96 protein-coding genes, 2 tRNA genes and 1 pseudogene (1 of these 99 running past the window's edge) are annotated in these 115,343 nt (G+C 46.7%); 53 read left to right on the forward strand and 46 right to left on the reverse strand.

All coding sequences use genetic code 11. The features are described 5' to 3' along the window. The first annotated feature begins 92 nt into the window (after window positions 1–92). The 10 genes from dnaA (at window position 93) to moaC (ending at window position 10,165) form a co-directional block, all read left to right on the forward strand. Window positions 93–1,448, forward strand: coding sequence for a chromosomal replication initiator protein DnaA (gene dnaA, locus THIAE_RS00005; RefSeq protein ID WP_006460019.1), 1,356 nt, complete (start codon window positions 93–95; stop codon window positions 1,446–1,448). Window positions 1,449–1,458: 10 nt separating this feature from the next. Beyond that, window positions 1,459–2,568, forward strand: coding sequence for a DNA polymerase III subunit beta (gene dnaN / locus THIAE_RS00010; RefSeq protein ID WP_006460018.1), 1,110 nt, complete (start codon window positions 1,459–1,461; stop codon window positions 2,566–2,568). Window positions 2,569–2,685: 117 nt separating this feature from the next. Continuing rightward, entirely contained in the window at window positions 2,686–2,991 is a 306-nt protein-coding gene (locus THIAE_RS00015) for a c-type cytochrome (RefSeq protein ID WP_006460017.1), read from the forward strand. 10 nt (window positions 2,992–3,001) lie between these two features. Beyond that, entirely contained in the window at window positions 3,002–4,294 is a 1,293-nt protein-coding gene (locus THIAE_RS00020; protein WP_006460016.1) for an NAD(P)/FAD-dependent oxidoreductase, read from the forward strand. A 136-nt stretch (window positions 4,295–4,430) separates the two neighbouring features. Continuing rightward, window positions 4,431–6,293 (forward strand): glutamine--fructose-6-phosphate transaminase (isomerizing), encoded by a 1,863-nt coding sequence (gene glmS, locus THIAE_RS00025; RefSeq protein ID WP_006460015.1) that lies wholly within the window; start codon window positions 4,431–4,433, stop codon window positions 6,291–6,293. Window positions 6,294–6,472: 179 nt separating this feature from the next. Further along, window positions 6,473–7,477, forward strand: coding sequence for a GTP 3',8-cyclase MoaA (gene moaA / locus THIAE_RS00030; protein ID WP_006460014.1), 1,005 nt, complete (start codon window positions 6,473–6,475; stop codon window positions 7,475–7,477). Window positions 7,478–7,604: 127 nt separating this feature from the next. After that, on the forward strand, window positions 7,605–7,853 hold the full coding sequence (gene moaD, locus THIAE_RS00035) for a molybdopterin converting factor subunit 1 (RefSeq protein WP_006460013.1): 249 nt from the start codon (window positions 7,605–7,607) through the stop codon (window positions 7,851–7,853). 3 nt (window positions 7,854–7,856) lie between these two features. Continuing rightward, complete coding sequence (gene moaE, locus THIAE_RS00040) at window positions 7,857–8,327, forward strand: molybdopterin synthase catalytic subunit MoaE (protein ID WP_006460012.1); 471 nt, start codon at window positions 7,857–7,859, stop codon at window positions 8,325–8,327. Window positions 8,328–8,430: 103 nt separating this feature from the next. After that, complete coding sequence (locus tag THIAE_RS00045) at window positions 8,431–9,675, forward strand: molybdopterin molybdotransferase MoeA (RefSeq protein WP_006460011.1); 1,245 nt, start codon at window positions 8,431–8,433, stop codon at window positions 9,673–9,675. A gap of 16 nt (window positions 9,676–9,691) precedes the next feature. Beyond that, window positions 9,692–10,165 carry a cyclic pyranopterin monophosphate synthase MoaC gene (moaC, locus tag THIAE_RS00050; protein WP_006460010.1) on the forward strand — a complete coding sequence of 158 codons (474 nt, stop codon included), beginning with the start codon at window positions 9,692–9,694 and terminating at the stop codon, window positions 10,163–10,165. Window positions 10,166–10,199: 34 nt separating this feature from the next. On the opposite strand, the gene THIAE_RS00055 is transcribed toward moaC, so the two are convergent. The 4 genes from THIAE_RS00055 to luxS are packed head-to-tail and all read right to left on the reverse strand — an operon-like array spanning window position 10,200 to window position 12,847. Then, on the reverse strand, window positions 10,200–10,388 hold the full coding sequence (locus tag THIAE_RS00055; RefSeq protein WP_006460009.1) for a YgaP family membrane protein: 189 nt from the start codon (window positions 10,386–10,388) through the stop codon (window positions 10,200–10,202). Between the two features lie 33 nt (window positions 10,389–10,421). Next, the gene (gene purT / locus THIAE_RS00060; protein WP_006460008.1) at window positions 10,422–11,603 is read right to left on the reverse strand and encodes a formate-dependent phosphoribosylglycinamide formyltransferase; all 1,182 of its coding nucleotides are present in this window, start codon (window positions 11,601–11,603) and stop codon (window positions 10,422–10,424) included. A gap of 3 nt (window positions 11,604–11,606) precedes the next feature. Continuing rightward, window positions 11,607–12,329 carry a 5'-methylthioadenosine/S-adenosylhomocysteine nucleosidase gene (gene mtnN / locus THIAE_RS00065; RefSeq protein WP_006460007.1) on the reverse strand — a complete coding sequence of 241 codons (723 nt, stop codon included), beginning with the start codon at window positions 12,327–12,329 and terminating at the stop codon, window positions 11,607–11,609. After that, the gene (gene luxS, locus THIAE_RS00070) at window positions 12,326–12,847 is read right to left on the reverse strand and encodes an S-ribosylhomocysteine lyase (RefSeq protein WP_006460006.1); all 522 of its coding nucleotides are present in this window, start codon (window positions 12,845–12,847) and stop codon (window positions 12,326–12,328) included. Before luxS ends, mtnN begins: the two co-directional genes overlap by 4 nt. A 122-nt stretch (window positions 12,848–12,969) precedes the next feature. Here luxS and THIAE_RS10835 point away from each other — a divergent pair, with 122 nt between their 5' ends. Beyond that, window positions 12,970–13,125, forward strand: a complete 156-nt coding sequence (locus tag THIAE_RS10835) for a hypothetical protein (RefSeq protein ID WP_006460005.1) — start codon at window positions 12,970–12,972, stop codon at window positions 13,123–13,125. A gap of 61 nt (window positions 13,126–13,186) precedes the next feature. Here THIAE_RS10835 and THIAE_RS00075 read toward each other — a convergent pair. Then, window positions 13,187–13,267: transfer RNA gene (locus tag THIAE_RS00075), tRNA-Leu, on the reverse strand. A gap of 45 nt (window positions 13,268–13,312) precedes the next feature. Further along, window positions 13,313–13,388: transfer RNA gene (locus tag THIAE_RS00080), tRNA-Phe, on the reverse strand. A 121-nt stretch (window positions 13,389–13,509) separates the two neighbouring features. Here THIAE_RS00080 and THIAE_RS10450 point away from each other — a divergent pair. From THIAE_RS10450 to THIAE_RS00095, 3 genes are all read left to right on the forward strand, one after another. Then, window positions 13,510–14,751 (forward strand): HD-GYP domain-containing protein, encoded by a 1,242-nt coding sequence (locus THIAE_RS10450; protein WP_025299234.1) that lies wholly within the window; start codon window positions 13,510–13,512, stop codon window positions 14,749–14,751. A 179-nt stretch (window positions 14,752–14,930) separates the two neighbouring features. Next, entirely contained in the window at window positions 14,931–16,058 is a 1,128-nt protein-coding gene (locus THIAE_RS00090; RefSeq protein ID WP_006460003.1) for an FIST signal transduction protein, read from the forward strand. Between the two features lie 3 nt (window positions 16,059–16,061). Next, the gene (locus tag THIAE_RS00095; RefSeq protein WP_006460002.1) at window positions 16,062–17,750 is read left to right on the forward strand and encodes an ATP-binding protein; all 1,689 of its coding nucleotides are present in this window, start codon (window positions 16,062–16,064) and stop codon (window positions 17,748–17,750) included. Here THIAE_RS00095 and THIAE_RS00100 read toward each other — a convergent pair. Continuing rightward, complete coding sequence (locus THIAE_RS00100; protein WP_006460001.1) at window positions 17,747–19,795, reverse strand: putative bifunctional diguanylate cyclase/phosphodiesterase; 2,049 nt, start codon at window positions 19,793–19,795, stop codon at window positions 17,747–17,749. The two genes, THIAE_RS00095 and THIAE_RS00100, sit on opposite strands and share 4 nt — an antisense overlap. A gap of 89 nt (window positions 19,796–19,884) precedes the next feature. Between THIAE_RS00100 and THIAE_RS00105 the strand changes: the two genes are divergently transcribed. Continuing rightward, window positions 19,885–21,207: a DNA recombination protein RmuC gene (locus THIAE_RS00105; protein ID WP_006460000.1), complete on the forward strand. Its 1,323-nt coding sequence runs from the start codon at window positions 19,885–19,887 to the stop codon at window positions 21,205–21,207. 44 nt (window positions 21,208–21,251) lie between these two features. After that, window positions 21,252–22,475 carry an HD-GYP domain-containing protein gene (locus THIAE_RS10455; RefSeq protein ID WP_025299235.1) on the forward strand — a complete coding sequence of 408 codons (1,224 nt, stop codon included), beginning with the start codon at window positions 21,252–21,254 and terminating at the stop codon, window positions 22,473–22,475. 23 nt (window positions 22,476–22,498) lie between these two features. Here the strand turns inward: THIAE_RS10455 and THIAE_RS00115 are convergent, their stop codons facing one another. Further along, complete coding sequence (locus tag THIAE_RS00115) at window positions 22,499–22,906, reverse strand: response regulator (protein ID WP_006459998.1); 408 nt, start codon at window positions 22,904–22,906, stop codon at window positions 22,499–22,501. A gap of 28 nt (window positions 22,907–22,934) precedes the next feature. Continuing rightward, complete coding sequence (locus THIAE_RS00120) at window positions 22,935–26,039, reverse strand: ATP-binding protein (protein ID WP_025299236.1); 3,105 nt, start codon at window positions 26,037–26,039, stop codon at window positions 22,935–22,937. A gap of 79 nt (window positions 26,040–26,118) precedes the next feature. On the opposite strand from THIAE_RS00120, the gene THIAE_RS00125 reads away from it, so the two are divergent. After that, complete coding sequence (locus THIAE_RS00125; protein ID WP_204205739.1) at window positions 26,119–26,829, forward strand: transglutaminase-like cysteine peptidase; 711 nt, start codon at window positions 26,119–26,121, stop codon at window positions 26,827–26,829. A 20-nt stretch (window positions 26,830–26,849) separates the two neighbouring features. Beyond that, on the forward strand, window positions 26,850–28,766 hold the full coding sequence (locus THIAE_RS00130) for a bifunctional diguanylate cyclase/phosphodiesterase (protein ID WP_006459995.1): 1,917 nt from the start codon (window positions 26,850–26,852) through the stop codon (window positions 28,764–28,766). Here THIAE_RS00130 and THIAE_RS00135 read toward each other — a convergent pair. The 5 genes from THIAE_RS00135 to THIAE_RS00155 form a co-directional block, all read right to left on the reverse strand. Then, window positions 28,763–28,984, reverse strand: coding sequence for a hypothetical protein (locus THIAE_RS00135; protein ID WP_006459994.1), 222 nt, complete (start codon window positions 28,982–28,984; stop codon window positions 28,763–28,765). The genes THIAE_RS00130 and THIAE_RS00135 overlap by 4 nt on opposite strands. Then, window positions 28,985–29,629 carry a response regulator transcription factor gene (locus THIAE_RS10460; RefSeq protein ID WP_006459993.1) on the reverse strand — a complete coding sequence of 215 codons (645 nt, stop codon included), beginning with the start codon at window positions 29,627–29,629 and terminating at the stop codon, window positions 28,985–28,987. Between the two features lie 12 nt (window positions 29,630–29,641). Beyond that, window positions 29,642–31,054: an HlyD family type I secretion periplasmic adaptor subunit gene (locus THIAE_RS00145; protein WP_006459992.1), complete on the reverse strand. Its 1,413-nt coding sequence runs from the start codon at window positions 31,052–31,054 to the stop codon at window positions 29,642–29,644. Beyond that, window positions 31,055–33,214, reverse strand: a complete 2,160-nt coding sequence (locus THIAE_RS00150) for a type I secretion system permease/ATPase (RefSeq protein ID WP_006459991.1) — start codon at window positions 33,212–33,214, stop codon at window positions 31,055–31,057. It abuts the gene before it with no gap. A 99-nt stretch (window positions 33,215–33,313) separates the two neighbouring features. After that, window positions 33,314–35,158, reverse strand: a complete 1,845-nt coding sequence (locus THIAE_RS00155; RefSeq protein WP_006459990.1) for a TolC family outer membrane protein — start codon at window positions 35,156–35,158, stop codon at window positions 33,314–33,316. A 311-nt stretch (window positions 35,159–35,469) separates the two neighbouring features. Between THIAE_RS00155 and THIAE_RS00160 the strand changes: the two genes are divergently transcribed. From THIAE_RS00160 to THIAE_RS00180, 5 genes are all read left to right on the forward strand, one after another. Further along, window positions 35,470–40,119, forward strand: coding sequence for a retention module-containing protein (locus THIAE_RS00160; protein ID WP_025299237.1), 4,650 nt, complete (start codon window positions 35,470–35,472; stop codon window positions 40,117–40,119). 227 nt (window positions 40,120–40,346) lie between these two features. After that, a complete protein-coding gene (locus tag THIAE_RS00165) occupies window positions 40,347–43,406 on the forward strand; it encodes a retention module-containing protein (RefSeq protein WP_006459725.1) in 3,060 nt (1,019 codons plus the stop codon). Window positions 43,407–43,612: 206 nt separating this feature from the next. Further along, window positions 43,613–45,757 carry a 5-histidylcysteine sulfoxide synthase gene (gene ovoA / locus THIAE_RS00170; RefSeq protein ID WP_006459724.1) on the forward strand — a complete coding sequence of 715 codons (2,145 nt, stop codon included), beginning with the start codon at window positions 43,613–43,615 and terminating at the stop codon, window positions 45,755–45,757. Further along, the gene (locus THIAE_RS00175) at window positions 45,739–47,040 is read left to right on the forward strand and encodes a PatB family C-S lyase (RefSeq protein ID WP_006459723.1); all 1,302 of its coding nucleotides are present in this window, start codon (window positions 45,739–45,741) and stop codon (window positions 47,038–47,040) included. The genes ovoA and THIAE_RS00175 overlap by 19 nt, the downstream gene beginning before the upstream one ends. Beyond that, window positions 47,033–47,833, forward strand: coding sequence for an SDR family NAD(P)-dependent oxidoreductase (locus THIAE_RS00180; protein WP_006459722.1), 801 nt, complete (start codon window positions 47,033–47,035; stop codon window positions 47,831–47,833). The genes THIAE_RS00175 and THIAE_RS00180 overlap by 8 nt, the downstream gene beginning before the upstream one ends. 31 nt (window positions 47,834–47,864) lie before the next feature. Here the strand turns inward: THIAE_RS00180 and THIAE_RS10465 are convergent, their stop codons facing one another. The 4 genes from THIAE_RS10465 to THIAE_RS00200 all read right to left on the reverse strand — a co-directional run bounded on the left by THIAE_RS10465 (window position 47,865) and on the right by THIAE_RS00200 (window position 53,916). After that, window positions 47,865–50,321, reverse strand: coding sequence for a methyl-accepting chemotaxis protein (locus tag THIAE_RS10465; RefSeq protein WP_006459721.1), 2,457 nt, complete (start codon window positions 50,319–50,321; stop codon window positions 47,865–47,867). Between the two features lie 135 nt (window positions 50,322–50,456). Further along, window positions 50,457–51,104, reverse strand: coding sequence for an adenylate kinase (gene adk / locus THIAE_RS00190; RefSeq protein ID WP_006459720.1), 648 nt, complete (start codon window positions 51,102–51,104; stop codon window positions 50,457–50,459). Window positions 51,105–51,121: 17 nt separating this feature from the next. Continuing rightward, window positions 51,122–53,551 carry a penicillin-binding protein 1A gene (locus THIAE_RS00195; RefSeq protein WP_006459719.1) on the reverse strand — a complete coding sequence of 810 codons (2,430 nt, stop codon included), beginning with the start codon at window positions 53,549–53,551 and terminating at the stop codon, window positions 51,122–51,124. Window positions 53,552–53,685: 134 nt separating this feature from the next. Then, the gene (locus THIAE_RS00200) at window positions 53,686–53,916 is read right to left on the reverse strand and encodes a hypothetical protein (protein WP_006459718.1); all 231 of its coding nucleotides are present in this window, start codon (window positions 53,914–53,916) and stop codon (window positions 53,686–53,688) included. Window positions 53,917–54,122: 206 nt separating this feature from the next. On the opposite strand from THIAE_RS00200, the gene rph reads away from it, so the two are divergent. Genes rph through THIAE_RS00220 form a run of 4 tightly spaced genes read left to right on the forward strand, consistent with a single transcriptional unit; the run spans window position 54,123 to window position 58,506 of the window. After that, window positions 54,123–54,860 carry a ribonuclease PH gene (gene rph / locus THIAE_RS00205; protein ID WP_006459717.1) on the forward strand — a complete coding sequence of 246 codons (738 nt, stop codon included), beginning with the start codon at window positions 54,123–54,125 and terminating at the stop codon, window positions 54,858–54,860. Then, window positions 54,857–55,447: an RdgB/HAM1 family non-canonical purine NTP pyrophosphatase gene (rdgB, locus tag THIAE_RS00210; protein ID WP_006459716.1), complete on the forward strand. Its 591-nt coding sequence runs from the start codon at window positions 54,857–54,859 to the stop codon at window positions 55,445–55,447. The genes rph and rdgB overlap by 4 nt, the downstream gene beginning before the upstream one ends. A gap of 16 nt (window positions 55,448–55,463) precedes the next feature. Further along, a complete protein-coding gene (hemW, locus tag THIAE_RS00215; protein WP_006459715.1) occupies window positions 55,464–56,714 on the forward strand; it encodes a radical SAM family heme chaperone HemW in 1,251 nt (416 codons plus the stop codon). Between the two features lie 37 nt (window positions 56,715–56,751). After that, window positions 56,752–58,506 (forward strand): AsmA family protein, encoded by a 1,755-nt coding sequence (locus THIAE_RS00220; protein WP_006459714.1) that lies wholly within the window; start codon window positions 56,752–56,754, stop codon window positions 58,504–58,506. A gap of 17 nt (window positions 58,507–58,523) precedes the next feature. Here THIAE_RS00220 and THIAE_RS00225 read toward each other — a convergent pair whose 3' ends face one another. Then, entirely contained in the window at window positions 58,524–59,855 is a 1,332-nt protein-coding gene (locus THIAE_RS00225; RefSeq protein ID WP_006459713.1) for a DEAD/DEAH box helicase, read from the reverse strand. Window positions 59,856–60,023: 168 nt separating this feature from the next. Here THIAE_RS00225 and THIAE_RS00230 point away from each other — a divergent pair, with 168 nt between their 5' ends. Continuing rightward, window positions 60,024–60,542 (forward strand): hypothetical protein, encoded by a 519-nt coding sequence (locus tag THIAE_RS00230; RefSeq protein ID WP_006459712.1) that lies wholly within the window; start codon window positions 60,024–60,026, stop codon window positions 60,540–60,542. Window positions 60,543–60,545: 3 nt separating this feature from the next. On the opposite strand, the gene THIAE_RS00235 is transcribed toward THIAE_RS00230, so the two are convergent. The 8 genes from THIAE_RS00235 to dauA all read right to left on the reverse strand — a co-directional run bounded on the left by THIAE_RS00235 (window position 60,546) and on the right by dauA (window position 67,907). Then, window positions 60,546–61,169: a hypothetical protein gene (locus tag THIAE_RS00235; protein ID WP_239232382.1), complete on the reverse strand. Its 624-nt coding sequence runs from the start codon at window positions 61,167–61,169 to the stop codon at window positions 60,546–60,548. Between the two features lie 42 nt (window positions 61,170–61,211). After that, window positions 61,212–61,814, reverse strand: a complete 603-nt coding sequence (locus THIAE_RS00240) for a hypothetical protein (protein ID WP_006459710.1) — start codon at window positions 61,812–61,814, stop codon at window positions 61,212–61,214. A 38-nt stretch (window positions 61,815–61,852) separates the two neighbouring features. Further along, on the reverse strand, window positions 61,853–62,209 hold the full coding sequence (locus tag THIAE_RS00245; protein WP_006459709.1) for an Hpt domain-containing protein: 357 nt from the start codon (window positions 62,207–62,209) through the stop codon (window positions 61,853–61,855). After that, complete coding sequence (gene pip / locus THIAE_RS00250; RefSeq protein WP_006459708.1) at window positions 62,206–63,159, reverse strand: prolyl aminopeptidase; 954 nt, start codon at window positions 63,157–63,159, stop codon at window positions 62,206–62,208. The genes THIAE_RS00245 and pip overlap by 4 nt, the downstream gene beginning before the upstream one ends. A 5-nt stretch (window positions 63,160–63,164) precedes the next feature. Beyond that, complete coding sequence (typA, locus tag THIAE_RS00255) at window positions 63,165–64,988, reverse strand: translational GTPase TypA (RefSeq protein ID WP_006459707.1); 1,824 nt, start codon at window positions 64,986–64,988, stop codon at window positions 63,165–63,167. A gap of 120 nt (window positions 64,989–65,108) precedes the next feature. Continuing rightward, a complete protein-coding gene (locus THIAE_RS00260) occupies window positions 65,109–65,561 on the reverse strand; it encodes a DUF6691 family protein (RefSeq protein ID WP_006459706.1) in 453 nt (150 codons plus the stop codon). 3 nt (window positions 65,562–65,564) lie between these two features. Beyond that, window positions 65,565–66,134: a YeeE/YedE family protein gene (locus THIAE_RS00265; RefSeq protein ID WP_322785315.1), complete on the reverse strand. Its 570-nt coding sequence runs from the start codon at window positions 66,132–66,134 to the stop codon at window positions 65,565–65,567. Window positions 66,135–66,143: 9 nt separating this feature from the next. Beyond that, window positions 66,144–67,907, reverse strand: coding sequence for a C4-dicarboxylic acid transporter DauA (dauA, locus tag THIAE_RS00270; protein ID WP_006459704.1), 1,764 nt, complete (start codon window positions 67,905–67,907; stop codon window positions 66,144–66,146). Window positions 67,908–68,000: 93 nt separating this feature from the next. On the opposite strand from dauA, the gene THIAE_RS00275 reads away from it, so the two are divergent. Next, window positions 68,001–68,180 (forward strand): hypothetical protein, encoded by a 180-nt coding sequence (locus THIAE_RS00275; RefSeq protein WP_006459703.1) that lies wholly within the window; start codon window positions 68,001–68,003, stop codon window positions 68,178–68,180. A gap of 6 nt (window positions 68,181–68,186) precedes the next feature. Here THIAE_RS00275 and THIAE_RS10995 read toward each other — a convergent pair. The 9 genes and pseudogenes from THIAE_RS10995 to rpoZ form a co-directional block, all read right to left on the reverse strand. After that, window positions 68,187–68,480 (reverse strand): annotated as a pseudogene (locus tag THIAE_RS10995) (type II toxin-antitoxin system RelE/ParE family toxin); the annotation flags it as partial. A gap of 17 nt (window positions 68,481–68,497) precedes the next feature. After that, the gene (locus tag THIAE_RS00280) at window positions 68,498–68,740 is read right to left on the reverse strand and encodes a hypothetical protein (protein WP_006459702.1); all 243 of its coding nucleotides are present in this window, start codon (window positions 68,738–68,740) and stop codon (window positions 68,498–68,500) included. A 70-nt stretch (window positions 68,741–68,810) separates the two neighbouring features. Continuing rightward, window positions 68,811–72,518, reverse strand: a complete 3,708-nt coding sequence (gene metH / locus THIAE_RS00285; RefSeq protein ID WP_006459701.1) for a methionine synthase — start codon at window positions 72,516–72,518, stop codon at window positions 68,811–68,813. 105 nt (window positions 72,519–72,623) lie between these two features. Then, window positions 72,624–74,669, reverse strand: a complete 2,046-nt coding sequence (locus THIAE_RS00290; RefSeq protein WP_006459700.1) for a S8 family peptidase — start codon at window positions 74,667–74,669, stop codon at window positions 72,624–72,626. A gap of 276 nt (window positions 74,670–74,945) precedes the next feature. Then, the gene (locus tag THIAE_RS10470) at window positions 74,946–75,539 is read right to left on the reverse strand and encodes a chorismate--pyruvate lyase family protein (protein WP_006459699.1); all 594 of its coding nucleotides are present in this window, start codon (window positions 75,537–75,539) and stop codon (window positions 74,946–74,948) included. Between the two features lie 18 nt (window positions 75,540–75,557). Beyond that, complete coding sequence (recG, locus tag THIAE_RS00300; RefSeq protein ID WP_006459698.1) at window positions 75,558–77,663, reverse strand: ATP-dependent DNA helicase RecG; 2,106 nt, start codon at window positions 77,661–77,663, stop codon at window positions 75,558–75,560. Window positions 77,664–77,690: 27 nt separating this feature from the next. After that, window positions 77,691–78,077 carry a RidA family protein gene (locus THIAE_RS00305; protein ID WP_006459697.1) on the reverse strand — a complete coding sequence of 129 codons (387 nt, stop codon included), beginning with the start codon at window positions 78,075–78,077 and terminating at the stop codon, window positions 77,691–77,693. A gap of 30 nt (window positions 78,078–78,107) precedes the next feature. Next, entirely contained in the window at window positions 78,108–80,285 is a 2,178-nt protein-coding gene (locus THIAE_RS00310; RefSeq protein ID WP_006459696.1) for a RelA/SpoT family protein, read from the reverse strand. A 12-nt stretch (window positions 80,286–80,297) separates the two neighbouring features. Continuing rightward, window positions 80,298–80,522 (reverse strand): DNA-directed RNA polymerase subunit omega, encoded by a 225-nt coding sequence (gene rpoZ / locus THIAE_RS00315; RefSeq protein WP_006459695.1) that lies wholly within the window; start codon window positions 80,520–80,522, stop codon window positions 80,298–80,300. A gap of 98 nt (window positions 80,523–80,620) precedes the next feature. Here rpoZ and THIAE_RS00320 point away from each other — a divergent pair, with 98 nt between their 5' ends. Both THIAE_RS00320 and THIAE_RS00325 read left to right on the forward strand, forming a co-directional pair. Further along, complete coding sequence (locus THIAE_RS00320; protein WP_006459694.1) at window positions 80,621–81,445, forward strand: mechanosensitive ion channel family protein; 825 nt, start codon at window positions 80,621–80,623, stop codon at window positions 81,443–81,445. Beyond that, window positions 81,442–81,981 (forward strand): gamma carbonic anhydrase family protein, encoded by a 540-nt coding sequence (locus THIAE_RS00325; RefSeq protein WP_006459693.1) that lies wholly within the window; start codon window positions 81,442–81,444, stop codon window positions 81,979–81,981. The genes THIAE_RS00320 and THIAE_RS00325 overlap by 4 nt, the downstream gene beginning before the upstream one ends. On the opposite strand, the gene aroE is transcribed toward THIAE_RS00325, so the two are convergent. After that, complete coding sequence (gene aroE, locus THIAE_RS00330; RefSeq protein ID WP_006459692.1) at window positions 81,959–82,807, reverse strand: shikimate dehydrogenase; 849 nt, start codon at window positions 82,805–82,807, stop codon at window positions 81,959–81,961. The genes THIAE_RS00325 and aroE overlap by 23 nt on opposite strands. After that, complete coding sequence (hemB, locus tag THIAE_RS00335; RefSeq protein ID WP_006459691.1) at window positions 82,804–83,814, reverse strand: porphobilinogen synthase; 1,011 nt, start codon at window positions 83,812–83,814, stop codon at window positions 82,804–82,806. The genes aroE and hemB overlap by 4 nt, the downstream gene beginning before the upstream one ends. 373 nt (window positions 83,815–84,187) lie before the next feature. Between hemB and soxC the strand changes: the two genes are divergently transcribed. The 6 genes from soxC to pgm all read left to right on the forward strand — a co-directional run bounded on the left by soxC (window position 84,188) and on the right by pgm (window position 92,595). Continuing rightward, window positions 84,188–85,543, forward strand: a complete 1,356-nt coding sequence (gene soxC, locus THIAE_RS00340; RefSeq protein WP_006459690.1) for a sulfite dehydrogenase — start codon at window positions 84,188–84,190, stop codon at window positions 85,541–85,543. Then, the gene (locus THIAE_RS00345; protein WP_006459689.1) at window positions 85,530–86,639 is read left to right on the forward strand and encodes a c-type cytochrome; all 1,110 of its coding nucleotides are present in this window, start codon (window positions 85,530–85,532) and stop codon (window positions 86,637–86,639) included. The genes soxC and THIAE_RS00345 overlap by 14 nt, the downstream gene beginning before the upstream one ends. 133 nt (window positions 86,640–86,772) lie before the next feature. Then, the gene (locus tag THIAE_RS00350) at window positions 86,773–87,771 is read left to right on the forward strand and encodes a homoserine kinase (protein WP_239232383.1); all 999 of its coding nucleotides are present in this window, start codon (window positions 86,773–86,775) and stop codon (window positions 87,769–87,771) included. Continuing rightward, entirely contained in the window at window positions 87,762–88,661 is a 900-nt protein-coding gene (locus tag THIAE_RS00355) for a diguanylate cyclase (protein ID WP_006459687.1), read from the forward strand. The genes THIAE_RS00350 and THIAE_RS00355 overlap by 10 nt, the downstream gene beginning before the upstream one ends. Before the next feature lie 51 nt (window positions 88,662–88,712). Further along, on the forward strand, window positions 88,713–90,962 hold the full coding sequence (locus tag THIAE_RS00360; RefSeq protein WP_006459686.1) for an NADP-dependent isocitrate dehydrogenase: 2,250 nt from the start codon (window positions 88,713–88,715) through the stop codon (window positions 90,960–90,962). Next, complete coding sequence (pgm, locus tag THIAE_RS00365) at window positions 90,952–92,595, forward strand: phosphoglucomutase (alpha-D-glucose-1,6-bisphosphate-dependent) (protein WP_006459685.1); 1,644 nt, start codon at window positions 90,952–90,954, stop codon at window positions 92,593–92,595. The genes THIAE_RS00360 and pgm overlap by 11 nt, the downstream gene beginning before the upstream one ends. On the opposite strand, the gene THIAE_RS00370 is transcribed toward pgm, so the two are convergent. Together THIAE_RS00370 and xthA are read right to left on the reverse strand one after the other, a co-directional pair. Further along, on the reverse strand, window positions 92,592–93,272 hold the full coding sequence (locus THIAE_RS00370) for an FAD-binding oxidoreductase (RefSeq protein WP_006459684.1): 681 nt from the start codon (window positions 93,270–93,272) through the stop codon (window positions 92,592–92,594). The genes pgm and THIAE_RS00370 overlap by 4 nt on opposite strands. A gap of 24 nt (window positions 93,273–93,296) precedes the next feature. Beyond that, window positions 93,297–94,124, reverse strand: a complete 828-nt coding sequence (gene xthA / locus THIAE_RS00375; protein ID WP_006459683.1) for an exodeoxyribonuclease III — start codon at window positions 94,122–94,124, stop codon at window positions 93,297–93,299. 124 nt (window positions 94,125–94,248) lie between these two features. On the opposite strand from xthA, the gene purU reads away from it, so the two are divergent. After that, entirely contained in the window at window positions 94,249–95,106 is an 858-nt protein-coding gene (gene purU / locus THIAE_RS00380) for a formyltetrahydrofolate deformylase (RefSeq protein ID WP_006459682.1), read from the forward strand. On the opposite strand, the gene THIAE_RS00385 is transcribed toward purU, so the two are convergent. After that, complete coding sequence (locus THIAE_RS00385; RefSeq protein ID WP_006459681.1) at window positions 95,096–97,345, reverse strand: tRNA(Met) cytidine acetyltransferase TmcA; 2,250 nt, start codon at window positions 97,343–97,345, stop codon at window positions 95,096–95,098. The genes purU and THIAE_RS00385 overlap by 11 nt on opposite strands. A gap of 77 nt (window positions 97,346–97,422) precedes the next feature. Here THIAE_RS00385 and mnmC point away from each other — a divergent pair, with 77 nt between their 5' ends. From mnmC to gorA, 13 genes are all read left to right on the forward strand, one after another. Then, a complete protein-coding gene (gene mnmC, locus THIAE_RS00390) occupies window positions 97,423–98,709 on the forward strand; it encodes an FAD-dependent 5-carboxymethylaminomethyl-2-thiouridine(34) oxidoreductase MnmC (RefSeq protein WP_006459680.1) in 1,287 nt (428 codons plus the stop codon). After that, a complete protein-coding gene (locus THIAE_RS00395; protein WP_006459679.1) occupies window positions 98,703–100,331 on the forward strand; it encodes a hypothetical protein in 1,629 nt (542 codons plus the stop codon). The genes mnmC and THIAE_RS00395 overlap by 7 nt, the downstream gene beginning before the upstream one ends. A gap of 90 nt (window positions 100,332–100,421) precedes the next feature. After that, the gene (locus THIAE_RS00400; protein ID WP_006459678.1) at window positions 100,422–101,054 is read left to right on the forward strand and encodes a penicillin-binding protein activator LpoB; all 633 of its coding nucleotides are present in this window, start codon (window positions 100,422–100,424) and stop codon (window positions 101,052–101,054) included. Continuing rightward, entirely contained in the window at window positions 101,055–101,255 is a 201-nt protein-coding gene (locus THIAE_RS00405) for a hypothetical protein (RefSeq protein ID WP_006459677.1), read from the forward strand. Window positions 101,256–101,284: 29 nt separating this feature from the next. Beyond that, window positions 101,285–101,863, forward strand: a complete 579-nt coding sequence (locus THIAE_RS00410) for a YfaZ family outer membrane protein (RefSeq protein WP_006459676.1) — start codon at window positions 101,285–101,287, stop codon at window positions 101,861–101,863. A gap of 79 nt (window positions 101,864–101,942) precedes the next feature. Then, window positions 101,943–103,265, forward strand: a complete 1,323-nt coding sequence (locus THIAE_RS00415; RefSeq protein WP_006459675.1) for an NAD(P)/FAD-dependent oxidoreductase — start codon at window positions 101,943–101,945, stop codon at window positions 103,263–103,265. Window positions 103,266–103,271: 6 nt separating this feature from the next. Continuing rightward, entirely contained in the window at window positions 103,272–103,610 is a 339-nt protein-coding gene (locus THIAE_RS00420) for a hypothetical protein (RefSeq protein WP_006459674.1), read from the forward strand. Between the two features lie 79 nt (window positions 103,611–103,689). Further along, the gene (locus tag THIAE_RS00425; protein WP_006459673.1) at window positions 103,690–104,454 is read left to right on the forward strand and encodes a competence/damage-inducible protein A; all 765 of its coding nucleotides are present in this window, start codon (window positions 103,690–103,692) and stop codon (window positions 104,452–104,454) included. Further along, window positions 104,451–105,635 carry a BaiN/RdsA family NAD(P)/FAD-dependent oxidoreductase gene (locus tag THIAE_RS00430; protein ID WP_006459672.1) on the forward strand — a complete coding sequence of 395 codons (1,185 nt, stop codon included), beginning with the start codon at window positions 104,451–104,453 and terminating at the stop codon, window positions 105,633–105,635. The genes THIAE_RS00425 and THIAE_RS00430 overlap by 4 nt, the downstream gene beginning before the upstream one ends. A gap of 25 nt (window positions 105,636–105,660) precedes the next feature. After that, window positions 105,661–106,110, forward strand: coding sequence for a hypothetical protein (locus tag THIAE_RS00435; protein ID WP_006459671.1), 450 nt, complete (start codon window positions 105,661–105,663; stop codon window positions 106,108–106,110). Window positions 106,111–106,219: 109 nt separating this feature from the next. Then, the gene (locus THIAE_RS00440) at window positions 106,220–106,834 is read left to right on the forward strand and encodes an OmpA family protein (protein ID WP_006459670.1); all 615 of its coding nucleotides are present in this window, start codon (window positions 106,220–106,222) and stop codon (window positions 106,832–106,834) included. A gap of 148 nt (window positions 106,835–106,982) precedes the next feature. Beyond that, the gene (locus THIAE_RS10985; protein ID WP_006459669.1) at window positions 106,983–107,732 is read left to right on the forward strand and encodes a glutathione peroxidase; all 750 of its coding nucleotides are present in this window, start codon (window positions 106,983–106,985) and stop codon (window positions 107,730–107,732) included. A gap of 114 nt (window positions 107,733–107,846) precedes the next feature. Continuing rightward, window positions 107,847–109,202, forward strand: coding sequence for a glutathione-disulfide reductase (gorA, locus tag THIAE_RS00450; protein ID WP_006459668.1), 1,356 nt, complete (start codon window positions 107,847–107,849; stop codon window positions 109,200–109,202). 7 nt (window positions 109,203–109,209) lie between these two features. Here gorA and THIAE_RS00455 read toward each other — a convergent pair whose 3' ends face one another. From THIAE_RS00455 to gmk, 5 genes are read right to left on the reverse strand one after another with little or no spacing between them, the layout of a single operon-like run. Next, the gene (locus THIAE_RS00455) at window positions 109,210–110,421 is read right to left on the reverse strand and encodes a 3-deoxy-D-manno-octulosonic acid transferase (RefSeq protein ID WP_006459667.1); all 1,212 of its coding nucleotides are present in this window, start codon (window positions 110,419–110,421) and stop codon (window positions 109,210–109,212) included. 11 nt (window positions 110,422–110,432) lie between these two features. Further along, entirely contained in the window at window positions 110,433–111,179 is a 747-nt protein-coding gene (kdsB, locus tag THIAE_RS00460; protein WP_006459666.1) for a 3-deoxy-manno-octulosonate cytidylyltransferase, read from the reverse strand. Continuing rightward, window positions 111,179–112,252, reverse strand: coding sequence for an iron-containing alcohol dehydrogenase family protein (locus THIAE_RS00465; RefSeq protein ID WP_006459665.1), 1,074 nt, complete (start codon window positions 112,250–112,252; stop codon window positions 111,179–111,181). The genes kdsB and THIAE_RS00465 overlap by 1 nt, the downstream gene beginning before the upstream one ends. A 10-nt stretch (window positions 112,253–112,262) precedes the next feature. Continuing rightward, complete coding sequence (locus tag THIAE_RS00470) at window positions 112,263–113,450, reverse strand: DegT/DnrJ/EryC1/StrS family aminotransferase (protein ID WP_006459664.1); 1,188 nt, start codon at window positions 113,448–113,450, stop codon at window positions 112,263–112,265. 12 nt (window positions 113,451–113,462) lie between these two features. Further along, complete coding sequence (gene gmk, locus THIAE_RS00475) at window positions 113,463–114,077, reverse strand: guanylate kinase (protein ID WP_006459663.1); 615 nt, start codon at window positions 114,075–114,077, stop codon at window positions 113,463–113,465. A 102-nt stretch (window positions 114,078–114,179) separates the two neighbouring features. Between gmk and aroK the strand changes: the two genes are divergently transcribed. Together aroK and aroB are read left to right on the forward strand one after the other, a co-directional pair. Further along, window positions 114,180–114,707 carry a shikimate kinase AroK gene (gene aroK / locus THIAE_RS00480; RefSeq protein ID WP_006459662.1) on the forward strand — a complete coding sequence of 176 codons (528 nt, stop codon included), beginning with the start codon at window positions 114,180–114,182 and terminating at the stop codon, window positions 114,705–114,707. Between the two features lie 57 nt (window positions 114,708–114,764). Then, a protein-coding gene (gene aroB / locus THIAE_RS00485) for a 3-dehydroquinate synthase (protein WP_006459660.1) crosses the window boundary here: on the forward strand, window positions 114,765–115,343 show its 5' portion. 501 nt of this gene lie beyond the right edge of the window; only the first 579 of its 1,080 coding nucleotides appear in the window; the start codon lies at window positions 114,765–114,767; the stop codon falls past the right edge of the window.

Genomic DNA, 115,343 nt, shown 5'->3' on the forward strand with positions numbered 1-115,343 from the left:
CTGTTTTTTAAAGTTATTCACAGGTACAATTAACCTCATAGCGCAATTATCCCCTAAATCGGTCAATGAACACAATAAAAGGAGCCGATGATTTGAGTCACGTCTGGACACAAAGTTTAAAATTTTTAGAGCAAGACCTTAATGAGCAACAGTTTCATAGCTGGATTCGTCCCCTAAAAGTCATTGAAGATGATAGTGTAATCCGTCTGTTAGCGCCTACCCCGTTTATTTTAGATTGGGTTAATCGCAAGCTCATGCCCAATATTCAACGTGCGGTTGCGCAGGTCGCCCCGCAAGATACGCCGCAAGTTAAGCTAGAAATCGGTGATTATGATTTTGATGAGCCGGTTATTCAAACCATGCCTGCCCCGGTCGTTCCTGCTCAACCTGTGGCCCAGCCAAGTGTTGATGCAAATAAAAAAACCATCAAACACAAACTTAACGTCAATTATATTTTCGATAACTTTGTTGAAGGTAAGGCGAACCAGCTTGCAGCGGCCGCGGCGCGTCAAGTCGCTGAAAACCCAGGCGGCAGCTATAACCCGTTTTTTATTTATGGTGGAGTCGGTTTAGGTAAGACCCACTTAATGCATGCAATCGGAAATGCCTTGTTGGAAAAAAATCCCAATGCGCGCGTAGCCTATTTGCACTCAGAAAGTTTTGTTGCCGATATGGTTAATGCGTTGCGTCACAACAAAATTGAAGAGTTTAAACGGTTTTATCGCTCTTTAGATGCGTTGTTAATTGACGATATTCAGTTTTTTGCTAACAAAGAACAATCGCAAGAAGAGTTTTTTCATACTTTTAATACCCTGTTAGAAGGTAATAAGCAGGTGATACTCACATCGGATCGTTTTCCCAAAGAGGTGGACGGGCTTGAGGATCGACTTAAATCGCGCTTTGGTTGGGGCTTGACGATTGCGGTGGAGCCGCCGGAATTTGAAATGCGGGTGGCGATTTTAATGAAAAAAGCCGCGCAAGCGAACTATGCACTGCCCGAAGATGTGGCGTTTTTTGTTGCTAAACGCCTGCGCGGTAACGTTCGTGAACTCGAAGGCGCGTTAAAGCGGATTGTGGCCTATGCACAGTTTACCCAGCAAACTATCACGGTTGAACTGGTTAAAGAAGCCTTAAAAGATTTGTTGGCATTGCAACAAAAAATGATTACCTTAGACAATATCCAGAAAACAGTGGCTGACTATTACAAGTTACGTGTCGCTGACCTATTGTCAAAGCGCCGTTCACGTAATGTCGCGCGGCCTAGACAAGTGGCGATGAGCTTGGCAAAAGAGCTGACGCATCATAGTTTGCCAGAAATTGGCGATGCGTTTGGGGGGCGAGATCACACCACGGTATTGCATGCCGTTCGCACCATTAAAAGTATGCGTGAAACCGATCATGTGATCGACGAAGATTTTAGCAAATTGGTCAGAATTATAACTTCTTGAGGCGATATCGATGAAACTAACCCTAAATCGCGAACATTTTTTAAAAGGCTTACAAATTGTTGCAGGCGTAGTGGAAAAGCGTCAAACCATGCCGATATTGGGTAACTTTTTGCTGCAAATTAATGGCCATCATCTGACGCTTACCGGTTCTGATTTGGAAATTGAAAGCCGCGCACAAGTAACGATAGACGAGATTGAAGGCGAGGCGTTTGATATCACCTTACCGGCACAAAAATTGTTAACGATTGTGCGCTCCTTACCAGAGGGTATTAGCGTTAGTCTTGATTTTGAAGCGCAGCGTTGTACCTTAACAGCGGGTCGCTCAGCCTTTAAGTTATCGACCTTGCCAGCGGCTGACTATCCTCATTTAGATTTGTCACGCGTAGAAGTCGCCCTGCAAATGAGCCAAGCGCAACTCAAGCAAATGTTGGCACAAACCAGCTTTGCTATGGCCTCACAAGATGTCCGTTTTTATTTAAACGGGATGTTGTTTGATGTCAGCCCGCAGGCATTGCGTTTGGTCGCGACGGACGGGCATCGTTTATCGACTGCGGCACTTGAGGCTGATTTTGCTAGTTTAACGCCTATGCAGGTGATTGTGCCACGTAAAGGAATCGTTGAGTTAGCCAAGTTGTTGCAGGCCTCAGACGAGCTGGTTGAATTGGCGTTTGCAAAAAATTATTTAACGGTTAAGTTGGCCGATACGGTGTTTACCTGTAAATTGATTGAAGGCCGTTATCCTGATTTTCGTCGCGTTATTCCCACTCAAAATGAAGTGCAAGTCATTACTGATCGCGAGCTAATGCGTGCAATCTTACAGCGTGCGGCGATCTTATCAAACGAGCGTTTTAAAGGTGTGCGGATGGTGATAGAGAATAACCTACTGACTGTCCATGCGCAAAACACCGAGCAAGATGAATCTAATGAGGATATGGCGATAGATTATCTTGGCGATAAAATTGAAATTGGGTTTAATGTAAGTTATTTATTAGACGTGATTCAAGCTGTTAAAGATGAGCAAATTGTATTGCGCTTGAAAGACAGCAGCAGTTCTTGTTTAATTGCAACTGATGAGGGTTTAATAGCTACTCAGCATGTTGTTATGCCGATGCGTCTGTAAGATGGTATGTTCGCTATAAGCCAAGCTTATCACCTTGGCTATAAATACTAATTGGCTTCGCTAGATGGTTATAGGTATATTCATTTGGCAAGCCTTATTTAATAAAGAGGAATAAAAATGAATAAAAAGCTCCTACCTCTAGCCGGAATCGTAATGGGTCTATCTTTTATGACCAGTGCGCATTCAGTAGAACGCGGTGAACTCTTGGCCAACAGTTGTTTTTCTTGTCATGGTTATGATGGCAGACTCGATAATGCCGAAATTATTCCGCTCGCAAACTACCCCGCCTCACTTATTATTAGTCAAATGAAAGCCTATCGTGACGGCACTCGCCAAGGTACGATTATGAACCGTCACGCCCGTGGTTACACGGATGAAGAAATTGAGTTGATGGCAAATTTCATTGGCTTACAAGGACAATAAGGAGCAATTTATGAAAAAAGTTACGTTATCACGTCGTCAAGCCATTCAACTTGCTGCGGCCGGTGTGGCCGTTCCTACTGCGTTTGCTTTATCTGGTTGTGAAACCACTGGTCGTAAAGGGGCCGGTCATGTTGTCGTGATCGGGGGTGGTTTTGGTGGTGCTGCTACCGCTAAGTACCTAAAGCGTTACAATCCTGAATTGAATGTTACGTTGATTGAACCTAATACAACCTATGTGACTTGCCCTGGCTCTAACTGGGTATTGGCTGGTTTTACAGAAATGAATGAAATTACCCATAACTACGATGCGGCGAAGAAAAATGGTATCAATGTCGTGCATGAAATGGTTGCGAATGTTGACCCAGCCAAGCAGACCGTGACTCTTGCTGGCGGCAAAACCATGAGTTATGACCGCTTAGTTATGTCACCGGGTATTGATTTCAAATGGGATGTTCATGCTGGGATTTCTCAAGCAGCTGAAACAGCGATGCCTCATGCTTATAAAGCCGGCCCTCAAACCTTGTTACTACGAGACCAGCTTCGTGCGATGCCTGATGGCGGCACCTTTGTGATGATTGCGCCACCTAATCCTTTCCGTTGCCCGCCAGGACCTTACGAGCGTGCGGCGATGATTGCACATTATTTTAAAAACAACAAACCTAAATCTAAACTTTTGATTCTTGACCAGAAGAATGCCTTCTCTAAACAAGGCCTGTTCCAACAAGGTTGGGAGCTTAACTATGGTCAAATGATTGAGTGGGTATCGCTTGATGATGGTGGTCGTATCAATAGTATTGATGTCGCCAATAAAACGATAGACGCATCTTACGGCAAAGTAAAAGCCGATGTGGTCAACTACATTCCACCACAAAAAGCAGGCAAACTAGCACATGCAACGGGTTTGACGAATGAATCTGGCTTCTGCCCAGTTAATCAGATTACGTTTGAGTCAACGATTCATAAAAATATTCACGTGATTGGCGATGCCTGTATTGCAGGTCCAATGCCGAAATCAGGGCATTCAGCGACCAGCCAAGCAAAAGCAACCGCTGCTAACATCGTGCTAGCGATGAAGGGTGAAGAGCCAATTTGGGCGAAAAACGTCAATACCTGTTATTCATTGGTTACGCCTGATTATGCGATTTCAGTTGCAGCTATCTATGACATCGTTGATGGCAAAATTACTGATGTGCCAGGTGCAGGTGGTGTTTCACCTATGGATGGTGATGCAGCATTCCGTCGTACTGAAGCGAACTATACACGTGGCTGGTACCGCAGTATCACTGACGAGGTATGGGGTTAATTCTGACGCTCTCCACGTTAGGGCTCTTAAACCGCAGTTAAGCTGCGGTTTTTTTTTGCCCATTCTCCGGTGTGCTTGGCTTGGGGCTGAGCAAGCATGATAAAATACTAAAAATTTTGCTAAGGAAGAGTGCGTTATGTGTGGAATTGTAGGCGGTGTCGCTGAGCGTAATTTAGTGCCTATATTGCTGGCAGGCTTAAAGCGACTTGAATACCGTGGTTATGACTCGTCAGGTTTGGCCGTCATAGATGAAGAAGGTGAACTGGTACGTTTTCGGGCTGAGGGCAAAATTAAAGCGCTTGAGCAAACCATTGCTGCGCAGTGCGCCACACTCTATGGTCAAACCGGCATTGCTCATACACGTTGGGCAACCCATGGCCGCCCTGCCGAACGCAATGCGCATCCTCACACCAGCCACGACCTTATTTCCGTGGTGCACAACGGTATTATTGAAAACTACCAACCCTTAAAGTCAAACCTGATGACGCAGGGCATTGCGTTTGCATCCGAAACTGACAGTGAAGTTATAGCCCACAGCGTTTGTTTGGCTTACCAAGCGACTAAGGATTTAAAAGAGGCTGTCGTAACTAGCGTGGCGCAATTTCAGGGCGCCTATGCGTTAGGTATTGTGGCCAAGGATCAGCCAGGGCGGTTAATTGCCACGCGCAAAGGTAGCCCTCTAGTGATAGGTATCGGTATTGGCGAACACTTTATTGCCTCTGATGTCACGGCCCTATTACCGGTCACACAAAACTTTATCTTTTTGCAAGAAGGCGATTTAGCCGATATCTACCGGGATCAGGTCACTATCTATAATAAGGCCGGCGAGCCGGTAGAGCGCCCAGTGGTGCAGTCTAGCTTAAACCCGGCTGCGGTCGAGCTAGGCAACCATCGTCACTTTATGCACAAGGAAATTTTTGACCAACCACAAGCGGTCATAGATACGCTTCAAGGACGTATTACTGATAAAGAAGTGATTACTGAGGCCTTTGGTTTCCAAGCCGCTGAGCTGTTTGATCAGATTAAGCAGGTGCAAATTGTGGCCTGTGGTACCAGTTATCACGCTGGATTAGTGGCAAAATATTGGTTAGAAGACATTATTCGTTTGCCCTGTCAAGTCGAGGTCGCGAGTGAATACCGTTATCGTAATCCCGTGTTACAAGATCATACCTTGGTGGTGAGTTTGTCCCAGTCCGGTGAAACAGCCGATACCCTCGCCGCATTACAATTAATTAAACAGCGCGCGCAGCAACTTGATTTTAAGCATATTGCCAGCCTGTGTATTTGTAATGTCGCGGAATCGAGTTTAACCCGTGAATCAGATATGACGTTTTTAACCCATGCCGGGCCAGAAATTGGAGTTGCGAGTACCAAAGCCTTTACGACACAACTGGTTGCTCTTGCTTTATTAATGATGGTTTTAGGTAAACGTCATAAAACCTTGAGCGTAAAACGCGAAGCGGCCATCGTCGCTGGATTAAAAAAACTACCTGGATTGATTCAAAACGCGCTGACCCATGAAGCGGCTATTCAACAACTGGCCAATAGTTTCGCTGACAAGCATAATGCGCTGTTTTTGGGGCGGGGTACCATGTATCCGATCGCGCTAGAAGGTGCTTTAAAGCTTAAAGAGATTAGTTATATTCATGCAGAAGCCTATCCTGCTGGCGAGCTAAAACATGGCCCGCTTGCGTTGGTGGATGAAATGATTCCAGTGGTCGCTATTGCACCGCATGATGACCTACTCGAAAAACTTAAATCGAATTTACAAGAGGTGAATGCGCGCGGGGGTCAAATGATTGTGTTTGAAGATGAAGCCTCCAACATTCAATCAGACGGCTCATTTAAAGTGCTTAAAACCACCAGCAATGTTGGCCGGATTACCGCACCGATTACCTTCAATATTCCGCTGCAACTTTTGGCCTATCATGTGGCCTTAATTCGCGGCACCGATGTCGATCAACCGCGTAACCTTGCAAAATCAGTGACGGTTGAATAATTTGTCGAGTCACTTTACGGCAAACAATGTGAATTTCCAGCTGTTAGCCTAAATTAACCCGCATCAAGCCTTGAGTTTGCTGCGGGTTTTTATTATATTACGCGTTATAGCCAAGCGTGCACAACGCTAATAAGTTGTCCGATGAGAGAGCCATCGCCCCATCTGACATAGGAGCCAAGATGACTGAGTCAAACGCGTTAATCGACCCCTTTCAGCGCAAGATTGAATACTTGCGAGTATCGGTGACCGACCGCTGTAACTATCGTTGTGGGTACTGTATGCCCGAACAAGGCGTACACCCAGAGGGCAAGCATACCGAGTATTTGTCATTTGAAGAATTGACCCGAATTATTGCCGCCTTTACCCGCTTAGGGGTTAAAAAAATTCGCTTAACCGGCGGAGAGCCGTTGGTACGAAAGGGTCTAGCCGATTTTGCCCATGACTTAAAACAATTACCAGGCCTGGTTGACCTCGCCTTGTCCACCAATGCCCATTTTTTAGACAAGCATGCCGCTGAGTTAGCCCCGTCGATTGATCGGGTTAATATTTCAATGGACTCATTGGATGCGAATAAATTCCACCACATTACTCGTGGCGGTGATTTAGCCAAGGTGATGACTGGTATTGATGCCGCCCTCGCCCATGATATTCGCCCAGTTAAGATTAATATGGTGGTGATGAAAGGCACTAATGATGATGAAATCGAGACGATGGTCGATTTTGGGATTCAAAAAGGCGTTGAAGTGCGCTTTATCGAAACCATGCCGATTGGCCCGGCCGGTGTCTCAATGATGGACCAACACTATGCGGCGGAAGCGATTTTAAAACGGGTCAAAGACCATGTGGGTACGGACCTGATTCCAAGCCAAAGCCGTTCGCATGATGGCCCGGCGCGCAATTTTAAGATTGCGGGCACCGACGCTAAAATTGGCGTTATTTCAGCGGTGTCTGATCATTTTTGTGCCAGTTGTAACCGCGTGCGCTTAACTGCCCGTGGCTTTTTAGCCTTATGTTTAGGACAGGAAGATGGCATGGATTTGCGCTCACCGCTGCGTGATGGTGCCACGGATGAAGAGCTAGAAGCACTGATTGTTAAAGCGATTACCATGAAACCAGAACGGCATTTTTTCCGCGAAAATGTCCACAATATCGAATTTAGACAAATGGTGTCACTGGGCGGTTAATGGTTATAAAGCGCGTAACCTTTGTGCTCCAGCGACGCCTCTTTTGCAACGCAAAAGCCGAAGGAGTCGGGCACAAGGTGAGAGCGCTTGGAAAAGCGCGTGATGAATTTGAAAAGAGGAAAAAACCATGGTCAATATTTTATATTTTGCGAGTTTTCGCGAAAAGTTTGGACAAGCCCAAGAACAATTGCCTGCCCAGTTTAATACTGTCGGCGAACTACTGGCCAAGTTGGCGCAACGCGGTGATGAGTGGCGTGAAATCCTCATTGAGCAAGGTCATGTACAAATTGCCGTAAATCAAGATATGGCCAATGCCGACACACCGCTGAAAGCTGGTGATGAAGTGGCTTTGTTTCCACCGGTGACAGGGGGTTAAGCCTTGTCTAATCCTTTTGTCAGAGTGCAAGAAGCCGATTTTGATCTGAGCACAGAAGTGAATTGGCTGCGTGAACAACATGCCGATGTCGGTGCGGTGGTGAGTTTTATTGGTACCGTGCGCGATATCAACCAAGGTGATGAAGTCAATCAGCTAGAGCTTGAGCATTATCCCGGCATGACTGAAAAAGCGCTTGAAGCGATTCGCCAACAAGCCCATCAGCGTTGGCAGTTAGAGTCCAGTTTGATTATTCATCGTATTGGTAAAATGCAACCGAAGGATCAAATTGTACTGGTAGCGGTGGCCAGTCGTCATCGTGAAAATGCCTTTCATGCAGCGCATTTTATTATGGATTATTTAAAAACCAATGCGCCCTTCTGGAAAAAGGAATGGACACCGGAGGGGGAGCGTTGGGTGGATGCACGCCTAAGTGATGAACAGGCGATGCAACGCTGGTTATCGAACAAGCATTAATTTTAAAACGATTTTCTTAACTACTGCGTTATCTGTCTTTTCCCCGCTTGCGGGGAATTTTTTTGGTAACAAACTTGGTAACTAACCACAGGAACAAAGCGGCATGCATAGTGTAGAACAGGCATTAAGCCATTTATTGGCTCAAGCCCAACCACAAACCGAAACTGAAACCCGTAGTCTAGTGGCCGCATTAGGATGTATTTTGGCTGAAACCATCGTTTCGCCTGTTAATGTCCCGCCGCATGATAACGCCATGATGGACGGCTATGCCGTGTATGTTGACGAAGCCAGCAACAGTACGAGCGACAGTGAGCGCGACTTCACGCAGCAGGCCTGGTCAATTAGCCAACGCATACCGGCGGGCACCGATCCTCAACCTCTTGCGCCCAATACAGTAGCACGAATTTTTACTGGCGCGCCGATTCCGGCGGGTGCGAATGCGGTGGTGATGCAGGAAGCGGCTGAAGTGATAGACACCGAGCAAGATGACTTGCCACAAGTGCGCTTTACTCAAGCGGTTCAACCTGGTCAGTTTATTCGTCAAACAGGTGAAGATATTGCTCAAGGCGATGTGATTTTAACTGCCGGTACTCGTTTAACGCCACAAGCCCTCGCGTTGGCCGCTTCAGTGGGTCGTGCGCAAGTCGCGGTGTATCAGCCATTAAGAGTGGCCACCTTTACCACCGGTGATGAGTTGTTAGCACCCGGCACGCCGCCTCAGCCCGGCAAAATTTACAATGCTAACCATACCACTATTGTGTCCTTGCTCACACAGCATGGATTTGAGGTGGTCGATTTAGGTCAGGTTGAAGATAGCCTAGTCGCGACACAAGTTGCATTGCAACAGGCGGCTGAGCAAGCCGATGTGATTATGACCACCGGTGGCGTATCCGTGGGTGAGGAAGACCATATCAAAGCAGCGGTGCAAAGTTTAGGTGAGTTGGATTTATGGCGCGTGCAAATGAAACCGGGTAAACCGCTGGCCTATGGCCGCGTGGGCAAAACGCCTTTTATTGGCTTGCCCGGTAACCCGGTATCCGCCTTTGCCACCTTTTGTTTGTTTGCCCGCCCTTACCTATTAAAGATGCAAGGTCAGCAGACGGCTGCACTGCAAAAAATTTGGGTGCAAGCAGACTTTAACTGGCTAAAACCTGATGCGCGTCGTGAGTATGTGCGGGTGCAATTACACACCAGCGGGCAAGGTAGTTGGCTTAAGCTGTTTCCTAAACAAGGTTCAGGTGTGCTGACCTCAACTGTTTGGGCAGATGGTTTAGCGATAATCCCTGAAAACCAACAGATTCATCTCGGCGACTGGGTTGAATATTTGCCCTTTAACCAATTTAATTAAGCATAATCGAGAAAAAATGAGCGAATTAACCCATTTAGATGAACATGGCCAAGCCCGCATGGTAGATGTGAGTGATAAGTCGCTGACCGAGCGTATTGCACGAGCGCAAGCCCGTATTGTGATGCAACCAGAAACCTTGGCGATGATTGTTGAAGGCAAGCATAAAAAGGGCGATGTCCTCGCTACCGCCCGGATTGCAGGCATTATGGCGGCCAAGCGTACGCCGGATCTGATTCCGATGTGCCATCCATTACTACTGACGTCCGTGAAAGTTGAATTAACGCCCAATCTTCAGGATAGTGCCATTGATATTATTGCAACCTGTAAACTGGTGGGTCAAACGGGCGTTGAAATGGAAGCCTTAACGGCCGCCAGCGTCGCCGCTCTTACACTTTATGATATGTGTAAAGCCGTCGATAAAGGCATGGTGATTGATCAGTTACAGTTACTTGAGAAAATCGGTGGTAAAAGCGGGCATTGGCAGCGCTAGGGCTGCCGTTGCGTTTAATCGGTCAGCGTCTGAGCTACTTGGTTTTACAGCTGTTAATACCAAAGGGTAAATACGCTGGACAAAAACGGAAAATACCGGTTAAGAGCGGCACAATACCAATATAACCCAACATACCGATCACACCGGTTGCGGCCAAGACAATCAGCAATGCGCCGCCAATAATGCGAACCATCCGATCGAGTGTACCAACATTTACAGGCATAGTAACCTCCTTTAAACAGGGTTTAAATAATCGTTAAAAACGGACGTTAACCTGCTTTACCACCGCGTTTGCTTTTGCAATCGCGTCTTCAATCGTCTCAGCGCGCGCAAGCGCGACGCCCATGCGTCGGCGGCCAGCGATCTCAGGTTTACCAAATAAACGTAACTGGGTATCCGGTGCGGCCAAAGCCGCATCCAGCCCACCAAAAGCGGTTTGTGTTGAATGTCCGGTGGGTAATATCACGCTTGACGCTGATGGCCCATGCTGGGTGATATTAGGAATGGGCAAGCCCAAAATAGCCCGCACATGCAACGCAAACTCAGACAAGTCTTGTGAAATAAGGGTCACCAAGCCGGTATCATGCGGACGGGGTGAGACTTCACTAAAGATCACCTCATCCCCTTTAACAAATAATTCAACACCAAACAAACCACGGCCACCTAGTGCCGCAGTGACTGCTTCGGCCATCTGTTGGGCATCCGCTAAGGCTTTTGCAGTCATGGGGTGAGGTTGCCAAGACTGACGATAATCACCGTCCACCTGAATATGGCCAATCGGCTGACAAAACGCCGTGCCATCACGGTGGCGAATCGTTAACAGGGTAATTTCATAATCAAAATCAACAAACCCTTCAACAATCACCTTACCCTGCCCAGCGCGTCCACCCTCCTGAGCATATTGCCAGGCCTGCTGAATATCCGCCGCCGTTTTAACTACACTCTGCCCTTTGCCAGACGAGCTCATAATGGGTTTGACAACACAAGGCATACCGATGTCTGCAATCGCCTGCTCAAATTCGGCCAGGGTTTGCGCAAAAGCATAGGGCGAAGTGCGCAAACCGAGCGTTTCAGCAGCTAACCGGCGAATGCCTTCACGGTTCATAGTCAGCTGGGTCGCTTTCGCGGTGGGAATCACCTGAAAGCCTTCTGCTTCCAGTTCAGCTAAGGTGTCGGTCGCAATGGCTTCAATTTCAGGCACAATGTAGTGAGGTTGTTCTTGTTCGATGACTTGGCGTAATGCCGCACCATCGAGCATATTAATAACATGGCTGCGATCAGCGACTTGCATTGCCGGCGCATTGGCATAGCGATCCACGGCAATCACCTCAACGCCAAGGCGTTGTAATTCAATTACCACTTCTTTGCCGAGTTCACCTGAGCCGCATAACATTACCCGTGTCGCGGTGGCGGAAAAAGGGGTACCTAGTGTCACCATAGCTTATCCTTTAAATTGATTAATCATCGCCACAATCACCCGAGTAGAGTGGTCGGCGGCTTGGGCTAAAAAGGCCTCGAACGCGACTACGTTTTCCTTGCCGGCAATATCCGAAAGCGCGCGGATAATTACAAACGGCATCTCAAACTGATGACAAACCTGGGCCACCGCAGCGGCTTCCATTTCGCAGGCAATCATCTCGGGAAACTTGGTGCGGGTGTTTGTAACGTCATCGAGTTGATGAACAAAACGATCGCCTGTCGCAATCAAACCATGCATATGAGTCACTTCATCCAGGCTTTCGATGGCACGTTTTGCTAAGTCAATCAGTTGATCATCCGGCAAAAAACAGGCTGGCAGGCCTGGTATTTGACCATGCGCATAGCCAAAGGGAGTGACATCCACATCGTGGTGGCACACCGAGCTACTAATAACAATATCGCCCACCTCTAAATCGGTATGAAAGCCACCGGCTGAACCGGTATTGATCACGGCACGCGGCGCAAAACGATCAATTAAAATCGCAGTACTCATCGCGGCATTCACCTTACCAATGCCCGAACGTAACAGCACGACTGGCTGCCCCGCTATCTTGCCATGATAATATTCAAAACCGGCTATTTTAGTTGTTTGGCGATCTTCGAGTTGTTCACGTAATAACACCACCTCTTCTTCCATCGCGGCAATCACCGCAATAGGCGCCAATTGGGCTAGCGCTTGACTCATACTGCGTTGCCTAATTCACGCAATTTGTCGGCAGGTAATAACAAATCTTCGTTTTTCATCACGCCAATGTTATGGTCAATAATGCCCTGAGCAATCGCTTTGGCCTCATCTAACGAATGCATGGTGCAAGTACCACATTGATAGACATTTAGCTCTGGAATATCCGCTTCGGATTTCACCGCCAACACATCGTGCATAGCAGCTAACCAGGCCTGGGCGACCCGCTGCTCATCTGGCTCACCAATAAGGCTCATATAAAAACCGGTACGACAGCCCATGGGCGACACATCAATAATTTCAACGCCATCACCGTTTAGATGCTGGCGAATAAACCCAGCAAACAAATGCTCAAGGGTGTGAATGCCTCGCTCACCTAAAATGTCCTTATTTGGACGGCAAAAACGTAAATCAAACACCGTGATGGTGTCACCTTTCGGTGAGGTCATGGTTTTGGCAACGCGCACAGCGGGTGCGGGCATAATGGTATGGTCAACGCGGAAACTATCGAGTAATGGCATAAATCTTCTCCAATAAAATTTAGATTTTAACAAATGCACCGCTTTTGGGTGATGAATCTTGGTTTGTTTACACAAATGCGTATAAACTAGCCTAAATCACAAAGGGTTATTAAGGAGAAACGATGGGATTTGAAACACTATTCTTATTGGCTGTGGGTGGCTTTTTAATTGGTTATAGTTTGTTTGATCGCGAAAAAGGCAAACTCGTGCGCGGTTTTGTGGCCTTTTTTGGCTTGGCGTTTTTATCAGGCGCGGTGGTAAGCTACTTGTATTTATAGTGAAGTGCACTTTTGGGCAGACGAAAAAAAACCCTCAATTAAGAGGGTTTTTAACATAATGTGCGAGCGGAGAGACTCGAACTCTCACACCGAGGGCGCCAGAACCTAAATCTGGTGTGTCTACCAATTCCACCACGCTCGCAATTCGGTTTGAACAAGGCTTAAAAACATCGTTCAGAATTTTGAATGGTGGCTGCACCTGGAATCGAACCAGGGACACACGGATTTTCAATCCGTTGCTCTACCAACTGAGCTATGCAGCCAAATAACAAGTTGGCGTATTATAGATAGGGGGTTTAGCCCTGTCAAATGGTATTTGAAAAAAATGTTAAAAATGATCAGATACATGCGAGACTATAAAATGTAGGTCTATTTTTTTGGTCATTGATCACTATTACGCTGATTGCGCCTATTTATTTAACAATTATTGAGGGCACCATGCCATTTTCTGAGAAGTTTCAAAAAACAGCTGTGATCAACTTTCGTATTCTGATGCTAGTAAACTTAATATTCCTCGTTTTAGCACTTTTTGCTAATTTTTGGTTAGAACGGTGGGCTTTACTTATTATTCATGCTATCACGGGGTTAGCTTTTCTAATGCTATATGGTATGAGTAATCTTAGGCCAAATTATCAAGGATATCCTAGAATTTATTTGGCGATTATGGCTGCATATTTTTATAGTTTTTTTTGGTATGGCCATATTGATACCTACGATTTGATTTGGTTGCTGTTGTTTCCACCGTTAGTTGCTTTTTTAATTGAAAAGGATCGTGAACTAATATTGTGGCAGGGCGGATTTATTTTAGGTGTATTCATCTTCTTTATCGCAGCCATGCAAGATGTTTGGGGTCTTGTTTATCCACCCATGCTAATAGGTGCAGTACTTTTTTCAAATAGCTTTATTAGTGTTCTGTCTTGGTTTAACCATCGCTACAAGGCACGATTTTATGCCGCTCAAGAGGCTTTTCAAAACGTCTTAGAGCAACGAGTAGAGCAGGCTACACAAACGATTAGAAAATTAAATGATGAACTAGAGGTTTCGCAGCGCGATGTAGTGATGCGTCTAGGTGAGATTTGTGAAGTTCGATCGAAAGAAACAGGTCAGCATGTGCAGCGTGTCTCTGAGTATAGTCGAAGGTTGGCTGAACTTATCAATCTGCCTGAGGATGAGGTCCAGCTCATTCAGGATGCTTCGCCTTTACATGACGTGGGTAAAGTTGCGATTCCTGACAATATACTTAATAAGCCAGGCCGTTATGATGAGCGTGAATATAGCATAATGAAAGAGCATGCCAACATTGGTTATAAACTATTAAATAGCTCACCACAACCATTATTACAGGCTGCAGCTATAATCGCACGAGATCATCACGAGTGGTGGAATGGTAAAGGATATCCCAACCATAAAGCACAAGAAAATATACACATTTACGGTCGAATTGTAGCGATTGCAGATGTTTTTGATGCGCTTTCCTTTGAACGTATATATAAGCCAGCTTGGTCAGACGATAAAATTCTCGCGTTGTTTAACGAGCAGTGTGGTGTCCAATTTGATCCAAGGCTTTGCCAATTGTTTTTAGACCATTACGATGAATTTATAGCCTTGCGAAAAAAGTTTTGCTAGATTGAAAGGTTTAAACTAGTCATCATTATTGGTAGATGTACTCATTTAAGCACTGTCACCGCAGCGTAATTAATAACCTAAATGGGCTGCCTTGCCATGTGATTTAAAGCAATTAATTTCTAGTGTAGCGAAATAGTTTTTGTTAGAGTGAAGCTATGCATCTTAGAGGGTAGCATGCCATGAAAATTCGATTTGATAAGCTAGGTTGCAAAGAAGTGTTTGCCCAGTTAGCTAATGAGTTATTGGCTGAAGATGATGTTCAGGGCCTGATGGTATTGGCCTGTGATGGTAACGATTGGGCCGCCGACGTACTTGACCCGATTATTCAAGCGTTTGATAAGCCTGTTTTTGGGGGGCTATTTCCGCAGATTATTCATGCACAACAAAATTATGCTAAAGGGACGTTGCTAATTGGATTGCCTAAGCGTCCAGATATTATTTGCGTGCAAGGTTTAAGTGATGCTGATGCAGACTATGATCAACAACTGGATGTCTATGCAGAACAATGGGATACAGCTCAACACGAAGCCACTCTCGTGGTATTTGTGGACGGTTTGAGCAAACGTATTTCAGCTTTAGTCCAGTCGTTATTTTTTACTTTCGGCTTAGAGCAAAACTTTATTGGTGGGGGAGCCGGTTCGCTTTCATTTCAGCAAAAACCTTGTCTTATTACGCCTGATGGCTTAGTTGCAGATGTGGCTTTGGTCGCTCGTTTGCCTCTACAAAGCGGCGTAGGTGTCGCTCATGGTTGGATGCCGATTAGTGATGGAATGAAGGTCACTGAGTCAGATCGAAACGTTATCAAAACTATTGAGTGGCGTCCTGCATTTGAGGTGTATCGTGAGTTGGTTGAAGCTAATAGTGGTCAAACCTTTAGGGATACGAATTTCTTTGATATTGCCAAAGGTTACCCGTTTGGTATTGGTAAGTTTGGCACCGAGGTGGTGGTCAGAGATCCTTTAATGACGGATGCCGAAGGCGGCATGGTGTGTGTTGGTGAAGTACCGCAAGGCTCCTTTGTTAAAATATTAAAAGGAACCCCAGAGTCGTTGTTAAGTGCGGCGAATAAGGCTAGAGAATTGGCTGAAGCCTCGATACCAGGTGAGCAAAATGGTCAGGAAATGGCTTTTTTTATTGATTGCATTTCACGGGTATTGTTTTTAGAGGAGGGTATTGCTGAAGAGTTTGCTGTAGCTGCCGCGGGACGAACCTTATTTGGTGCGTTAACTTTAGGTGAAATAGCGAACAACGGTCAGGATTATCTCGAGTTCTATAACAAAACGGCTGTACTCGGCCTACTGAGGTAAGCCATGAATAATTTAGACGAAACTGAAATTCTTTATGAGATTTCTTTATCGCTAGGCAGCAGTCTTGACCTCACCAAAATGCTAAGAGAAGCCATGGCAACGATTATGCGCACCCTGAATTGTAGTGGCGCACAAACTTTGCAGGCCATCAGCTCAGACGATAGCCTTGACAATAAAGCAGGCCAATTAGTTTGGAAGCCGGTTTGTACATTGCCCCGTACCTTAGATCGTAGTGCGAGTTACCTTGCTTTTTTAGCGGCCGCTGAATTACCAAGCTTGGAGACTGTTCGTGCAGAATGGGAGCAATCGCTTCCCAAAGTCCAGCAGATTGAAAATACTCGTTACATCCTGTTTAATTTGCCCCAATTTGGTGTGTTAGCGCTCGAACTGCGTGGGGCGGATTTAACGCATAGCCTACAAAAGTCATTACAGGTGTTGATGAATAAGCTGGCGCATGCAGCACATGCATGTCTCTACGAAGTGGAGTTACAGCGACAAATTGAAGCGGCCAAGGCGGCGAGTATTGCTAAAAGTCAATTTTTGGCCAATATGAGTCATGAGCTGCGCACCCCGATGAATGGTGTAATAGGCATGACGGATTTGTTATTGCTAACCCCCTTAAATACAAAGCAGCAACGCTATGTGGATATTGTCAAATCCAGTGGTCAGTCGTTACTCGCTATTATCAATGATATTTTAGATTTCTCGAAGATTGAAGCGGGTATGCTCAATCTTGAAGTCATCGACTTTGACCTGCAGCAGGTTTTAGATGATCTCGTAGCAGGCCTGGTGTTTAAAGCGCAAGAAAAAGACCTTAAGCTCGAACTGCTGATTGATGAGCAAGTGCCAAAGCGAATCAAAGGGGATCCAGGGCGTCTTAAGCAAATTCTGCTGAATCTAGTCGGGAATGCGGTGAAGTTTACGCCAAAAGGCAAGGTGGTCGTCAGCGTCACTCTAACAGATGAGCAACCTCAGCAAAGCACTGATGTGCAATTACACTTTAGGGTGACTGATACGGGTATTGGCATTCCGCCCGATAAGCTTGACAGATTATTTCAAGAGTTTAGTCAGGTGGACCCATCGCATACGCGTCAATATGGCGGCACAGGATTAGGCTTGGCTATTTCAAAGCAATTGGCGGAGTTGATGGGCGGCGCAATAGGTGTCAACAGTATCCCAGGTGAAGGTTCAACTTTTTGGTTCACCGCTTGTTTTAGCAAACAAGCGGTAAGGCCAACATTGAATAAGGCAGCTACCATTGCTCAGGATAGTTTGCCAACATTTAATCATCAAACGGTGCATATTTTATTAGCAGAGGATAATCTGATTAATCAAAAAGTAGCTTTGGGTATTTTACAAATGATGGGGTTGAGTGCGGATGTGGTAGCCAATGGTCAGGAAGCACTTGAAGCAGTTAAGGTACAGCAGTATGATTTGGTGTTAATGGATGTGCAGATGCCAGTCATGGATGGATTAGAAGCAACGCATCATCTTCGCGATGCCGCATCCCTATATTACCGTCCAAATTTGCCAATCATCGCCATGACCGCAAATGCAATGCAGGGTGATAAAGAAAGCTGTTTAAAAGTAGGGATGAATGACTACATGACTAAGCCGGTATCACCGGCTGTATTAGCCACACTGCTGCAACAGTGGTTGCCCGATCAGGCGGTAATCAAAAAACAGAATTAACCTGCGCAATGGCTAGACAGAAAATGAATAAACTGTTGTTCATCCATGGGTTTAGCAAAAAAATATCCCTGAATCAGTCCGCACCCTTGCTGTTCAAGCCATTGTTTTTGCTCTGATGTTTCAACACCTTCCGCTATGACAGTCAGTTTTAAGGCTTGGGCTAAGGCTATCACCGCTTGAGTAATCGCATGGATATCGTCGTGTTCTTGCTGGCCAAGATCATCCACTAAGCTTTTATCAATTTTAAGTTTTTTAACGGCCAGTTTACGAAGCTGAGCTAGGTTTGAATAACCGGTACCAAAGTCATCAATCGCAATCAAAAAGCCACGTTCGGCAAGCGCACTGATGTTTTTTAAAGCGATATCATTGCCTTCTTCCACCAATTGACTTTCGGTTATTTCCAGTTCTAAGCAATAAGGTGGAATAGTATAAGCAGTAATACGCTCAACAAGATAATCAACAATGTTGGGTTCTGATAAAAATTCAGCTGGAATGTTGATGGCAAGATAAAGCGTGTCAAAACCCTGTTTATGCCAGCTGCGTAAATAGGCAAGTGATTTTTCAATAAGCCAGTAGGTAATGGGAATGATCAATCGTGTTTGTTCAGCAATCGGTATAAAAGTGCTGGGCGGAATAGATTCCCCTTTGCTGGTACACCAGCGCAACAACACTTCGGCGCCAACACATTTTTTGGAGGAGAGATTAAGTTGCGGTTGAAATACCAGTGAAAACTCGCCGTTTTGCTGGGCGGCTTGCATTTGTGACAAGAGCACCAGATATTGTTCAGATTGTTTTGCAAAGGCGGGTTCATAGAGCACATAATCTTTGTTGTGAATCTTTTTTGCTTTATGCAAGGCTGTTTCAGCACAATGAAATAATGCATCAAAACGCTCGCCATGTTCCGGTGACAAACTTATTCCTGCTCTAGCCATGAGTTTGATCGGATAATGGGGTGAAACTTGAATCGCCTTAATCGCCTCTAAGGCGCGTTCTATCAAATTCGTCAATTCATGGATATCCTTGTAAGGCATGATCAACAAAAAATCATCTTTATGGATTCGGCTGATGTGTGTATCTGACGAAAAAAACGCTTTTAAGTGATTAGCGACCCGTTGGAGCACTAAGTCTCCAACAGCGTGTCCTAACACATCATTAATAAGCTTAAAGTTTTGGATATCCAGCAAGACAAACGCATAGACGTCTCTTGTTGTATCACGCAATTTATGCCAGGCGTTTTGAGTGGCAAAGCGGCTCGATAATCCAGTTAACTGATCATTATGAAGAAGTGTAGAGAGTTTCTTTTGGGTGTTAAATTGATCCGTTAAGTCAATTAATGAACCAATCATTTTGATAGGCTGACCCTGTTTATCATAGTGCAGAACGCGTCCGCTATCATGTACCAGCCGTTCGCCAACAGGTGTGATAATTCGGTAGGTGTGGGTGAATGTGTCGCCTGTTGCTAGCACCTGTTCAATAGCTTGCCAAACCCGCGCAAAATCTTCTGGGTGAATCCGAGAGGTAAAATGCGATAGTTGGCTCGGATCCTCTAAGCTTTGGTAAGCAAAAATATCGCGCCAGGCCTGGTTATGATCAATTCTATTGGTAATGATGTCCCATGACCACATGCCTTGTTGAGATATATCGTAGGCTTGTAGCAGTTCGGTATTGAGTTGTTGGGATAGTTCTTTAAAGTTTATTAAGGCCGTTTGGTCAAGAGCAATCCCAACAAGATAGTTTTGGTCATCCTGGTGCAGTTGCCGATAAATAAGCTGGTAGTGACGCCCTGCTAAGTAAGAGCTACAAGCGGAAAGTTTACCCTGTAAAGCTTGTTCAATTTGGTTAAGTATTGCAGGATTATCGGCATAGACGTCGCGATAATTCAGACCAACCACTTCATTGTCTTTAATCCCAAGCTTTTCTAAGCCTTGACCCTTTGAGAATTTAAAGTAACCTTGTTCGTCAATGACAAATACAATCAAAGGCATGGACTCAAGCACCCAGTCAAACACGGTCGTAAATAATGGTTCAGGGTGTGAAGGATTCACGCCAAGGCCTCCAATGCCAACTGTTGTGAATTTTTTATAATGTTAGTTTACTAAATTTTAACCTGTTTGTAGAAGGCTAATTGATCACTATGATGATAGATACGTTTATTTTAATTTCCAGCGGGTTATTGCTAGGGTTGTTACTAGCAGGCCTGCTAGTCTGGCGCAAACAGGTTAAGCAAAATCAGGCTCAGCTGACCGAACTGCACTCCTATCAACAACGTTTTCAACAACTTAGTGAAGACTATCGTGCCTTAGAAAGTCGTTATGATGCCGCGCAGCAGCATTTTGCACAAGAGCGCGAACATTTTAGTAATACTAAGGCGGCATTAACCCATGAATTTGAAAATTTGGCGCAACGGATTTTTGAACAACAGGGTCAGCAGTTTTCACAACAAAATCAAACGCAAATAAGCCAGCTTTTGCAGCCCTTTCGGGAGCAGGTGTCGAGTTTTCAGCAGCGAGTAAATGAAGTACACGATGCGGCTACTCGTGGGCAAGCAGGCCTGCAAGCGGAGTTGCGCAAAGTCATCGAATTGGGCATGAGCATGAGTCAAGAAGCGCATAACCTCACGCGGGCGTTAAAGGGTGATGCGCAACAGCGCGGGGCTTGGGGGGAAGCGCAATTACGTCGCACGCTAGAAATGAGCGGGTTGATCGAATCGGTTCATTTTAGTGTACAAGATAGTTTTAAGGATGCCCAGCACCGCGATAAACGCACGGATTTTGTGATTAGACTGCCAGATGCAAAACACATTATCTTGGATAGTAAGGTGTCGTTAGTTGCGTATGATCGTTGGGTGGCCACCGAATCTGAATCACCAGCGGCACAACAGGCCGCGCTCGATGCACACTGTCAGGCCGTGCGTCGGCATATTCAAGAGTTGGCCGCGAAAGATTACACTCAACTTATTGGGGTAAAAAGTCCGAGCTTTGTGCTGCTGTTTATGCCGATTGAGCCGGCTTATATTGCGGCCTTAAAAGCCCAGCCGGGTTTGTTTGATGAAGCCTATAATCAGGGTGTAGTGTTGGTATCCCACACCACTTTGCTGCCCATTTTGCGCACCATCACTAATTTATGGACTCTGGCACAGAGCCAAAATGAGGCTCAAGCATTAGGCGAAAAGGCGGGCGAAATTTATCAGCAGGTGAGTGTCATTGCCGAGCGACTCACCAAATTAGGTACAAGCCTGAGTGCGGCGAGTAATCATTACAACAGCACCGTCACCGCCCTGGCGGGTAATCAAGGTCTTTATGGTAAGGTAGCGCGTTTTAATCAGCTTTCGACCAAGGTGCAAAAATCCTTACCGACATTAGAAACCAAGCATATAGACTTTGATACTGAGCGCTTGAGTATGTTGATAGACCCGTTGAATACAGATTTAGACAAGACGTCAGAAAAAATTAATTGATATATTTATTCGATTAGTGTAATTTGGCTAGAAATTAATCACAGATGAAACCTATGCCGCTTAATGAATCTATGCAATTTGAATGGCGACGCGCGCTAATAAAGCTTTTGCAGCTTAACTTGGTGTTTTTGTTGTTAGCTATTATTGGCAATTTATTATTTGATCGTCTGCTGTTAGCCGCCGTTCATACTTTGGCGCTAGTAATTCTGACAGTTTTACTTTGGGCTGCACGCGAAACTGAATTGTCTCGCATAGAGCATGCTTATTTGTTGACCATGTTCATTTACTTTTTTAGTTTCTTTTGGTTAAAACTAGAAGCTTTTGATTTAATTTGGTTAACCTTGTTTCCTGCCATGGCGGCTTTTGTGGTTCAAACTAATAAACGCCTATTACAATGGTTGGTCTCTTTTCAAGCAGGCCTGCTAGCGGTATTAGTGATTGTCAGTCAACAATGGCTTGGCTTGGCTTATAGTCCATTTTTGGTTGGTAACCTGATGTTTGCCAGTATTTTTATAAGTATGTTGGCTTGGTACAACTTTAATTACAAAACCAAGCTGATAGCCGCGCAGCAAGCATTTAATAGTCATTTAGAGCTGCGAGTTGCCGAAGCTACCCAAACTATTGCACAACTTAATCAGGATTTAGAGGCATCACAGCGAGATGTTGTACTTCGATTAGGTGAAATATGTGAAGTCCGTTCAAAAGAAACCGGTCAGCATGTACAGCGGGTATCAGAGTACAGCCGTTTTTTAGCAGGTTTATATGGACTTGATGCAACCGATATAAACTTGTTGCATGATGCGGCGCCGTTGCACGATGTAGGCAAAGTAGCGATACCGGATGCCATTTTAAATAAACCTGGTCGTTATACAGATGCTGAATTTGCGATTATGCGCGAGCACGCCAATATAGGTTATAACCTGCTAAAAACGTCTAATCAGCCGCTGTTAAAGATGGCGGCGATTATTGCTCGCGATCACCATGAATGGTGGAATGGGCAGGGCTATCCAAATCAACTCACGGGTGAAAATATTTCTATTTATGGGCGCATTGTGGCGATTGCTGATGTATTTGATGCACTGTCATTTGAGCGAGTGTATAAACCGGCTTGGTCGGATGAAAAAATTTATAGTTATTTTGAGCAGCACTTAGGGACACAGTTTGATCCGACTCTGTGCCAGTTATTTTTAGACTATTATGCCGAGTTTATTAAATTGCGTAATAAATTCAGCCAGGAACCAGCTCAAAAATCAAAAAAAGCCGCATAATTTTGATTCTAAAACTATTCGCTCTAAGACTTAGAAGTACTTGCTGGTCTAGCTTCCGCAGCTAGTTTTAAGTGCATCGCCACTTTAGCTTGTAATGAAATAGGTATAATTGGCTTGGTGATAAAGTCATTACCGCCACTAGCATAAGCCTGCTTTTCGTCTTCAGGGTTGGATTTGGCAGTGATAAAAATTATGGGTGTTAGCGCAAATTGCGGCATCTTGCGAACGAGTTGACAAAACTCATAACCATCCATATCGGGCATCATCACGTCGAGCAATATGATATCAGGCGTATAAGTTTTTAACAGCTCGACCCCTTTTAACGCTGAATTAACAACTTTGATGTCATAATCATGTCTAAATAGGTCGATCATCAATTTAAGATTGAGAGGGTTGTCATCAATACAAAGAAGCTTTGCTTTTTGTGGCATGCTTTATCCTATAAAATTACCTAGAGCGTCATTTTATATCAATACAAAAAGTAGGGTTATTAATTAATTCTAATGCTTGTTCAAATTCAAATTGATTAATACTATCTTCAATTTTGTCAAACAGTGTTTCAGGCAACATAGGTTTTAGGTTTACTGTCAATTCTTGCCATAAGGATAAACTGTTGCCATCAAAAGTCTGTAAAGCGTGTTTAAGTTCTTCTAATTTTGCAACGATTTCTGTGTGATCAAGCACCGGGTAAGACTGGGTATAGTCTGAAGTATTAGGGTTTGATAAAAATTGTTTTAAATTAGCAAAGCTCAGTTCGCAAGCACTCTGACAGTCGCTAAAAGATTCGGCTAACAACGTGGCAAGTTCGGTATCTGCATACTGTCCTGTCAGTATTTTATCCATCTGCATCAGATGTTCGCTAATCAAGTACGCACCTAGTGAAGCGGATATACCTTTAAAGCTATGAATGAGTTGTCTAAGTTCGGGCCATTTATGCTCATTGACTAGTGCGGTGACTTTGGTATTCATCTGATGATAGTTTTGATAATAATCTGCTAATAGGCGATGCAATAAAGCCCGTGAGCCATTTAAATAAATCAGGGCTTGATTTAGGTCAAAGCCATAAATTTCCGGTAAATGCTGTTCTTCAGTCTCATCAGCTTTCAAGTTATTCTGCGTATTTAAGCCATTAAGATGTGCATTTGATTTTAATGGCGCTGACACGAGTTCGGCTATCGTCACAAATAAGGATTGGGGCTGAAAAGGTTTTAGCATCGCACTGACATAGCGATCTTTAAGGTGGGTAAGTTCTGATTCAAGAGAGTCGGCTGACAGCATAATAATTGGGGTGGTTGCATAATTCACCATATTGCGCAACTTGGCAAGGGTCTCTAAACCACTTAACCCAGGTAAGTTTTGGTCTAACAAAATTAAAGACGGTGGCTGCAAGGCTTGCTGCTGGGCATAGCTAAGCAGCGCTTCACCTGAATTGAATAGCTGATGTCTAACCCGTTCTGAGTCAAATAGTTCGCTAATAATCTGTCGATTGATCGGGTTGTCTTCTGCCACCCAAACTTGAGTATGGCTAAAATCAAACTTTAATTGTGTAAAAGCATCAACAGGTGATGTCAGAGGTTCACATTTAGGTAGTTGAATGTTGAAATAAAACTCTGACCCTTGCCCAGGATGACTGTTGACAGCAATTGTTCCGCCCATCTGCTTTACAAAGGCCTGAGATATCGCTAAGCCCAGTCCAGTACCGCCATAGCGACGCGTGGTACTGCTGTCGGCTTGATAAAAAGGGGTAAACAAGCCATCAACTTGCGAAGCGGTCATGCCAATACCGGTATCCTGTACTCGAACCGATAGCTTATAGTGTTGATCTTTTTCAGTAAGATCGACAAGCAGTGATATCTGACCAAGCTCAGTAAATTTAATCGCATTTCCCACAAGATTGGTAATGACCTGTTGTAGGCGCAATCCATCGCCTATTGCCCACATGTTTTTCAGCTGGTCAATATTGGTGTTAAAAGTAATTGCGCTGTTATTAAACTGATAGTCAAAAATATTGCGCACATAATCAAATGGATCAAACAAGCAAAACGGATGTTGTTCCAGTTGTACGCGATCGGCTTCGATTTTACTAAAGTCTAATAATTCATTAACAATCATCAATAGGCTTTTGCCGGCTTGTTCTATTTTGTTCGCGTAATCATGCTGTTGATTATTTAAGCGAGTCATTTTTAATAAGTGACACATGCCAATGACGGCATTTAGTGGGGTGCGGAGCTCGTGGCTAACATTGGCAACCAACTGTGATTTAGCTTGATTGCTGACTTCAGCTTGTTGCGTTTTGACCTCAAGTTCTTGTTGCAACTTAATAAGCGGGTCAATGTTTGTGTGGGTGCCCAGCATTCTAATTGGCGTACCATCTGGAAGGTGTTGGGTGACGCGACCACGCCCTTGAATCCAAGTGTAACTGTTGAGGTGGTTCTTTAGACGATATACCACTTCAAAGGAACGATTACTTTTGATTGCCTCATCAACCTTTTCAAACATGATCGTCAAGTCATCAGGATGTACCATGGCTTTGAATTCGTCTAACTGCAGCTGTTTGCTAAGTGCAGGGTAGCCTAGCATTCGCATACATTCTGGCGACCAAAGTAATTGCTCTTCCATATCCCATTCCCAATAGCCAGTTTCACTTGCAGCCACGATACTGTCGTAACGTGCAATGGTTTGCTCTAGACCCAACTGTTGATGCTTTTGCACAGTAACATTTTGCAAATGTACAAAAATGCGTAATAACTGATCATGCTCATCGCGCTCGGTAGTCATGGCCATATCAAACCAAATAGGTGCATGATCGGGTAAACTCAACTCTACATTTAACTGGGCTGAATTAAGTTTGCCGTTGTACAGTTGTTCAAGCTGTTGGTTAAACTCCTGTTGCTGTGAGGGCAAAAAGTATTGACCTAGATCGGTGAGTTTAATGGTTTCGGGAAGTTGATCACTCAATTGACGTGCATAGTCGTTTAAGGGGATCAGCCTTGCCTGGTCAGTTGTATCAACAAAAAACAACATTTGATGGGCGTGACTAAGCAGCGTTTCAACTTTTGCTAATTGATAAGACTGTAGCTGTAAATCAAAATGAGCGCTGACCAGGCCTGCTAACTCGGCCAAACGCTCAAACTCAGCTGCCGATAATTGGCGTGGCTGATGATCAATAATACAAAGCGTGCCAATAACCAAATTATTAACTAATCGAATCGGTTGGCCGGCATAAAAAATAATGGGATTTTCTTTGGCAATAACAAAAGGGTTGTCGAAGAAGCGTTCGTCTTCACGTGTGTCTGGAATTAATAAGGCTTGGTCAGAGGCTACCACATGACCACAAATGGAAATGTCACGATCAGATTCAGTTAAGTTAAATCCCTCACGGGCTACAAAGCATTGGCGACTCGATTCAACGACACTAATAAATGCAATTGGGACGTTGAACACTTGGGCCGTGAGTGCAACAATAGATTGCATAAAAGGCTGCATAGTGGCCTCTTCAAAATGCAATCGTTTTAAAGCCAATAGGCGTTCAGCTTCGTTAGCAGGTTTTGATGGTCGAATCATTTTATACTTCGTTATTTTACGTTTTATAGGGTAAGATTATGCCATAAACCTGATTGAGGGGGGCTGTTTCGCAACAGCAATGATTAGCAAATCACATTTATTAAACATGCCTTGGCAACGCTTAACGCTATTGGGTTTATGCCTATTGATTGCGCTGGTGTGGTTGGGTATTTGGCAGTCCAATAAGGCCTACGCTCAAGTTACGATAAACTTTAATCAGTTTAACCAACAGTTGGTGCAAAAGTTTGGCGCTCGGCGCTTACCTGTTGGACAAGCTTGGCAACAACTTGTAACCGAATTAAACGGCTTGTCTGACGTCCAAAAATTGCAACGCGTGAATGCTTTTTTTCACCAAAATGTACGCTATCGTACCGACCAACAACTTTATGGCATGGAAGACTATTGGGCTACACCGCTAGAAACCTTGGGACATGGACTGGGTGATTGTGAGGACTATGCGATTGCTAAATATATCACCTTGCGCAAAGCGGGCTTAACAGATCAGCAGTTACGACTTATTTATGTTCGTGCCAATGTGCGTGGTCGGGTGGAAGCTCACATGGTTCTGGGCTACTACGCAACCCCCAATGCAGAACCGTTAATTTTAGACAGTTTAATCCCCCGAATTTTACCGGCCTCGCAGCGAACTGATTTAACACCGGTGTTCAGTTTTAATGCCCAAGGCTTGTGGGCTGGCAACCAGCGTTCAGCTTCTAGTCCAACGGCGCGGTTGTCGCGCTGGCGATCAGTATTAGATCGCTTAGCGGCAGAAGGAATTTATTTTGAATAGTCATCTAACTAGGAAGTACTATGTCGTTAATTAAACAGCTTTGGCTTGGCATCATAGGCCTACTACTGATTGCTTTTATAAGCAGCTTTTTTGTCAGTGTTTACAACGCAAAAGGCTATTTTGAAGAGCAGTTGAATCTAAAAAATAACGACAACGCGCAAAGTCTGGCGTTATCGCTGAGTCAAATGGATAAAGAGCCTGTAATGGTTGAGCTCTTTATTGCTGCGCAATTTGATACCGGGTACTACCGACGTATTGAGTTACAAGATCCAACCGGTGAAGCTATCCAACGCCGAGTTTTTGATGATTTAGAGGCATTGAGTGTTCCTGCTTGGTTTGAACAGCTTGTCGATTTAAATATACAGCCTGGCATCGCGCAGGTCCAAGACGGTTGGCAGCAGTTTGGAACGGTTTATGTAGAAAGTCATGATCGATTTGCTTACGAAGCGCTCTGGCAAAGTACGATTCAACTTAGTATGTGGTTATTGATCATTGCACTTGTATCCGGATTGATTGGGACCTTGTTATTAAAAACCGTTATTAGGCCGTTAGATTTTGTGGTGGCGCAAGCCGAGGCGATGGGAGATCGACGTTTTTTAGTTGGACATGAGCCCAAAACACTTGAGTTTGGTCGACTTGTGCGCGCGATGAATAAACTATCTGGACGAATTAAGGGTATGTTGGAGCGTGAATCTCAGCGCTTGGAGAGCTTACGAGCCTCAGTCTCCTTGGATAATACGACAGGTTGTTTGAACCGTGACTATATTATTGGGCAGCTTGATGCGGTGTTGGCAGATCGAGAAAACGCTGCAACACACGGTGCGTTAATGTTGCGCGCAAAAGCCTTGCAAGAATGTAACCAAACTCTTGGTCGTCAACAAGTTGATGCTGAGCTTAAAGCACTGGTTCATCAAATTAGTATGGACCTCGGTTTAGAGACAGCCAGTAAGGAGTTCATAGGACGCCTAAACGGTACAGATTTTGTAGTTTTGTTACCGGATGAACTGGATAATCACCAGGCCTGGTGTCAGACCTTGCGTGAACATTTAGCCGCAAGACCGATTGATTATGCGATGGCGTTTACCAGCTATAAGTGTTCAGAAGCACGTGGACATTTGTTAGCACGCCTCGATGGCCTGTTAGTTCGCGCCGAACAACAAGCTGCCACGGCGCTTGAGTTCTTAACAGGCAGTGAGGAAACCACAGCTAGTCAGCCGGTTTTAACCGAAAGTGATTGGGCAAAGTGCTTACAGCATGCATTAGAGTCCAATGAAGTGGCCGTGTCTGCTATCAGTTTTGCCTATTTTCCAACCCAAGATAGTGAAGGTCAGGTATGGCATCAAGAGGCGATGCTCCGTTTAGGTTGTGGACAGCAAACCTTTACCGCTTGGCAAATCTTGCCTTGGGCAAAACGCTTTAAAAAAGTCGCTGAATTAGATGAGCGTGTACTTGAAAAAGCGTTACAAGCCTTAACAAAAAATCCAACGCTTCAACTAGCCGTTAATTTGAGTGTTACCACGATTGCTATTGAAGCGGTTCGCAACCGACTTTTAGCACGATTGCAGGCGAACCAAGCACTTACAAGTAGATTGTACCTAGAATTTAATGAGCAAGAGTTAATGCATCAACTTGATCAGGCAAAAACAGCGCTGCTCACGTTGCAGCAAACTGGTTGTAAAATTGGGATTGAAAAGGTCGGTTCAGATGTTTTAAAAACGCCAAAAATTCAAGAACTGGGATTGGATTATTTGAAAGTTAACAGTGTGTTTGTAAGGGAATTTATTGCGAGTAATAATGACGCCTATTTACGCGGCATTATTAATCTAGGTCATACTTTAGGTATGACCATGATTGCAGAGGGGGTGATGGAGCCACAAGAAATCCCGCGCTTAATCGATTTAGGTTTTGATGGTGTGACCGGTCCAGGTGTAGGTTAATAGTTAAGCGGTTTTTCTTCGTCTTCCAGCAAATCTAAGTTACGCCGGCCTTGGCGTAACTGGGTGCGCTTTAATAGTTTATGCTGCGCTTGCTCTGGCAGCTCTGTAAACTGAATGACACCTTTATCAATCATTAACTCAATTAAGTCGTCAAGCACGCGGATCATTTCAAGGTCACTGTCTTGTAAAGCTTGAATGGTCGCTTTTTCTTCGCTCATTTACTTGTACCCCCGATAAATCAACATTAACTGCATGCGATCTTTTGCTCCCGTCTTGGCTAGCAAATTACTCATGTGTTGTTTAACAGTGCGTTCCGTTATGTTAAGTTGAGTAGCAATTTTCTTATTAGTTAAACCCTGGCAGACCTGTTCAGCGACATCATGCTCACGAGCCGTTAAATCGAATGACGCAGTATTTTTAGAGTCAGTCGCTGTCGCTGCATTACGCTTTAACAGCTTATCACTGGCACCAACTAATCTAGATAACAACTCAGCAGGTAACCACATCGAACCTGCCGCGAGGGTTTGTTCAATTTGTTGCAGAATAGTGGCGTTAGCCGTGGCGTCTGTATAAGCCTTCGCGCCCAAGCCTATCGCCTCTTGAAATTCCGCAAAAGACTTTTTAAACGACATCACCGCGCAAGGAACCTTGTGTTGGTTTAATCCACGTAACCAGGCCTGCCACTCAGGATGATCTGTGCATATCCATGCCATTTTAGGTAGAGTAAGGTGCGACTGTTGCTCGAATTCCTCAAGGTTAAGTGAGGTTTTAGTAATGCCAATCTTAGTCCATTCTGGATGTTCAAAACGATTAAGCATAACCAACATTTGTGAGGCAGTAGGTAGAAGGGTATCAGTTTTCATAGTTATTATTCCTTAACGCTCAGTCATTGCATTTGAGGTAGCTCGTAGCACAGGTTTGAGCAAATAATCTAACACGCTCTTTTTCCCAGTTAGAATGTCTACTTGCACAGTCATACCAGGAATTAAAACCATATTGGCCGGGATTAACGAATCATCTGTCTGCAGTCGCACAAGATAATAGGTTTCATCCTTCTCATCGGTGATAGTGTCGGCACTGATATGAGCCACCTTGGCATCAAACGCACCATAAATCATAAAGTCATAGGCGGTGAATTTCAGTCGTGCATTTAGGCCTGGACGTATGTTGGCGATGTCACGAGGGGCGATGCGAGCTTCGACGATTAAGGTATCATCTAGCGGCACAATTTCCATAACTTCCCTACCTGGTGACACGACACCGCCAACGGTATTAACATAAAGACGTTGAATAGTGCCACGGACAGGCGAGCGTAATTCGGTTTGACGCACGCGGTCTTCAAGACCGGCTTCTGCTTCACTTAAGGTCGCCAAACGCCCCACGCTTTCGCTGAGTTGCGTGCGCCACCGTGTGACAGCAACCGATTCAATTTCTTTGATACGAATTTCAGCTTCTTCAATCGCTAGGTTTAACCGGCGAATGGTCACCTCAGTACGATTGAGCTCACCCTGGGCATTTGCAAGATCGCGCTCCAAACGAATTACATCGACTTCGGAAACAGCACCAGAGCGTAATAAAGGCCGGGTAAAGTTAAGCTCACGACGTGTAGTAGAAAGGACTTCCTGTTGTTGCGTTCTAGCCATCTCAGCCTCTTTAAGTTCTTCACGGCGTTGTGCAAGTTGAGACCGGGCAATCTCAAGCTGTTCGGCCAGCTCTTGACGCGCTGATTGATACAAGGCTAATTCTTGAATAAAGATAACCGGATGTTCTGCGCGAATGGCCGGATCAAACTCCGGTGGGCGTCGCTCAATTAATGCTTGCAGTCGTTCAATTTCAGCACTTAAGCTAGCCACTTGGGCGCGGTTTTCACGAAAACTCGCCGTGGAGCGGGTTGCATCAATAATAACAAGCGGGTCGCCGCGTTCGACAGTTTGGCCTTCGCGAACTAAAATATCCTGCACTATCCCGCCATCAAGTGATTGAATAATTTGCAATTGTTGTGATGGGATTATACGACCATCACCGCGCGTTATTTCATCCAACTCGGCCCAGTTAGCCCAAACAATTAGCGCAATAAAAACTAATACAACAATGTATAGCAAGCGTCTTGCACCTGTGGGTTCCTGGTTAATATAAGCCGGTTCATGTTTAATAACCCAATCAGGACTGGCTTTAAAAATTTTATTTGCAACGGCTTGAGTCGTTTTAGCGTGCGTGATTTTGCTGATTTGGTCAAAACCCTGTTGTTCGCTAGAACGGCTAGTTGGCTTTTTGCTTTCATTGCTCATTTAAGACGCCCCACTCACTTTACCTTTCTTCAACGCATCCAATACCGTATCTTTTGGACCATCTGCGACAATTTTGCCATGATCAATGACCATCACACGTGTTGCGAGAGCTAAAAGAGATGTTCTGTGGGTACTAATAATCGCGGTACGATCAGTTAAATAAGTACTCAGATTTTTCTTAATAACCTCTTCGGTAGCGTGGTCTAAAGATGAAGTGGGCTCATCGAGTAAAACCAGATTGGGCTCATAAGCTAAGCCTCGAGCTAGACCAATTAACTGTTTTTGACCACCAGACAAACGTTGTCCGCCTTCGCCTACCTCAGAGTCCCAACCGGCATCAGCCTGATTAAGCAACGGTTGCAGCTGAGTGAGTTCGGCGAGCTGAACGAGTTGTTCGTCAGCTAAAGGGTTACCCGTAACAATGTTATCTTTAATACTTCCCATAAATAGACGGATGTCTTGCGGGACATAGCCAATATATTCACGTAACTGTGCTGGGTCAATTTGATGAATATCCACACCATCTACAAAAATTTGGCCATTGGTCGGTTGATAAAGACCGAGTAATAGTTTTTTTAAGGTTGATTTACCCGAACCATTGCGACCTAGGATAACTAACTTGTCACCGGGATTAAGTTTAAAACTAATGCCTTTCAAGCTAGATTGTTCATTGTTTGGATAGTTAAATTCAACATTCTTGAATTCTACAGCGCCCTTTAACTTGGGACGTGACACCCAGCTTTTACCTTTTGGTCGTTCAACATCTTCTTCCATAATAGTATTAACTGCATCTAAAGCAGTTTTAGCTTGATGGTATTGCCCAAGCAGGCCTGCTGCCTGAGCAACAGGCGCCATCGCACGAGAGGACAGCAAGTAAGCGGCAATTAAGCCACCTTGTGATAACTGGCCGTCTATAATTAAATAGACCCCAATGATGACAATACTCACTGCAACGAGATGTTGAGTGGTTTGCGCCATGTAATTAATAGAACTGGCTACAAATCGATTGCTAGACTGAGTTTCAGCTAAAAATTGCGTAGCCTGTTCCCAATAGCGTTGTAATTTACCTTCACGGCGGAAACTCTTGAGGTGTTCAATGTTGCTTACCCCTTCAATTAGCTGGCCGTTGCGCATAGCACTGGCCTGCTGGCTATTTTCCGCGAGTTGTTGCAGTTTAACCTGAGCAATCAATGCATAGAGCAGCACAATTATCGCCCCCACAACAATAGGTGCCGCCATAATGGGGGCAATAATAAATATAATAAATGTAAATAGGAAAATGAACGGAAAATCGACTAGCGCGATCAGTGTCATAGAGCCGATAAAACCACGCAAATGCTCAAAAGACTGAATACTGGCGGCAAAGGAGCCTGAGGAAGCAGGACGGTTTTTTAATTGTCGATTAAGCACTCGCTCCATAATATTGGCGGAAATCTTAATGTCTGCACGCGTGGCCGCCAGATCCACAAACCAACTTCGCATAATCTTTAGGGTAAAGTCGGCCACTAATACGACTAACAAGCCTACGCTCAATACCCAAAGGGTTTCGGTGGCAAAGTTAGGTACGACGCGATCATAGACATTCATCACGTAGAGCGGCATCGCCACTGCAAATAAGTTAATTAAAATAGAGGCAAGTAATACATCACGGTAAATTCGGCGGTTTTCTTTGATAACCGACCAAAACCAATGCTTATTGGTGTCTTGTTTTAATTGCTTGCTTGTTTCAGCAACTTGAAACTCCGGCCGCACATATGCCACGTTTGGCAATTTGCCTGGAATGAGCCCCAGCTGGGTTTCTGCATCTTGCCAATGAAGGGTGTGGGGCTCATGGGTATCGGGATTAACTACTGAAATGCTTTGTGACGCAGAGTCGACTGAGGTTATTACCCAGGTTTGACCCTGTTTACTGGTCATAAGAGCGGGCAATAGCGCTGGATTGAGTTCAGTAATGCGCCGAGATTTCCAAGCGACACTAAAGTCAGCTCGTGCAGCAGCGCGAGCTAATAAATTGGGAGTGAGTCGGTCGGCTTCAATTGGAAGCCCTTGAGTGGCCGACGCAGCAGAAAGCGGGCGCTCGTGGTGTTGACATATCCACAATAAACCCGCTAGAAGGCTTGACTCGTTAGGGACTTGAGCCCCCTGTTGTTCTTCTGTCATTTTCAGCAAATGCCTTTTTAAACTATTAAACTGGAATAGGGCGTCATTTCGTATTTAATGATACTCGTTTTTAGCCCTATTTAAACGTTTAAATTAGCATTAATTGCTAGCTGTCACACGTGCCTCTATACGACGATTTATCTCATTAGCAGCTGGATTGATTTCGTTTATAATCGGACGGTTTACACCATATCCTACTGCGGTAATACGATCTGGATTAACATTAAAATCGTTAATTAACGCCTCTGCAATAGCATTGGCACGGCGTTGTGACAAATCCATATTGTAGTCAAAGTCCCCATCTAAAGATGCGTGCCCGGCAATTTCAATATTGGTGTCAGGGAAGCGTGCCATAAAGTCAGCAATATTTTGAATATCGTCCATAAATTCTGGACGAATCACAGCAGAGCTCACTTCAAATAACACATTAACTTCATAGGTGGTTTCTTCACCATTAAACGCCCATTGTTCTGGATCTTCAGGGAAGGGTTCTAGTTCAACCTCAACATGGGTGTCAATCACTTCTGGCACTGGACAGAATGCGCCAGGATTTGAGATGTCCGATGCACCTAAGTCTTCCAAAGTAGGTAACTGGTCACGGGTAATGCCTAGGTTATTAACTAAACTGCCTGTGTTAGCCTGAATGCGGGCTTGGGCAACGTTGTAATCAAATTGTGCGTTAATGAGTGCGCGGCTCGCTTCAAAGTATTCACTTTCGGCGGTTAATAAGTCTAATAGAGTACGTTGGCCTAAATCAAACTGATCACGATAGGCAAGGCGCACGCGGTCAGCTGAATCTCGGTGACGTTCTAAAGTCGGTAATTCCGACTGTAAACGGCTACCATCGTTGAAGGCAATTTGTACTTCTTGTCTTACGTCCACGCAGCTCTTGTCACGCAAGCTATTGGCAACATTGATTTGTTCAAAAGCACGGCTGATGCTGGCCGCATCACGACCACCACGATAGAGGTTAAAGCGAGCTTCAATACCAATACTGGCATCACGACGCAGCTCATCCAAGCGTTGACCTGAAGAGTCAGAATCACGGTAGCCAAAACGACCCGTTAAGTCCACCTCAGGCATATAGTTAGAACGCTGACGTAGTTCACCTTTTTCTTCCGCCTCAATATTGCGCATGCTGGCTAGAAAGCTTGGATTACTGGTATAGGCTGTCGTAATGGCATCCATTACGGTGCTAGGAATTACATCATTCACAAAGGTTAATGAACTCATCTCAGCCGGTGGTTGTGTGCCCACAATTCGTAGGTAACGCGCGCTCACGTCATGCAAATTTGCACGCTCTGTTGACGCATTGGTTTCTGCTAGTGCGACACGGCCATTAATTTGGTCTAAGTCAGCCTGACGTCCGACACCGGCATTCACTGAGCGTTCAACCTGACGTTGCACAATTCGGTGTGCTTGAAGGTTTTGTTCGGCTAGGCGCACCAATTCGCGCTGCTTAGCAACATCTTGGTAGGCTTGGAAGCTGGCGTAAGTGATGCGTTCAATATCAGCAAGCAATTCATAATAGCGGGTCAAACGTACTTTCTCTGCTTGACCGATATCGTTACGAACACGGTTGCCATTAAACAACGACTGGCGCAACTGTAGTTCTATATTACTACTAGTAAAGTTACGTTTACTATTGGCACCTAAATCATAATCCCGGTCAATTTGTTGCACGCTGCCCACGAGGTCTAAAGTAGGTAGATTGCCGCCACGGGCAATATCAATATCAAAACTGGTGGCGACAAAGGCATGCCAGCTTGCGGCGACTTCTGGATTGTTTTGTACAGCTTGACGTGCAATGGATACAAAGTCATGCCCAGCATTTGGATTAGTTAAAGCAGAAGTTATAGGTTCAACAAAGGATTCATTAGCGTGAAGTGAATTAAAAGCAAAGGCGCTGCAGAGCGCAATAACTAGCGTTTTTTTCTTGAGCATGACATAAATCCTAATGTTAATTTGAGGTTGAATATTTAAGCAAGTCAATAGCTTATTAACTTGGCTGCTACTTTTAAACTAAGTATAAATAAATAGTGCAGACTAGTGATTAAAAATATTAATTAAGTCTAGACTTTTGATTCAAAAATTCAAATTTTTATGCCAATATTGGAATAATTTACCCAATTTGGTATAAATTGCTGCACAATTTGTTCAAAAATAGGACCTTGGTACAGTATGAAAACCGATAAATTTAAAGTAATCTGTTGAAAAATAAATTTTATAAGTCAATCGACGTAAGGAAGTAAGACATGGAACCTACTATCATTGTAAACAGTATCACTGGCCAAGCCGAAATTCGCAACGCTAATGGCGAGATCCAAGCGATTCAAGCAGGCGATAACCTTGCGCTAGGCGATGTGTTGGTAATTAACCAAGACAGCATCGTGTTTTTAGATGTCGATGGTACGATTTTACCCTTTTATGGTGAGCTAGAAGTAGATGTAGTAGCTAACATGCAGCCAATACAGGCTTTCGATATTGATGATGTGGCTTTAAATGAACCGGCGGTAGCGGAAATGCTGGCGATTCTTGAAGGCGAAGGCGACCTATTAGATGAGTTAGAAGCACCAGCAGCAGGCGCGGGTGTGGATGAAGACGGCGTGGACGATAGTTTAGTGCGCCTAAGCCGTATTGTTGAAACGACTGATCCCCTTGCCTTTGATGGGTTTGAGCAGGCTGATGCGACAACCCCCGTTTTTGATCCTGTCACGGCTACAGCGTTAGATAATGAAACACCTATTGTTCCTTCAAGCATTGATGTAGCTATGGCAGATGTCTATAGCGGTAACATGTTTGCTGTTCCAGTAACCGGAACCACTACCGGGGTTGCCGCCGGTTCAACGGTAATCATTACGGTAACAGATCAAAACGGTGCTAGTGCTTCAGGCACGGCGACTGTCCAGGCAGACGGTTCTTACCAAACAGAAATAAATCTAACCAGTTTAAACGATTCAACTCCAGCGCAGTCTGGTGAACCAGTTCTCACTGATGGCCCTCTTACAGTTACAGCCGTGGTAACCGACCTAAACGGTTCACCTATATCTGCCGATAATGAGGCGGATATGGACGCAACTATTGGCACGCCGGTGATTACATTAGAAGCGGCGGATGCGAATGGAGATGGCATTTACAATGCGGCTGAGCTAGGTGAAGACGGTACGATTAGCGCGACGATCAGTGTAGCGGGATCAGAAGTGGGCGACACCTTGACCTATGGTGTGACTGGCGGCGAGTCAGTCAGTGTTGTGTTGACAGAAGAGAATATTACGAACGGGATAGTGGTTGCGATAGCGCCAGAAGCGACGATAACCGCGCAGCTAAGTGACCCAGCCGGTAACGAGTCAGGGGTTGCGAGTGCGACCGCGTTGCCAGCGGATGTTGTGCCCCCAAGTCTTGAAATTAGTATTGATGAAGAGACGGGTGTCGTGACCTTCACGTTCAGTGAAGAAGTGATGGGCTTTGATGCAACGGACATCGATGTTGATAACGGCACGATTGCTAACCTGACGACCACCGATAACATTACGTGGACAGCGGATTTAACGCCGGCTGCGGACTTTGAAGGTGATGTCGTTGTAACGGTAGCGGATGACAGCTACACGGATCTAGCGGGCAATAACGGTACGGGTAACAGTGCAGAGATTACGGTTGATACCAAAGCCCCAAGTCTTGCAATTAGCATCAATGAAGACGCTAGTGTCGTGACCTTCACGTTCAGTGAAGAAGTGACGGGCTTTGATGCAACGGACATCGATGTTGATAACGGCACGATTGCTAACCTGACGACCACCGATAACATTACGTGGACAGCGGATTTAACGCCGGCTGCGGACTTTGAAGGTGATGTCGTTGTAACGGTAGCGGATGACAGCTACACGGATCTAGCGGGCAATAACGGTACGGGTAACAGTGCAGAGATTACGGTTGATACCAAAGCCCCAAGTCTTGCAATTAGCATCAATGAAGACGCTAGTGTCGTGACCTTCACGTTCAGTGAAGAAGTGATGGGCTTTGATGCAACGGACATCGATGTTGATAACGGCACGATTGCTAACCTGACGACCACCGATAACATTACGTGGACAGCGGATTTAACGCCGGCTGCGGACTTTGAAGGTGATGTCGTTGTAACGGTAGCGGATGACAGCTACACGGATCTAGCGGGCAATAACGGTACGGGTAACAGTGCAGAGATTACGGTTGATACCAAAGCCCCAAGTCTTGCAATTAGCATCAATGAAGACGCTAGTGTCGTGACCTTCACGTTCAGTGAAGAAGTGACGGGCTTTGATGCAACGGATATTGTTGTTGCTAACGGCACGATTGCTAATTTAGTACAAGACCAAAACGACCCGACCGTTTGGACAGCGGACTTAACGCCGGCTGAGGGCTTTGAAGGTGATGTCGTTGTAACGGTAGCGGATGACAGCTACACGGATCTAGCGGGCAATAACGGTACGGGTAACAGTGCAGAGATTACGGTTGATACCAAAGCCCCAAGTCTTGAAATTAGTATTGATGAAGAGACGGGTGTCGTGACCTTCACGTTCAGTGAAGAAGTGATGGGCTTTGATGCAACGGACATCGATGTTGATAACGGCACGATTGCTAATTTAGTACAAGACCAAAACGACCCGACCGTTTGGACAGCGGACTTAACGCCGGCTGAGGGCTTTGAAGGTGATGTGGTTGTAACGGTTGACGATAACAGCTACACGGATCTTGCAGGTAATCTAGGTACTGGTGACAGTGCAGAGATTACGGTTGATACCAAAGCCCCAAGTCTTGAAATTAGTATTGATGAAGAGACGGGTGTCGTGACCTTCACGTTCAGTGAAGAAGTGACGGGCTTTGATGCAACGGACATCGATGTTGATAACGGCACGATTGCTAACCTGACGACCACCGATAACATTACGTGGACAGCGGATTTAACGCCGGCTGCGGACTTTGAAGGTGATGTGGTTGTAACGGTTGACGATAACAGCTACACGGATCTTGCAGGTAATCTAGGTACGGGTAACAGTGCAAATATAACAATCCTCCCAACCCCAACCGTTTCACTTGAGATCAACTCAGTGTATGGGTTTGAAACAGCGTTAATTGACGATATAGCCAGCCTAGGGGTCGGCGGTTCAGGTAGTGGTATTATTAATGACACTAACGTGCCAGTTGATACATCCGGTGATATTGTTCTTGACTTTGGTGTTGCTAATGCTGGCCAAACCATTACCTTCACCTGGACACAACAAGCTAAGGGCGGTTGGGAAAATGGCGAACCTGGGACTCGTGCAGGAACTAGAGATACCTTTAAGGTCTTTGTAAATGGCGTTGAGGAATACGAAACATCTTGGTATGACCCTGCAAATAACAATAACACTGTTTTTGCCCCTGAAAATCAGTCTCTAACCATCGTTCTGGACAGTGACGGTAAGGCCACTATTCGTTTTGATGTTGCCTCTACACATCCTGATGAAATAGTCGATATTTCAAATATTTCGGCAGTTCTAGTTACTCAGACGCTAATTCATGAAGTATCGATTGACGGAGCCATTAGTTCGGGTGAAATTGATTACTATGTTGTTAACGTAGATGGTGGTGTATTGTTGTTTAACGGTAATGCAATGCAACCTGAGTCTGATGGAAGTTACATCGTTCTACCGACACAACTGGGCAGCTTAACTGTACGTGACTTGGGTGATCCTGATTTCAGTGTGACGGCTGTTGCGGTCAGTGATAAAGGTGTTGACAGTCAACCGGCTGAAGTCATAGTAGTTATTGCCGACATTCCATTACCTGAATTCGATGCCGTATCAATTGACAACCTAACAACTCTTTCTGAAGTGGGTGTCAATATTGTAGAGCCTGTATTTAATGGCTTGGGTAATAATGACTTTGCGGTTTCCTCAACTTCAGTTAATCCTAATAATCAGGGGCAGGTAATTGAATCAAATACACTACCAACTACTGGTACAGGTAGGACTAGAAACCTCGTAATTGAAACTGTACCAGGAAGCAATGAAACACATTACCTGCAAGTAGGTGATGTTTATCAGTTAAGTTGGGAAGTTGCTACAAGACAAAACGGAGGCTGGCAAGCACGCTCTATGACTGGGACAGTTACTAGGTCAGACCAATTATCAAATGGTGAGAGTATTGTTGTTTTTACCGGTAGCATTAACGGCCAAGCTGCGACACTCGTTATTGATTCTAGTGGTATTAGTGGTGGTTATTTTGCAAATGATCAATTCGTTAATTCTACAATCGGATTCAGAGAAGTTGAGCTTTCTGGCCAGGCTGAGGCTGGTTCAGCTATTGAGTTGTTCGATGCATCCAATGCTTCAATTGGCACGACTGTGGCTGATACGAATGGTAACTGGACATTTAAGATTTCTCCTGTGACCGCAGATACCGGTACCTATAGAGTAGAGGCAACCGACTTTATGGGTAACGTTACAGTTGATCAGAAAACTTTCTTGCTTGGTTCGCCTCAAGGAGAGACTTTGACGGGTACAGCGGGTAACGACATCATCTACGGTGGTGCTGGTAACGACACAATTGTTGGTGGCGAGGGTGACGACATGTTAACTGGTGGTTTTGGTGATGATGTATTTAAATGGAATTTCGGTGATCAAGCTGTGAACGGCTATGCTATTGATACGATTACTGATTTCAATGTAGGCGCGAATCGTCTTGATTTATCGGATCTACTGCCTAGTTTGAGAGAAACCAATATTGAAGACTATATTAATGTAGCGGTTGCTAACGGTGATACGACAATTAATATCTCTTCAACGGGAGACTTAAACAATAATATCGATCAGAAAATCGTTCTTCAAGGTGTTGAAATTCAACAGGGCGATTTACTTCAGTACTTGATTAATATTCCGCAAGACTAACCGCCAGGCCTGGTATTAACCAGTGTTATTACCTTAACCCCGCTCGCTTTGGCAAGCGGGGTTTTTTTATTAAAGCTTGTGTTGTGTATATTAATCTGAGATATAAAAAAAATTTTATGCATTTATCATTTATTTTAAAACCCCGTACTAAGGTCCAATATTTATTTGCTAGCAAATAGGTAAACTAATAAATAAGAAATATCCAGATACCACTCAAGGAGAAAATCATGGAACCGACTATCATTGTAAACAGTATCACTGGCCAAGCGGAAATTCGTAACGCCAATGGCGAGATCCAAGCGATTCAAGCAGGCGATAACCTTGCGCTAGGCGACGTGTTGGTAATTAACCAAGACAGCATCGTATTTTTAAATGTCGATGGTACGATTTTACCCTTTTATGGTGAGCTAGAGCTAGATGTAGTCGCTAACATGCAGCCAACACAGGCTTTCGATATGGATGATGTTGCGCTGAATGATCCAGCGGTAGCGGAAATGTTGGCTATTCTTGATGGCGAAGGTGATCTACTAGATGAATTAGAAGCACCAGCAGCAGGCGCCGGTGTTGATGAAGACGGTGTGGACGATAGTTTAGTGCGCCTAGTTCGTGTTGCCGAGTCCACAGATCCGCTTGTGTTTGAGAGTTTTGCGGCTGAAGATGCCACAACCCCAACTTTTGATCCTGTCACGGCTACAGCGTTAAATACAGACGAAGAAGAAACAGCAGTAGTTATTATTCCTTCAAGCATCGATGTAGCTATGGCAGATGTCTATAGCGGTAACATGTTTGCTGTTCCAGTAACCGGAACCACTACTGGCGTTGCCGCCGGTTCAACTGTAATCATTACGGTGACAGACGACTTTGGTAACAGTGTAAATGGGTCGGCCATTGTTAATGAGGATGGCAGTTACTCAACAACTATCGATTTTTCGAATCCAAACCCAGGCTCAGATAGCGAGTCTTTTAATGGTGAGCAGTTCATTGATCAAGAACCTCTACTTGTGATTCAACCACCCTCACAGCCAATTTTGCTTGATGGGCCGTTAACTGTTATTGCAGAGGTTGAAGACTTAAACCTTGTTGTAATCAACGCTGATAATACAGCGATGATGGATACGATTGCAGAACCAGGCATTGTTATTATTGATGACATTACAGCAGATGACATCATCAACATTGTAGAGAGTAATTCACAAATAACTGTAACAGGAACGGCTTCGGGTGGTGATATATCTGTAGGTGATCCATTTACAGCAGTAATAAATGGAAATTCTTATGATGGAACAGTTGGTGAAAACGGAGCTATAAGTTTTGTTGTAGCAGGTGCTGATCTTGCAGTTGATAAAGAATTTACGATTAGTGTTACATCGAGTGATGCAGCAGGTAATACAGTTGTGAGCACGGGAACATCAACACATACAGTAGATCTTGAAATTAACCTAGTCAATGATGTTAACACTGCAACATTTGGTAGCGTTATTGCAAGCAATGATGATACAAATCTTTTGGCCAATGACGATGAAGACGTAATTGCCGTTACGTCAGTTAATGGTCAGTCAGTGGGGTCTGAGCCAGTAGTTGTAAACGGCAACTTCGGTACCTTGACAGTTAACAGTGATGGCTCATACAGCTATCAATCTACAGCGGAAATAAAGCTGTACGGGTTTAATGATGGTGACAGCAAATTGGCTGACGGTTCTATTTTAAATATGCTAACACCACAAGCCATGCACGAAGTGTCATTCCAAAGAGATGGCGTAGGTGTTAAAGGAATGGGTAGTTACTCATCACATGGTGCCCCAAACCAGATCATTGATACAGGCAACGCATTAGTTGCTGATTTAGGCGGCACGGCTACAAAAGCATCTTTTGATGTGACGCGTTTATTCAAAACTGAAGCTACAGGTGAACTAGGTAAATGGTACGCTTACAGCTCGGACGGAACGCTCGTTGGTTCAGGTGAATTTGGGCGTGATGGTGAAAATGGTTTTACGTTTAAATCAGGAAGCAACCATGAGGGTACGGTTAATATTGACATAGCGGGTGGATTCCAATATCTTGCGTTCGAGGGATTGCCTTACGAGAACTCTACCAACACTAGAGACGGTGGTGATTTCTTTGTAAGTAATATCCGTGTGGTTGACTCATTTGAATACACGGCTGTTGATGCGGCTGGCAATTCAAGTACCGCAACCCTAGATATTACTAAAACGCAGGAATTGAAAAATCTAGTAAACAGCTTACCAGAATTGCCTAACACAGCTATTCCAGAAATTTCATTTGATGTAACAAGCGAGGAAGTGAGCAATACAACTACAATTTCATCAACTGCAAAGCAAGTTTTAAACTATGGCGGTGGTAATGGTTCGAAAGTATCACACGAAATTAAGCTTGGCTCTGAAGCAGATGAGATTACGCTAAACATTAAATTGACCGGAAATGGCAGTGCGACAGGCACGGTTACATTTTATAAGGATGGCGAAAAAGTTGGTGAAACCTCTTTAGCGAATGGTAACCAATCCTATAGTGTCAATGATGGTGTCTTTGACTCCGTTTTAATCACCCATACTGGAACACCTGGAAATGGCAATTCCGCAATTCATTTAGAAGGGTATAGCGCCACTGTATCTGCGTCTGGGTTTGTCAATACCATTACGATAAAAGCAAGTGTCGATGGTGCGTTGTTGAGTGATGTCGAAGTAGCCGGGTTAGCTGGTTTCAACGGAAGCTATGCTCTAGCAGATGACGGCAGTTTGACTTACACATTTATTAGTGAAGAAGCGCTCACGCCAGAGGATATTGCTGGTATTACAGCCACAATCTCGGCATTAAATGAGGGCGGTGAAGTTTTAGCTACAACTACTACAAATGCAGCGGGTGATTTGACGATAGTGGGCGGTGATGCAAATGATGTTATCTCTGGTGGTGCCGGTGATGATATCCTAACCGGTGGTGCCGGTGATGATATCCTAACCGGTGGTGCCGGTGATGACGTGTTTGTTTGGACTCTTGACGACGTTGTTGCAGGTCAAACCTTTGTTGATACCATCACCGACTTTGGTAATGGAGCCGACAAGATTGATGTAAGTGATTTGTTACCTGATGGTGTAACGAGTGATAATATTAGCCAATATATTTCTTTCTCTTCGGATGGAACAGATACTACATTGAGCATCACGACAGAAGTAAATGGACAGCAATCCACGCAGGAAATTGTGTTGCAGGGTTATGAAGTTACTAGCCATGAGCAATTATTGAGTTATTTGGCTAACATCCCAACTGAGTAACCACCAGGCCTGGTATAAACCAGTGCCACTAACCTTAACCCCGCTTGCTTTGGCCAGCGGGGTTTTTTATTGGTATAGTCTTAACAAATCGTGCAAATAATGTGCAATATGGCTTGTGGTTTCTGTGCAGTTTATGCTTTGTATAGATTTTGTATAACTTAGTCGTTACAATAGCTAAAATTTCGTATCTATAAGGAAATACTGTCATGCAGATGTCCCCCACACTAATCAGCCAGCCGGTTTTTCTAAATCAAGGTGAAGTCGAACAGAAACGACAAGAAATTAAAGCCTACTTTAACCAAACCTGGGAAAACTACGAAAGCCTTTTCGAAACACTTGTCAGTGACGATACTTTTTATCTCCGTCCTTGCTCACTGCGCCATCCGTTAATTTTTTATTTTGGTCATACCGCGACCTTTTTTACGAATAAATTGGTGTTAGCTAAACTCTTGCCGCAACGGATTAACCCGACCATTGAATCAATGTGTGCCATAGGTGTCGATGAAATGTCTTGGGATGATCTCAACGATGCCCATTACGACTGGCCTAGTGTGGCGGCGGTGCGTGCTTATCGCAACGAGGTAAAGGCGGCGGTGAATGCGCTGATAGATCAAGTTGTCTTTAGTTTGCCGATTGATTGGCAAAGCCCGATGTGGCCGATTATGATGGGCATTGAGCATGAGCGCATTCATTTAGAAACTTCTTCGGTGTTGATTCGTCAGCTCCCGATTGATCAGGTGAAACCCCATCCGCTGTTTCCGATTTGTGCCGATCAGCAAACCGCTGCCCCCAGCAATCGCTTGCTCGCCGTGCCAGCCGGCGAGGTCAAGATTGCCCATCAAGACCCTGCGCCTCATTACGGTTGGGATAATGAATATGGTCAGCATCAGGCCAATGTGACCGCGTTTCAGGCTAGCGAGTTTTTGGTGTCTAATGCCGAGTTTTTGGCCTTTGTTGAAGCCGGTGGTTATCATACCCCGGAATTTTGGAATGAAGAGGGCGATCGTTGGCGTCAATTTAGTCCGGTTAAACACCCTAGTTTTTGGGTGCGTAAAACCGAGGGTGGTCAACAGGCCTGGTATTTGCGGTGTATGACCGAAGAAATTCCGATGCCTTGGTCTTGGCCAGCTGAGGTGAATCATTTAGAAGCGGCCGCTTTTTGTCGTTGGAAAGCGGCACAAACCGGCCAGCCGATCCGCTTGCCTTCTGAAGATGAGTATTTGCGTTTGCGCGACTTTTCTCAAGCACAGCAGCATCTAGCCCAGGCCAATATTAATTTGCAGCAAGCGGCCTCGTCTTGCCCGGTAACACGTTGCAAGCAAGGCGAGTTTTACGATGTGATCGGCAATGTTTGGCAGTGGACTGAAACCCCGATTCATCCGTTTGAGGGCTTTAAAGTGCATCCGCTTTATGACGATTTCACTACGCCGACCTTTGATAACAAACACAATATAATTAAAGGTGGCTCGTGGATTTCGACTGGCAATGAAATTAACGGTAGTTCACGTTATGCGTTTCGTCGCCATTTTTTCCAGCACGCCGGTTTCCGTTATATTGCCTCGGATGCGCCAGTGCAGAAAGAGTTTTCGACCTATGAAACTGATAGTGCGGTGGCACAATATTGCGAATTCCATTTTGGTGACGAGTATTTTGGCGTGGCCAACTTTGCCAAAGCCTATGCTGATTTAGCCATCGGCTATGCGCAAACTGATGCGGATTTGGCCAAGCGCGAACATTTGAAAGTGCTTGAAGTAGGTTGTTCAGTTGGACGTGCAAGTTTTGAATTAGCCAAGCATTTTGAGCAGGTCGTCGGTTTAGACTTTTCTGCGCGCTTTATTAATGTGGCTAACCAGTTGCAAACCTCGGGTCAGCTGCGCTATACCTTGCCGATTGAAGGTGAGATTATGGACTTTAAAGAAACCACCTTGGCACAGTTGGGGTTAAGTGAGGTGGCAAGTCGCTGTGAATTTTTACAGCAAGATGCGACCAATATGAAACCGATTTTTAGTGGTTATGACATGATTGTGGCGATGAACTTAATTGATCGTTTGTATGAGCCGAAGAAATTTTTAACGGATGTCGCCGCTCGTTTGAATAGCGGTGGGTTATTGATGCTTGGCTCGCCTTACACCTGGTTAGAAGAGTTTACTCAGAAAGTCCATTGGTTAGGGGGCTACAAGGATGCTCATTCGGGTGAAAATGTGACCACCTTAGAAACCTTGCACGCCTTGTTGAGTAAAGATTTTGAACCGGTCGGTGCGCCACAAGAACTGCAGTTTGTGATTCGTGAAACCGCGCGTAAATATCAACATACTGTGAGTCAAGTGACCTTGTGGAAGAAGAAAGCCTAAAAACTGACATTAGTGCAGACCTCAGCGCTGCCTATATTCGGGATTTTTTTACCCAGCCGATTGATCGCAACGATAGCGGGGCGGAAAAGTATGATTTGCGCGAACAGTTGTTTGGTCGCGCAGACCTGTTGCCCATGTGGGTCGCGGATCAAGACTTACCGACCCCGCCGTTTATTATTGCGGCATTGCAACGGCGCTTATTGCATCCGATTTTAGGCTATACCCATACCTCAGACCGTTTGTGTGCCAGCGTCGTCAAGTGGCAAGCTCAATATGGCTATGAGGTAGATCCCGCGTCCCTGGTGTTTACGCACAATGTGGCTAATGGCTTGTTTTTAGCCGTGCAGGCGCTCAGTCGTCCGGGTGAGGGGGTGGTGATTATGCCGCCGATTTACCCGCCGTTTGAACAGGCGATTAACCGTAATGATCGCCAGGTGGTAGCGGTGCCGTTGCTGTATCAGCCGGACGGTGATCAGTCATCCAATCCCCAAGCATCACAGGCATCGGACTATTGCTTTGATTTAGCAGGCCTGGCACAAGCCTTTGCTCGTGACGATGTTAGTTTGTGTTTGTTGTGTAATCCGCATAATCCAAGTGGTCGCGTCTGGTCGCGCGCAGAATTGGCGCAACTCGCCGAACTAGCCTTGGCGCATAATGTGATATTGGTGTCTGATGAAATTCATGGCGATTTAACCTTGCCGCCTAATCAGCATTGTCCGTTGGCCAGTTTAAGTCCGACGGTGGCGCAGCAAACGGTTACACTCAGCTCGCCCGGTAAAACTTTTAACTTAGCAGGCCTGCAAATAGGCTATGCGATCGCGGCTAATCCCGCGCATCGTAAAGCACTGCAAGCTGCCGCGGCAAGGGTGAAGATTGACGAGCTGAATCTGTTTGCGATGGTGGCGCTAGAGGCGGCCTATACGGACGATGGCAAGATTTGGCGGGATGCGCTATGCCAGCATATTCTCGCCAATATAGCGCGTTTACGTCAGGCTTTGGCTGAGCTGTGTCCCGCGGTGCGGGTCATCCAACCCCAGGCGTCTTATCTTGTTTGGTTAGATTTTAATCCGCTCATTCCTAATCAGTTTGCTGACCATGCGGCTTTGCAGGCCTGGTTAATCAATGACGCTAAATTGGGGTTAAATAACGGCTTGAGTTACGGTGAAGTCGGATGTGGTTTTATGCGCATTAATCTAGCCGTACCCCCATCAACGCTTGAACAGGCCTGTTCGCAGTTACGCCAGGCGTTTGGCATAACATTAATAAGGACCGATGATGACTAATATGACACGCTATCCAGAGCTAGCCGGAAAACGAGTATGGATCACTGGCTCGTCCAGCGGAATTGGCGCGGGTATGGCAAAAATCTTAGCGCAGCAAGGTTGTAAGTTGGTGTTGCATTATTGTCGGAACGAATCCGGTGTGCAACAAACCCTTAAAACGGTGGCTGAATTGGGTGCGGAAGTTGAAGTGGTTTGGGGCGATTTTAGTGATTACGTCAGTTTGCCTGAGATCTTTGAGCAGGCCTGGTCAGCGTTTGATGGCTTGGATGCACTAATCAATAACGCTGGCATTGTGACTAAATCAACCGCATTAAAAGATGAAACCGGCGAGGCCTTTAACCGAACAATTGCAGTTAATTTACAAGCACCTTATCGGTTAAGTACCGCTTTTGCTAAAGCCTGTATCCAGGCCAAGCAACCGGGCGTGATTATTAATAATTCCAGTATTCACGGTCAACAAACCTGCGAGTGGTTCAGTGCCTATGCGGCGTCTAAAGCCGGTTTAGATGCGATGATGAAAGTCATGGCGGTGGAATGGGGGCCGAAAGGCATTCGGGTCAATAGTTTAGCGCCAGGCGTTGTACCCGTTGAGCGCACGGCGAAGATTTTGGCGGAACCTAAAATGGCGGCAACCTGGACGAAAGCGATGCCTTTGCAGCGCTATGGTCATGTCGATGATATGGGTTGGGCAACGGCGTTTTTAATCAGTGATTCTGCAGCCTGGATGACCGGTTCAGTGTTGACGGTAGATGGCGGTTTAATTGCCAGAGGTGGTTACCCAGCTCGTGAATGAGCTGGGTAATAGAGTGAATGTCACGCCTTAATTAGTTGAGGCGTTTAGTGCCAATGCGGTGGGTTTTGAAAAAGCTGACCGACTGGGATAATTGCTGTGCCTGATCTTTCATGCTTTCGGCCGCTGCGGCTGTCTCTTCAACAAGTGCGGCATTTTGCTGGGTAACATTATCAATCAGACCTATAGCTTGATTAATTTCCGACACGCCTTGTGCTTGTTCCATTGATGCGTTAGCGATGTCACTTAACATATCGGTGACATGGTTAATGGTTTCATGCATTTTGGAGATAATCTCGGCCGATTCTGTGGCGTGTTCGGTACCTTGATTAATGCGGTTGACGCTGTTGGTTACTAGTCCGGTAATTTCTTTAGCAGCTTCAGCTGATTTTTGTGCTAACGCACGCACTTCGCTGGCTACGACCGCAAAGCCACGACCATGCTCCCCGGCACGAGCCGCTTCAACAGCTGCATTCAGTGCCAACAGGTTAGTTTGGAAGGCAATGCTTTCAATCAGGCTAACAATGTCATGAATTTGATTACTAGATTGCTGAATCATCGCCATCGAATCAATAGTTTGTTTCATCACATTACTAGCTTGTAATGACTGAGTTTCAAGCTGATGCTGGAGGTGGTCAGCAGTTTTGCTGTGTTCGGCATTGTTCTTAATGGTTGCATCTATTTCTGTCATCGCCGCCGAAGTTTGTTCAACCGATGCAGCTTGCTGCTGGACACTGTCGCTTAGACTAATTGAACCGTGCGATACTTCTTCTGCCGCACTGGCAACGGCTTTAGAGCTGACCAGCACTTCGTTGATGACTTCGGTCATCTGAGCAAGACTCTGGTTAATCGCTTCTTTAAGGGTAGCTAGATCACCCTGGCACTCTTGAGTAACAGATTGCGTGAGATCTCCTTGACTCTGTGCTTGCATAACGCGGCTAATATCCTTGATGACCTCGTTTAGGCTAGCTAAGGATAGATTAATGTCATCTTTGAGTTCTTTTAGTTGACCTTGCAGTTCGCGGTTGATACTGAGATTGAATTGGCCTGCCGCCATTTTTTTGACTACATCACCAATGTCTGTCATGGTCAGGTTGAGCTGCGACATGGCGTTTTCAGTATCAGCCAAAATAGTCGCGAAGGCACCTTGTGCTTGCACCTTGGTCCTAAAGTTGAATTGACCTTGGTTAAGTTGTTCAAGTGCGCGAGCAATTTCTTCAATAATGTTTTGCATGTTGTTGGCGCTGGCATTGACACCCGTCTTGAGTTCAAGCAAATTGCCAACATAATGACCTTCAATACGCGTTGTCAGATCTCCTTTTGCAATCGCTGCAATAGCTGTATTGGCTTGAGTAATTGCATCACTGACTTTGACTAGGTGGTGATTAATGGCTTGAGCTGTTTGCCCGACTTCATCGTCAGACTTAACCGCAACTCGAATCGAGAAGTCCCCGGTTTCATCAATTTTATGCATGGTGGTGGTTAAGTCCTCAAGAGGACGAATCACCAGACGTAGAATAAGGCCGAATAAAATACCCGCTAGGATAAGAATACCCAAGATAACACCGATAATCGTAACGGTAACCTGCTGGTAGGCAGCGCTTAATATATGAGTAAATACTTGTTCGTCTTGAATGAAGAGTTGGCGCCCCATGACTTGTCCCGCTTCATCGTAAGCAGGTAGGTCAACTATCAGATAGCCTTGGTTTAGATAAACATTTGTTTTGTCACCATGCGTCGCTTGAAACAAGCTCTGGGTAAGTTGAATAGTTTCGGGGGTGAACCAGTTATTGTTGGCGACAACATAACGCGGGTTGATGTTAATGAGTCTATCTATGGCTTGGGTATGGCCATGACGCGCCCTAACATATTCACTGTCAACGAGCATAATCCAGTTGCCACCTACAATACGATCAAAATCGCGAGATATAGACCCGACACCTTGTAGCATAGAAACTAGGCCCATTAGCTGTTGTTGCGAGTTGAGTACCGGTGTGACTGCAGTGATGGTGACGCCACGATCAGTAAAACCTAATGCGCCCTGGGCGGTTTTGGTATTAATGACCTCTGTAATTAACGCGTTGGGTGGCGTGGCAGCAGGTTGTTGATCCAGTGCCCATGAACGCAGTAAAGATTGGCCATTGGCATCATAAATTTCGCTAAAAATACCGCGGAAATTGGTCACACTGGCATAGTGTTGTTGTTGGTTAGCCAGCACTTGGCGTAATGGGAGTTGGCGATTGTTTGCTAGCGCATCAATTAAGATGGGTTGTTGCGACAGCATGGTGGCACCGATAATGCCAGACTGAACCTTTAGCTCAATTTGGCTGTCCATAAATACTTGCATATCGTTAGTCAGTTGTTGTTTGACTTGTTGTGGCAAGGGTTTGATTTGAGTGAGGTACATTACGCTAGTGACAACAGCAACCACCAGGGTGGTGACGAGCAAGCTAGCGAAAATGATCTTATGTTTAAGCGATTTAATTTTCATAGGTCTCTCGCAGAGGCATTAGTAGTTTTAATAACAGTATATGATATTTTTTGCGAGTTAAACATAGTTTCTATAACAGAAATAAACAAGCCCAGTTTAGAACCGGGCCTTAGGCATTTTAGTTGTTAGGTCAGTTTAGTTTAACTGACCTAAAATTTTGCTTTGCACTTGATCAATCGGCTGCGTGCCATCGACTTTGATATAGCGTAATGCGTCATTTTTAGCCGCTGCCGCCTGATAATAATCAACCAACGGTGCAGTTTGCTGGTGATAGACTTTTAAACGATCAAGGACCACCTCTGGTTTGTCATCGTCACGCTGGATAAGCGGTTCACCGGTTTGATCATCACAATCGGCCACTTTCGGCGGATTATAGACGATGTGGTAAGTGCGACCTGATGGGGCATGGCAACGACGGCCTGACATACGCTCGACAATGACTTCATCAGCGACATCAATTTCAACAACGGCATCAATGGCCACACCTGCATCAGCTAAGGCATCCGCTTGTGGTACGGTACGTGGAAAGCCATCTAACAAAAAGCCATTGGCACAATCGCTTTGAGTAATGCGTTCTTTAACTAGGCCAATAATAATCTCGTCAGTGACCAGCTTACCTTCATCCATAAAGGATTTTGCCAGTTTGCCAAGCTCGGTGCCTTGCGCAATGGCGGCGCGTAACATGTCGCCGGTTGAAATCTGTGGAATGCTAAAGTGCTGGGTTAAAAACTGGGCTTGGGTGCCTTTGCCTGCACCGGGTGCGCCTAATAAGATTAACTTCATGGTTCAGTCCTAATTAGTTATTGAAATAATTCACGGGTTAAGTCCCTTAAATTGTTGGGACGAATGACCGGGATCTCCGGTGCTTGGTCTGGATAAAACAGCTCAAAGTATGCGCCTGGGGTGTCGGCGGGTACCGCTTGACCGGTGCTACGATCAATTGGAACATATACTAAGCCTTCAGGTTGTAAAAACGGAATATTGGGTGAGTCGGCTACGGCATGACGCATATAGTCAATCCAAATAGGTAAGGCAGCGCGACCAGCGGTTTCGCGTCGCCCTAGACCAGAGGGTTGGTCATTGCCCACCCAGACACTGGTGACCACATCCGGGTTATAGCCCACAAACCAGGCATCAAATTGCTGATTGGTGGTACCGGTTTTACCGGCTAAATCTTGGCGATTTAAGCTGGCCGCTTGGCGTCCCGTACCTTGTTTAATCACATCTTGCAAAATTGAGGTAATCATATAAGCATTTTGTTTGGTAATGGCACGCGGAGCAATTCCAGGGTCGCGTTCATCGCACTGGATGCCACAGGCTTGTAGCGGGTTGGCTTGATAAATCACTTGGCCGTTAAAGTCACGCACTTCGCGCACAAAATAGGGTTCGACTAGAAAACCACCGTTGGCAAATACGCCATAAGCACGCGCCGCTTCTAGCGGCGTGAATTGGGCTGAACCCAGTGCCAGCGATAGGTTGCGATGACGATTGAGTTCGGCTAAATCAAAGCCAAAGCGCTGTGAGTGGTTGATAATCGGTGCAACGCCTACTTCTTGTAACAGTCGAATAGGGACGAGGTTGCGTGAATGAATCAAGGCTTCACGTACTCGCGTGGGGCCATAAAAGCGCCCGGTATAGTTTTCTGGACGCCAGATATCTTCGAGGGCGGCATCGTGGAAGACCACTGGCGCATCATTAATGACGGTCGCAGCGGTAATGCCAAGTTCAAACGCGCCTGAATAGAGGAAAGGTTTATAGGCTGAACCCAGTTGGCGTTTCGCCTGAGTAACACGATTAAAACGGCTTTTGAAAAAATCAAACCCACCGACCAGGGCAATTATTTCACCATTGCGGGGGTTAAGCGCCACCAGGGCGGCTTCTGCACGTGGGTTTTGCGCTAATAGCCAGTTGCCCTGCTCATTTGGGTGGGGAATGACATAGACCAGATCACCCGCCTGGATAATTTGATCGAGCTGCGTGGGAGCGGGACCAAGACGATCGAGCCCACGATGTGGCCGCGCCCAGTCAGCTTGAGCAAAGGTCAGTGTGATCTGGTCGCCATTACGTAATTGCAGTTGCGCTTGGTTATCGGTTAATGCCATCACCAGGGCTAAACGCAGCCCACCTGGCTGAGGATGTTCACGCATCAGCGTGTCTATCGCTGAGCTGTCGTCAAGTAAGGCCGGATCTAGTTGAGCGACATGGCCACGGTAACCATGACGACGATCGTATTCAAGCAGGCCTGAACGTAAAGCGGCATTGGCGCGGTCTTGATGATCACTGCGAATCGTGGTGGTAATGGTTAAACCCTGTTCTAAAGCGGTTTCGCCAAAACGCTCTAGGGCAAATTGGCGCGCCATTTCAGCAATATAGCCGGCTTCAGTTTCAATACGCACACCGGTTAGGGTCACTTCAATGGGTTGTGCCAGCGCGGTAGTAAATTGGTCTTGAGTGATGTAGCCGAGCTCATGCATACGGCGCAACACATAACTGCGGCGTAAAGTGGCGCGGGCCGGATTAGCGATCGGATTGAAGGCGGAGGGGGCTTTTGGCAGGCCTGCTATCATTGCAAATTCGTGAATATCAAGTTCATGAATCGGTTTGCCGTAGTAGGTTTGAGCCGCAGCAGCTACACCGTAAGAGCGATGACCCAAGAAAATCTGGTTCAGATAGAGCGCCATGATTTCTTGCTTGGTTAACGTCTGTTCAATTTTGAATGCCAGAATGATTTCATTGAACTTGCGTTTAAAAGAGCGGTCGCGGGTTAGAAAAAAGTTACGCGCAACCTGCATCGTAATAGTTGAACCGCCTGATTGAATGCTGCCGGTTGAAATAAGTTCATAGCTAGCGCGCGCAATCCCTTTTAAATCGATACCAAAGTGCTGATAAAACCGGTCATCTTCTGCTGAAATAATCGCCTGAATCATGCGAATAGGAATGTCTGGGTACTCAAGTGGAATCCGGCGCTTTTCACCAATTTCTGTGATGACCTTGCCATCGCTGGTTTCAATGCGTAACGGAACCTGATAGCTTACATTTTTGAGGCTGTTGGGGTCGGGCAGTTGATGATAAAGATAGGTAGCGTAAGCGGCAACAACTAGTGTGATGACGATGCCAAAATAAATTGGCCAAAGCAAGAGCCTGCGCAGCCATCGTTTGGGTGGCTGAGGCGATTTGGCCTGGTTTTGTTTTTTTGCGGTGGCGCTTGGTTTAGCAATTGGAGTTGGCATTACAACTTAACACTATCTTATAAAAAAAATTAATCTAGTCACCATTATAACCCCATCTTAACTAACAAAAAACGGGAGATCTTTAGAAAAGACCTCCCGTTTAGCAGTCATACCTTGGAATAGGTGATGATAGATTATGAACGCTTTTTATAGCGACCAGTCTTAATATCGCTGTACATCATAAATAAGTTGCCACCGACAATGAATGCAGCGGCGGCTAAAACGCCAAATACACCGATACCAATCAACAGCGATTGTGGCAATATGTTGAAATAAATACCCATGAAAATAGCAAAGGGCAATACAAACATCACAACAAAACCGATTAGGAAGTTGACAAGATTTTTAGCTGTAGAATCTCTCATTGGTGCCTCGAATGATAAAATAGAAATGGTAAAACAATAAGATGTCATAATTTTGATGCAATATACCGCCATTTTTTGAAAGTTACAAATAAAAGCATTTTATCGCCACGCCGAAAAAACCCACGGTTTTTGCTGAGCTGTTATTGACTTCGTTTATAATGTCGCCATTTTAATTAATGCAAAATTGACCTTGCTAAAGGATTGGCATGCGACCCAGTGGACGAGACGCTCATGTTATGCGTAACATTTCATTTACCCCGGATTTTACCTGCCATGCTGAAGGTTCGGTATTAGTAGCCTGTGGTAATACACAGGTGCTGTGTAATGTCAGTGTTGAAAATTCAGTACCGCCTTTTTTGAAAGGTCAAGGTCAGGGTTGGATCACCGCGGAATACGGCATGTTGCCGCGTTCAACCCATACTCGCATGCGTCGAGAAGTGACCGCTGGTAAAGCGTCAGGGCGTACGCAAGAGATCCAACGCTTGATTGGACGCAGTTTGCGTGCCAGTGTTGATTTGACCGCCTTAGGTGAGCGCACGCTGATGATTGATTGTGATGTGTTGCAAGCCGATGGTGGTACGCGAACGGCCGCGATTAATGGCGCTTATGTTGCACTGGTGATGGCACTGACGCGTTTACAAGTACGCGGGGAGTTGACAACTAACCCTATTCGTCATGCGATTGGCGCCATTTCGGTCGGTGTGGTGCAAGGTGAGGCCGTGGTGGATTTAGACTATGCTGAAGACTCACAGGCCGATACAGACATGAATTTGGTCATGACCGCAAGCGGCGAGTGTATTGAAGTACAAGGCACCGCCGAGCAACAACCTTTTAATCTACAGCAACTTAATGCAATGCTAACTCTAGGCCAGCAGGCGATTGCACAGATTGCCACTGCCCAGCAGACCGCGATTAACCAATGGCGTCAACAGGCAGGCCTATGATGAGTACCTTGGTGTTGGCTTCAAATAATCCCGGCAAAATTGCGGAGCTAAAAGCCTTGTTACCCGGGCGTGATGTGCGTCCGCAAGGCGAGTATTTTAGTGAAGAAGCGGTTGAAACCGGTCATAGTTTCATTGAAAACGCATTGATTAAAGCGCGTTATGCTGCCAGTCGTACCGGACTGCCCGCGATTGCGGATGATTCAGGTCTGGAGGTTTCGGCGCTAAAGGGTGAGCCGGGGATTTTCTCGGCGCGTTATGCAGGCCGGGGTGCGAATGACACGCAAAACCTCTATAAGCTACTTGAAATGATGCATGATGTACCGGATGGTGAGCGACAAGCCAGCTATTTTTGTGCGATGGTCGTGGTGCGGCACGCGCAAGACCCTACGCCGTTAATTGGGTTGGGCCGATGGCACGGCGAAATTTTACGCCAGCCGGAAGGCAGTGGTGGCTTTGGTTATGATCCGGTGTTTTATTTGCCTAAATGGCAGTGCACAGCGGCCCAGTTATCGTCTGAGGTGAAAAACCAGCACAGTCATCGCGCGCAAGCCTTAAAAGCACTCGTCACTCAGCTTTCGGTTGAATAACGGAGCGGGTGTCGTCATGGATAGCCTTGCACACGACCCAGTGACCCCAGCAGATACCTGGGTTTTTAGCCCGCATATTCCACTTAGTCTTTATATTCATTATCCTTGGTGTGTGCAAAAGTGTCCTTACTGCGATTTTAATTCACACCAAGCGAAAGTAGATTTAGCCGAGCAAGAGCATCTTTATTTAGACGCGGTGATTGCGCAGTTAACTGCCAGTTTGCCACTGATTTGGGGACGTCCCATTCAATCCATTTTTTTTGGCGGCGGAACACCGAGCTTAATGTCGGCAGCGGGCTTTAGTCATTTAATGACTCAGGTTCGTCAATTGCTGCCGCTTGCTGCCGGCTGTGAAATCACCCTAGAAGCCAATCCGGGTACGGTTGATGAAGCGAAATTTGCGGCCTTCTATGCGGCGGGTGTCAATCGTTTGTCGATTGGCATTCAGAGCTTTAACCCCGAGCATCTTCAGGCGTTAGGGCGTATTCATGACGAGCAGCAGGCCTGGTCGGCGATTGCCACTGCTAAGGCAGTCGGTTTTGAGCGTATTAATCTCGATTTAATGTATGGTTTACCCAACCAAACGCTCGCACAAGCGTTGGATGATTTAGCGCAGGCCTTAGCTGCCGATACTGGTCACCTATCTCATTATCAATTAACCCTAGAGCCAAATACGCCCTTTTATCGTCAACCACCGGTTTTGCCGGATGATGATCATTGTTGGGAGATGCAAGAAGCTTGTCAAAGCCGCTTAGCCGCAGCGGGCTATCAGCATTATGAAGTATCCGCCTATGCCAAAGCGCAGCAGGCCTGCCAGCATAACCTGAACTACTGGCAATTTGGTGACTATCTTGGCTTAGGTGCCGGCGCGCATGGTAAATTGACCTTTGTGAATGAGCAGTCCATTTGGCGCTCGCAAATGCCTAGTTCTCCGGGGAGTTATATTCGTGAGGTGAATCAAGCGATGCAACAGGGGCTAGCGGTGCAGAATCCAAAACAGTTGGGGCGCTGGTGGCAGGTTGAGCCGGATGAACGGCTGTTTGAATTTATGTTAAATGGGTTAAGATTACAGCAAGGGTTTGATGTGTCCTTGATCAGTGAGCGCACTGGTTTAGTGGCGGATCATTGGGAAGCGCAACTTAATGAGTTGGCGCAACAGGGCTGGTTAACCCTGTCACCTGCTGATGCGGCTATCACGGCACGTAGGTTGAACCTGACCGAACAGGGACACCGTTATTTAAATAGTTTATTGGCCCAGTGGGTTTAGATGGGTTTCAGGATTTAATTAAGGCAAGGAGTGGGCTATGTCCGTAGCAGACGCAACATCCTCATCATCAGATTTATCGACACCGCAAACGCGACCACCGCGTCATCCGGTCGTGCGTTGGTTTAAAGCGATTGCGATCATTATTGCTACCTTGATTATTTTTGTCGTCGCCGCGTTTTATATTGCCTTGCATCTGATTGACTTTAATAAGTATCAGCCGCTGATTGCCAATGAGCTAAATCAGAAGTTAGGTATTGAGGCGGAATTTAATGGTGAAGTGCGCGCCCAAAAATGGCCGTTTGCAATGCAAGCCGATCAGCTGACCTTACAGGGTGAGTGGCAAGACTATTGGTGGCGGGCGGAGATTGAGGACGTCAAAATTAAACTGTCACTGAACGATTTAGTCCGTCAACAGCAGGCTAATCCCGTTGGCATTGAATGGTTGGTCAGCACACTCAGTTGGGGTGAACTTGGTCAAGAACAACCTATTGCCAGTATTAACGATTGGCAAGGCGAGGCGGGTATGAGCCAGCTGGACCAGCAGGCCTGGTTCATTGATATGCAATTTTATCTAGCCGAAAAATTACAGCGCATCCAGATTAATCCATTGGCTTATGACAAAAGCACCCAAACGTTGAGCTGGCAAGAACTGGTGTGGCGCCAAGGCCATCAAGCAGAAAAGGTGATGACCGCCCAAGGTTCGATCACTTGGCAGCCGTCATTGAATTGGTCGCTCAGCGCCAATCTTGTTAATTTGAATCCGCGTGAGTTGACTGAAGTGTTTGGTGCCCATTGGCCTAATTTTGTGGCCGAAGATGCCTTTACACGTTTGAGTGGGCAGTTAGACACGCGCGGTGAACCTCAGTCTTGGTCATTGGACATGGCGCCTTTAACCTTGGACCAAACCCAGCTAACCGGGCAGATTGAGTTTAGAGATCAAGTGAAACTGCAATTGGGTTTATCTTTGGATGAACTGAACATGGATTTTTACCGTGCCCATTCAAGCCTGCAGCCTGGTGAAACCTATTTACCCATTGCGGTGCCGGTGACCACCTTACGTGAAACACCTTTTGAGGGTAAGTTAGCGATTAATTCGCTAAGGTTATGGGGTGGTCATTACCAGAATATTCAGGCCAGTATGAGTGGTGAAGCAGGCCTGGTAGAGCTCAATCCGCTGCGGGTCGATTTGTATCAAGGTCATTGGGCCGGCGATATGTTAATTGATGTGACCGGTGACACGCCAGCGTTTGGCTTAAATTGGCACTGGCATGAGGTGATGATAGGTGATTGGTTAGCGGCCATCATGGATTACCGTGATTTATCAGGGCAACTTAATGGTCAGGCGAGGATTCAAACCGCCGGTTCAAATGAGCAGGCGCTCAAATATAATGCCCAAGGACAGTTTGAATTGCAGTTGCTAAACGGTGAATATCGCGGTTTGGATTTGAATCGTTTGCTTATGGCACAAATTCCGCAAGCAGGGGACACCACGGTGTTTCAGCAGCTCACGGTGAGTGGGCAGATAGTCGATGGGGTGATGACGGTGCGACCGATTCAGCTGGCATCAACGAACTTTGATATAAGCGGTCATGGGCAAGTTCACTTGCCTACCAGTCTAACGCGGGGACAATTAATCTTGGATTATAAGCAACCGCCCACACCGCTGGGTTTTTTAGCCGGCGCTAAATTGCCGGTTGAAATGGACGGGCCTTTATTGGCCCCGCGTTGGTTTATAGATAGTCGCGAGGTGTTACAGCACAACAACCTGCTTGACCTTTTTATTGGTCATTAGGTTGTTAAATCGGTGGATTAGCGGCTTGGCCAACGACCGCGTTTAGCCGGTGCTTTGCCTGCTGAGGCAGAGTCACTGCCTTTGTTGCCCTGGCCACCACTGCGTCCACCACGCCCACCTGGTTTCCCTGCGCCAGTGCGACCATTAGCAGGCCTGCTACTGGCCGCAGGTTTAGCACGACGAGGTTTGCGATCCAATGAGGTTTCAGGCACGGAATGATTGGGTTCAAAGCCATCTTCGAAGCGACGCGGCAAGACTTTACCAGTCAGGTGTTCAATCTCGGCCAGTAAATCCACTTCATCAGCACAGACTAAAGATAACGCCTCACCTTTTGAACCTGCTCGGCCCGTTCGGCCAATACGGTGCACATAATCTTCAGCCACGTTGGGTAAGTCTATGTTGATGACATGGGGTAGTAGGTCAATATCAATGCCACGCGCGGCGATATCGGTCGCTACCAGCACACGAATTTTATTGGCTTTAAAATCAGCCAGGGCTTTAGTCCGTGCGCCTTGGCTCTTATTGCCATGTAACGCGGCCGCTGGAATGCCGGCACTAATGAGTTTTTCACAGATGCGGTTAGCGCCGTGTTTGGTTTTGGAGAAAGCCAGCACTTGTTGCCAGTTTTGCGAGGCGACTAAATGAATCAATAATTCCGTTTTTTTGGCTTTATCGACTGGGATGACTGTTTGTAGTACTAATTCAGTAGTGGTATTAGGCGGGGTCACCGATACTTGTTTTGGCGCGTTTAAAAATTGATGCGCTAACTGCTTAATCGAATCTGAAAAGGTCGCCGAAAACATCAGTGTTTGACGTTTGTTAGGCAACAGCTTAGCAATACGCTTTAAATCATGGATAAAGCCCATGTCGAGCATCCGGTCGGCTTCGTCTAGCACCAACACTTCAAGCTGATCAAATTTAACGGCATTTTGCTGATGGAGGTCGAGCAAACGACCCGGTGTGGCTACCAAAATATCTAAACCGCGACGCAGTTTCATCATTTGTGGGTTAATGCTGACGCCACCAAATACCACGCCTGCCCGCAAGGGCAAATGTTGACCGTAGTTGACCACGCTTTCATGGACTTGTGCCGCCAGCTCACGGGTGGGGGTTAAAATCAGCGCGCGTACTTGGTTGGGCTTGGCGGCTTGGCCGTTTTGCAGGCGATGGAGCAGCGGCAGGGTAAAGCCAGCGGTTTTACCTGTTCCAGTCTGAGCAGCGGCCATTAAGTCGTCACCCGCAAGCACTAATGGAATCGCGGCTTGTTGAATCGGTGTGGGTTGGGTATAGCCTTCGTCGGCAATGGCTTGCACTAAAGCCGGATGGAGTGCGAGTTGATCAAATGTCATACTTTAGACCTATAATGAAGCGATCTGAAGTGCATGCAAACCAAACCGCGATGAAAAGAGTGCCAAGCATACCCGATTTTGACTTAAAAAGCGTAAAATAAATCTGACTTAGGCTGGCCTAAGCCGAATAAGTGAACAAAATAATTAACATACTTGGGAGTGACATGAATGAAAGCCGTTAAAACAGGTTTGCTAGCTTTGAGCTTGGGATTGGCGACCAGCTTATCCGCACAGGCGTTTACCGTCGAACTGGGTGATCCAGCATGGGATGGTCAAAAGATCCCAACTGGGATGCAGTGCCAAAAATTTGGTGGCGAACAACCCCGCTCACCGGCCTTGATGCTGAGCGATATTCCCGCCGATACCAACTTAATTATGTTCGAATACAGTGATCGCAGTTTTGCGCCGATGGATAACGGTGGTCATGGACGATTTGGGTTTGCGTTGAATGAACCGGTTGAAAAGGTATGGGTAGAGCATGTGCCAGGGCATAGTTTTGAGTTACCCAAAGGATTCTTTTTAATTGAACCGCATCGCAATCCAAGTTGGGACATAGCTGGAGCCTATATGCCACCTTGCTCAGGTGGTCGCAATAACGAATATTACGTGACAGTAACGGCGGTTAAGTTTGATGGTGAATCAATGGAGAAATTAGCGACTCAAGTTCTAGAGCTAGGCCGCTATTAGTCATCACTTGCCGTTAAAGGCGGCTAGGGGCTTAAAGCGTAAGATGTCATTGCTGCCTTCAAGGAGCAATAGTTCTAAGCCCTTATCAGGAAAATACCAATAGGCAATTCCATCGTCATCGGTGTGAATCGATGCCGGTGCGCCAAAGCGTTTTTCAATGGCTTCCGCGGTTAAACGACGACGTGGCACCATGGTGATTTCGCCGATCGGATAATTAAACAAATCTAGCGTATCTTGGCTGTTTAACAGCACCTCACGCGCGCCTTGCTTCGACACGGTAATTCTGGCGCCCCGCGCAAAATACTCATCAAGTTGTTGCGGAGTTAAATTGAGTTTTGCCACCAGCGCAGTATGAATGGTGCCGACATAGGCCGAATGTAAATAGGCTTCAGCAGAGCGCTCGCCACTTGGCAGTTCAAATAGTTTGACTTCGATATCGCGCCCATACAGCTGACTGATTTCTCGCAGTGTCGATTCATTGAGGGTTAGACCTAGTGCGAGCACCTGACCTTGCTCATTAACCGTTGCGTTCCAAGGTAAAATTGCTCGATCATAATCACGCCCTTGCGGCACGATATTGAGCAAAATCACAAACATGACCAGTGAGATAATAATGACCCAACTCACGGGTCGTAGCGATTTTAGCCAAGCGGTTATTTTAGCCATCACTTATTTTGGCTCACTTGAGTCGCTGCGCGCCAGGCCTGGGTCACGGTCGTTATATTCACCTTTTTCTGCATTAGATGAATCGGTGCGCGGGACATACTGGGCCATTTTTTTATCGACAATGCCTTTGCCGGCATCGTAAACCGAAATACCTGTTTGTAAAAAGGTGATCAGGACAGTGAAAAACACAATCGCGCCGCCAAAGAACATGGTGATAATTTGGAAGATGGGCGTAGAGCTACCGTCTTCAGCAAAATTATTCATTGTCATGCCGCTTGGGGTAATCCAATCGATTAAAACATAGATAGACACTAAGACGATCGCTGCGGCATAACTGATAATTAACAAGCGACCACGTCGCCATGCCAGCATCCAGTGCGCACTTACAAACCAGGTGTCATCGCGCATTTTTTGATAGGCTTTGTAGCGAATATAACTTAATACCGCAATCGAAATCAGCGGCACTAAGATAAACATAAACATATTGCCGGTTGTTTTCAGAATCGACAAGGATAAAAATAAATGCACCAAAATAATGTTTAGATTGTAGATATGGTGGGGGTTTTTTGCGCGTTGCGCTTCATCATCTTGAACCTGATATTGCATAGTGCCTCGGGTGTTAGCAAATGGAATGGTTAAATATATTAATATTCTATTATAAATTGTTCCAAGCGTTGTTGAAGGTTTTCCGCATGCGTGATTAAACTCGCTAAATTTGTTTGCAACTGCTCATAGTCAGCATCTTCGTTAGCCGATTTTTCAATTACATAGCACTGCTCAGAAAACGCCATTAAGCCTAGATTGGCGCTGCTCCCCTTGAGCAAATGTGCCAAATCCTTAACCTGCGTCGTATTTTCCGCTTTGATCGCCCGCTGCAACTTATTCAGCGTAATGGGCGTGTGTTTTAAGAAGGTGACAATAATGGGTTTTAAGTCGTCGTTTAGGAGTTCTTTTAACGATACTAAGGTTTCAAAAGAGTCAAGTGTGTTAGGGGACGTCATACTATATTCCTTAGTTGATCGGTCGCGTTAAGTAACGCATGGGTGATTTCCGCTTCAAAGGCCGAGTGACCACTATTTGAACAAATAATTAATTCTGCCTGTGGCCAGGCTTGGTGCAACGCATAAGCCTGCTCAATCGGACACACCACATCATAGCGGCCATGAATAATCCAGGCCGGCACATTGGGTAGTTTATGTGCGTCGTCTAAAAGTTGATTTTGGCGCAAAAACGACTTGTGCATAAAGTAGTGGCATTCAATCCGTGCCATTGCCAGCGCATGGTGTGGATCAGCAAAGTGCGCCACAATATCTGGGTTACTCACCAATGTTGAGGTGCGCCCCTCCCAGACGGACCAAGCTTCAGCCGCACGCATTCTGGCGACTTCATCGTCACCGGTAAGTTGTTGATAATAAGCAGAAATCAGGTCATTTCGTTGTGCTTGGGGTATGGGGGCAAGGTAATCTTGCCAGTAATCTGGGAAGAGCGCGCTCGCCCCTTGCTGGTAAAACCAAGCAATATCTTGATCACGACAAAGGAAGATCCCGCGAAGGATTAAACCCCGAACGTGTTGTGGATAAGTCTGTGCGTAAGCTAATGATAAAGTCGAACCCCAAGAGCCACCAAAGAGCAGCCATTGTGTAATCGCTAAATGTTGGCGCAAGGCCTCCATATCGGCGAGTAGATGATCTGTGGTGTTATGGTCTAAACTGGCATGAGGGGTAGAACGCCCAGACCCGCGTTGATCAAATAAAATGATGCGATAGGTCTGGGGGTCAAAAAATTGTCGGTGCACGGGCGAACAACCGCCGCCGGGGCCACCGTGGACAAACAATACCGGAATACCCTGTGGGTTACCGGATTGTTCATAATAGATTTGATGTCCCTCACCAACAGGCAACCAGGCCTGCTGATAGGGTTCAATCGGAGGGTAGAGCTTGCGTAAGCTCATTAGGCTTAGCTAGCCTTGGTGCGACTGTGACGCTTACGGTCGTTTTCAGTCAGGTGCTTTTTACGAATACGGACTGATTGTGGCGTGACTTCAACCAATTCGTCATCGTCAATAAACTCAAGCGCTTGCTCAAGTGTAAAGCGAATCGGGGGGGTTAGCACAATCGCTTCGTCAGTACCCGAAGCACGCATGTTAGTAAGCTGCTTGCCTTTCAAAGCGTTAACCGTTAGGTCGTTTTCACGGCTATGCAAACCGATGACCTGACCTTCATAGACTTCATCACCATGACCAATAAATAAACGACCACGCTCTTGTAGGTTAAAGAGCGCAAAACCAAGCGCTTTACCAGTGCTCATCGCAATCAATACGCCACGGCTACGTTCACCGACGCTACCGTCAAACTTAGGGCCATAATGCGAGAAGCTGCTGAAGATTAGGCCATTACCTTGGGTCGCGGTCATGAACTCAGTACGGTAACCAATCAAGCCACGTGAAGGAATCATAAAGTCAATACGAACGCGACCTTGGCCGTCCGGAACCATGTCTGACATAATTGCTTTACGCATACCTAGTTGTTCCATGACGGTGCCCTGGTTTTCTTCTGGGACATCAACGGTGAGGGTTTCATAAGGTTCACAGACTTCGCCATCAATTTCACGGAAGATAACTTCTGGACGAGATACGCCTAGCTCGAAGCCTTCGCGACGCATGGTTTCAATTAAAACGGATAAATGCAGTTCACCACGACCTGAAACACGGAATTTATTGGCATCTTCGGTGTCTTCAACACGTAACGCTACGTTAGTGAGCAATTCTTTATCCAGACGCTCACGGATTTGGCGCGAAGTGAGTAATTTACCTTCCTGACCCACAAACGGTGAGGTGTTGACTTGGAAGGTCATGCTCACTGTAGGTTCATCTACCTTCAGCGCAGGCAAGCCTTCTGGGTGGTTGATATCACACAGGGTATCGGAAATATTCATTGGGTCTAAGCCACTGAATGCCACGATGTCACCGGCATGGGCTTCGTTCACGTTTACGCGATCTAGGCCATGGAAACCAAATAATTCGGCAATTTTAGCGTTACGCTTGTTACCGTCCTTATCAACTACGGCGACCGACATACCTGATTGCACCGCACCACGCTTAATACGTCCAGTACCTATAACGCCTTTGTAGGTGTCATAAGCTAGCGAAATACACTGTAATTGGAAAGGGCCGGCTAAATCAACATCCGGCGCCGGTACCTTTTCAACGATGGTTTCAAAAATCGGCGTCATGTCACCTGAGCGTACATCAGAATCACGACCGGCGTAGCCGTTAAAGCCAGACGCAAACAAAATAGGGAAATCCATTTGTTCATCGGTCGCGCCTAAACGATCAAACAAGTCGAAGGTTTGGTCTACTACCCAGTCAGGACGGGCTGCATCACGGTCAACCTTGTTAACCACAACAATCGGTTTTAAACCTTGCTGTAAGGCTTTTTGGGTTACGAAACGGGTTTGTGGCATCGGGCCTTCAACCGCATCCACCAACAACAACACCGAATCAACCATCGACAAAATACGCTCTACTTCACCACCAAAGTCAGCGTGTCCAGGGGTGTCCACGATGTTAATTCGGTAACCATTCCAGTTTACCGCGGTGTTTTTAGACAGAATCGTAATGCCGCGTTCGCGTTCTTGATCGTTAGAGTCCATGACGCGTTCCCCCAAGTCTTTACGCTGATCGAGCGTACCTGACTGGCGAAGAAGTTGGTCAACAAGGGTGGTTTTGCCATGGTCAACGTGAGCGATGATGGCGATATTGCGGATATGGTCGGTGGACATGATAAGCCTTACAGTAAAACATTAAAAAAATCGCATTATACTGGAAATTTGGCTTGACTTGAGATTATGTTGCAAAAACAGTGGCCTAGCTAACCAGGCCTGTTAATAAAGGACAAGAGTTTAACTGCTGCTGGACTCTTTGGCATGGAGTAAATAGGTTTTTAAAATCCCATAAGCTAGGGTGCCTAAGATTAACCCTAGGAAGGTAAAGAGTGCGCCAATTTTACCTTCCGCGATCATCGCCGGAATCGTACCAGGACAGGCGGCGGTCATGCCCCAACCAATCCCAAACAACATCGCGCCTAAAATAAGACCCTGTTGATAGGGCTTTTTAACAAAGTCGACCGGTGTTTTAGTGGTAATAGAGCGGACATTAAAGCGTTTGAGTAGGTAGACGCCTAACATGGCAACTATGACGGCCGTGACAATGACTTTCATTAGTTGCATGTCTTCGAACATAAACATTTTGACATGAAAGTCATAGGTGGTCGCGCCCGCACGACTCATTAAAAAGCCAAACAAGGCGCCCATGCCCAGTGCTAAAAAATTCGGGTTTTTAATAAATTGCCACATGATTTAAAGTCCAAATAAGAGGTGAGTGGTAATCAGCGCGCTGGTAAAAAAAACCGCGCCGGCAATCAAGCTGGCTGGATTAAGCATCGCGCCACCGACCAACGCATGACCGGTTGTGCAGGCCCCGGCTAAACGAGCGCCAAAACCTAACAGCATACCGCCAAAAATAAGCCATATCGCTTTGGCAGAATAGGTTTGCGGCAATACCTGCTCATAGAGGCCCATATCAAAGCTTAGATGCCAACTCTCGACCGATGTCAGCGCCGAGATTAAGCCACCAAATGGAATGCCGATTAAAAACCAAAGTTTTGAGTTATTCAGATTGCTGTATTCGCCAATACGAAAAAACTTCACCTTGGGAAAAGCCAAGCCGCACAGATTGCCATAACCGGTTGAACACCCAGCGGGTTTGCCCAGCAGCCAAAAGTGTAAAATGACAAACAGACCAATTGCAAAGCCTGCGACATAGCCGTTCCATATTGATATTTCCATGAGGTCACTCCATAAACTATTTTTATAGTATTTTGCCTGAAAACCCAGTATTGCTAAAGCTTGAGGATTTTTACAGGGTATAAATTTATTTTATTGTGAAAGTCGTGCTGGAGCGTCAGCAGATGCCTTGTCTGGTGCTGATTCGGGCAGGTTATCTGCGAGGCGTTTGGCCGCTATTTGGGCATCATCCAGGTTGGCAAATAGTTGAAAATGCGCGCCAAATTTATCTAGACCATAACGAGCCAAGGTGCGTAAAGGTTGAAATTGCAATTCACTTAAATAGATTTCAACGCCTTGCGCTTGCGCACTGGACACAAAACGGCGTAACGCGGATAAGCCACCGGAATCCAGAATCGTCACTGCATCCATTTGAATAACGATTCCTTGTTGATGTGGGAGATGGCTGGCGAGCTCTGCAAAAATTCGGTCGGCAGCGGCAAAAAATAATGGTCCTTGAATACGATAAATCGACCAGTGTTCGGGGAGGCTGTCTGCTTTGTAGCGTTTGCTTTCGCCGATGTTTTGTAACTTGGTCATTTCGGCAATTTCTTTAATAAATAAAATTGACGCCAGCACCATTCCCACAATGACGGCATAGACAATATCGACCAAAATAATGACGCTAAAACAGGCGATATAAACCAGTTTATCGCCTCGTTCGGCATTGCGAACCAGTTCAATGGCGCGTGGAAACTCGCTCATGCGCCAAGCCACCAAAATAAGCAAGGCTGACATGGCCGGCAGCGGTAAATGCACCAGCAGGCCTGCTAAGAAGAAAATGGCAAACAGTACCACGATGGCATGAACTATCGCCGCGACGGGTGACACGGCACCGGCGCGTAAATTCGTAATCGAGCGAGCAATCGCGCCACTGGATGCAAAGCCACCAAACAGTGCCGACGCAATATTACCGACCCCTTGTCCCATCAGTTCGCTATTGGGTGAATGGCGGGTACCGGCCTTGCTATCGAGTACCGCTGCGCAAAACAGCGATTCCATCGCAATCAAAATCGCCAAAGCAAAGGCAATGGGCAATAAAAATTTGACCATATCCCAGATGTCGCGCACCGCCATCTCTTGTAGCTGCTCTACCATTAACAGGCCTTGGAATATGGGAAAGTGGTGCGGAATTTCACCAAAGAGTTGCCCTACTGTCAGTACCTCGGCGCCATACTGATTCCAAAAAAAGGTCACGATACTTGCCGCGACCAAGCCTGGTAGATGGCCCGGAAATTTAAACCCCATTTTTAGCCAAAGCGTCATAAATAGCAGGGTAAAGCCGCCAATCGCGGCTGAAGGCCAATGGACTTGGGTGAGTAGGCTTTGTAACATAATCCCTAAGCGCTCTAGAAAATTGCTCGGTAGATTGCTGAGCCCTAAGCCAAAGAAAAAATTGATTTGCAGCAGAATAATCACCGCAGCAATCCCGGTGGTAAAACCGAGGGTAATGGTTTCTGGGATATATTCGATCCAGCGTCCAAACCGATAGTAGGCCATCATCATTAATAACAGGCCGGTGAGCAAGGAGACGGTGATGATGCCCAGCAGACCATAGGTTTCAGTGACAGGAATGAGTAAGATAACCAGTGATGCGGTGGGGCCGGCAACACTAAACCGTGAGCCACCTAATAATGCGGTCACAAAGCCGGCCACAATCGCGGTGTAGAGGCCGTAGATTGGCGAAATACCAATACCGGTAGCCAATGCCATTGAAACCGGAATGGCTAAGATGCCCACAGTGACACCGGCCACAATATCTTTGGTCAGATGCTGGCGGTTATAGCCTTCTTTTTGCACGAAATCGCGCAGGCCGTAACCAAATTTTATGCTTGTTAGATGATTGCGTTGTGACATGCTGATGGTTAAGAATTAGGTGGGTGCCATTTATCATTATCATCTATTGTTTTATAATAGATAGGGTAATGAAATTTAAGGAGATTATACACTATGGCTAAACGTAAAGCGCAGCACAAACAGCAACGTAATATTGTGTTTATCGAAATGATGCAAAAATTTGCGGGCAAATCAGTGGGGCATAAATCGAAAAAAGATTATCGCCGACAACCGAAACATCGCCATGCAACAGAGCAAAAAGGCTGGGATTCCCAGCCTTTTTTATTGGCGTAATTAAATTTATAGCAATGTGTGTTTATTTGATTTTGCTGATAGCCAATTTTCTCGGCTATGGCGAACACGAACAATTAAAACATCGTTCCGTGCTTGAAGTGAATAAAGAATCACATGTTTTTTGAAAGGATAGATTCGAATGCCACCTCCAAATCTATCTGATAGCGGTGCCGTTTCAGGGAAATCACTTAAAAGCTGAAAGGACTGGGTTAAAGCTTGATGGTAGGCTTCGGCTTGTGCGAATCCAAACTTTCGTGTGCCATCAATAATCAGCTTAACGATGTCCTGCTCGGCTTTAGCTGTAAGAAAATAAGCCGTTAAACATAGCCTAGTTCAGCTTTTGCTTTGTTCATTAAGTCCTGCATAGAAGCACAACCAATGCCACTGGCTAAGCCTTCATCAATTAAAGCCTGAAGCTTAGCTGTTTGTTGGTCTACAAAATCAGTTTCATCCAGTTTATGAATGGCGATATCGACCTTGGCATGAGTGAACTGTTTTTTTAATTTTGTAATGAACTCATCATCGAGCTCATCTAAATTGCAGTGGTAAACAGCGTGCATTTCATCACCTCTAACCCAATGTTTATTAATGAAGTTTTATCATAACTAAATTGCTTACCTTAAGCAAAACCTAGTTAAAATCTTCCGGGTCGTAACCCAAGTTCGGTGCGAGCCATTTTTCGGCTTCGGCGATAGTCCAACCTTTGCGGTGCGCATAGTCTTCGGCTTGGTCACGACCAATTGAGCCGACACCGAAATATTTGCTTTGCGGATGCGCAAAATACCAGCCTGAAACTGCGGCAGTGGGCGTCATTGCATAGCTGGAGGTCAGTTCTAAACCAATTTCTTGATCTGGCTGCAACAGTTCCCAAAGTGTACCTTTTTCGGTGTGTTCCGGATTGGCCGGATAACCGGGTGCCGGACGAATCCCTTGATATTTTTCTTTGATCAGCTCTTCGTTCGATAGCTGTTCATCGGCGGCATAACCCCAGAAGTCTTTACGCACTAACTCATGCATGTGCTCGGCCAAGGCTTCGGCTAAACGGTCGGCCAGCGCTTTAACCATGATTGAGTTATAGTCATCATGTGCAGCTTCAAAACGAGCGATATGCTCGTCAATGCCAATACCGGCGGTGACGGCAAATGCGCCGATATAATCGTTTAGTACCAGGCCTGCTGAACTCGTTTTCGGTGCAACATAATCACTCAAACACTGATTGTATTGCCCTGGTTTTTTCTCCGCTTGTTGGCGTAGATGATGCAAACGGGTTAATGGCGTGGTGCGGCTATCATCGGTATAAAGCTCAATATCATCGCCCACCGCATTGGCCGGATAAAAGCCAATCACGGCACGGGCGGTTAGCCATTTTTCGTCGATGATCTGTTTAAGCATGGTTTGCGCATCGGCAAACACTTTTTTCGCTTCTTCGCCCACAATCTTATCGTCTAAAATGCGCGGATAGAGGCCATGCAAATCCCAGGATTGGAAAAATGGCGACCAGTCGATGCGGGGTAAGAGGTCTTCTAAGGCAATGTTATCGAATACCTTTTTGCCGAGGAATTTGGGTTTTGGCGGCGTGTAATCCGTCCAATCAATCGGGATCGCATTGTCACGTGCTTTATTAAGTGGTACACGTTTAACTTGTTGCGCACGTGCTTTACGCTCTTCGCGCAGCTGCACATATTCTTCACGAATTTTGGCTGCAAAATCGACTTTCAGTTCGTTGGAAATCAGGCTTTGCGCCACACCGACCGCACGCGAGGCGTCTTTCACATAGACCACCGGATGCTCATATTGCGGTTCGATTTTGACTGCGGTATGCGCTTTGGAGGTGGTCGCACCTCCGATTAATAACGGAATCGACATGCCGCGACGCTGCATTTCTTTGGCGACATGCACCATTTCTTCCAGTGAAGGCGTAATCAAGCCCGACAAACCGATGACATTCGCGCCTTCAGCCAGCGCGGTATCGAGAATTTTTTCTGCCGGCACCATGACGCCCAGGTCAATCACTTCAAAGTTATTACACTGCAGCACCACGCCGACAATATTTTTACCGATGTCATGCACATCGCCTTTGACGGTTGCCATCACAATCTTGCCTTTGGCTTGACCGGAGGATTTTTCCGCTTCTAAGAAGGGTTGTAAATACGCCACCGCACGTTTCATCACACGGGCGGATTTCACCACCTGCGGCAAGAACATTTTACCCGCGCCGAATAAATCGCCGACCACATTCATGCCATCCATTAACGGCCCTTCGATCACTTGCAGCGGCGAGCCGAGTGTGGTGCGCGCTTCTTCAGTGTCATCTTCAATAAAATCGGTAATACCCTTAACCAGCGCGTGTTCTAAGCGCTTTTCAACCGAGGCTTCACGCCACTTGATGTCAGATTCTTTGCCTTGTACCGAGCCGTCACCACGGAATTTTTCCGCCACTTCCAGCAAACGGTCGGCTGCTTCCGGGTCTTTGTTGAGAATTACGTCTTCAACCGCTTGTTTCAGCTCTGGGTCGAGGTCGTCATAAATCGCCATTTGCCCTGCGTTGACAATCCCCATATCCATGCCTTGCTGAATCGCGTAATAGAGGAAAACTGAGTGAATCGCTTCACGCACCGGGTTATTACCACGGAACGAAAAGGATACGTTTGACACGCCGCCGGATACCATGGCATAAGGCAGGTTTTGTTTAATCCAACCGGTGGCTTCGATAAAGTCCACCGCGTAGTTATTATGTTCTTCAATGCCGGTGGCCACGGCAAAAATATTCGGGTCGAAAATAATGTCTTCCGGCGGGAAGCCATTCGCCACCAATAAGTCATACGAACGCTTACAAATTTCCTTTTTACGCGCAAAGGTATCGGCCTGGCCGTCCTCATCAAACGCCATGACAATCGTCGCCGCACCATAGCGCTGAATCAATTTGGCTTGGGCTAAAAAGTTGGCTTCACCCTCTTTGAGTGAAATTGAGTTAACAATGCCCTTGCCTTGAATACATTTTAAACCGGCTTCAATCGCTTCCCATTTTGATGAGTCAATCATCACCGGCACCCGCGCGGCATCCGGTTCACCAGCCATCATATTTAAAAAGCGCGTCATGCAGGCCTTGGCATCCAACATGCCTTCGTCCATGTTGACATCAATTATCTGTGCGCCGTCATTCACCTGCTTAACCGCGATTTCAACCGCTTGTTCGTAGTTATCTTCAATAATCAAACGTTTAAACAGCGCTGAACCGGTCACGTTATTACGCTCACCGACGTTAACAAACAGGGTGGTGTCGTCAATCGTCATTGGCTCCAAGCCAGACAAACGACAGGCTTTTTTAATCGCTGGAATAGTGCGTTGTGGATGGGCGAGTGCCGCCTGAGCCATCGCTTCAACGTGATCAGGGGTGGTGCCGCAACAGCCGCCGATAATATTCAGCCAACCGGCTTGCGCCCAGGTTTGTACTTCAGCTGCCATTTGCTCTGGGGTTTCGTCATATTCACCAAACTCATTCGGCAGGCCTGCATTCGGATGCACCGATACATAACATTCAGCAATACGGCTGAGTTCTTCAACATACGGGCGTAATTCTTTCGGGCCAAGCGCACAGTTGAGGCCAACCGATAGCGGTTTGGCATGACGAATTGCATTATAGAAGGCTTCGGTGGTTTGGCCGGATAATGTACGACCGGAGGCGTCAGTGATGGTGCCGGAAATCATAATCGGCAATTCTTCACCCAGCGCGTCTTCGACCTGTTTGACGGCAAAAATCGCGGCTTTGGCATTAAGGGTATCGAAAATGGTTTCAATCAAAATCACATCCGCACCGCCTTCTAATAAGGCTTCGGTCGCTTGCACATAAGCACCGACCAGCTCATCAAAGCTGGTGTTACGAAAGCCCGGGTCATTCACATCCGGTGAAATGGAGGCGGTGCGGTTTGTTGGGCCGAGCACCCCGGCGACAAAACGCGGTTTGCCGTCTTCGGATTCGGCGATGTCACACGCCTCACGCGCGACTTTGGCAGCACAAATGTTAATGTCGCGCACCTGATCCTGCATATCGTAATCGGCTTGCGCAATGGTGGTGGCGTTAAACGAATTGGTTTCAAGAATATCGACGCCTTGGCGCAAAAAGCCTAGATGAATATCGCGAATTACGTCGGGTTGGGTGATGACCAAAATATCGTTATTGCCTTTGATATCCATGTGATAGTCAGCAAAGCGTTCGCCACGAAAATCGTCTTCAGTTAGGTTTAAGCCCTGAATCATTGTGCCCATTGCGCCATCTAATACGACCACACGTTCGGTAAGAAGTTGTTTTAATTGGGCAATTCGTTGTAAACGCGTCATAAGCATCCCATCAGTTGGTATCAAAAAGTATCAAAGAAAAGTCGTGTATTTTAACGCAAAAGCGTGCAAAAAGGGTGAGAGTGAGTTTAGGACTGCGGCAGAGGTTTAAAAGGCCTGCCGGTAACGCACTAACCAGGCCTGGTCAAATTGGTCTTGTTGCCAACGAATTTGCCAGTTGGGGTGTTGAAGTTGCAGGTTCACCCCTTCATTTTGCATGGCCGTACGCAGGTTTTGGCGATAAAAGCGCAGGCGTCCGTCCCCAATAGATTCGCTAATAGCTGCGGTAAAGTTGAGTTGGTTTTGTTGTTGATAGATATCCATTTGGGCATGAAACCCCATAATGCGATAGGGGCTATGTAGGCTTAGCCATTGGCTGGTTTGGGTTTCGGTAATATGGGTGAGTAATTGTGTGCCGGGTTCTTGCGCTTGTTGCCAGTTATAGCCAACACTGAGCCAATCTTGAGTGAGTGCGGGTTGCCAAATGGCAAACACGCCCTGTTGGTTGCGTTGGTTCAGTCCCGACCAGTTGAGTAGGCTGTCGCCTTGAGTTTGATAGCCACCCCATTGCCAGCGTCCTTGCTGACGGGCGATTAACCAGGCCTGCTGATTGGTTTGGCTTGATTGCGCGACACTGGCCTGCCAACCGGTTTGCTGTGTGGGCTGATAGAGTCCAATATTGAGCAGGGCGAGTTGTTGATCTTGCGTAAACTGGTTAAAGCCCAGTTGGCCGTGTTGAATCATGGAATGGCGACTATTGAGTTGGGTTTGTGGGCTAATACTTAATGACAGCAGGCTGTTGTCAAATGAGTAAGTCCGTGGCGATGTCGGCCAGGCCTGGTTAAACGCTTGTCTAAAATGACCTTGACGCGGTTGATTAATACTGCTCATTTGAATAGCAAAATCGCGTTGATAACTATCCACGATAGCGGTATTGAGCGTAACGGGCTCATAGCCGGCTGGCAAACTCACTACCAGTGACTGCATAGAATAGGTTTGGTCTTCAAATGCAATTGATGTGGTGCCGACAGGGCTAAAGGCGGCATGGGCATCTAGCATACCCATGCCATGTAAACTGGCGCTGTAATTGGGAAAATCTCTATTGGCGGTATCTAAGAGTATTTGAGTGAGCTCGCGCCCACCAAGATGCTGCCAACGTTGCTGCATCACCGTTATGAGACCACTGACATTCGCAGCCGCACCAGAGGTGCCAAAACTGGTATAGTCCGCAACTTGAGTGGCCCCTGGCCCAACAATAAAGCGAACTTGAATAGCGCTATCATTTCCCGGGGTGTTTGAGAAGTCTGCTAAAGTCTGGTTATCATAGCTAGCCCCGACGATTATGAGTTGTTTGCCCAGTTCTAGTCGAGTTGCGTCTGCAAAGTCGGCGTCATTATAAACTTCAGTAGCTAAGCTAAGAGCATCGTTACCCGCTGAATGAACGATTGCGATGTTTTGATTGATAAGTTTCTTGCTGATATTGCGAATTTCTTGTTCTGCTGCAGACAGTTGATTATTGCGAAGATGATCACGTGCTACAAGCAGTGCACCATAGTTAAATGATAGATTTACGACGGAAACATCTCTGCCTAGGTTATTAAGATTGTTAGCCCACTCTAGACCCTTAAAGATTGATATTCGATTCGTAAAACCCTGGCTATCCGCAATCACACCATGGGCAATATTGGCACGAATCGCAATCCCATACTCAAAGGATGCTGCAATTTGTGCCATATCATCTCCGTGAGTGCCGTTACTTAATGAGGTGTCATTTACTTTCACAACCTGACCATTCACTATTTCGTAACGCTGGTTTGAAGCGATGCTTGTTTCATACAACACACGGTCTTGATTGTCTGTGCGTAACCCTGTGTCAAGGATTGCAATAGTTTGCCCACTGCCATCATAACCCGCTTCATACCATTGGTTCATTTCCCAACGCAATGTCTCAGCTGAAAGTAGTGCCGTGCTTCCTGAGGGGGGCGGATTTATTCTCGGCCCATCTGGTGGACTGAATGGGATGAGTATTCCTTCAGGTTCTGGGTCAGGCCGCACATTACTGCCACCGCCGCCGCCTCCTCCGCCACAGCCAACTTGTGTCAGTAGAATGTTGACCAGTGCCAATGGAATATAGTGTTTTAGTGCTAGTTTCATCGCAGTTTGAACGTCTTATTTCAACAACTTTTGATTATACCTACTTCCTTAATACTCAAATGCGCAACTCTAGGGTCAAAAAATGCAAATATTTAATTAATAGTTTTGATTTATCGGTGACTTATAAATATTTAATTGGCTGGCTGTATAACTTTTGTGTAAGATTCAAATCGTGACAAGTTAAGCGATGTCGCAACGTAGGTTGAGGTTAGGCCCCTTCGTAGGGCCGTTGCCCCGGATTGTAGGTTCAATCCGGGGTTTTTTTATGGCCGTTTTCTAGTCATGTGTTGAATGAAAGCCGCCTAAACTGCGCCAAAAAGCAGGCAAAAATAGCTCACTGAGCAGCAAGGGGGCGTTGTGCCGGTGATAAATACAATGGCGCGCTAGCAGCGGTGGTGCAGGGCTGTTTATGTCTGTCATCTTAGTTATATGTGGCCAGTGCCAGCGGCTAAATAAAAAACGATCGCGCTGAATGCTAGCGTCTTGAAACAGGCGCTGACCCAAGGGTTGTTGTCCTTGTTGGCGCAAAAACGCCCAGGGTTGGCCTTGCGCAACCCCTGGTGTAACGCTGCGGGCAAAAATCCACGGTGTTGGACCACAACACAACATGACTTCGCGAATCCAAACCCGCTGGGCGTAGGATGCAGGTCTGCATGATGCTGTGCCGCTGGCCACAGCCGGCTGTTCAAACGGATAGGTTAATCCCCAGCCTTCAAATAAGGGTTTGACTTGCAATTGAGTACAGCGTGCCTGCAATTTAGCGGTCAGTGATGCCCGGTCTAATAACCAGGCCTGCTGCTGCGGCTGTAGCGTTAGGCGGTTTAAATCCTCTGCGGCATAGAGGCGTTGTGCTAGGCGTGTGTAGGGCATAGTTTGTTTCGCATGATATTAAGCATGGTGATAGTCCAGACGATGGGCAAGCCAGCGAGCTTCTAATCCAGCCAGGTCGCCACTTTGTTGCAATGTTTCGAGCCAGTCGTGTGCGGCGGGTTGCAGCTCGGTTAACCAGGCCTGGTCGCGGCTTATATCCGCGATGCGAAAGCTAAGACCACCGGTTTGGCGCGTGCCTAGTACTTCGCCAGGACCACGAATTTTGAGGTCTTCCTCAGCAATCACAAAGCCGTCCTGGCTTTCGCGCATAATGTTTAAGCGGGCTTTCGCCGTTTCAGATAGCGGCGCTTGATAGAGCAGCACGCAGTGACTTTTTTTACTGCCGCGCCCGACCCGCCCCCGTAATTGGTGCAGTTGTGCCAAGCCTAGGCGTTCAGCATTTTCAATAATCATCAGGCTGGCGTTAGGGACGTTGACACCGACTTCTATGACGGTTGTGGCAACCAAAACTTGTAGTTGTTGTGCTTTAAAGTCGGCCATCAGTTGTTCTTTTTCAGCCGGTTTAAGCTTGCCATGGATTAAGCCCACTTTTAAATCCGGCCATTGTTGCTGAAATTCGGCCAGGGTGCTGGCAGCAGCTTGGGCATTGAGTTGTTCAGATTCTTCAATCAACGGACAGACCCAATAGGCTTGCACCCCCTGTTGACAGGCTTGGTAAAGATGTTCCATGACTTCATAACGTTTGCTATTGCTAAGAACGGCGGTATCAATGGCTTGTCGTCCCGGTGGCAGTTCATCGATGACCGATAAGTCTAAATCGCCGTAAGCGGCCATTGCAAGGGTGCGTGGGATCGGCGTGGCGGTCATGGTAAGTTGATGAGGTTGCCAAGCAGACTGGTTGGGGTCTGAGGTTTGATTTTTTTGGGTGAGCGCGAGGCGTTGATGCACCCCAAAACGATGTTGTTCATCAATAATCACCAAGCCGAGTTGCTTAAACACGACACTGTCTTGAAATAGCGCATGGGTGCCAACAATCACTTGGGCTTCACCTGAGGCAATCGCGGCCAAAATCTGTTGGCGTTCACTCGGTTTGTGCCGACCACTCAGGCTAGTCAGTTGCAGACCTAGCGGTGTTAACCAGGCCTGCATCGCTTGGCGATGTTGTTCGGCCAGAATTTCAGTCGGCGCCATGATCGCAACTTGATAGCCCTGTTCGGCACAAACTTGGGCGGCCATGGCTGCAATCACGGTTTTGCCCGAGCCGACATCACCTTGAACGAGTCGTTGCATGGGTCTGGCTTGCGCCAGGTCTTGGCTAATTTCTTGCCAGACGCGCTGTTGTGCTAGGGTGAGTTGGAACGGTAGATTCGCAATAAGCTGGTGTAAGCCGCGACTGGTTTGACTGTTAAAGGCCGGTGCCGGAATGGCTTGTTGACTTTGGCGCAAGCGTTGCAAACTGAGTTGGTGGGTAAAAAGTTCTTCTACTATCAGCCGTTGTTGTGCGGGCGTTTCCACTCGGCTCAGTGCACCGGTATCACTGCCGGCCGGCGGCTGATGAAGGGTGAGTAGGGCTTCGTTAATTCCTGGCAGTTGCCATTGGTCGCATAATTGGCGGGGTAAATGTTCGGCGAGCGGGTATTGTTCGAGTTGTAAGCAGGCCTGCTTAATCAGCTTTTGTAAGGTTTTTTGGCCCAAGCCTTCGGTAGTGGGGTAAATAGGGGTTAAAAACGGCGACAGTGGCGGCGGTTCGGCACTAAAGACTTCGCAGTCAGGATGCATCATTTCCCAGCCCTGCATGCCGAGTTTACATTCGCCAAAGGCACGCAGTCGCTTACCGCGTTGATAAAACCGTGCTTGGTTGGCATTAACATGGAAAAAACGTAGGCTGACAGGGGTTTGGTCGTGACTTAGGCAATCGACCCATAGACCCGGCGCACGCCCACCGACAAAGCGACTTTGTAAAATCTCGGCCTCAATCAGCCCTTCACTGCCAGGTAAGCACTGACTTAACTGCGTCAGTTGGGTTTTATCTTGGTAGCGCAGCGGTAAATGAAACAGTAAGTCAAGCAAGCTATGCAACTGCAGTTTAGCTAGTTTTTCAGCGAGTTTAGGGCCCACTCCCTTGAGTCCGCTGACTTGCAGTTCACTGAGTGGGCTGGACATACTGATTAAGTGCCTGTTTATTTAGGTTTAATAGTGTGAGAGTACCATGACGCCATCCATCTCTACGTCGGTGTCTTTAGGCAATTGCTTAACCGCGACGGCGGCACGCGCCGGATAGGGTTGCTGAAAATACTGCGCCATAATTTCGTTAACCTTGGCGAAGTGGCTCATGTCGGTTAGGAATATATTGAGTTTGGCAATATCTTGTAAGCTGCCGCCGGCTGCTTCACACACCGCACTCAAGTTTTTAAACACTTGATGAATGCGTTCACTAATATCGCCTTCAGCCAGCGCCATGGTGTCTGGAATCAGCCCAATTTGACCGGATAGATAAACGGTATCGGCAACACGAATGGCTTGTGAATAGGTGCCAATCGCGGCTGGGGCTTTATCTGTATGGATGGTTTGGCGCATAAGTTAAGTCCTTTATTTGACTGACAATAATTAGTGGGAATCGACCCTAAAGGCCTTTTCAATAAGTGGAATACGGCGTAAGTGACGTAGCAAATCTTCTAGATGTTCGCGGTTGCGCACGCTAAGTACAAAATGCATCACGCTATAGGTTTCATCTTTGTCTTCTGAACGCACTCGCTGAATATCGGTTTTCGTATTGGCAATTTCAGAGGCGACCATCGCTAGGGTGCCGCGCTGATTTTTCGCTTCAATTTGGACATCAACTGAAAAGAGCTGTTCTGAATCGGCAGACCATTCGACATCGAGCCATTTGTCGGGCTGATTTTGATAATGGCGCACGTTTTTGCACTCTTGACGATGGATTACTAAGCCCTTACCGGATGACATAAAACCAATAATTTCATCGCCGGGTATCGGGTGGCAGCATTGGGCATAGTTGACCACCAGCCCTTCGGTGCCTGAAATGGCTAGAGGTTGATGTGCGCCTGCGGATGCTTGAGCCGTTTGCTTGGTTTCACTTTCTTGAGTAGCATCAGCATCGGTTTTGGGTGGCAGGGTGTCTGCAATTTGTTTAGCCACTAAACCGGCCATGCGGCGGCCTAGGCCAATGTCATTAAGCAGTTGTGACCAGTTCTCTAAATGCAGTTGTGCAATCAAGGTAATCAAATGCTGCTCAGTTAGCTGATTGTAGCTTAGGCCATGTATCAGTAATGCTTTAGTGAGGAGTTTTTGGCCCAGCTCTTCAGCCGATTGGTCATGCTGATTTTTAAGGAAGGAGCGAATCTGTGCGCGGGCTTTGGCGGTGGTTACAAAGTTTAACCAGTTTGGATTAGGCTGGGTTTCTTTGGACTTGATAATTTCAACGGTTTGACCACTTTCAAGTGTGGTGCGTAACGGCATCAATTGGCGATCAATGCGACAGCCGACGCAAGCATGGCCAAGATTGGTGTGAACGGCATAGGCAAAATCAACCGCTGTTGCGTTACGCGGCAAGGTCACAATATCCCCCTGTGGGGTAAACACATAGGTCACGTCGGGGAATAAATCAATCTTTACATTTTCTAGGAAGTCTAGGGAGTTGCCTGCGCTTTGTTGAATTTCAAGGAGGTTACGGACCCATTCCTGCGCGCGCTCATCAATGGCATGGGTTTGCGCAGCACCTTCACCGCTGAGTTTATAGTGCCAGTGGGCCGCAATACCATGCTCGGAAACTTCGTGCATGGCGTCGGTGCGAATTTGCACTTCAATGTGCACGCCAAAAGGACCGAATAATAAGGTGTGCAGCGATTGATAGCCATTGGCTTTGGGAATCGCAATATAGTCTTTAAATTTGCCTGGCAAGGGTTTGTAGAGTGAGTGGACTAGGCCAAGAGCGCGGTAACAGTCATCGACATGGGGCACAATAATTCTGAAAGCAAAGATGTCTAATACTTCAACAAAGCTTAGGCGTTTAGCCCGCATTTTTTTATACAGGCTAAATAAGTGCTTTTCACGGCCTAGCACTTTGGCATCATAGCCCTCTTGTTTAAGGCGAGCCGTTAGCGCATCACTGATTTGGTCAACCACTTCTTTACGATTACCACGGGCTTTTTTGATGGCTTTCTCAAGCGCAGCATAACGTTTGGGGTACATGGCTTTAAAGCCGAGGTCTTCAAGTTCAATACGAAAAGAGTTGATGCCTAGACGGGCGGCAATTGGCGCATAAATGTCGAGTGTTTCGCGCGCAATGCGTCGCTGTTTGTCCGGTCGCATGACGCCAAGCGTGCGCATATTGTGCAGGCGATCGGCTAGTTTGATGAGTATGACCCGAATGTCTCGCGACATCGCCAACATCATTTTGCGAAAACTTTCGGCCTGGGCTTCCTGCGGATTATCAAAAGCGAGTTTGCCTAACTTGGTGACCCCGTCAATAATGTCTGCTACTTTTTCGCCAAAGCGATCGATGATGTCTTGTTTGGTGTAGGGAGTGTCTTCAATAACATCGTGAAGGATGGCCGCAATTAAGCTTTCGTGGTCGAGTTGAATTTCAGCTAGAATTTCGGCTACAGCCACTGGGTGCCAAATATAGGCGCCCCCGGCTTTACGCGTTTGGCCGGCGTGCGCCAAATCGCCAAACTCAAACGCCGCGATGATTTGTTGAACCTGTGCGGGTTTGAGGTAGGCTTCGGCTTTACTGATGAGTCCGTCGAGCGAGCGAGGTGTCGCCATAGCAGCCTTCGATTAGCTAAAGTAAGGCGGGGTGTCTGGGTCAGCTAGGATAACCGATGGCTCAACGAGGTTTTCAGCCAATTCACGCAAAGCGACAACGGTAGGCTTGTCATTTTCCCAGGCCACACAGGCATCGGCACCATTGCCTAATTGACGGGCGCGCTTGGCACTTACTAATACGAGTTCAAAGCGGTTTTCAACATTTTGTAAGCAGTCTTCGACGGTTACGCGAGCCATGGCAGCATCCTTTGTAAGAAATTAGAAAAAACATAACACATTATTATAAGGTATATTAGTGTCAGATTGTATTTTAAGCTAAGTATCCGGGAGGAATAATGAATTTCGAGCTAATAATGTATGACTATGTGGTGCCTTTCAGCATCAAGATTATTGTCGCGTTGATTGCGTTTTATGTGGGCCATAAACTGATTAATTACGCTATGCAGCTGCTGCAAAAGGCGCTGGCGACGTTTAAAGTAGAGCTAATATTGCAGGAGTTTGTGAAGTCGATTGCGCGAGTGCTCTTGTACGTTTTGCTCGCACTGGCTGTTTTAGGCTATCTTGGTTTTGATACCACGTCAGTCATTGCTTTATTAGCGGCCGCAGGCCTGGCGGTGGGCTTGGCACTCAAAGACTCGTTGAATAATTTTGCATCTGGTGTGATGTTAATTTTAACCCAGCCTTTTAAAGTCGGTGACTTTGTTGAAGTGGCCGGTCAAATGGGGGTGGCAGAAAAAATTACCCTGCTTAATACCGTGATGCGCACCGGTGACAACCGTGAGATTACTGTGCCGAATGGTCAAATCTATCGTGATAAGCTGGTTAATTATTCTGCACGCAGCACCCGTCGTATTGATTTGATTTTTGGCATTAGCTATGACAGCGATTTGCGTAAAGCGAAGCAAATTTTGTTAGATTTAATTGCTGCCGAGCCACGTGCGCACACCGACCCTGAGCCACTGGTCGTTGTGTCGGAGTTGGCCGATAGTAGCGTTAACTTTACCGTGCGTATTTGGGCGGACACCGCGGATTATTGGCCGGTACGTTTTGATTTTATTGAAAAAGTGAAATTAACCTTTGATGAGCAGGGTATTGTGATTCCTTATCCACAAATGGATGTACATATTCAAACCACGGCTGCGACAGAGGGCGTCAAATGACGCTGCGCAGTTATAAGGGCATGCTGCCTGAGTTGGCGGCATCCGCATGGGTCGATCCGTCGGCTCAGGTGATTGGTTCATGTCAGTTGGCGGAGGATGTGAGTATTTGGCCCTGTGCGGTACTGCGTGGTGATGTCAGTGCCATTGAGGTTGGTGCGAGGTCAAATATTCAGGATGGTGCGGTCGTGCATGCGACCCATGCGTCCGAACGTACCCGCGGCTCCATGACGCGTGTTGGTTGTGATGTGACGGTGGGGCATAATGTGGTGTTGCACGGCTGTATTCTAGAGGACGAGTGTCTGATTGGCATGGGCGCCATTGTTTTAGATAATGCGGTCGTGCAAAAACATGTGTTGGTTGGCGCGAACAGTTTAGTGCCAGCAGGCAAGGTGTTGAAAAGCGGTTATTTATATTTAGGTTCACCGGTAAAGCAGATGCGTCCGCTTACCGATGAAGAAAAAGCCTTTTTTAAATACTCCGCAGCGCATTACGTTAAGTTGAAGAACGAGTTTGCTACTGAGGATTTGGCTGAATAAGTCGGCGCACTTGTTCGATTACCGGTTTGGTTTTTGGCATTACACCACGCCAAAGGTAAAAGCTTTCAGCCGCCTGGCCGACCAGCATGCCCAAGCCATCCATGCGTTGACACTGGGGTTGATGCTGTTGCGCCCAGTTTAAGAATACGGTGGGTTCAGCACCATACATCATGTCATAGACCAAACTGTTTGACCCGATGACCTGTTCTGACACAGGCGGCAGTTTGCCTTCCAGGCTGGCTGAGGTGCCATTGATAATAATATCAAAGGGTTCGAGCGGAATCTCATCCCAACCGCTGCCGTGAATCGGTACCTCGGTATCAAAACGTTGGCCTAATACCTGTGCGCGTTTGGCGGTGCGGTTGGCAATATGCACCAGGCCTGGTTGTTTGGCCAGCAAGGGTTTTAAAATGCCTTGCACCGCGCCACCGGCACCAATAATCAGTACTTTTTTATCTTTAAACGGCCGCAAACCATTTTGTTCAATATCCATCACCAGGCCTGCTCCGTCGGTATTGTCGCCGAGGATTTGGCCATTGTCTTGAAACACAAAGGTGTTAACCGCATGGGCGACTTCGGCACGCGGTGTCAGCTCATCGGCTAATTCAAATGCATCGAGCTTGTAAGGCACGGTGATATTTAAACCTTTAAAACCCAACTGCTGGATATAGCGAATTTCATCAATAAAATTCGCATCCTCGGCATCAATGCGGATGGCCTCATACTGCATCGACTGACCGGTTTGTTCGGCAAAGAGCTGATGAATCAGCGGTGATTTAGAGTGGGCAATCGGATCACCCACTACCGCATAACGGTCGATACTCATAAGGCCGCGTCTTCCTCAAGCCATAAGGCTACCTGCTTGGCGTAATAGGTCAAAATGCCATCTGCTCCGGCACGTTTAAAGCACAGCAGGGTTTCCATGGCGACTTGGCGTTCATCGAGCCAGCCGTTTTGTGCGGCGGCTTTAAGCATCGCATACTCGCCACTGACGTGGTAGGCGTAGGTGGGCACTTTAAATTCGCTCTTAATGCGTTGGACGATATCTAGATATGGCAGGCCTGGTTTGACCATCACCATGTCAGCACCTTCATTAATGTCCAGTGCGACCTCGTGCAAGGCTTCGTTGCTATTGGCCGGATCCATTTGATAGTTGGCTTTATTGCTCTTGCCTAAACTGGCGGCTGAACCGACGGCATCACGAAACGGGCCATAGTAGGATGATGCATACTTGGCTGAATAGGCCATAATGCGGGTATTGCGGTGGCCATGATCTTCTAGTAGCTCACGGATTTCGATAATACGCCCGTCCATCATATCCGATGGACCAATGACATCGGCACCGGCTTCGGCGTGGGATAATGCTTGTTTCATCAGTACATCAATGGTGTCATCATTTAATACATAGCCCTTGTCGTCAATAATGCCGTCTTGACCGTGGGTGGTAAAGGGATCTAGGGCGACATCGGTCATAATGCCTAATTCAGGACAGGCGGCCTTGACCGCACGCACCGCACGTTGCGCTAAGCCTTCCGGATTATAAGCTTCTTCAGCATAAAGACTTTTTTGTTCGGCGGGTACCACCGGGAAAATCGCAATCATCGGAATGCCCAGTTCGACCAGTTCTTCCGCTTCTTCGACCAATAGATCAATCGTCAGGCGCTCAACACCCGGCATGGAGGCAACCGGTTCGCGTAAATTAAAGCCTTCAATAACAAACATCGGATAAATCAGGTCGTTGGTGGTGAGGGTGTGCTCACGCATCAGGCGACGTGAAAAATCATCGGCTCGCATGCGGCGCATACGCGTGATCGGGAATTGACGTGTAATCATACAAACCTCATGTTGATATAGTGTTGAGAGTGATAGCGGTGCGCAATTTTTAAGATATTTGATGATACGTGTTCACTTATTAAAAAGAAACCTTTTCAGCTCAAAGATGTGTCACATAGAAAATTTAGTGATACGCATAAAAAATTTATATAAGAAAAAGCTAATTTACGCGACGCTTTTTCTTGATGTCATTGACTAAACAGGTTTATTATAACGGGCCAACATTGTAAGTTTGAGCAGTCGGTAGCGGTCAAATACAATATTTTTTCGTTGTTGGTCTTCATGCTCGGATTAAACTAACAATTGGAATAACAATAACTCTTGAATCTGTGGTGTTGTTACATTTAGAAATGCCAATCAAGGAGCATATAAAATGACAGATAAAGTAGTAGAAAAAGTCGCGGTTCAGACTGAAGAAAGTCGTTCACAAAGCCGTCGTGCTTTCTTAAAAGGGGGCGCTGCTGTTGCAGGGGGTGTTTTATTTACTCAAGCAGCTAGCGCTCGTGAAATCCAATTTGACCCAAAGCGTGCAGTTGCACCTTACGCGGGTCGTGAAGAAATTACCACGGTATTGCAAGACCAAAGCGCGCGTAAAGCGTTGGGCTGGGGTGTTCGTCAATATCCATATGGTATGCCTTCACCTTTCGAGAAAGAAGTACAACGTCGTACCCTTGAGTGGTTGACGCCTGACTCAATGGCTTCTATCACCATGACACCGTTGCAAAGCTTGCACGGTATGATTACGCCGAACGGTCTTCACTTTGAGCGTTACCATGGTGGCGGTATCAACATCAACCCAGATGAGCATCGTTTAGTTATCCATGGTTTAGTTGAGCGTCCATTGATTTTCACTATGGATGATCTAAAGCGTTTCCCAGCAGAATCACGCGTTCTTTTCGCTGAATGTCCGGCTAATGGCGCGATGGAGTGGAAAGGTGTTCAGTTGAACTCTGTACAGTGGACCCACGGTATGATGTCTTGCGTTGAGTGGACAGGTGTTCGTTTGTCTACGCTATTAAAAGAAGCGGGTATCCGTCCTGAAGGCACCTGGTTAATCCCAGAAGGTGCTGATGCTTCTGGTATGGCGCGTTCAATTCCTGTTGAGCTAGGTATGGATGATTGTATGATTGCTTACGCGCAGAACGGCGAAGCACTCCGTCCAGAAAACGGCTATCCAATCCGTTTAGTCGTACCTGGTTGTGAAGCGAACATGTGGGTTAAACACATTCGTCGTATTCAGGTTACTGACAAGCCACTTCAACACCGTGAAGAAACCTCTAAGTATACTGAGTTAATGCCTGACGGTACTGTTCAGAACATGTCTTTCTACATGGAAGCTAACTCGGTAATTACTTACCCATCTCCAGACTTCAAAATGCAAGGCCCAGGCCGCTATGTAGCTAAGGGTATTGCTTGGTCAGGTCGTGGTAAAGTTGATCACGTTGACATCACGTTCGACGGTGGTCGTAACTGGACTGAAGCGAAATTAACGTCAGCGGTATTGCCAAAAGCTTGGACTCGTTTTGAGCTTGAATTTGACTGGGACGGTAGCGAGTTACTCATGATGAGCCGTACAACGGATGAAACAGGTTATGTACAGCCAAACATGCCGCAAATGCGTGAAATTGAAGGTACTAACAACGTTTACCACCGTACTGCGATGGTTACTTGGAAAATCCACGCCCACAACAGCGAATTTGGAGGCATGATTGAAAATGTTCAATTCTAAAAAGACCCTTGTTGCATCAGCGGTTTCTGGTGCGTTATTAATGTCTGGCATGGCATTTGCCATGTCTGACAAGCCAGCCGAAGGTGCTCAAGTTGGCGCTTTTGTTACACCCGATGCCAGTGCTAACCCTGAATTAACAGGCGTACGTGGTTTTCCAGAAAACTGGCGTGAAATTGTTGACGCAGCAGATGGTCGTTACCTAGATGCGCAAGTTGTGCGCGCAATTCTAGGTGACAACACGCGTCAGCGTTTGGTTGAAAAAATGGACCCAGCTAACCCCTACTCTTTTGAAGTCCATGATTCAATCGACGGCGGTCCACACGGCAACATGCAGTGTAAAATTCCTGAAGCATTCGTAGATGTTTGGGCGCGTGCAGAAGAAAACTACTACAACGATACAACATTTGTTGCTTATGGGTTTGGTACGCCAATCGCTGAAGAAGCCTTGTCTGTATGGAAAATTCATGTTGACGCAAGTGGTAATGGTTTACCTTCATTAGACGTGGGTATGACTGTTCAGCAGGGTGGCGATATGTACATCCAGTTCTGTGCAGTTTGTCACGGTGAATTTGGTGAAGGTGCACGTGGTTATCTTCCGCTTTCTGAGGGGGATCCATTACCATTGGTTACTTCAGACTTCAACGACCCAGCACCGATTAAGACAGTAGGCAACTACTGGCCATACGCCACGACCTTGTTTGATTACAACCGTCGTGCTATGCCTTTCTGGACGCCTAACATGCCAGCCATTGGTGACGCAGGTTACATGGGTATTACCGGTTATATCCTTCAAATGAACGATATTCCGTTAGATGATCAAGGCACGCGTATTCAGGATGATGATTTCTTTAACGCAGAAATGTTAATGCAGGCTAACAAGTATATGCCTAACGCAGGTAACTTCTTCTGTGATCACCGTCCAGTTATCGCGAACGACCGTTGTATGAGTGATTGCCCAGACTACATGGTGGGTGATGGTACAGGTGATATCACTAGCTACCGTACAGCAAACCGTCTGCCAGATGGTACGCCACAGTACAACGTTGAACAGCGTATTGGTGTTGACGCACCAGGCGTTGGTCATCACGGAATGTAAGTACTACATTCTTACGTAATATCGTTATATTTTATAACACCTCTCTAGCAAGAAAGCCCGCCCCGAACAGCGGGCTTTTCTTTTTCAACAAGACGCCCAGCTCCTAGCAAATAGGCTTGCTAAATGTGCTAGAATGTCTGTATTTCATGGTTGGGAATGCCTGTCAATGTCTGTTTATACCAAGGTTGCACCTGAGCAACTCGTTGAGTTTTTAGCAAAATATTCTGTCGGCAAGTTAGTAAGTTACCAGGGCATTAGTGCAGGAATAGAAAATACTAATTATTTTGTTGATACTGATCAATCTAGATTTGTGTTAACAATTTTTGAGCATCACCAGGCGGACGAGTTAAGTTATTTTCTCAATATTATGGCGTTTATGGCCGAACAAGGTATTCCAACTGCACACCCTCAGGCAGATTTAGCGGGAAATTATCTTAACCATCTCTGCGGCAAGCCTGCGGCACTAGTAGAGCGTCTGCCCGGTAATACCTTAACCCAGCCTAATTTGAAGCAATGTCAAGTGATGGCTAGTACCCTTGCAAGGTTTCACCAAGAAGGCATGACCTTTCCCTTTTATCGAGCTAATGATCGTAGTCTTGATTGGGCGCAGCAAACCTTCGAGTTGATAAAAACTGCGATAACAGAGCAACAATTAGCATTAATTAATGATGAGATTGCTTTTCAGCAGCAAATAGATTGGACTCCGATGCCTCAGAGTGTTATCCATGCTGATTTATTTACCGATAACGCCATGTTTGATGGTGAGAAGCTAACTGGTATTATTGATTTGTATTATGCTTGCCAAGGCGCTTGTTTGTATGATTTAGCAGTTATGGTAAATGACTGGTGTAGAAATTCGCAACATGACCTGGAGCCCACAAAAGTAGAGGCCGTATTGACGGCCTATGACAAGGTGAGACCGCTAACAGACCAAGAACAGGCCTGCTGGCCAGCTGCATTGCGCTTAGCCGCTCTGAGGTTTTACCTTTCGCGTTTAAAAGATGCCATAATGCCAAGGGAAGGCGAGATAACCATGATTAAAGATCCTAAGGTGTTCGAAACCTTATTGATTGCGCATCGCAAGAAAGCAAAAAGATTGCCCCTAAACGGAGATTTAAAACCATGTCACTAAGCTTGCCACTTGTTCTGATTGTGGATGATATGAAGTCGAATCGACAAATTTTAGCCAGTGCATTGGATGAAGATTATGAAGTTGTTACGGCCGAGTCTGGAGCTGAGTGCGTAGAATACTGTCAGAAGACCCTGCCCGATTTAGTATTGTTAGATATTGTGATGAAGGACATGGATGGTTATGAGGTTTGTAAGGAATTAAAATCAAATAGCAAAACTCAGGCAATACCGATTATTTTTGTTACGGCACTAACAGAGCCAGACCAAGAAGAAAAAGGGCTGAATCTTGGTGCAGTCGACTATATCACCAAGCCTTTTCACTTGCCTATTATAAAGGCTCGTGTTCGTAATCATATGATGTTAAAAAAGAAAACGGACATGCTAGAAGCCCTATCAAATATTGATGGTCTTACGCATGTTGCTAATCGCCGTAAAATGACTGAGGTTTTTAATGCTGAGAAAAATCGTTGTAAACGAAGCAATTTACCTTTGTCTGTAATTATGTTGGACATCGATTATTTCAAAATGTTTAATGATCATTATGGTCATGGTTTAGGTGATCAATGTTTGGAAAAAGTCGCAGCGGCTATTTCTGATACGATCAAACGCCCTGCCGACTTAGTCGCTCGTTATGGTGGTGAGGAGTTTGCAGTTATTCTTCCAGAAACAGCGCTTGATGGTGCGAAGAAAGTGGCTGAAAAAATTCAACGTGCCATTTTAGACCTAAAGATCTCTCATGCGCCCTCTCCTGTCGGCCCCCATGTCACAGCCAGCTTAGGTGTTGCATCCAGTGAGTTAGGCGAAGGTGAGTATGAATTTATTCTAAAGCGAGCAGACTTTGCGTTATATGAGGCTAAAAAATCAGGGCGCAACCGCGTATGTGTTACCTAAAAGCCTCATGTACCTAATTATCTTCAAGCCTATTTTGTAAAAGGATTCGCTATGACTCAACCCCCCACTATTATCTATACCCACACTGATGAAGCGCCTGCTTTAGCAACCTATTCTTTACTTCCGATTATTCAAACCTTTACCGCCGCCGCGGGTGTTGCTGTCACCACGCGTGATATTTCCTTAGCCGGACGGATTTTGGCACAGTTTAATGATTATTTAACACCTGAACAGCAAATCTCAGATGCGCTAACGGAGCTGGGTGAGCTTGCTAAAACGCCGGCCGCAAATATTATTAAGCTGCCTAATATTTCGGCTTCTATTCCACAATTGACCGGTGCGATTGCGGAGTTGCAAGCCCAGGGTTATGCCGTGCCAGATTATCCGGCTAACCCCCAAAATGAGCAAGAGCGCGATATTAAGGCACGCTATGCCAAGGTGCTTGGCTCAGCAGTTAATCCAGTGCTGCGTGAAGGCAACTCAGATCGTCGCGTGGCCGGACCGGTTAAAGCCTATGCTAAAGCACACCCTCACAGCATGGGCGCTTGGGCAAAGGATTCTAAGTCGCACGTTGCGCACATGCAGGCTGATGACTTTTATGGCTCTGAGTTATCTTATGTGTCGCCGACCGAGGACTCAGTACGTATTGAGTTTCATGGTGAAGACGGTCAAATTACAGTATTAAAAAACAAAACCCGTTTACAAGCCGGCGAAGTGATTGATGCATCGGTGATGCGGGTCGCGGCTTTACGTGCTTTTTTAGCAGCTCAGCTTGCCGATGCTAAGGCGCAAGGTGTGCTGTTTTCGGTGCATTTAAAAGCCACGATGATGAAGGTATCTGATCCAATTATGTTTGGCCATGCTGTAGAAGTGTATTTTGCTGAGGTGTTCGAGCGCTTTGCTGATACCTTTAATAAACTTGGCATTTCAGCGCGTAATGGTTTGGGCGATGTCTATCAAAAAATTAAAACCTTACCTGCTGCTGAGCGCGAAGCGATTGAGCAGGCGTTGGCAGCATGTATGGCTGAAGGCCCTGCCATTGCCATGGTCGATTCTGATAAAGGGATTACCAATTTACATGTTCCCAGTGATGTGATTATTGATGCATCAATGCCAGCGGCGATTCGCAGCTCAGGTCAGATGTGGAATGCACAGGGTCAGCTGCAGGATATGAAAGCGATTATTCCGGATCGCTGCTATGCCGGAGTGTATCAACAAACAATTGAGTTTTGTAAAGCCAATGGTGCGTTTGATCCAGCGACTATGGGCACGGTGCCCAATGTCGGTTTGATGGCGCAAAAAGCCGAAGAGTATGGTTCGCATGATAAAACCTTTGAAATCCCAGCTGCCGGTTCGGTGCAGGTGATAAACGAAGCCGGGGTGGTGATCTTCGAACATAAGGTAGCCAAGGGTGATATTTGGCGGATGTGTCAAACAAAAGACATAGCGATTCAGGATTGGGTAAAGCTGGCGGTCACGCGGGCACGCCTAACCAATACCCCGGCGATTTTTTGGCTAGATTCACAGCGCCCACATGATGCGAACTTAATTAAGAAAGTTGAAAACGCCTTGGGTATGCTCGATATCGAAGGTTTAGAGCTGGAGATTTTAACTCCGGTTGATGCGACGGCTAAGACACTGGCGCGGGCGAAGGCCGGTTTAGATACTATTTCGGTGACTGGTAATGTGCTGCGTGATTATTTAACCGACTTGTTCCCGATTTTAGAGCTAGGCACCAGCGCTAAAATGCTGTCAATTGTACCCTTGTTGGCCGGAGGCGGGTTATTTGAAACCGGTGCTGGTGGGTCTGCACCCAAGCATGTACAACAATTGGTGCAAGAAAACTTTTTACGTTGGGATTCGCTAGGGGAGTTTTTAGCACTCGCTGTGTCCCTGGAGCATTTAGCGCAACAAACCGATAACCCGCGCATTCAGGTGTTAGTGGATAGCTTAAATCAAGCGACCAGTCGTTTTCTTCAGGAAAACCGTTCACCAGGTCGCAAGCTGGGCGAGTTAGATAATCGTGGCAGTCATGTTTATTTGGCGACCTATTGGGCGCAAGCTTTAGCCGAGCAACAGGTTGATCAAGCTTTGCAACAGCAGTTCGAACCCTTGGCAGCGCAGTTAAATAGTCAATTAGATGCCATTTTAGCTGAACTAGCGGCCGTACAAGGTCAGTCGGTTGATCTAGGGGGTTATTACCATCCCGATGCAACGAAAGCGGCGGCTGCGATGCGTCCCAGTGGGTTATTTAACGCTGCATTGGCACAACTTGCCCAAGGAGTGAGTCATGGCGCTTAATCCATTAGCCGGCCAGCCGGTGCCAGCCGAAAAGCTGGACAATATCCCGCAGTTGATGGTTGATTATTATGCACGTCAACCGGATGTCAGTCGCCCAGAGCAAGCGGTCGGTTTTGGCACCTCGGGTCATCGTGGTTGCAGCTCAGAGTCCAGTTTTAATGATGGCCATATCGCCGCGATTTGTCAGGCATTAGTGGAATACCGTCAGGGTGCGGGCATTGATGGGCCATTATTTTTGGGCATGGATACGCATGCACTATCAGAAGCGGCCCAAGCCACTGCGCTTGAGGTGCTCAGTGCCAATGGAGTCACCGTTTATATTCAAGGGTGCGGACGTTATACACCGACACCGGTGATTTCCCATGCCATTATTCGTCATAATCGTGGACGTAACCGTGGTTGGGCGGATGGTATAGTTATTACACCGTCGCATAATCCGCCCCGTGATGGCGGTTTTAAATATAATCCACCTAATGGTGGGCCGGCCGATACCGATGTCACTAAATGGGTGCAGGATCGTGCCAATGCGATTTTACTCGCCGGTGGGCAAGCGATTAAGCGTCAGAGTTTGACCAAAGCCTTAGCCAGTGATTATGTGCAGGCGGTCGATTTGATGATGCCTTACATCGAAACCCTGGGCGAAGTGATTGATATGCAAGCTATTGCTGACTCTGGATTACGTATTGGCGTAGACCCAATGGGTGGAGCAGGTGTTGATTTTTGGCAACCGATCAGCGAGCACTATGGCTTAAACCTGACTCAAGTGAATCACCGTGTCGATCCAACGTTTAGTTTTATGACCTTGGACAAAGATGGCAAAATCCGTATGGATTGCTCGTCACCCTACGCTATGGCCAGTTTGATAAGTCTTAAAGATCAATTTGATATTGCGTTTGGCAATGATCCAGATGTTGATCGTCATGGTATTGTGGCGCCATCAGCAGGCCTGCTTAATCCTAATCACTATTTAGCGGTGGCGATTGAGTATTTATTTAGTCATCGACCGAACTGGTCGGCGCAGGCGGGAATAGGTAAAACGCTGGTGTCCAGCTCGATGATTGACCGTGTGGCAGCGGGTCTTGGGCGTAATTTGGTTGAAGTGCCGGTAGGTTTTAAATGGTTTGTACCAGGCCTGGTGTCCGGTTCACTTGGTTTTGGCGGTGAAGAGTCTGCGGGCGCGTCCTTTTTGGATCGCCAAGGATCAGCTTGGAGTACCGACAAAGATGGGATTATTATGAACTTATTGGCGGCTGAAATGACGGCGGTAACCGGTAAAGATCCTGGAGAGCATTATCAGCGTTTAACCGCGCAATATGGTGCCCCGGTCTATACTCGAGTCGATGCGCCGGCCAATCGTGATCAAAAAGCGCGACTCAGTCAGTTGAGTGCGAATCAGGTTAAAGCGACAGAGTTGGCCGGTCATGCGATTACGACAAAGCTAACTCATGCACCGGGTAATGATGCCGCCATTGGTGGCCTAAAAGTGACCACGGCACAAGGTTGGTTTGCCGCACGGCCATCGGGTACAGAAGATGTTTATAAAATTTATGCTGAATCTTTTGAAGGGCAAGCGCATTTAGACCAGCTGCTTGCCGAAGCGCAACAGATGGTCGATGAGGTCTTGGCTGGTTAGAGTGGTTGAATCCGCTCGGCTGGTAGGCCGGCGGCGATGCAATCCGCCTTTACTGTTTTAATCATTTCCCATGCACCACAGACATAGACTTGGGCGTTGTTCAAGTCTGGATGGTCTGCTAATGCAACCTGATGTACCAGCCCCAGTTTTCCTTGCCAATTGACAGTTTTGGCTTGTTCGTCATTAGACAGCACGGGCACAAAATGGACACGTTCATGCAGGCCTGCGGGCCACCATTGCGGATCACGTAAATAGAAATCTTCTACATAGCTGGCGCCCCAATATAGCCAAGTTGGTTGGGTTAATCCTTGCGCGAGGCGTGCTTCAATCATCGCTTTAATCGGCGCGAGTCCCGTACCACCAGCAATATAAATATTGAGTGGCTGTTCGGGCATCAGTTTCATTTGGTTATGCGGCCCATCAATCCATAGATGATCACCTACCTGTTGTTGGGCCAATTCCTGCAGCCAATCATCGTTGTTAAGACGAATGTGCATTTCTATTAGGCCATCTTCACGTGGTGCATTGGCAATTGAAAAAGGCTTCACGCTATCTGGATGGACCCCCATCATCAAATAATCCCCAGGTGCGTAATTAAATTCGCCTTCGGTTTTGACCCACAACAACAGGGTGTGATCAACCACAAGTTCGCGTTGCATAATTTGGACTGAAATCATGATATTTTCCTTCGAAGCGGTGGTTTAATTAAGGTCAAAATCCGACCAAACTGGCGCATGGTCAGAGGGTTTTTCAAGGCTGCGAATGCTATAGCCAATATCGCTGGCGACCACTTTGGCGGCTAAGGGTGCGGTGGCTAATAGCGTGTCAATGCGCAGCCCACGTTTAGGTGAATCTTCAAAGCCTTTGGAGCGGTAGTCAAACCAGCTAAACTTGTCGTTTGAATCAGGGTGGCAGCAACGATAAGTATCTTGCAAGCCCCAGTTTAGTAGGTTTTGCCATAATTCGCGTTCTTCTGGTAAAAAACTAGTTTTGCCGGTTTTTAGCCAGCGCAAACGATTAGCTTCGCCGATGCCAATGTCTATGTCTTGCGGTGAAATATTAAAATCGCCCATCACAATCAGGTTTTGCTCGGGTGAGCAATCGGTGTTTAAGTACGCCATTAAATCAGCATAGAAAGCCAGTTTGGCGGGAAACTTAATCGGATGTTCGCGGTTTTCACCCTGTGGAAAATAGCCGTTAATGACGCGCAGGTTGTCACCTGCTGGCGTGGTAAAGTCGCCAATAATCATCCGTTTTTGGGCGCTGTCATCATCGGTTAGCCAGCCTTTTTGTAGCTTGGTCAGGGTGAGGTGCGGTTTATATAGCATCGCGACACCATAGTGGGTTTTTTGGCCACAAAATTCGGCACGGTAGCCTAGAGCTTCAATGGCCTCGAGTGGAAATTCATGGTCTTGCACTTTGGTTTCTTGCAGACCAATTATATCTGGCGCTTGTTCTGCAACTAGCGCTTCGAGTTGATGTTGGCGCATCCGCACACTGTTGACATTAAATGAGACGACTTTGAGCATAAGAATAGGGTTTTATTGTTAAATTAAACTAATTTGTGAGTATAACATAGAAGAAAAGCGCGAAATGAGTAGCCATTTGCTATCATGTGCTGATTTTACAGCATGATGTTTTAGGAGTAGTGGTGTGGAGCGTGTTTATCGTTTAGTGATGTCTTGTCCAGATCAGGTCGGCATTGTGGCCAAAGTCGCCGGTTTTATTGCCGAACAGGGTGCCAACATTGTGGAGGCGAATCACCATACCGATGCTGGCAATGGTTGGTTTTTTATGCGCCATGAGATTTTGGCCAGCTCAGTGCCTTTTGAGCTTGCCGAGTTTGAAGCCAAGTTTGCACCGATTGCTGAACAGTTCCAAATGAGTTGGTTTATCAGTGATTCAGCTCGACCTAAGCGTATTGCGCTGTTTGCCAGTAAAGAGGCGCATTGTTTGGCGGATTTGCTTTATCGTTGGCATGATGGCGATTTACCGGGTGATGTGGTCTGTGTTATTGCCAATCATAATGATTTACGGGCGATGGTAGAGTGGCATCAGATTCCGTTTCACCATGTGCCGGTGACGCCGGATACCAAGCCCGCGGCCTTTGCTGAAGCCGAGCGTTTAGTCGCGCATTATCAGGTCGATGTGATTGTGTTAGCACGTTATATGCAAATATTGCCGCCGCAAATGTGTGCCGATTATGCGGGTCGGGTGATTAATATTCACCATAGCTTTTTGCCCTCTTTTGTGGGCGCAAAACCCTATCATCAAGCCTATGAGCGCGGCGTAAAGCTGATTGGAGCAACCTGCCATTATGTGACTGAAGAGTTGGATGCCGGGCCGATTATTGAGCAGGATGTGATTCGAGTCAGCCATGCCCATTCAATTGAAGAAATGCGCCGTTTAGGTCGCGATGTGGAAAAAACCACTTTGGCGCGCGGGCTGCGTTTTCATTTAGAAGATCGCGTATTAATTCACGGTAACAAAACGGTGGTCTTTAGTCAGTAAGGCTTCTTAGAAGGCGCGTTTTTAACAGCCCTTCTAAACCCTTACGTCCCAGTGGTTGTTGGCCGGGCTGTAGTGTCCAGGCCTGGCGCGTGCGCGACCAATCCCATCCTTGTGCTTTCCACTGCCACAAGGCCGCCTCTGGCCATTGCCATTTTGCTTCGGGTTGTTGCTTAAACCAGTCTATCAACAGACCACTTATTGCTTCATAAGGTCGCAGACCTTGTGCATAATCTTTCAACGCGTGCTGGCGTTGTGAATTTGAAATCTTTTGCCAAGGGTGGCTTTGCCAGTCTGGCTGTGTGTGCCAAATGAATTGCCAGGCCTGCTGTTCCGCGTTGCTGACTAAGTCATGGCTGAGTGGGTGATATTCGTGCTGCAGCGCTGGCCACTGTGCTTTAAACCAATCTTGGATTTGTTGATAAGCCTTGGCCAAGTTGGTTGCTTTAGGGGGTGTCATCATCATCAGGTTGCAACGCCCCGATGCGGCATCAGGTTGCACACCGAGATGCAGGGTGTGAAAGCCGCAGTCAGACCAAAAACGCCATAATGCCGGCGTGGCACCAAAACTGACAGTAAAACTATCTATTGAGCTGTTTGTGGGGTGACTTTGCCAATAGGCGACCAGTTGCTTGCCTAAGCCTTGGTGGCGATAAGGATTGGCAATCGCTATACGGGTACAGCGAGCATAGCGTCCACTGTAGAGTTCAGGTGTTTGGTGGTGTTGGCGCAGTTTTTGGGTGACAAGATGACCTTGCAGGCGTCGGTGTGGTCCCCAATCGGGTAAAGGGCCTTCTAAAATGGCCCAGAGTGCACCGGTGAGTTGCGTACCTTGCCAAATCAGTGCGAGTTGCAAGTTAGGTGCACTGCACAGCAGTTGCCAATCGCGTGGGCGGGTCTGATAGTGACTGTCGGTAAGAAGGGCAAAAACCTGCGCCCGTTGCGTGTGTGATAATGCCTGCGGGGTAACACATTGCCAACTCAGCCGATTTAAATCAAGCTTTGCACAGTCTGGATTTGGTCTTGCAGATTGATTTATCTTTCGCGTGTGACCGCTTAATAAGCCGACCAAATGTTCTAAAGGGTCGTTGGCTTGCCAGCGTAACGGCTGGGCGAGCTGATAGCCTTGCCAGTTGGGATAATGATGGTTTAGCCAAGGACGTAAATGCTGTTGCCAGGCCTGCCCCGAGCCTTCATAACCGGATTCGGTACTGCTGATGATACAAGCCGGATAGCGACCTATCAGGGTTTGCAACTGTGGCCAAGGCAAATAGGCGGCCTCATCAATAATTAACAAATCAAGCCTAGGTTGCTCGTTGATGAGCGTATCCGGTGCCCAGCGCGTGACGCGGGCTTGGTGTGGCGATGTGAGTGTTAACCAGGCCTGCTGATGTTGATCGGGGCGCGCACTACAAAGGGCGATAGCATAGTCTTTATCAGCACTGTCTTTGTAAGGCTGGTGCACAAACAACCGGTTGATTAAATGACCTAATAACGTTGATTTACCCCGCCCTCGTTCACCAGTCAAAACTAGCGGAGCGGGTTGGTTGACTTGCGTATTGTGTTGCAGCTGATCAAGCATGTGTTTGAGAAGCTGCGCTTGCTCCTCAGTGAGATCAGGGTGTGAGTGAGATAGGCTGGAGTTCTGCGCTGGCTGAGGCACTAGCACCGGATAAGTAAGCTGCGTAGTGTTTGGGGACGGGTGCAGGGTTTTATCTTCATAAATGACTAAGCTATGCTGCGGGTCACTGACAAGATCGCGCACCCAGGTTTCAAATGCCGGAGCTAAGTGTTCCGTTTGCCAGGGAAAGCTGAGTAGGTTGGCAAGTGGATGCGTTGAGGTGTGGGTGGCTTGGGCTAAATCGCTTGGCTCAGCAGGCATTAGCCAGCAACACACGCCGCCGCCCGGTAATAAACCGGTCGCGATGGCTACACTTTCAATATCTATGCCGCTCTTTAAATCGATCACTAAGCCGGCCTGGTTGGCGGTAAGTGTTTGCCCAAGCTGATGGCGCAGGCTTTGCCGATTCGTTTGATGATTGAGCCAGCAGATGTCGCTTGGCCAGCCAACTAGGTTGTTGGCTGTGGCCTTAAGCAATGCTGTTTGCCAGCCTCGGCTACCGACTAGCGTGATAGAGCTGCGCTGATATGCTTGGTGTTGTGCGAACCAATAAGATTGGATTTGCGTTAATGCAAAGTTTTCATTAATAGCCGTGTTAGAGTCGGTAGAATAATTGGGCATATTTAACTGATTTATTTTGAATTTTTGACACTAACTTTAAACTCTTATTTTGAACTCTAATGAGACCTCATTCTAACATGATGGCTGATAAGGCTAAACCGAAACCCATGTTGCCCTGGTTTGCGCCGCCTGCACCGCGAGCTTGGCCAACTACACCGCACTTGTTGGTGATTGGAGCGGGTTTAGCCGGCAGTGCGGTGGCACAGGTGATGGCCCAAGCAGGCTGGCTGGTAACAGTGGTGGATCAAGCCGAACAACCCGCGCAAGCGGCATCGGGTAATTTAGCTGGTCTGGTGCATCCATTACTCACCGCTGATTGGAATATTCGCAGTCAGTTTTATTGGCAAGGTTTGCAAGCAACCTGGCGCTGGGTAGCCGACTGGGTGGAGCAAGGTCAGGTTATCGGTGATTTATCAGGTTTGCGCCAAGCCTTGCTTAGCGATGAGGATCTACAGATAAGCACCAAATGGCTAACACAACTGGATATACCCAGGGAGTGGGTTAGGGTGGAGGCGGCATCGAGTGCTAACCAACCAGCAGGCCTGGTGTATCGACAAGCGGGTTGGTTGAGTCCACCGTCATTAGTGCAGCGTGCGTTGGATCATCCTTCGATTCGGTTTCAAGGTGGGTTAGAGGTAGAGGCATTGGTCTGGCATGCCTCTTCGCAACAATGGCATATTCGTAGTGGCGCTACGACTTTAAATGCCGATGCAGTGGTCATTGCCACGGGCGCCTTGTCGCGGCTTAACCAGGCCTGGCAACTGCCTATCCGACCGCTTAAAGGTCAAGTAAGTTATATGAATCAACAGGATTGTCCTTATCCCTTAACCGGTGCCATGGCGCATCAAGGTTATACTACCCCGCCAGTAAACGGCTATTGGGTGACGGGGGCGACTTTTGAAGCACCGGATGTGTCGCAAACGACCTCCTTGGCCTCGCATCAAAGCAATGCCGAGAAACTGGCGGCGGTGATACCTGACTGGGGTCTGCCAGCGGCTAGCTTGTGGCAAGGTCGCGTGGGTTTTCGGCCTACTACAGCAGATCATTTACCGATTATTGGTGCCTTACCTGATGCGGATTGGGTTGAGAAAGCCTATTTATCTCAACCGCATAATAAAGCCTTATTCCAATATCCGGCGCAACGCTATCATCCAGCTTTGTGGGTATCGCAAGGGCATGGTGCAAGGGGATTAATGTCAGTGTGGTGGGCGGCCGAGCGTATTCGTGATCAAATACTGGGTGTTTCGTCTGCAGCTGCTGATGCGGAGTCTGAGATGAATAGGTTGGATGCAGCGGTGCATCCGGGGCGTTTTAGGTTGCGTCCTTGGCGCAAAGGTCAACTATCAGGACACACACTATGCTGATCGCTATGAAGGGCGTAATGCTAATGCTGGCGGTGATGCTATTGCATGGCTGTGCTAGCTACAAACAACAAACTGAGCCAGCCAGACAAGCCTTGCTAGTGCAAGATTGGGCGCAGGCAGAACAGGCGTTGGTACGTGATTTAGATGGTCAGCGGCGTGAAAAAATTCTGCTGAATTTAGAACTCGGTATGCTGCGCCATTTGGCCGGTGATTATCAAGCCAGTCATGCCTTGTTTGAGCAAGCCAAAGCCGATGCGGAGCTGGCCCAAACCACTTCGCTAACCGAAGAGTTGCGCGTACTGATGACCAGTCCACGACAACGCATGTATCGTCCGCAAACCTTTGAACGTTTGTTTATTGAATATATCCAAACACTGAATTTCCTTGCCTTGAGCGAAGCTGCAGCAACGTCTGATGAGCAGCGACAAGCGTTAATAGATGCGCGTGTTATGGCGCGTCAAATGGAAGTGCAGCTGAATGATTTAGCCGCGCAAGTGCTGGATTTTCAGGCCGCCGCCGAACAGCGCGAAACGCCTTTTTATCGTCTGCTGGCGATTTTGCGTTTGTTGAATGGCGACTTGTTCGATCGCAGTGACTATGTGTTGCGAGATAACGCGTGGCTGCGCTATGTCACTGGCATGGTCTATGAGCAGCGAGGCGAGTGGTCACCGGCGCGGGTGGCCTATCAACAGGCCGCTCAGCTATATGAGCAGGGTTATAGTGCGCAAATGGGCTTAAATGAGCAGGCGGCACAGCAGGCCTGGTTTGATACCTTGCGCATGATGAAGCGTTTAGGTCAATCGGATTGGCCAAGCCTTGCGGAACAAAAATTATCAACCAAGCAGCAAGCGCTTCTCCAGGCCTGGCAAACGGACTGGGTTGAACTAGTGCAGGTGGTTCATCAAGGCTGGATTCCGCAACGGGGTGAAATGAATGCGATGTTGATTGTAAACCATCGCACCCAGAATATGGAGGTCTATCCGATTATCCTGGCCGCAGGCGATGAAGGGCTTGCGCAGTCGATATGGTTTTATTTGATGTACACCGATAAAGGCCTTGCTCGCTTGGCGCTCAATATTTATCAGGATGGCTTACGCGGGATAGTACGCGGTGCGATTGGCAGCAAAACTTTATTTTTAGGACCGATTTGGCCGCAAGTGCAAGCGGTGGGCTTGGATCGTGCTGCGCAAACCCCCTTGCGGGTGACGATTCCTTATTATGATTTATTGGCTTGGCCGCAGCCAGTTCAACCCAATTTGATGCTGAATGAGCAAGCCTTATCGGCGGTGATGATGGATGCACCTGCCGTGCAGGCGGTGTATGCGCAATTACTCGCGGCAAATGAAGATTTTTATGCCGCCTTGGCGCGTGCCATGATTAAACGTTTAGGGGTGCAGGCCGTAACCCAAGATAATGTCTGGCTGCGCTTAATAGGTGATGTGGCGACATCGGCGACTGAAGCCGCTGAAACACGAAACTGGCAAACCTTGCCGGCTTATATTCATCTGCACCGCCAATGGGCAGAGCCTGGTCAGGTGAGTTGGGTGGATAAGCAGGGACAACAGCAGCAACGCAACCTCGCGCCAGGTGAACGAGTTTGGTTGCCGGTAACTCGTCAGTAATAAAATCGTGAAAATGAGAAGGATTTGCAGGTAAAGTAAATAAATATTGGTAAAATGCATTAACTTAATCACCTTTGTGGAGGTCGTAAAATGAAACAGACAGGAACATGGTCCCCCCTTACGCGAGCAGGTCTGTTGCTGGGTGTGTTAGCCCTGGGACTAGGCATTCAGGGTTGTGCTGGCACGAAGGTCGAACGCGTCGATGCTGCAGAAGAAATCGCCCTAACTGATCAATGGAATGCAACCGATTCTCGCTTGGTTGCGGATTCAATGATTGATGACATGCTGAGCTTTCCTTGGATTGAGCGTTTCCAAACTGAAACCGGTCAAATACGTCCGGTGGTGATTATTCAAACGATTGACAATCGCTCTCACCAACAAATTCCGGTAGAGACCTTCGTCAATGACTTACGTCGGGCCGGTATTCGTTCTGGTCGGGTTGATTTTGTCGCGGCGGCAGATCAGCGTGGTGAAATCCGTGAAGAGCGTACAGAGCAACAACAGTTCTCTCGTCCTGATACCGCCAAGCCGTTTGGTGAGGAAATTGGCGCTGATTTTGCTTTAAGCGGCACGATTACTTCGATTGTTGATCAGTTAAATAATCGTCGTGTGACTTTTTATCAAACGGACTTAGTGTTGATTGACCTCAAGACCAACCGTCAAGTTTGGGCCGGTCAAAACAAAATTCAGAAAATTCAACAACGTTCACGGTTTGGATTTTAAATGTTTTTTATTAAATCGCTTATTTGGACCGCGCTGATTGTGCTCTGGATTGCCGCTATTTTGTTTGATTGGGGTCCCGTACGAGATTATTCAATAATCGTCCTCGAAGCGCTCATTAGTTGGGTCGAGCAGTTGAGTAATTTTGGTGATTGGATCACTGCTCAATTTCAACAGTCACAAGATGCGTCAATACAGCCTTAAATTTATGATGGTAATTACAAGGAGTTAAAATGAAAAAGATTTTTCAGGTCTTAGCAACCTCTGCTTTAGTCAGTGCCAGCATTCCGTTTGCCGTGCAAGCTAATGAGATGGGGGTCAATGCTCAAATTGCAAATGACTCGGCTAAATTTGGTGTTTTTAGCAGTGATGTATGGATGCAAGAAACCTATCGATTCGACCTAGGCTATCAATACAACAAGGACAAGGATTATGTTATTGATACCTCACTAGCCTATATTGGTAAAGGTGTATTAGACCCGAATTTGGATTTAGGCGTGAAGGGTAAGTTTGCTTATGCCAAGGCAAAGGATATCGATAAAGTAGGCACGGGGATTTTATTGGGCGTTCATGCCGCTTATTGGTTGCCAACTGCCACACCGACGAATGTGACGGTTGAATACTTGGTCGCTCCCGAAGTCCTAGCTTTTACGGATGCTGAAAATTTGAATGAGCTGTCTGTTCGCGCCAATATTCGTTTGCTCCGTAATCTACAAGGCTTTGTTGGCTATCGCCGATTTGAAGTAGAGTATAAAGAAGCGAAAGTCAAGTTTGATGATGGCGCGCACATCGGTTTTGAATTGGCATTTTAATATTAGTATAATCTAATGTTGCTGTGTTGTTAGCCGGTTTAGTTAACAACACTTATTTGATTTCATAAAGGTTAGTAACATGTCTTCTCTATCGGTTCTTAGCGGACTTAATCGCCGCAAATTCCTGTTAAGCGGTGCGGCAGCTATGGCGGCTGTGGCTGGCTTGGGGGCTATTCCAGCGCGTGCAGCGAATACGCGCGCCAATATTGTCATTACCGGCGCGGGTGCGGCGGGGATTAGTTTGGCGAATCGTCTGACCAAAGCCTTACCTAATGCGAATATCACTATTGTTGATCGTCGTGAAACTCATTACTATTGGCCTGGCCTGACATTAGTAGCGACCGGCGCGTGGCAAAAAAGTAAAGTGCTTGAGCGTAATGCCAGATTTATACCCGCTAAGGTCAATTGGATCAAGGAAATGGCGGAAGTTTATGAGCCGGATAACAAACGTGTGATTACCGACACGGGTCGTGTAGTGGATTATGACTATTTGATCGTCGCAACCGGTGTTGAATATCATTATGACGCGATTGAAGGCATGGATGTTAATGCGATTGGTCAAAATGGCTTGGCGAGTGTTTACAATAGCCCGGATGCGGCAGCCCAAACCTGGGATGCGATTCGTAAGTATAGTGTAGAAGGCGGTAATGGCATTTTTACCCTACCAAGTACGCCGATTCGCTGTGCTGGGGCACCATTAAAAATGACGTTATTGACCTTAGATCGTTTGCGTCAGAATGGTGGTATGGATAAGGCGCAAATGAACTTTTATTCCGCGACAAACAATGTGTTTGGTTTGCCTTGGTTTAACCAGTTTGTGCTTGATCGTTATGAAGAAGCTGGTATGGATGTTAAATTCCGCACGGAGCTAACTGCAGTGGATATTGGTGCGCGTAAAGCGACCTTTACACAAGAAGATGGCAGTCAGTTCACCACAGATTATGATTTACTCCATGTGGTACCGCCTATGCGCGCTCCGCGTTCTGTGAGAGAGTCTAATCTTGCTTGGACTGAAGGGAATATGGCCGCCGGTGGTTGGTTAGCCGTTGATCGTGATACTTTACAACATAACACCTATCCTGAAGTATTTGGTTGCGGGGATGTCAATGGTACACCGCGTGGCAAAACGGCTGCAACGGTTAAGATGTCGGTTCCAATTGTGGTGCAAAACCTGATTTCAGTCATTGCGGGTGAGGAACCTGTTGCCAAATTTGATGGCTATACCTCATGCCCATTGTTAACGCGTTTTGGCGCGGCCATGTTAATTGAATTTGATTATGCCGGTAACTTAACACCGACCTATTCGTTTATTGATCCGAAACAAGAGTCGTGGTTTGCATGGATTATGAAAGATCAAATGCTTAAGCCCACTTATTTGCAAATGTTAAAAGGGAATGTGTAAAGGATTATGGAAGGTTTAAGTTTAGGTTTTTTTATGATGGTGGGTTATGCACAAGCTCACTGGTTAGTTATCACGTTATTTCTGATAGGTGCACTGGTGTTAAATGCTTATGCGATGCTTAAATTAGGTGGTCTAATTAGGGTGGCGGCTTTAAGAGTGACATTAATGGCAGGAGCGGTTGTGGCCACCCTGTTATTCTTAGCCATTCCTTACTTAACGGGCTCATCTTTTGCCTTTATGGGCTACTGGTTGGACTGGGCACTACTTATTTTTATGGCGGTAGGTTATGCTGTCGCAAGTTTAGTTTGGTTGCATCCTATTGTGCGTTTGGTGAAAGGCGTCTAAGCTGATTAGTATTTGGCGTCATTTAAGTAACGGCCACGGAAGTGGCCGTTTTTATATCGGATTTTAGCAGGGTTTAGTCATGGCAGGCATTGGCTTGGTGGTCATTGGCGACGAAATTCTCTCGGGAAAACGTCAAGATCGACATTTAGCGAATTTGAGTCGCTTGTTAAAAGCGCGAGGATTGGGGTTAAGTTGGGTGCGTTTTTTGGGTGATAATCCATACATTTTGCGCGAGCAACTCAGTCAAACCTTGGCGTCAGGCGATCAGGTGTTTTGTTGTGGCGGTATTGGTGGCACACCCGATGACCGCACGCGTCAGTGTGCAGCTCAAGCGATGAGCTTGCCATTGATGGTTCATGAAGAAGGACGTGCCATCCTTGAGCAGCTGTTTGGTGAACACACCTATCCTAACCGTATCAAAATGGTCGAGTTTCCAGAGGGTGCGCAGCTGATTCCAAACGCCTTCAATGGTGTGCCAGGTTTTTATTTGCAGAATCATTATTTTATGCCGGGTTTTCCACAAATGGCTGAGCCAATGATGGATTGGATACTGAGTCATCCACTGGCACATTTAGTGGGTCGGCATACTATTGAACAGGCGATTCGCTTGATTGATGGCAGTGAAGCGGATTGGATTGAGTTAATGGTAGAGCTAGAAACACACTATCCGACAGCGCGTATTTTTAGTCTGCCCCATTTTGATCAACAACGCCGCCGTTCAATTGAAATGGGTGTTGAGGCTGAACCAGCCTTGGCTGAACAGATCATTCAGCGCTTTAAGGATGAGGCTGATGCCCGTCAGCAGGCCTGGGTGCCTTTGGGGTCTCGGGAGCAAAATCCGTGACGCAGTTGCATTACGATGTGGTGATTATTGGTGCCGGCGCCGCAGGGATGGTGTGTGCAATTCAAGCGGGCTATCGAGGTTTAAACGTGCTATTGCTTGACCATGCGCCTAAGCCTGGTGCCAAGATTCGGATTTCAGGTGGCGGAAAATGCAATTTCACCAACCGACGCGTTGAACCGAAGCACTTTATTTGCGCTAATCCGCACTTTGTTAAATCAGCCTTAGCACGTTATCAACCTGAAGCATTTATTGAGTGGGTGGAACGACACAATATCGCCTATGAAGAGCGGGATAATGGCCAGCTGTTTACGCTGGAGGGTGCAGGCCAGATTGTGGCGATGTTGCGAACAGAGTTAGATTGGGCGGGTGTTGAATTACAACTAAATTGTGATGTCGTAGCGGTGATTAAACAGCATGAAACCTGGTCAATAAGTACGTCACAAGGGCAGTTAACCAGTGCCAAATTAGTGGTTGCAACGGGAGGTCTGTCATATCCAAAGCTACGCGCCAGTGATTTTGGGATGAAACTGGCTAAGCAATATGGTCTGGAGGTTATTCCTTCACGTCCTGGTTTAGTGCCGTTACAAATGCCAGCGCGCCAGCGGGCCTGGTGGTCAGACTTAAGCGGTCTGAGTTTAGAGGTGGCGGTAACAGCGCAACGCGGGCCAAGGTTTGAAGGGGCGATGTTGATTACTCATCAGGGTTTAAGCGGGCCCTGTATTTTACAGGTCTCAAACTACTGGCAGCCAGGTGAGCCCATAAGTCTTAACTTGTTGCCTGACGTTAAAAATGTCGCTGAGTGGTTATTAGATTTGAAGCAAAACGCACAAAGTCTTTCCGGTGCACTCAAACAGCATTGGCCAAAGCGTCTGGTGCAGGCCTGGCAAACCAAGTTTGAATTTGATGATCATTTGGCTAACTATACCCAGCTTCGACTTGATCAGCTGGGCACAAGCCTAACTGCTTGGTCAATTTATCCGGATGATACGGCTGGTTACGCGAAGGCTGAGGTCAGTTTGGGTGGTGTATCTACCGATGAAGTGTCTTCAAAAACTTTCGAAACGCATAAGGTCTCTGGTTTGTATTTTATTGGTGAAGTCTTGGATGTTACAGGTCATCTAGGAGGTTTTAATTTTCAATGGGCGTGGGCATCGGCTCATGCCTGTGCACAGGATTTGTAGTATTTAAAAAGGTTTGAAGGGAAGCATGGCATTATTTAGCGCAGATACAACATTACGCGAACCATTTAGTCTTTTGGTCGGCAAGCTATTGTCTGAGGAGGGGATTAAGGCCGAAGATGTTTTTTTTCATGCCTTAGAGAGTGAGGCCGATGCGCAAATGAATTACTGGGTAGTGAGACTGCTAATAGAGCGCAAGGCGGTTGATCCCTTATTAGCTATTTCTCAAGATGCAGTGGGTGCAGCCGTTAAACCCTTACACGCAGCTTGTTTATTACATAATATTGGCGCTTTAGCGGCTCTACTTGATATTAAAGCCTATGAGGCAAGTCCGCTAGGAAAAGATTACCTCGCCGCACTGCGTATTTGTCAAAAACAAGGCTTTGACCAGGGGGCAGGACTTATGATGGCACATGCAAAAAAATTGGATTTTTTGGATGCACTTTTGATGACTTTACAGGGTTTAAAGCCGCATTAAAAACGTGATAAAAAATGGGTAAGTTGCGATATAAATGCTTTTTTTATCACAGTCTTATGCTAGAATTTTGTTAAAGAAAATTAATAACCTCGTTTCTAGGAGAAACACCATGAAATTAAAATTAACCGGCGTTGCAATTGCAAGCTTATTAGCTATGAGCATGAACGCTCATTCAGGCGATATTCATCATAATGGCTCACCAGCCTATGTGATTAACTCAGAAGGTAACATTGTTCGTACCACTTGGGGTGGTTGCGTACGTAGTATCCACTGGTCTAAAGAAACGGCTATTGCTAAGTGTGAAGGCTGGGAAGAACAGGTTGCAGATAAGGGTGCATCAGTTGCACCAGCTCCTGCGCCAGCGCCAGCACCTGTAGCGGTATCTTCAGCGCCTGAAAAAATTGTTGGTTTGTTCAGTTTTGATCGTGCTGACCTAGATTCAAAAGATTTTGAGCGCTTAGAACGTTTTGCCGCATTTTTAAATGCTAACCCTAACGAGCGTGCAGTTGTTCATGGTCATACTTGCACTATTGGTACACCTGCTTACAACTTAGCTTTGTCTGAGCGTCGTGCTAATGCTGCAAAAGCATATTTATTAAATCAAGGCGTGCCTGCAGATCGTATTGAAACAGTTGCATTTGGTTTAACCCAACCAGCAGCGAGTAACGATACTGAAGCAGGCCGCATTCAAAACCGTCGTTTTGAATTAATGCTAGCTGAATAAGTTAGTTTGCAACCAATCGCCTAGGGGCGATAGTTTTTAACTATCGCCCCTATTTTTATAATTAATTATGCAAAAAATAATTCTCGCTATAATTGCTTATAACTTAATAAGTTAAATTTATTGTCTATCGTTAACTAGGAGTAAAGCTATGGCATTAGTCAACAAAGAAGGTCAGAAAGTTCCAAACGTAACCTTTCCTACGCGTCAGAACGGCGAATGGGTTAATGTGACTTCAGATGAGTTATTTAAGGGTAAAACGGTGATTTTGTTCGCACTTCCTGGTGCGTTTACTCCTACCTGTTCATCAACCCACTTACCACGTTACAATGAGTTAGCACCGGTTTTCTTTAAAAATGGTGTGGATAGTATTGTGTGCTTATCTGTTAACGATACCTTCGTTATGAACGAATGGGCCCGTGATCAAGAAGCTGATAACGTCATTTTGCTACCTGATGGCAATGGTGAGTTCTCTGAAGGCATGGGTATGTTGGTTGATAAAAACAACCTAGGCTTTGGTAAGCGTTCATGGCGCTACTCGATGTTAGTCAAAGATGGTGTTGTTGAAAAAATGTTCATCGAGCCAGAAGTAGAGGGCGATCCATTTGAAGTATCTGATGCCGATACAATGTTACATTACATCAACCCTAATGCGGCTAAGCCACCTGTTGCAACCATTTTCACCAAAATCGGTTGCCCATTCTGTGCTAAAGCTAAAGCGGCATTAGAAGATGCGGGCATCAAGTACGAAGAAATTATGATTAGCAACAGTGGTTTAACGTCTCGCACCTTGCGCGCTGTAGCAAATCGCGACACCGTACCGCAAGTATTTATCGAAGGCCAGCACATTGGTGGTTCCGATGATTTAGAAGTTTACTTGGCAAAACAAAAAACCGCATAATTTCGGCCGTTTTGTTAATAACTAAGTAACAAGCAGGGAGTAAAACCTCATATTAGGGTTTTGCTCCCTGTTTCATTTCTAGCCTTTAATAGATAGGCGCTATAAGGATAATAGATGAAATACGATTATGATTTGATTGCGATTGGTGGCGGTAGCGGCGGTTTGTCGGTAGTTGAACGCGCAGCTGAATACGGTAAAAAATGTGCGGTAGTTGAAGCTAAAAAACTGGGTGGCACTTGTGTCAATATCGGTTGTGTGCCTAAAAAAGTTATGTGGTTTGGTGCGCACATTGCGGAAGCGCTGCGTGATGCGCCTGATTATGGATTTGATCTTGATGTTAAAGGATTTTCGTGGGCCAAGTTAGTCGAGCAGCGTGAAACTTATATTAAAAATATCAACACCTGGTTTGGTGGCTACATGGAAAAACTGGGTGTCGATGTACTACAAGGCTGGGGTCGGTTTGTTGATGCCAATACCATTGAAGTTGATGGTAAACGTTATACAGCTGAGGTGATTGTGATTAGTCCTGGTGGTGTACCGGATATTCCACAAGAAACCGAAGGGGCGGAATTGGGCCTGACTTCAGATGGTTTTTTTGCGTTAACCACACAGCCTAAAAAAGTCGCGGTTATTGGCAGTGGCTATATTGCGGTTGAATTGGCTGGTGTATTTCAAGCCTTAGGTACAGATGTCAGTTTATTGAGTCGTAAAGACTTGGTGCTGCGCGGTTTTGATGACATGATTCGTGAAACCCTAACAGACGCGATGATTGAAAGCGGTATCCACAAGGAATACCATTTCCGAGTTAAAAAACTAGAACGTGTCGCTGATGGTACGATTACCGTGATCAGTGAGGATGGCCAATGTCTGACTGGTTTTGACGAGGTGGTCTGGGCAGTGGGTCGCCGTAATTTGCTTGAGCCTTTGGCGCTTGAAAATGTCGGCATTGAACCAACTAATCGCGGCACCATTGAGGTGGATTCTTGCCACCATACAGGTGTGGCGAATATCTATGCCATCGGTGATGTAACCGGTCAACCCCAATTGACCCCAGTGGCGATCCGAGCTGGACGTTTCTTGGCCGAGCGTTTATACAATGGTAAGCCTCATTTAAAGCTAGATCTACATGCGGTGCCAACGGTCATTTTCTCGCACCCTCCGGTTGGTACGGTGGGCTTAGCGGAGCATGACGCGCGTAAAGCCTATGGTCATGATAATGTAAAAGTTTATACCTCGGTATTTACCCCAATGCGTTATGCCTTTACGCAACACCAAATCAAAACCGCTTTAAAGCTGGTGGTATATGGGCCTGAGGAGCGAGTGGTCGGCATTCATATTGTGGGTGATGGTGCTGATGAAATGTTGCAAGGTTTTGCGGTTGCCGTGCAAATGAACGCGCGTAAATCAGATTTAGATGCAACGATCGCGATTCATCCGAGCTCAGCAGAAGAGCTGGTGACGATGCGTTAAGCTTGAGTTAACGGCCTAGCGCAAGTCGGTAGGCCGTTAACACATCCGGTTGTTGCGCAATAAGTTGGGCTGCGCGAGTGCCATAACGCTCGCGCAACGTAGCGTTAGTCAGTAGCTGATTAAGTCGCTGTTGCAGTTTTTCATAATTAGGGCAAATAATCAGCCCACCTTCCTGTTCAAACAAGGTCGCTTCAGGCGCAAAGTCACGATTATCAGGGCCGGTTAGAATGCATCGTCCGTACGCAGCGGCCTCTAAAAAGTTATGCCCTCCTTTCGTTACAAAAGATCCTCCCATAACGACGATTTTGGCATGTTCAAACCAAACTAATAGCTGACCAAATCGATGCTCAATACACACCAGGCCTGGTGGCGGTGTTGCGGGGAGTGCGTCAGCCAAACAGACCATAGCACCGTGTTGCTGCAGGGTTTTAAACAAGCGTTGCGCGTGATGTGGATGGCGGGGTGCCACAACCAATAATTCGGTGCGACCCAAGGCTAACCAATGTTCAATCAAGGCGATATCCTCACCTTGATGCGTTGAGGCCATAACGACGTAGTCTGCACTAGTCGGTGTCGGTTGATGTCGAGGCTGTTGAAGGTTACTGAGTTTTAGATTACCCACTACCTGTATTTTGTCAGCGCCAGCACCTAGGTTGATAAAATCTTCTTTATCAGTAGGGTGACGTACCATGATGATATCGCAGGCATTAAAGCAGGCCTGGTAAGCCTGTTTGAGCCAGGCTGGTGCTCGCAGGCTTTTGGCTGAAAGGCGACCGTTAATTAAATGAATGGTCAGGCCTGCTTTTTTGGCGGTTTGATATAAATTAGGCCAAAGTTCCGTTTCTACTACCCACAGCGCTTGCGGTTGCGCTTGAGCTAAAAAGCGCTGAATAGCACTGGGATAGTCGAGGGGTAAATAAGCGAGTTGAAGCAGTGGATGGCTAATCGACTGCGCAGCACGCATTCCGGTAGGGGTATTGCAGGTGATAAGCCAGGCCTGCTCAGGTTCAGCTTGGATTAATGGCGTGACTAGACGAACCTCGCCCACTGAGGCACAGTGAATCCAAATAGGTTGAGCAGGCCTGCTGGTGAAGCGGTAGTCAAAGCCTAACCGCTGAAAAATAAAGCGCCAGCCCCCTTGTCGCTTAACCGCCTCCCAAGCTAGCCAAATGAGTAGCAGCGGTGCGATTAAGCGAATAAGCAGTTGGTAGCGCCACATCCGAACAGGACCTAATGACCCGATAACAACAAGGCTTCCATGATCTCTAGATCACCCGGCACATCAACCTCGGGGGAATCGTAGCGACTTTCAACCACCTTGATTTTATGCCCCTGCTCCAATACGCGCAATTGCTCTAACTTTTCAATATCCTCTAAACGACCCAGTGGCCAGCGCGCATATTGATCGACAAAAGACTTGGTGTAAGCATAGACGCCAAGATGCTTGTAGGAGTCGTGATCCCAATAATCACGGCCATGCGGGATGGTTGCACGTGAAAAGTACAGCGCAAAGCCATGAATGTCGGTGACCAGTTTGACATCTTTAGGGCTGGTGATTTCGGCTTCGTTGATGATTTTGAATGAGAGAGTGCTCATCGCAAATGAGCCATCATAATCGGCTGATTTAAACGGCGCAATCACCGACTCAATCGACTCGTGATGCACTAACGGCTGATCACCCTGTACATTGACGATCAAACAATCATCGGGCAAATTCAATGCCGCTGCGGCGGCCGCAATACGGTCAGTGCCTGATGCCGCTTCTAACGGTGTCATCACCACATCACCGCCAAAGTCACGCACCACGCTTGCAATGCGTTCATCATCGGTTGCTACATAGACACCGGCTAAGCCCTCTGCTTTAGCAATCCGCTCATAAACATGCTGAATCATCGGTTTGCCGGCAATCAGTTTTAACGGTTTGCCCGGCAGTCGTGAGCTGCCGTAACGCGCGGGAATAAAAACGACCGTTTGCATTACATCTTCTCAAATAATGAGCGTAATAACGCCGGGGTGACATGCTGCTGCCAGTCTGGGCCATAGACGTTATCCCATAAAGGGGCGAGGCCTGAGGATACCCGAATCATTTTTTGCATATCATCTTCCGACATGCCTTTGGTGATACCTTTTGGCAGAGTGATATTGTGTTTTTTCATCATTTCGCGGAATTCGCGTACGCCTTCAGGATAAAACTCATCTAAGACATCCATTACAATGCAGTTGCCGATACCGTGGTGATAGCCTAAAACATAGGACAAGCCGTAAGATAAGGCGTGACACGCGCCGACTTGGCTATAGGCGATGCTTTGGCCGCCCATGTAAGACGCCATCATCAGCTTTTCATCTGCATCAGGATGGTCATCTAAATAAACTTCGCGGCACAGATCGAGCGATTTTTCGCCAAAGGCGCGAGCAAATTCATTGATATAGGTGCCATTTAGCGCTTCAATCCCGTGGATGTAGCAATCCATGCCGGTATAAAACCACTGATCAGTAGGCACACCCTTAATTAAATCAGGGTCCATGATAATTTGATCAAATACCGTATAGTCAGAGTTCATGCCCAGTTTTTTGTCAGGGCCAGTCAGTACCGTAGTACGTGATGCTTCTGCTCCGGTGCCGGAAAGTGTTGGAATCCCGACATGATGTACGGCTGGGTTTTTAATTAAATCCCAGCCTTGATAAGACGCCGACCCACCTTCGTTGGTGAGCATTAACGAAATGGCTTTAGCAAGGTCAAGAGTTGAACCACCGCCTAAACCAACCACTGATACCGGATTATTGCCTTTACCAAATTTTTGTACTTCGATAGTTAGGGCATCCACATAGGTGGTTTTGGGTTCGTCAGTGACATCGACCCATAAAATCATATCTTGGGGTAGTGCCGGAATACGACCTTCAAGTGGCTTGCCTTTATGCACGCTATCGACTGCAAACACCACAAAGTCTTGATCAGTTTGGCGTTGTTCGGCGAGGACATCATCAAGCTGCTCAAATGAGCCACGGCCAAAAATCATACGTGGCACGGTTTTAAAATTACGAAATTTCATGCGGGAATCCTTACTTCTTAAATACTGTGGCAAACGCATCGAGGCGTTTTTGAATATCGGCGTCTGTCCAGCTCAAATTAATCAGCATCGACAAGGCGCGGCTCATAATGGCATCCGATTTGGGGGTTTTTACTTGCGTATAGTCTGGGCGATCGGCAATCAACTCAATCGGCAATTTAGCCGGCCCTTTCATATGTTGGATATGGTGCCAGTTTTTAAAATAGTGCCAATTGTTACCGTACCAATAGAATACGGCTGGAATGCCGGCGGCTTGCAGGCCTGCTAAGACTTCTCGAGTACGCGCTTCGGTTGGGAGCATAAAGCTCAAGAAACCGGCGTTTTCGTTGGCCTCATCGGCGATATCACGGAAACTCACTTCGCTATAATTGCCAAGCGCGCTTTTCAGGACTTTTTTATTACGACGCTGAATATCCAAAATGCGTGGTAGTTTAGCCCATTGGGCCACGCCAACGGCCGCATTCATTTCTGAAATGCGGTAGTTCGCGCCCATAATCGGGTGGGTTTCGGCGCCGCGGTCTGAGCCAATATGGTCGTGACCATGATCAGAGTATTGATGAGCTGCATCGTAAATGGCGGTATCGTTCGTGATGACCGCACCACCTTCGCCACAGGATACGGTTTTAACCGAATCAAATGAGAAGGTGCCAACCTGTCCCCACGTACCTAATGCGCGCCCCTGATAGGTCGCGCCAGTGGCTTGGCAGGCATCTTCCATCAGGATGATGTTGTGTTTGTCACACACGGCGCGAACCTTGTCCATATAGCCGCCTGAACCACACATATGCACAAAGTTGACCGCCTTGGTGCGGGGCGTAATCGCCGCCTCAATGCCTTCAGGCGATAAACACAAGGTTTCATCAATTTCGGCAAACACCGGAATCGCGCCGGCAAGCACAATGGCTTCGACCGAGGCGACAAAAGTAAAAGGCGGTACAATGACTTCATCACCGGCACCAATGCCGGCAGCGGCCATGGCAACCGTTAGCGCGGCGGTACCACTCGATACTAAATGAGCATGTTTAACCGGCAAGTCCGCTTGAATCATCTGCTCCATTTCACGGGCTTTCCAGACACCGTTACGCATGCCATCAAAGTTATAGCGGAAGGTAAACCCCTTCTCCATGACTTCAGCGACCTGCTGTTTTTCTTGTTCGTCAAAAAGTTCAAAACCTGGCATAAGGACTCCCGATCAGGTTGGTATAAGTTGGGTTAATAAACTGGCGTGTTTAACTTGTTGATAGCCTAGGGTTTGCCGCTTGGCCACAAAAATACTATGCAAATGCATGAGCGCGCTATCAAAGTCATCGTTAATAATGAGGTAATCAAATTCGTGATAATGGCTTAACTCGCTGACCGCTTCACTCATGCGTTTCGCAATCACTTCTGGGGCGTCGGTACCGCGACCTTTCAAGCGACGTTCTAGCTCGCTAAACGACGGCGGGGCGATAAAGATGCTAGTGAGCTGAGTAAATTGTTGTCGAATTTGTTGCGCACCTTGCCAGTCGATTTCTAAAATAACATCCAAGCCGGCATCTAATTGTTGCATCACCGTGGTGCGACTGGTGCCATAGTAGTTATCAAACACCTTGGCGTGTTCTAAAAAAGCACCATCAGCCACTTGTTGTTCAAAGGTGGTTTTATCGACAAAATGGTAGTTTACGCCATCACGCTCTCCCGGTCTGGGTGGACGTGTAGTGGTGGACACCGATACTTTAATCATCGGGTCTATTTCGAGTAAACGGGTGACGAGTGAGGTTTTGCCAGCACCTGAAGGTGCTGAGATAACATAGAGTTGACCTAACATAACAATACACTAATGATAAATAGTCTAACAGTTTATCAAAAAAACCATCATTTTCCTGTAGGTTTTGCGCCGCAATGCATAAATTTTGGATACAATTTCCTCATGAATAAACAAAGTATTTTTTTAGTCGGGCCGATGGGCGCCGGAAAATCGACCGTTGGGCGGATTTTGGCCGAAAAATTGGGCTATGAGTTTATTGATAGTGACCATGAAATCGAGGCACGCACCGGTGTCACCATTCCGGTCATTTTCGATATTGAAGGCGAAGGCGGATTTCGGGCGCGTGAATCCGCAGTGATTGATGATATTACCCAATTACCAGGCCTGGTGCTCGCAACCGGTGGCGGTGCGGTATTGTCTGCCGATAATCGCCGACACCTGGCCGCACGCGGGTTTGTGGTGTACTTGCGTTCTACCGTACCAGCTTTAGTGCAGCGTACTAAAAATGATCGCAATCGTCCGCTATTGCAAACTGATAATCCTGAAGCGGTGATTGCGCACTTACTAACAGAGCGAGGCCCGCTTTATGAAGAAGTCGCAGACCTGATTGTAGATACGCAACAGGCATCCGTGTTTCGTGTGGTGCGCCATATTCAGGATCAGTTGGTGCGCGAAGGCGTTGTAGCCTAAACGAGCTGATTACTCAATGCTATTTTCGAACCTTTAACCGAATCTTAGGACAGTCCATTGATAACCTTAACCGTAGATTTAGCCGAACGCAGTTATCCGATTTATATCGGCCAAGACTTGTTGCAACAACCTGAATTGCTGCCCCCTTTTGTTAAAGGCACGCAGGTGATGATTGTGACCAATACCACCGTCGCGCCTTTATATTTGGAGGCCTGTAAGGCGTTGTTTGCCGGGTTTAAAGTGGACGCGGTGGTGTTGCCGGATGGTGAAGCCTATAAAAATCTTGAGATTTTAAACCGTATTTTTGATCAGCTGATTGGCGGCCATTTTGATCGCAAATGCACGCTGGTGGCATTAGGTGGCGGCGTGATCGGCGATATGACCGGTTTTGCGGCGGCGGCCTATCAGCGTGGTGTGCCGTTTATTCAAGTGCCGACCACGCTCTTGTCGCAGGTGGATTCGTCTGTCGGCGGCAAAACCGGGGTGAATCACCCGCAGGGTAAAAATATGATTGGTGCGTTTCATCAGCCACAAGCGGTGCTGATTGATACCAATACCCTAAATACGCTGGAAAACCGTCAACTATCAGCAGGCCTGGCGGAAGTGATTAAATATGGCCTGATTCGTGATTTGCCG

The organism is Thiomicrospira aerophila AL3 (genome assembly GCF_000227665.2).
GTDB classification, from domain to species: Bacteria; Pseudomonadota; Gammaproteobacteria; order Thiomicrospirales; family Thiomicrospiraceae; genus Thiomicrospira; species Thiomicrospira aerophila.

Excerpts from the sequence above, each read along its gene's own strand:
- aroK (WP_006459662.1), top strand. The coding sequence starts at position 114,180 with ATGAATAAACAAAGTATTTTTTTAGTCGGGCCGATGGGCGCCGGAAAA.
- THIAE_RS00195 (WP_006459719.1), bottom strand. The coding sequence starts at position 53,551 with ATGCCAACTCCAATTGCTAAACCAAGCGCCACCGCAAAAAAACAAAAC.
- adk (WP_006459720.1), bottom strand. The coding sequence starts at position 51,104 with ATGAAGTTAATCTTATTAGGCGCACCCGGTGCAGGCAAAGGCACCCAA.
- THIAE_RS00160 (WP_025299237.1), top strand. The coding sequence starts at position 35,470 with ATGGAACCTACTATCATTGTAAACAGTATCACTGGCCAAGCCGAAATT.
- THIAE_RS10470 (WP_006459699.1), bottom strand. The coding sequence starts at position 75,539 with ATGCCCTACACACGCCTAGCACAACGCCTCTATGCCGCAGAGGATTTA.
- THIAE_RS00360 (WP_006459686.1), top strand. The coding sequence starts at position 88,713 with ATGACTCAACCCCCCACTATTATCTATACCCACACTGATGAAGCGCCT.
- THIAE_RS00145 (WP_006459992.1), bottom strand. The coding sequence starts at position 31,054 with ATGAGCAATGAAAGCAAAAAGCCAACTAGCCGTTCTAGCGAACAACAG.
- THIAE_RS00245 (WP_006459709.1), bottom strand. The coding sequence starts at position 62,209 with ATGACGTCCCCTAACACACTTGACTCTTTTGAAACCTTAGTATCGTTA.
- THIAE_RS00350 (WP_239232383.1), top strand. The coding sequence starts at position 86,773 with ATGTCTGTATTTCATGGTTGGGAATGCCTGTCAATGTCTGTTTATACC.
- THIAE_RS00345 (WP_006459689.1), top strand. The coding sequence starts at position 85,530 with ATGTTCAATTCTAAAAAGACCCTTGTTGCATCAGCGGTTTCTGGTGCG.
- purT (WP_006460008.1), bottom strand. The coding sequence starts at position 11,603 with ATGGTGACACTAGGTACCCCTTTTTCCGCCACCGCGACACGGGTAATG.
- THIAE_RS00415 (WP_006459675.1), top strand. The coding sequence starts at position 101,943 with ATGTCTTCTCTATCGGTTCTTAGCGGACTTAATCGCCGCAAATTCCTG.
- THIAE_RS00470 (WP_006459664.1), bottom strand. The coding sequence starts at position 113,450 with ATGCCAGGTTTTGAACTTTTTGACGAACAAGAAAAACAGCAGGTCGCT.
- moaD (WP_006460013.1), top strand. The coding sequence starts at position 7,605 with ATGGTCAATATTTTATATTTTGCGAGTTTTCGCGAAAAGTTTGGACAA.
- THIAE_RS10985 (WP_006459669.1), top strand. The coding sequence starts at position 106,983 with ATGGCATTAGTCAACAAAGAAGGTCAGAAAGTTCCAAACGTAACCTTT.
- THIAE_RS00115 (WP_006459998.1), bottom strand. The coding sequence starts at position 22,906 with ATGCCACAAAAAGCAAAGCTTCTTTGTATTGATGACAACCCTCTCAAT.
- THIAE_RS00280 (WP_006459702.1), bottom strand. The coding sequence starts at position 68,740 with ATGCACGCTGTTTACCACTGCAATTTAGATGAGCTCGATGATGAGTTC.
- pgm (WP_006459685.1), top strand. The coding sequence starts at position 90,952 with ATGGCGCTTAATCCATTAGCCGGCCAGCCGGTGCCAGCCGAAAAGCTG.
- hemW (WP_006459715.1), top strand. The coding sequence starts at position 55,464 with ATGGATAGCCTTGCACACGACCCAGTGACCCCAGCAGATACCTGGGTT.
- THIAE_RS00325 (WP_006459693.1), top strand. The coding sequence starts at position 81,442 with ATGACGCTGCGCAGTTATAAGGGCATGCTGCCTGAGTTGGCGGCATCC.
- THIAE_RS00105 (WP_006460000.1), top strand. The coding sequence starts at position 19,885 with ATGATGATAGATACGTTTATTTTAATTTCCAGCGGGTTATTGCTAGGG.
- mtnN (WP_006460007.1), bottom strand. The coding sequence starts at position 12,329 with ATGAGTCAAGCGCTAGCCCAATTGGCGCCTATTGCGGTGATTGCCGCG.
- THIAE_RS00370 (WP_006459684.1), bottom strand. The coding sequence starts at position 93,272 with ATGATTTCAGTCCAAATTATGCAACGCGAACTTGTGGTTGATCACACC.
- kdsB (WP_006459666.1), bottom strand. The coding sequence starts at position 111,179 with ATGCAAACGGTCGTTTTTATTCCCGCGCGTTACGGCAGCTCACGACTG.
- THIAE_RS00400 (WP_006459678.1), top strand. The coding sequence starts at position 100,422 with ATGAAACAGACAGGAACATGGTCCCCCCTTACGCGAGCAGGTCTGTTG.
- THIAE_RS00230 (WP_006459712.1), top strand. The coding sequence starts at position 60,024 with ATGAAAGCCGTTAAAACAGGTTTGCTAGCTTTGAGCTTGGGATTGGCG.
- rpoZ (WP_006459695.1), bottom strand. The coding sequence starts at position 80,522 with ATGGCTCGCGTAACCGTCGAAGACTGCTTACAAAATGTTGAAAACCGC.
- THIAE_RS00425 (WP_006459673.1), top strand. The coding sequence starts at position 103,690 with ATGGCAGGCATTGGCTTGGTGGTCATTGGCGACGAAATTCTCTCGGGA.
- THIAE_RS00355 (WP_006459687.1), top strand. The coding sequence starts at position 87,762 with ATGTCACTAAGCTTGCCACTTGTTCTGATTGTGGATGATATGAAGTCG.
- THIAE_RS00165 (WP_006459725.1), top strand. The coding sequence starts at position 40,347 with ATGGAACCGACTATCATTGTAAACAGTATCACTGGCCAAGCGGAAATT.
- THIAE_RS00435 (WP_006459671.1), top strand. The coding sequence starts at position 105,661 with ATGGCATTATTTAGCGCAGATACAACATTACGCGAACCATTTAGTCTT.
- THIAE_RS00225 (WP_006459713.1), bottom strand. The coding sequence starts at position 59,855 with ATGACATTTGATCAACTCGCACTCCATCCGGCTTTAGTGCAAGCCATT.
- THIAE_RS00240 (WP_006459710.1), bottom strand. The coding sequence starts at position 61,814 with ATGCAATATCAGGTTCAAGATGATGAAGCGCAACGCGCAAAAAACCCC.
- THIAE_RS00440 (WP_006459670.1), top strand. The coding sequence starts at position 106,220 with ATGAAATTAAAATTAACCGGCGTTGCAATTGCAAGCTTATTAGCTATG.
- gorA (WP_006459668.1), top strand. The coding sequence starts at position 107,847 with ATGAAATACGATTATGATTTGATTGCGATTGGTGGCGGTAGCGGCGGT.
- THIAE_RS00125 (WP_204205739.1), top strand. The coding sequence starts at position 26,119 with ATGATTAGCAAATCACATTTATTAAACATGCCTTGGCAACGCTTAACG.
- THIAE_RS00410 (WP_006459676.1), top strand. The coding sequence starts at position 101,285 with ATGAAAAAGATTTTTCAGGTCTTAGCAACCTCTGCTTTAGTCAGTGCC.
- luxS (WP_006460006.1), bottom strand. The coding sequence starts at position 12,847 with ATGCCATTACTCGATAGTTTCCGCGTTGACCATACCATTATGCCCGCA.
- THIAE_RS00135 (WP_006459994.1), bottom strand. The coding sequence starts at position 28,984 with ATGAGCGAAGAAAAAGCGACCATTCAAGCTTTACAAGACAGTGACCTT.
- THIAE_RS00320 (WP_006459694.1), top strand. The coding sequence starts at position 80,621 with ATGAATTTCGAGCTAATAATGTATGACTATGTGGTGCCTTTCAGCATC.
- hemB (WP_006459691.1), bottom strand. The coding sequence starts at position 83,814 with ATGATTACACGTCAATTCCCGATCACGCGTATGCGCCGCATGCGAGCC.
- pip (WP_006459708.1), bottom strand. The coding sequence starts at position 63,159 with ATGAGCTTACGCAAGCTCTACCCTCCGATTGAACCCTATCAGCAGGCC.
- ovoA (WP_006459724.1), top strand. The coding sequence starts at position 43,613 with ATGCAGATGTCCCCCACACTAATCAGCCAGCCGGTTTTTCTAAATCAA.
- gmk (WP_006459663.1), bottom strand. The coding sequence starts at position 114,077 with ATGTTAGGTCAACTCTATGTTATCTCAGCACCTTCAGGTGCTGGCAAA.
- THIAE_RS10455 (WP_025299235.1), top strand. The coding sequence starts at position 21,252 with ATGAAACCTATGCCGCTTAATGAATCTATGCAATTTGAATGGCGACGC.
- THIAE_RS00275 (WP_006459703.1), top strand. The coding sequence starts at position 68,001 with ATGGCTAAACGTAAAGCGCAGCACAAACAGCAACGTAATATTGTGTTT.
- THIAE_RS00385 (WP_006459681.1), bottom strand. The coding sequence starts at position 97,345 with ATGCCCAATTATTCTACCGACTCTAACACGGCTATTAATGAAAACTTT.
- typA (WP_006459707.1), bottom strand. The coding sequence starts at position 64,988 with ATGTCCACCGACCATATCCGCAATATCGCCATCATCGCTCACGTTGAC.
- THIAE_RS00405 (WP_006459677.1), top strand. The coding sequence starts at position 101,055 with ATGTTTTTTATTAAATCGCTTATTTGGACCGCGCTGATTGTGCTCTGG.
- rph (WP_006459717.1), top strand. The coding sequence starts at position 54,123 with ATGCGACCCAGTGGACGAGACGCTCATGTTATGCGTAACATTTCATTT.
- THIAE_RS10835 (WP_006460005.1), top strand. The coding sequence starts at position 12,970 with ATGGGATTTGAAACACTATTCTTATTGGCTGTGGGTGGCTTTTTAATT.
- THIAE_RS00120 (WP_025299236.1), bottom strand. The coding sequence starts at position 26,039 with ATGATTCGACCATCAAAACCTGCTAACGAAGCTGAACGCCTATTGGCT.
- THIAE_RS00305 (WP_006459697.1), bottom strand. The coding sequence starts at position 78,077 with ATGCGCCAAACCATCCATACAGATAAAGCCCCAGCCGCGATTGGCACC.
- THIAE_RS00420 (WP_006459674.1), top strand. The coding sequence starts at position 103,272 with ATGGAAGGTTTAAGTTTAGGTTTTTTTATGATGGTGGGTTATGCACAA.
- THIAE_RS00130 (WP_006459995.1), top strand. The coding sequence starts at position 26,850 with ATGTCGTTAATTAAACAGCTTTGGCTTGGCATCATAGGCCTACTACTG.
- xthA (WP_006459683.1), bottom strand. The coding sequence starts at position 94,124 with ATGCTCAAAGTCGTCTCATTTAATGTCAACAGTGTGCGGATGCGCCAA.
- dnaN (WP_006460018.1), top strand. The coding sequence starts at position 1,459 with ATGAAACTAACCCTAAATCGCGAACATTTTTTAAAAGGCTTACAAATT.
- THIAE_RS00310 (WP_006459696.1), bottom strand. The coding sequence starts at position 80,285 with ATGGCGACACCTCGCTCGCTCGACGGACTCATCAGTAAAGCCGAAGCC.
- recG (WP_006459698.1), bottom strand. The coding sequence starts at position 77,663 with ATGTCCAGCCCACTCAGTGAACTGCAAGTCAGCGGACTCAAGGGAGTG.
- glmS (WP_006460015.1), top strand. The coding sequence starts at position 4,431 with ATGTGTGGAATTGTAGGCGGTGTCGCTGAGCGTAATTTAGTGCCTATA.
- THIAE_RS00095 (WP_006460002.1), top strand. The coding sequence starts at position 16,062 with ATGAATAATTTAGACGAAACTGAAATTCTTTATGAGATTTCTTTATCG.
- mnmC (WP_006459680.1), top strand. The coding sequence starts at position 97,423 with ATGATGGCTGATAAGGCTAAACCGAAACCCATGTTGCCCTGGTTTGCG.
- soxC (WP_006459690.1), top strand. The coding sequence starts at position 84,188 with ATGACAGATAAAGTAGTAGAAAAAGTCGCGGTTCAGACTGAAGAAAGT.
- metH (WP_006459701.1), bottom strand. The coding sequence starts at position 72,518 with ATGACGCGTTTACAACGAATTGCCCAATTAAAACAACTTCTTACCGAA.
- THIAE_RS00155 (WP_006459990.1), bottom strand. The coding sequence starts at position 35,158 with ATGCTCAAGAAAAAAACGCTAGTTATTGCGCTCTGCAGCGCCTTTGCT.
- THIAE_RS00020 (WP_006460016.1), top strand. The coding sequence starts at position 3,002 with ATGAAAAAAGTTACGTTATCACGTCGTCAAGCCATTCAACTTGCTGCG.
- rdgB (WP_006459716.1), top strand. The coding sequence starts at position 54,857 with ATGATGAGTACCTTGGTGTTGGCTTCAAATAATCCCGGCAAAATTGCG.
- THIAE_RS00015 (WP_006460017.1), top strand. The coding sequence starts at position 2,686 with ATGAATAAAAAGCTCCTACCTCTAGCCGGAATCGTAATGGGTCTATCT.
- THIAE_RS00200 (WP_006459718.1), bottom strand. The coding sequence starts at position 53,916 with ATGAGAGATTCTACAGCTAAAAATCTTGTCAACTTCCTAATCGGTTTT.
- moaC (WP_006460010.1), top strand. The coding sequence starts at position 9,692 with ATGAGCGAATTAACCCATTTAGATGAACATGGCCAAGCCCGCATGGTA.
- THIAE_RS00180 (WP_006459722.1), top strand. The coding sequence starts at position 47,033 with ATGACTAATATGACACGCTATCCAGAGCTAGCCGGAAAACGAGTATGG.
- THIAE_RS00150 (WP_006459991.1), bottom strand. The coding sequence starts at position 33,214 with ATGACAGAAGAACAACAGGGGGCTCAAGTCCCTAACGAGTCAAGCCTT.
- THIAE_RS00260 (WP_006459706.1), bottom strand. The coding sequence starts at position 65,561 with ATGTGGCAATTTATTAAAAACCCGAATTTTTTAGCACTGGGCATGGGC.
- THIAE_RS00220 (WP_006459714.1), top strand. The coding sequence starts at position 56,752 with ATGTCCGTAGCAGACGCAACATCCTCATCATCAGATTTATCGACACCG.
- THIAE_RS10460 (WP_006459993.1), bottom strand. The coding sequence starts at position 29,629 with ATGAAAACTGATACCCTTCTACCTACTGCCTCACAAATGTTGGTTATG.
- dauA (WP_006459704.1), bottom strand. The coding sequence starts at position 67,907 with ATGTCACAACGCAATCATCTAACAAGCATAAAATTTGGTTACGGCCTG.
- THIAE_RS00455 (WP_006459667.1), bottom strand. The coding sequence starts at position 110,421 with ATGTGGCGCTACCAACTGCTTATTCGCTTAATCGCACCGCTGCTACTC.
- moaA (WP_006460014.1), top strand. The coding sequence starts at position 6,473 with ATGACTGAGTCAAACGCGTTAATCGACCCCTTTCAGCGCAAGATTGAA.
- THIAE_RS00090 (WP_006460003.1), top strand. The coding sequence starts at position 14,931 with ATGAAAATTCGATTTGATAAGCTAGGTTGCAAAGAAGTGTTTGCCCAG.
- THIAE_RS00395 (WP_006459679.1), top strand. The coding sequence starts at position 98,703 with ATGCTGATCGCTATGAAGGGCGTAATGCTAATGCTGGCGGTGATGCTA.
- THIAE_RS10465 (WP_006459721.1), bottom strand. The coding sequence starts at position 50,321 with ATGAAAATTAAATCGCTTAAACATAAGATCATTTTCGCTAGCTTGCTC.
- THIAE_RS00465 (WP_006459665.1), bottom strand. The coding sequence starts at position 112,252 with ATGAAATTTCGTAATTTTAAAACCGTGCCACGTATGATTTTTGGCCGT.
- THIAE_RS00055 (WP_006460009.1), bottom strand. The coding sequence starts at position 10,388 with ATGCCTGTAAATGTTGGTACACTCGATCGGATGGTTCGCATTATTGGC.
- THIAE_RS00045 (WP_006460011.1), top strand. The coding sequence starts at position 8,431 with ATGCATAGTGTAGAACAGGCATTAAGCCATTTATTGGCTCAAGCCCAA.
- aroE (WP_006459692.1), bottom strand. The coding sequence starts at position 82,807 with ATGAGTATCGACCGTTATGCGGTAGTGGGTGATCCGATTGCCCACTCT.
- THIAE_RS00290 (WP_006459700.1), bottom strand. The coding sequence starts at position 74,669 with ATGAAACTAGCACTAAAACACTATATTCCATTGGCACTGGTCAACATT.